Source organism: Pseudomonas sp. AC136 (assembly GCF_979258585.1).
This window is the reverse complement of record NZ_OZ409865.1, coordinates 2,746,213-2,861,555: the sequence shown is the minus strand read 5'-3', so window position 1 is coordinate 2,861,555 and position 115,343 is coordinate 2,746,213. Positions and strand designations below refer to the sequence as shown.

Sequence of the window (115,343 nt, the reverse complement as noted above, 5' to 3'; positions counted from 1 at the left end):
CCGTAGCGACATTGCTCTGGCCTTCCAGACCGCCGTGGTCGAGACTCTGACCATCAAATGCAAGCGCGCCCTCAAGCAGACCGGTATGAACCGTCTGGTGATCGCCGGTGGCGTGAGCGCCAATCAGGCGCTGCGCCGGTCGCTGGAAAAGATGCTCGGCGACCTCAAAGGCAACGTGTTTTACGCTCGCCCGGCGTTCTGCACCGACAACGGCGCGATGATCGCCTATGCCGGCTGTCAGCGGCTGATGGCCGGCCAGCACGAGGGGCCGGAAATATCGGTGCAGGCGCGTTGGCCGATGGAACAATTGCCAGCGATCTGAGGCTTAGAAATGCCGTTCGCGCCCGGCCAGCAGGTCGCGTAGATTGCTGCGATGGCGCCACACGATAAGACCGGTGAGCACGCTCATGGGCAGCAGCGCAGCGGGTTGCCGCCAGGCAAGCAGCGGTAGGATCAGCGGCGTGGCAATCAACGATGCCAGCGAGCTGGTGCGGGTCAGCCAGAAGGTCAGGCCCCACCCTGCAGCGGCCAGCAAGGCGGCCGGCGGATAAAGCCCCAGGAGCATGCCGGCCGCAGTCGCCACGCCCTTACCGCCACGGAAATTGAAGTACACCGGGTACAGATGCCCGACCACGGCGGCGAGGCCGATCCAGGCTTGATGTTGCATTGAAAGGCCCAGCGCATAAGCGACCAGCACGGGCAGCAGGCCTTTGAGCACGTCGCCTAACAGGGTCAGGATGGCCAGCTTTTTACCTGCCACCCGCAGCATGTTGGTGGCGCCGGGGTTGCCGGAGCCAGCCGCGCGAGGGTCGGGAGCGCCGACCAGGCGGCTGAGCAGGATGGCGAAAGACAGCGAGCCGAGCAGGTAGGCGAGGATCGCCAGCAACCAGAACATGGTATCCATCCGGGGCGAGTGAGCCCCGATTCTAGCGGGGCGCAGCGCCCTTGTCGTGCGGCGGAGCAGAGTGCTTGGACAGAGTGTTTATCGAAGGTCTGGAAGTCGACACCGTGATCGGTGCGTATGACTGGGAGCGCGACATCCGCCAGTGCCTGCGCCTGGACCTGAGTTTCGCCTGGGACAATCGCCCGGCGGCTGCGGGTGACGATCTCAGCAAGGCGCTCGACTACGCATCGGTCTCCGCGCGCATCCAATCCTTCGCCGCACAGGCGCAGTTTCAGTTGGTAGAAACCTTCGCTGAGCGCCTCGCCGAAACACTGATGAGCGAGTTCAACATTCCCGGTTTACGCCTGAAACTCACCAAGCCGGGCGCCGTGCCGGCAGCCACCGGCGGCGTCGGCGTGGAGATTCAGCGCGGATGCCTCTGACCCCCATTCTGCTGGGCCTGGGCAGCAACGTTGAGCGCGAAGCGCACCTGACGGCTGGCCTCGACGCCCTGGCTCAGTTCCTTCAAAACATGCGCTGCTCGCCGGTCTTCGAAAGCCAGCCGGTGGGGATCAAGAGTGGGCCGTTTTTCAATCTTGTGGTGCTGGCCGAAACCGACCTGCCGCTGCACGAGTTGGATCGCCGGCTCAAATGCATCGAGGCGGATAACGGACGGTATGCGCCGAATCGCAAAGGCTTGCCGTTGGATATAGACGTGCTGACCTACGGCGAGCTGGTAGGCAACTTCGACGGCTTGATTCTTCCCCGCGCAGAAATTCTGAAAAACGCGTTTGTGCTCTGGCCGCTGGCGATGCTGGTGCCGGAGCAGTTGCATCCCGGCGCGAAAACGTCTTATGCCGAGCTGTGGCGGGACGCGCAGATCGAGCAGGTGCTGGCGCCGGTGGCGTTTGAATGGCGTGGCGAGCAGCTGACGCCGGGCGGCGTTTTGTAGGAGCGAGCTTGCTCGCGAAGCTCTTGTTTCGCGAGCAAGGGCTTCGCGAGCAAGCTCGCTCCTACAGGGCCGGTGGAATTTGCGCGGCTTTGTACGCCTGCAACGCTTTTAGGCGTTCGCGCTTGAGCGCCTCGCCCAAATCGGCGCCTTTGTAGCCCTGTTCCACCAATGGCTGAACCTTCACGGCACGCGCCGCATCGGCGGCGGCGCGCAGGTAATCAGCTTGTGGATAGTCGCGCTGCTCCAACCCTAACCGCCCACGCGCATCCATTTCGCACGCGGCAATAAACTCGTCGAAGCGCTGCGGGCGGCGGTACACGTCAAACGTTTGTAGCAGTTCCAGTAAGGTCGACGCTTTCAGCTCCAGCGCGCGATGGCCATGGGTGTGATATTCGCCCACCAGCACCGCCAGTTCCTGACAGTCGCGTGGGGCCTTGCAGCGTTCGTTCACGGCCTTGATCAGCTTTACGCCGCGGTGTTCATGGGCGATATGCCGTGGCCATTCTTCTTCCGGGGTCAGCCCCTTTCCCAGGTCATGAAGCAGGCAGGCCCAGCGCACGGTGAGCGGCTGCGCGTGTTCAGCGCATTGGCGCAGCACGCTGAGTACATGGGCGCCGGTGTCGATTTCGGGGTGATGCGCTGCGGGTTGCGGCACGCCAAACAATGCGTGTACTTCCGGCAGCATCGCGTGCAGCGCGCCGCAGTCGTACAGCACCTGAACAAACACATCTGGCCGTTCTTCCATCAGTGCGCGGGAAATTTCCTTCCAGCTGCGTTCAGGCGTCAGCGCAGACAATTCCCCGGACTCACTCAGGCTGCGCATCAAGGCCATGGTTTCGTCGGCAACATGAAAACCCAGAGGCGCATAGCGGGCGGCGAAGCGGGCCACACGCAGCACGCGTAGCGGGTCTTCGGCAAAGGCCGGCGACACGTGGCGCAGCACGCGGGCTTTAAGGTCTCGCTGGCCGCCGTAGGGGTCGAGCACGTTGCCGGCGTCGTCTTCGGCCATAGCATTGATGGTCAGGTCGCGGCGGGTCAGGTCGTCTTCGAGGGTGACGTCGGGGCTTGCGTAAAAGGTAAAGCCGCCATAGCCGCGCCCGCTTTTGCGCTCGGTCCGGGCGAGGGCGTATTCCTCTTGGGTGTGAGGATGGAGAAAGACCGGGAAGTCTTCCCCGACGGGGCGATAGCCCTGGGCGAGCATCTCTTCTGCGCTCGCGCCAACCACCAGCCAATCGATATCGGTGACATCGCGGCCCAGCAGGCGATCACGCACCGCGCCGCCGACCTTGTAAATCTGCATGGAAAACCCTCCGTTAGCGCCACAGGATACCTGCTGCGCCGCTAATGGCCAGGCTCAGCGGCTTACGGGAATTTGCTGCATCAGGGCAACCACGGCGGCACGCAGCAGTTCCTCACGCTGCCACGAAGGACTCAGGCTAGTGGTGATTAAACCTTGCCAGAGGGTTTTGTTGGCACGGTCGCTAACGCGCAGTCGCAGGGTGATGGACTCATCTTGAAAACGGTGCACGGCGAGATAGCTGCCGAGGACGTTGGGGGGCGGCGTATCGACGCGAAATTCCAGCGGGGCTTCATTCAGCGTCAGGGTGTAGGCGACGCGCACGTCCGCTTTCTTGGCCTCGACATAGCCACGATTTAGCAGGCCCTGACGCAGGTTGGCGCGCACTTGGGCGTAATCGCGAGTGGGCGGTAATTGGCCGGTGGGGCTGGTGCTGGGCGGCAGCATTTCAAAGGTGTGGCGCTGCCCCAAGGACGGCGTGGCGGTTTGCACCACCAGCACTTGCGGCGACGGGCTTGAACAGCCGGCAAGCAGCAGGCTGAGGAACAAAACGCGCAGAAAAAACGGCTTTACAGGCATAAACGGCAAGCTCCGCGAAGGATGCAATATGCTCAACGCAAGCTTGCCGTCGGTCAACCAGTCGAACGGACGGGGTTCAAATCGGCGGTATCACGAGGTCCAGTCGCGGGTATTCCGCGTTCTCCGAATCGCCCCGTGGCGGTACGTGTTGCGTCTGCACCACTTGGTCGCCACGCACGGTTTCCAGATGGATGTCGAAGCCCCACAGCCGGTGCAAATGCTTGAGCACTTCCTCGGTTGATTCGCCTAGCGGTTTGCGGTCGTGTTGCTGGTGACGCAGCGTCAGCGAACGGTCACCGCGGCGATTGATGCTGTAAATCTGCACATTCGGCTCACGGTTGCCCAGGTTGTACTGCGCCGCCAGGGTTTCACGAATGATGCGATAGCCCGGCTCGTCGTGAATGGCCGGCACCACCAATTCGTCCTTCTGGTCGTCGTCCATGATGCTGAACAGCTTCAGGTCGCGAATCACTTTGGGCGACAGGTACTGAAGAATAAAACTTTCGTCCTTGAAGCTTTTCATGGCGAATTTCACCGCCGACAGCCAGTCGCTTCCGGCGATTTCCGGGAACCAGCGCTTGTCTTCTTCGGTGGGTTCTTCGCACATGCGGCGGATGTCGCGGTACATCGCAAAGCCCAGGGTGTACGGGTTGATGCCGCTGTAATACGGGCTGTCGAACGGCGGTTGATAGATCACGCTGGTGTGCGATTGCAGGAACTCCATCATGAAGCCGTCGGTGACCAAGCCTTCGTCGTACAGATCGTTCATCAGCGTGTAATGCCAGAACGTGGCCCAGCCTTCGTTCATGACCTGAGTCTGGCGCTGCGGGTAAAAATACTGGGCGATCTTGCGCACGATGCGCACCACTTCCCGCTGCCACGGCTCTAGCAATGGCGCGTGCTTTTCCAGGAAGTACAGGATGTTTTCCTGCGGCTCCGCGGGAAAACGGCCGGCGTCTTTGTCGTTGCCCTTGTCGGCGCCTTTAGGAATGGTCCGCCACAGGTCGTTGATTTGCCGCTGCAGGTGTTCTTCCCGTTCTTTCTGACGTTGGCGCTCTTCCTCGGCGGAAATCGGATACGGGCGTTTGTAGCGGTCGACGCCGTAATTCATCAGCGCGTGGCACGAGTCGAGCAGGTCTTCCACGGCGTCGATGCCGTAGCGCTCCTCGCATTGCATGATGTACTGCTTGGCGAACACCAGGTAATCGATGATCGAGCTGGCGTCGGTCCAGGTGCGGAACAGGTAGTTGCCTTTGAAAAAGCTGTTGTGGCCATAGCAGGCGTGCGCCACGACGAGTGCCTGCATGCAGATGGTGTTTTCTTCCATCAGGTAGGCGATGCAGGGGTCTGAGTTGATGACAATCTCGTACGCGAGGCCCATCTGCCCACGGCTGTAGGATTTCTCCGTACTCAGAAAATGCTTGCCGTAGGACCAGTGGTGATAGCCCAGCGGCATGCCCACCGAGGCGTAGGCATCCATCATTTGCTCGGCGGTAATCACTTCAATCTGGTTGGGATAGGTGTCCAGCGCATAGCCTTCGGCGATGCGCGCGATCTCTTTGTCATAGGCGCGGATCAGCTCGAAGGTCCATTCCGAACCGGTGGAAATGGGCTGGCCTCTTTTCTTCTCTCGAGCGCTCATGGCAATACCTCAGCTAACGAGTCGGCGCTGAAACAGTTCGCGGAACACCGGGTAAATGTCGCCGGCAGACACCAGTTGTTGTTGAGCGAAGGTGTCGGCAAACGCCTCGCCGACCTGCTCGTACTCGAACCACAACGCCTGGTGCTCGCGAGGGGTGATTTCCACATAAGTGAAGTACTGCACCAGCGGCATGATTTGCTTCATGAGAATGTCGCGGCAGATGGGCGAATCGTCGTTCCAATTGTCGCCGTCCGAGGCCTGCGCCGCGTAAATATTCCATTCGCTGGTGGGATAACGCTCTTCCATCACTTCCTGCATCAGCTTGAGGGCGCTGGAGACGATGGTGCCGCCGGTTTCGCGTGAATAGAAAAACTCTTCTTCGTCCACTTCGCGGGCGCTGGTGTGGTGGCGGATAAACACCACTTCGATCTTTTCGTAGTTCCGCTTGAGGAACAGGTACAGCAGGATGAAAAAGCGCTTGGCGATGTCTTTGGTTGCCTGCGTCATGGAGCCGGAAACGTCCATCAAGCAGAACATCACGGCTTTGGAGCTGGGGTTCGGTTGTTTGACCAGCAGGTTGTATTTCAGGTCGAAGGTGTCGAGAAACGGCACCTTTTTAATGCGCGCGCGCAGCAGAACAATTTCCGCTTCTTTGGCCTGAATGTCGGCGAAATTATCGGGTTCTTCGGCTTTCAGGCGATCAAGCTCGGCAATCGCTGCATGAAGTTTGGCGCGGCTGCTGCCCGACAGCGCGATGCGCCGGGCATGGGCGGAGCGTAACGTGCGGACAATGTTGATGCGCGATGGATTGCCCTCGTTGCTGACCCCGGCGCGCACGGTTTTAAAAGTGTCGGTGCCGGTGAGCTGACGCTTCACCAAGTTCGGCAACTCCAGGTCTTCAAACATGAAATCGAGGAATTCTTCCTGGGTGATCTGGAAGACAAACTCGTCCATGCCCTCGCCGGAATTGCTCGCCTTGCCCGCACCTTTACCGCCCCCGCCGCCTTGCGGACGCGGGATGCGTTCACCGGCGGTAAATTCTTTATTGCCGGGGTGAACCTGGGTTTGCTTGCCGCCGCGACCGTGATGAAGCAACGGTTCGTCGATGTCGCGGCCGGGAATGCTGATTTGCTCGCCGTGCTCCATATCGGTAATGGAACGGCGGCTGACGGCCTCTTCAACGGCCTTTTTGATGTGGTCGCGGTAACGCCGCAGGAAACGCTGGCGGTTTACCGTGCTTTTGTTCTTGCCGTTCAGACGGCGGTCGATCACATAGCTCATGGACGCTCCTAAGAACCCCCAGGCCTGCTGCGCTCGCTACGGCGGGCACCGTAGCGAGCAGACCCGGAGCGGCTCATATGGCCTGCTGGAACAGACCGTGCGGCAACGACGTCGGACGAGTCCGACGTAGCAGGTTACTGCGACTTACGAACCCGCAGGTACCATTCGGACAGCAGGCGTACCTGCTTGTCGGTGTAGCCGCGCTCGACCATCCGCGAGACAAAATCGTTGTGTTTCTGTTGGTCCTCCTTGCTGGCCTTGGCGTTGAAGCTGATGACCGGCAGCAGGTCTTCGGTGTTGGAAAACATTTTCTTCTCGATCACTACGCGCAGCTTCTCGTAGCTGAGCCAGGTCGGGTTCTTGCCGTTGTTGTTGGCGCGGGCGCGCAGCACGAAGTTGACGATCTCGTTGCGGAAATCCTTCGGATTGCTGATGCCGGCCGGCTTCTCGATTTTTTCCAGCTCTTCATTGAGCGCCACTCGGTTGAGGATTTCGCCGGTTTCCGGGTCGCGGTATTCCTGGTCCTGAATCCAGAAATCGGCGTACAGCACGTAGCGGTCGAAGATGTTTTGCCCGTACTCGCTGTAGGACTCGAGGTAGGCGGTCTGGATTTCTTTGCCGATGAATTCGATGTAACGCGGCGCCAGGTATTCCTTGATGTAGCGCAGATAGCGTTCGCGCACCTCGGCCGGGAATTGCTCCTGCTCGATCTGCTGCTCCAACACATAGAGCAGGTGCACGGGGTTGGCGGCGATCTCGTGGGGGTCGAAGTTGAATACCTTGGACAGAATCTTGAAGGCGAAGCGGGTCGAAAGGCCGTTCATGCCTTCGTCAACGCCCGCGCTGTCGCGGTACTCCTGAATCGACTTGGCTTTGGGGTCGGTGTCCTTCAAGTTCTCGCCGTCGTAAACGCGCATTTTCGAATAGACGTTGGAGTTGTCCGGCTCTTTCAAGCGCGACAGCACCGAGAACTGCGCCAGCATTTTGAGGGTGTCGGGGGCGCAATGGGCTTTGGCCAGTGAGCTGTTGAACAGCAGCTTGTCGTAGATCTTGATCTCGTCACTGACGCGCAGGCAGTACGGCACTTTGACGATGTAGATCCGGTCGATGAACGCCTCGTTGTTCTTGTTGTTGCGGAAGCTGTGCCACTCCGATTCGTTGGAGTGAGCGAGCAACACGCCCATAAACGGAATGGCGCCGAGGCCTTCGGTACTGTTGTAGTTACCTTCCTGCGTGGCGGTGAGCAGTGGGTGCAAGACCTTGATCGGCGCCTTGAACATTTCGACGAATTCCATCATCCCCTGGTTCGCGCGGCACAGCGCACCGGAGTAGCTGTAGGCGTCGGCGTCGTTCTGCGGGAATTCTTCCAGTTTGCGGATATCGACCTTGCCGACCAGGGCGGAAATGTCCTGGTTGTTGTCGTCACCCGGCTCGGTTTTCGCTACCGCGATCTGGTTGAGGATGGACGGGTAGAGCTTCACCACGCGGAATTGGCTGATGTCGCCGCCGAATTCGGCCAGGCGCTTGGTGGCCCACGGCGACATGATGGTGCTCAGGTAGCGCCGTGGAATGCCGAAGTCTTCTTCGAGAATGGTGCCGTCTTCAGCGGGGTTGAACAGCCCCAGAGGCGATTCGAACACCGGCGACCCTTTGATGGCATAGAAGGGCACTTTCTCCATCAGCTGTTTGAGCTTTTCCGCCAGCGATGACTTACCGCCGCCCACCGGACCGAGGAGATAGAGGATTTGTTTCTTCTCTTCCAGGCCCTGAGCAGCATGGCGGAAGTAGGACACGATCTGGTCGATGCACTCTTCCATGCCGTGAAAATCTTCGAAGGCGGGATATCGACGAATCACCTTGTTGGAGAAGATTCGCGACAGCCTGGAGTTGTGCGAGGTGTCGATCAGTTCCGGCTCGCCTATGGCCATCAGCAGGCGCTCGGCCGCTGTGGCGTAGGCGCTTTTGTCCTGTTTGCACAGGTCGAGGTACTCCTGAAGGGAATACTCCTCCTGGCGAGTCGCTTCGAAGCGTTGCTGGAAGTGGCTGAAAATACTCATGACGTCACCTCGCTTGATGGTCGAGCCGGGCGGGATCGGTCGAGCGGGTGCTGGCAATCTGCCGACGAGTCAGCAAATGAGATTCCCCCAGAACACCTAAAGGTCGCTGCCGATAGCCCCGGAAGCCGGTGTGCCGGCTCTCCCCTGTATGGATGGCCTGAGGTAAGGATAGTTCGTAATTGGAGAGGTCAAGGACCGACAAACAATAAGGATGTGTCGGTCTTTGTTACAGGAAGGCGAGAAGCCAGACGGGGCGCGGGCTAGACGGGTCGGAAAAAAATTATTCCGCAGGCTCGCTGGCAATCTCGCCAGGGAAGGTGGCGCGCCACAGTTCGAAGCCGCCGTCGAGGCTGTAGACCTCGGAAAAGCCCTGGCTGACCAGGTAGGCGGCGGCACTCTGGCTGGAGTTGCCGTGGTAGCAGGAGACGATCAACGGGGCGTCGAGGTCGGCCTGGGTGATGAAGTCGTGCAGCGAGTGATTGTCCAGGTGGCGCGAGCCGCTGATGTGGCCCATGGCGAAACTTTGCGGATCGCGGACATCCACGACCACTGCGCCGCTTTCGCGAAGTGCCTGGGCCTGCTCTGGGGGAATGCGTTTGAATTCGCTCATGAGGGAATCTCCTTGCAGTCGCAGCAGTGGCGTTCACCGCTGTCGACGTTGAGTAAGGTCATGGAGTTGCCCCAGACACAGCCGGTGTCCAGCGCAGTGACGCCAGGTTCGTTGCAGCGCCCCTCAAGCGCTGCCCAATGGCCGAAAATGATTTTCTGCCCGGCCGTCTTGCGTTGCTTGTGGCTAAACCAGGGCTGGAATCCCGGCGGAGCACTGCCAACGCCCTCTTTGCTTTTCAGGTCGAGGGTGCCATCGGCTTTACAGAAACGCATGCGGGTGAAGTAGTTGGTGATTACCCGCAGGCGCGTGACGCCCTTGAGGTCGCTGTCCCAACGTGCCGGCTCGTTGCCGTACATGCCGTCCAGAAAGGGCAAGAAGCGCGTGTCGTCGCGCAACGCCTCTTCCACTTCGGCAGCGCAGCGCAGGGCCTTCTTGAGCGTCCATTGCGGCGGGATGCCGGCGTGCACCATGGCGATGTCGCGGTCGACGTCGTAATGCACGAGTTTTTGTTGGCGCAGCCAGTCGAGCAGTTCCGCGCGGTCGGGCGCCTCGAGAATCTCGCTCAGGGTGTCGCCTTTCTTCATGCGCTCGATGTTGTTCGCGACGGCGAGCAAGTGCAGGTCATGATTGCCCAGCACGCACACCAGCGATTCACGCATGGCGTAGAGATAACGCAGGGTTTCCAGCGATTGCGGCCCACGGTTGACCAAGTCGCCCACCAGCCACAGGCGGTCGGTGGCGGGGTCGAAGGCTACCCGGTCGAGCAGGCATTTCAACGGATCCAGGCAACCTTGCAGGTCGCCAACGGCGTACACCGCCATCAGTGCAGAGCCCCCGGCACGGCCAGGCGGAACGGCGCGATGGTGGCATCGAAGCGCTTACCGTCCTCGGCTTGCATCTGGTAGCTGCCTTGCATGTTGCCCACCCGTGTGGCCATTAGCGTGCCGCTGCTGTAGGTGTGGCTGCCGCCGGCTTCGATGGTCGGCTGTTGGCCGATAACGCCTGGGCCGCGCACTTCTTGCACGCGGCCGTCGCCGTCGGTGATCAACCAGTGGCGCGAGAGCAGCTTGGCCGGAAGCTCACCGTTGTTGCGGATGGTCACGGTGTACGCAAAAGCAAAACGGTTCTGGTCCGGCTGCGATTGCTCCGGGAGGTAACGGGTCACGACATTGACGTCGATCTGATAACGGGCATCGGACATACAAATGGCTCGGTTAGCGAACTGCTGAATAACGAGTTTAGTGCGCGGGCGCAGCAATTGTCTGCTCGTGCAGTTTGTCGGCCAGGCGCACAAAGGCGGCGAGGTCGAGCTGCTCGGGGCGCAGGCTGCCGTCGACCTGCGCGGCTTCGATGGCCTCGCTGGTGAGCAGGGCTTTAAGCGTATTGCGCAAGGTTTTGCGGCGCTGGTTGAACGCCTCGCGAACCACGCGCTCAAGTAAACGGTGATCTTTAGCCGGGTGGGGCAGGGTGGCGTGCGGCACCAGCCGAACAATGGCCGAGTCCACTTTCGGCGCCGGGTTGAACGCGCCCGAACCAACGTTGAACAGGTGCTCCACATCGCAGTGGTACTGCACCATGATCGACAAGCGGCCCCAATCGCCACCGCCCGGCGTCGCGGCCAGGCGCTCCACCACTTCCTTTTGCAGCATGAAGTGCATATCGCGAATCAGGCTGGCGTTGTCTAGCAGGTGAAAAATCAGGGGCGTGGAAATGTTGTACGGCAGGTTGCCGACCACTCGCAGGCTGTTGGGCGCCGGGTTGAGGCTGGTGAAGTCGAACTTCAACGCGTCGCCTTGATGCAGGCTGAAGTTGGGGTTGCTGTCGAACTTGCTCTTGAGGATCGGGATTAAGTCCAGGTCCAGCTCTACAACGTCCAACGTGCCGCCACTGGACAGCAGGCCTTCGGTCAGCGCGCCCTGACCCGGGCCGATTTCCAGCAGGCGCTCACCGGGGCGGGCGTGAATGGCGCGCAGAATGCGGTGAATAACCCCGGCATCGTGCAGAAAGTTCTGGCCGAAGCGCTTACGGGCGCGATGTTGGTAGTGCTCAGTCATAGTGGCTCTGCTGCTAGTGGGGCGGGCGACCTGTCTGCCAGTTAAGGCGCAGGACGCGGCAAAAGAAAGGCCGGCTTACCGGCTTTCGGCCATCTGATAGGCCGTTTCGAGGGCGACTTGCAGGCTGCCGGTATCGATCTTGCCGGAGCCGGCCAGATCCAGAGCGGTGCCGTGGTCGACCGAGGTGCGAATGATCGGCAGGCCGAGGGTCACGTTTACCGCAGCGCCGAAACCTTTGTACTTCAACACCGGCAGTCCTTGGTCGTGATACATCGCCAACACGGCGTCACAGTGGTCCAGATGCTTGGGGGTGAATAAGGTATCGGCCGGCAGTGGGCCGATAAGGTTCAACCCTTCGGCACGCAAAGCGGCCAGCGTCGGTTCGATGATTTCAATTTCTTCGCGGCCCAGATGACCGCCTTCGCCCGCATGAGGGTTCAGGCCGCACACCAGGATTCGGGGTGCTGCGATGCCGAATTTGTTCACCAGATCGGCGTGCAGAATGCGCGTCACCCGTGCCAGGCGCTCAGGAGTAATGGCTGCAGCCACGTCCTTGAGCGGCAAGTGCGTGGTCACCAGCGCCACCCGCAGGCCGCGCGTCGCGAGCATCATCACCACTTGTTCGGTGTGGGTGAGGTCGGCGAGAAACTCGGTGTGGCCAGAGAATGCGATGCCCGCTTCGTTAATCACACCTTTGTGCACGGGCGCCGTAATCATTCCGGCGAAATCGCTGTGCAGGCAGCCTTCACCGGCGCGCGTCAGGGTTTCGAGTACATAAGCGGCGTTGCGCGAGTCGAGCTGGCCGGCGGTTACGGCGCTGCGTAGCGGCGTGTCCCAAACGTACAGGGTGCCGGCAGGTGCGGGGGCGTCGGGCCAGGCATCTGGCGTGACCGCTACCGCCTGAACCGCCACGCCCAGTTGCGCGGCCCGCTCGGTGAGCAGGTCGCGGCTGGCGATGGCGATCAGGGGATAAGGCTGGGCGTGCTGGGCAAGCAGCAGGCACAGGTCGGGACCTATGCCGGCCGGCTCGCCGGGAGTAAGAGCGAAGCGCGGTAGGGTCACAGTTTGACTTCTACGTATGCCTCGTCGCGAATCTGGCGCAACCAGGCTTGCAGCTCTTCGTCGTACTTACGGTTGCGCAGGGCGTTGAGGGCCTGCTGCTTGCGGAACTCGTCACTGCTGTCCGTGGCGCGACGGCCAAGCACTTCCAGAACGTGCCAGCCGTATGGGCTTTTGAACGGTTTGGACACTTCACCGCTGGCGGTATTGGCCATCACGCGCTGGAACTCCGGCACCAGGGTGCTCGGATCAATCCAGTTGAGGTCGCCGCCGTTGAGAGCCGAACCCGGGTCTTCAGAGAAGCTTTTCGCCAGTTCGCCGAAGTCTTCGCCGGCCAGGATGCGGTCGTACAGACGCTCGACCAGGCGCTGGGTTTCAGCTTCGGTGCGGATCTCGCTCGGCTTGATCAGGATGTGACGAACGTGCACTTCGTCACGCATCTGGCTGTCGCCGCCGCGTTTTTCCAATAGCTTGATGATGATGAAACCGCCCGGCGTGCGCACTGGCTCGGTAACGTCGCCAACTGCCAGCGCGCCAACCATGTTGTCGAACGGAGAGGGCAATTGAGCGGCTTTACGCCAGCCCATGTCGCCGCCTTCCAGCGCCGTTTCACTTCCGGAGCTGGAAATAGCCAACTGGGCGAAGTCGGCGCCTTGCTTCAGTTGCTGATAGATAGCGTTGGCTTGTTTGTCCGCAGCCTGAATGGTTTCCGGCGAGGAGCTTTCCGGCACCGGAATCAGGATGTTGGCCAAGTGGTATTCCTGCGAAAGCTGGATCTTGCCCAGGTCGGAGGCGAGGAAGTTCTGCACTTCCTGATCCGTTACCTGAATGCGTTCGGCCACACGGCGCTGGCGCACTCGGCTGATGATCATCTCGCGACGCACTTGCTCACGGGCTTCGTTGAACGATAAGCCGTCCTGCGCCAGCGCCGCCTGGAATTGCTCGACGCTCATGTTGTTGCGCTGAGCGATGGTGCCGATGGCCTGGTTCAGTTCTTCGTCAGTAATGCGGATGCCCGAGCGATCGCCGATCTGCAGTTGCAGGTTTTCGATGATCAGGCGTTCCAGCACTTGCTGGCTCAGTACGTGCTCCGGCGGCAGTGCGGCACCGCGCTTGGCGATGGTTTGTTGAACCTCGCGCAGGCGGCCGTCCAATTGGCTTTGCATGATTACGTCGTTGTCGACGATAGCCACAACGCGGTCAATGGACTGTACGTCGGCGTGTGCCGCGGTACCCAGAAGCATGGCGCCCAGCAGCAGCGGGCGCAGACAATCAATAAGCTTGGTCTTCACGTTGACGATAACCTTGGATGCCTTGGTCGAGGAAACTCTCGACTTTGTTGCCGATAACGCCGCCGAGGCCTTTCAGCACGATTTGCAGGAAGATCCCGCGGTCGCCGTTGGCTTCGCGTTTCAAGTCGAATTCGTCGTACTCAACCCAGTAGCGGTTGATCAGACGCAGTTTCCAGCAGCAGTTGTCGTACTCGAAACCACCAAAGGCCTCCAGCGTACGGCTCTGGTTGTAGTCGAACTGCCAGCGAGCGATAGCGCTCCACTGCGGTACGACCGGCCAGATAACCGAGAAGTCGGACTGATCGATCTTGTATTCGTCGCCGCCCACTTCGAATAACCCGGTTTGCGGGTTGAAGCGCTTGACGTCGTTACGGTAGCGGTAGCCGGCGTTAACGATTTTGCCGGGGTTCGCTTCTGGCTGGTAATGCGCCATCACGTTACCGGAACGGGTTTCGCCGGCGTCCGGGTCCCAGTTCAGGTCGGAGCTGACACGCCAGTCACGGTTGATGCGGTATTGGCCGGTCAATGCATACGGCGACACCGAGGCTTCGTCTTTCGCTTCGATACCTGGCAACTGCACTTTGCGGTCTTCGAAGTAGAGGGTCTGGCCGATCGCAACGCTGGCGCGCTCGAAGCCGTTTTCCTCGATAAAGCTGCTGCTGGTGCCCAGCGACAGTTGGTTGGCATCGCCAATACGGTCGCTGCTGGAGAAGCGGTTTTCACGGAACAGCGAGGCATAGCTGAACGGCGTTTCGCTGGTGTCGAAAATCGGGATGTCCGACTGATCGCGATACGGCACGTTCAGGTAATACAGGCGCGGCTCGAGGGTTTGGCGGTAGTTGTTGCCAAACAGAGTCGTGTTGCGGTCGAAGTACAGGCCGCTGTCGACGCTGTACAACGGCACGCCACGGTCCTGGCTGCTGCTGTAGTTCTGGCCGGCTACCAGCGTGTCTTTGCCGCGCTGATCCAGATCCAGGTCGTAGTCGGTGTACAGGTATTTCACTGTCGGTTTGACGTAGCCCCAATTCCAATTCAGCGGCAGGCTGGCGCCTGGCTCCAGATGGATGCGGTCGCCAGTGGCCCGGGTTAGGCCACGCAAGTAGCTGTCGGGGCTCTGTTCGGTAAGGTAGTTGTACTCGTCCAGATCACGGTCGAAGCGTACAAATTCGGTGTTGTACGTGAAGTTCACGCCGCCCGGTTGGAACGGCAGAACGCCGTCAAACGTCACCTGAGGCAGGCGATCGTACGGGGTCACGTCAGTTACGGTGGCCAGCTGATACGCGTGCATATTGAGCTTGGCATCGAAGCTGTCGCCCCGGTATGTCAGCGCGCCTTGCTGGTTCACGAAGGTCTGGCTGCTAACGTCCAGGTCGGTTTCCAGATCCTGGAAGTAGTACGGGTCGCTGATCTTGGTGTAATCGACCGTGCCCAGCAGACGCGAATCGAGGCCGGTCTGGTTTTTCAGGCTGTACAGATAACGTTGATCTTCGTACTTGGGCTCATCCTTGCGCTCGTCGTCGCCGTCATCCAGGTAAGCAGCGCTGACCTGGCCCTCGCTGCTTTCGGTGAGGTAACGGAACTCGCCTTCCATCAACACGCCGCGCTCGGACATGAAGCGTGGATACAAGGTGGCGTCGTAGTTAGGCGCCAAGTTGAAGTAGTACGGCGTTACCAGCATCAGGCCGGTGTCGCTGGACGAGCCGATGCTCGGCGGCAGGAAGCCGGACTGGCGACGGTCGTCGATTGGGAAATAAATGTACGGGGTGTAGAAGATCGGAATGTCTTTAACCCGCAGGGTCACGTTGGTCGCGGTACCGAAGCCGGTCGCCGGGTTCAAGGTGATGTTGTTGCCCTTCAGGTTCCAGGCGTTGCTGCCCGGTTCGCAGCGGGTGTACGTACCATCCTTGAGGCGGATGATCGAATCTTCCTGGCGCTTGGCATACAGCGCGTTGCCGCGAACGCTGGATTTGTGCAGCACGTATTCGGCGTTGTCGATTTGCGCTTCGCCGGTATCAAGTTGCAGCTGAGCGTGGTCACCGACCACCAAGGCACCGTTGTCACGCAGACGCACGTTGCCGTTCAGCTCGCCACGGTTTTCAGCTTGCAGCAGGCTGGCCTCGTCGGCCTCCACCTGCATGCTGCCCTGGCGCATCACCACATCACCGGCCAAGGTCGCTACCTGTTGTTCCTGCTCATAGCGCGAGGCTTTGGCAGACACATAGGTCGGCGCATCTTTCTTGGCGGTTTTGTCTTTCATGCCCGGACGTTCCGGCTCGATGTACGCACCGGAGCAGTACGGGCCGGTTTCGGCCAGTTGCTCGGCGGTGAGCTTCTCGCGCGGAACCCAGTCGAGGTGACTGTAGTCAGCACTGCGAGACTTCAACGCTTTGCCTTTGCTCTGGGTCACCAGCTGAGGCTTGGCCTCGGCTGCAACGGCTTCACCCGAGGCGACCGTGCTGGTCTTCTCGGCCGAGGTGCCGGCCAATGAGCTGACCGCGCCGGCGCTATGCACAGGGCGGGGTGGCAACACGGCAGTGTTCGATTTTGGCGAACATGCCCAGCCACCCGTAGCCGACACAGCGCAGTCATACTGCTCAGCGGCGACCACGTATTGCGTGGCAACAGGTTGCAAAGCCAATAGGCTGCCGGTAACCAGCAGAGGGAATTTTTTACGAAACGCGGGGTATTTTACTGCCATCTTGTAGTCCGGGCTTCCTGCGCGCCATCGGCCCGCTAGGACCGCACGCCTCTCGATGGGCTGAAAAAGATGCTGGATAATAAAGCATGACCCGCACAACGGCTAGGGCCGTCGGAGACCCTTGTAATGCTTGATGAAGATGTACGCCTGCAACAGCTGTCCGTGTGGCTCGATGAGCAATTACCCGCCCTGTTTGCCGATCGCGGCTGGGGCCCGGTTCCGCCTGCAACCCTTACTGCAGCTAGCAGCGACGCCAGTTTTCGGCGCTACTTTCGCTGGCAGGGCGAGGGCCGCACATTCATCGTGATGGACGCGCCGCCGCCTCAGGAAGACTGCCGCCCCTTCGTGAAAATGGCCGGTTTGCTCGCCGAAGCAAAAATAAATGTGCCGGAAATTTTGGCCCAGGACCTCGAACGCGGCTTTTTGCTGCTGCCTGATCTTGGCCGCCACACTTATCTGGACGTCATTAATGACGACAACGCCGACGCCTTGTTTGCCGACGCGTTGAATGCACTGGTGGCCTTCCAGCAACTGCCGCAGCACACGCCGTTGCCCAGTTACGGCCACGCGTTATTGCACCGCGAGCTGCAACTGTTCCCCGATTGGTACGTGCGCCACGAACTGGGACTGGAATTCACCGACGCGCAGCTCGCCGCCTGGCAACGCATCTGCACTGTGTTGATCGACAGCGCGTTGGCCCAGCCAAAGGTGCTGGTGCATCGCGACTACATGCCCCGCAATCTGATGCTCAGCGAGCCGAACCCCGGCGTGCTGGACTTTCAGGATGCGGTGTATGGCCCGGTCACTTACGACGTCACCAGCTTGTTCAAAGACGCCTTCCTCAGCTGGCCCGAGCCGCGTGTGCGCGCCTGGTTGAGCCAGTACTGGCAGCAAGCGCAGGCCTTGAGCATTCCGGTGCAGCCCGACTTTGAAGATTTCCTGCGCGCCAGCGACCTCATGGGCGTACAGCGGCACCTCAAAGTTATCGGCATCTTCGCGCGCATCCGCCACCGCGACGGCAAGCCGAAATACCTGAGCGACGTGCCGCGTTTCTTCTCCTATATAGAAGCGGTGCTCGCGCGTCGTCCGGAACTGGCTGAGCTCGGCGAGTTGTTTGCCAGCCTGCACGCATCCAAGGCGGTGCCCGCATGAAAGCCATGATTCTGGCGGCCGGCAAAGGCGAGCGCATGCGCCCGCTGACCCTGCATACGCCCAAGCCGCTGATTCCGGTCGCCGGCCAACCCCTGATCGAATACCACCTGCGCGCGCTGGCGGCGGCAGGTTTTCGCGAGGTGGTGATCAACCACGCCTGGCTCGGTCAGCAAATTGAAGACCACCTGGGCGACGGCTCGCAGTTCGGCCTGCGCATCGTCTATTCACCCGAAGGCGAACCGCTGGAAACCGGCGGCGGCATCCACAAAGCGTTGCCCTTGCTCGGCGATGAGCCGTTCCTGGTGGTCAATGGCGACGTTTGGACCGACTACGACTTCAGCGCCTTGCCCCGCCAAATAAGCGGCCTGGCTCATCTGGTGATGATCGACAACCCCGCGCACCATCGCGCCGGAGACTTCACCTTGCGCGATGGCCAGCTCAGCGATGCCCATCCCGGCGCGGCCACGCTCACCTACAGCGGCATCGCCGTGCTGGCGCCGGCCCTGTTTGCTGGCTGCCAAGCGGGCGCGTTCAAGCTGGCGCCGCTGCTGCGCGAGGCCATGGCCGCAGGGCGCGTAAGCGGCGAGCATTTCCAAGGGCATTGGGTAGACGTCGGCACCCATGAGCGCCTGGCCGAAGTGGAACAGCTGCTCGCGGTGGCCGGCTGATGCTCTGGCCAGCGACCGTCGTGGGCGCCACCGCCGGGCTGGCGCTGGCCAGTATTCCGGGCGCTTTGCTGGGCATTTTGCTCGGCCAGGTGGTGGACCGGCGCATGGCCCTGGAAAGCTGGGACGACTTGCGCGGCCGGCTCAAAGGCGCGCGGCCGGTTGGCGTGTCGGATCAAGACCTGCTCTTCGTGCTGCTCGGTCGCCTGGCCAAGAGTGACGGCCAAGTGCTCGAAGTGCACATCCAGCAAGCGCGCGCCGAAATGCAGCGCCTGCAACTCACCGACGGCGAACAGCGCCGCGCCATCGACGCCTTCACCCGCGGCAAAAACGGCCAAGACGGCTTGCGCCTGCCGCTGCGTCGTTTGCGCAGCGAACTGCGCGCCGCCGAAGAAGTGCTGCGCGCCTGCTGGCGCATGGCCTGGGCCGACGGCCGCGCCACCAGCACCGAGCGCGAACTGATCGTGCTGTGGGGCAAATGGTTGGGCATAGGGCGCGACGCCGTGGCGGCCCTGGGCGCGGAATTCGAACCGCGCAAAAGCACCAACGTCACCAGCGTGGTCAGCTATGAACAGGCGCTGCGTTTACTGAACGTGGCCCATGGCAGTGATGTGCAAACCATCAAGAACGCCTATCGGCGGCTGCTGAGTCGGCATCACCCCGACAAACTCGTCGGCGCGGGGGCGAGTGCGGCTAAGGTGCGAGAGGCGACTGAGAAAACGCGGGAATTGCACAGTGCGTATGCGGTGGTGAAGGAGCAGCGAGGGTTTCGGTGAGGGTTATTTGAAGAACGGTTTTTGGTGGAGGTTTCGATAGGTGGCGCGCCGATTTTCTTCGCCCGGCGCAACATTCTGGATCCTGAATCGTCGGACCGCCGCCTTCGCGAGGATGACGGTGGTCGTTGCAAAAAACTCCGTCATCCTCGCGAACGCGGGGATCCAGAATTTCGGACCGAAGCTCGAACCACGGATCAACAAAACCCAACCGTCGTACCCAGCCTAAAACAAAGCCCAACCCCAACAACCCTCAAATCCCCGGCGAAGCCGGCTCAACCGGCTCCGGCACTGCATCAGGCTCCGGCGCACTCGCCGGCGTCGACCGATCCGGCCGCGCCGCCCCCGCCTGCACATGCTGGCTCAGCCACCCTTTCACCCGCCGATACAACTGCTCCTGCTCCGTCGCCCGATCCCCCGGCAACGCGCCCATCGCCACCTGGATATACGCCGGATGCTTCTGCCGCTTGCTCGCCTGCGAACGCAGCGTGGCGTTGTCACGGTCCGCCGCCAGGTCGCGGTAGTAGAAATCGCCGGTGGCCAGTTTCAGCGCGGGCACCAGATCCTCCAGCGCTGGCGAAAAGCCGACCGGCTTTTCAGCCGCTATCAGAATCAGATTGCTGACCTGCTTGGGCTTGTTATCCGCCAAATAACGCGCCGCCCAGTAGCCGCCGCTGCCATGGCCGAGCAGCACGATGGCCTTGGCTTTCTGCTCCTGGGCAAAGGCGATGGCCGCTTCGATTCGGGCGCTGACGCGGGTGGCGTGGGTGGTGCGCTGTTCCTCCGTGATGCCGCTGGGTGGCGGCGTGTTGTCGGCCGGCACGGCGGCATTTTCCGGTGTGGTGGCCGGCGCGGGTTCGGTGGTTTCGGCGGGTTTGCTTTCGCCTTCGGCCGGTGGCGTGGCTTGCAGTGGGCGCAGCGGCGGCTCGTCGCCTTGAGGGTCGGGCAGGCTCAGGCTCAAGGTGTGCCAGCCGGCATCGGGCAGTTTTTCCCGCAGCGGCGCCATCGCCAGGGGCCAGTCGGCCGTTTCGCCGTCACCGGGAATTAAAATCACCACGCCGCTGGGCTCGCCCACGTTGGCCAACTTATACAGCGCCAGAAACTGCTCATCGCCGGCCGTGAGCATTTGCCGCTCCTTGGCCGGCACACGTTTGGCCAGGGCGGCGGCATCGTCAACGCTGCGTTCGGCCAGCGGCGCGCGTTCCACTGCGGCGGCGGGCTCGCCTTCTTTGCTGGGCGCCGGTTCATCGGCAGCGTGCACAGCGCCACACAGCAGCAGCGAGACCAGGGCGAGAGCGGGGCGAAGCGACAGCGGCATTGGGCAAGTCCTGAGCGAGAACAATGGGTGCAGCCTAATCGGCAGTCGTGCATTTGTCAGGCGCAGGTTTAGCGGTGCGCCTGCCGGCTGGAGTAAGGTAGGCCGGCTCGCTGTTCCCTCCTGAGGTTTTCGCTGGATGCGCCGCCCGTTGCTACGTTCTGTTTTCTGCGCATTGCTCGCGCTGCTCGGCTTGTTGCCGGGCCTGGCGATGAGCGACGCACCACCCTCGCTGGCGCTGAACAGAGAACAGCAAGCGTGGCTCGAAGCGCATAAACAGCTGCGCGTCGGTGTGGTGCTGCAAGCGCCCTATGCGCAAATGGACCGCCGCCAACAGAAGTTATCCGGCGCCCATATCGACCTGCTGAACGACCTCGCCGCCGCGCTGCACGTCGACCTTATCTGGCAAACCTACCCGGACCAGGCGTCTCTGGAGGCCGCTGCCCAGGCGCGCTTGTTCGACATCGCGCCCGGCCAGATGCAAACCCCGGCCGGCCTGCGCCAGTGGCTGTTCACCGACCCCTACATGCGCGTGCCGCAACTGGTGGTGGGCGCACGGGTGGGCGGCGCGGCGGTGGATTTTGAGCAGTTGGGCAGCAACGACCCAGTGGCCGTGCGCACGCCGAGCGCGGTGGCCGACTACCTGCGCAGCTCCTATTCCAACCTCAACCTGCAAGGCGCCGACAACGAGCGCCAAGCCCTGCGCAATCTGTTGGCCGAGCGCGTGAAATACGTGGTTATCGACGAAGCCCAACTCAGTCGTCTATCCGGCGAGGCCGAGTTCGCCGAGCTGGCCGTGGTCGGCGATATCGGCTTCCCGCAATTGCTGCGGGTGGCCACCCGCCGCGATTGGCCGCAGCTTTCGGCCATCATCGACACAGCCCTGGCCGGGCTCTCGCCCAAACAGCTCGACCAATTGCACAACCGTTGGGTGCAAATCAAATACCCGCGCCTGAGCGAGTCGCCGGGGTTCTGGCAAAACCTCACCAGCCTGTTCGCGGTGCTGCTGGCGGGCGCCGTGGCTTGCCTGTTCTGGCTGCGTCGGCAAGTGCGCCGTCTGGAGCGTGACCTGCTCAGCGCTCGGCACGCCCTGGACCTGCGCCAAGCGGCCGAAGAAGCGCTGCGCCTGACGCAGTTTTCCATCGACCAAAGCACCGTCGGCATTCTCTGGGTCAATTGGGACAGCCACGTGCGCTACGCCAACCGCTCCGCCGAACAATTGCTCGGTTACCCGGCCGGCGGCGTGGTTGAACTGCCGTTGGCCGCCTTCGACCCGAACCTGCACATGGACCGCTGGCTGGCCCTGTGGAAGCGCGCGCGGGGCGGCGACGGCGAGCCGCTGAGCTTCGAAAGTTCGCTGCTGCGCGCTGACGGCACGACCTTGCCAGCGGATGTGTCCCTAAGCTTTTTGCGTTTTCGCCAAGCCGAATACCTGGTGGTGTACATCACCGACGTCACCGAGCGCCGCCGCGCCCTGGCGGCGTTGCAAGAAAGCCAGGCGCGCTTGCAAGGCATTGCCGCCAACGTGCCGGGCATGGTGTTTCGCCTGGAGCGCGCGCAGGTCGGCGCCGAGGTGGAATTCGCCTTTATCAGCGACGGCAGCGAAGGCATGGTCGGCTACCCGGCCGCCGTGCTGCAGGCCTCCGATCGAGGCCTGCGCAGCCTGGTCTACAGCGAAGACAAAACCAGCTACCACGCCACGCAAGACCAAGCCTTCGCCCACGACCGCGACTGGCACTGGCAAGGCCGCATCCTCACCCGCGACGGCGAACAGCGCTGGGCCGACATCAAAGCCATCGCCCGGCGCCTGGATGACAACAGCGTGGTCTGGGACGGCATCGCCTGGGACATCACCGACAACAAACGCATCGAGCTTGAACTGGCCGGCTCGCGCGCCCAGCTGCGCGAATTGTCCGCCCACCTGGAAAGCGTGCGCGAAGAAGAAAAAGCCCGCATCGCCCGCGAAGTGCACGACGAGCTGGGCCAAGTGCTTACCGTGCTGAAGCTGGAAACGTCGATGTGCGAACTGGCGTATGCCGAGCTCGATCCGGGTTTGCAGGACCGCCTCAACAGCATGAAAAAGCTGATCGCCAACCTCTTCCAGTTGGTACGCGACGTGGCCACCGCATTGCGTCCGCCCATCCTCGACGCCGGCATCGCCTCGGCCATCGAATGGCAAGCCCAGCGCTTCGAAGCGCGCACGCAAATTCCCTGCATCGTGCAAGTACCCGACAACCTGCCGGCCCTGGCCGACGCCAAAGCCATCGGCCTGTTTCGCATTCTTCAAGAAGCGCTGACCAACGTGATGCGTCACGCCCAGGCGCATACTGTCGAGCTGCGGCTGGAGCGCGAAGGGGACGATCTGTGTCTGACCGTCGCCGACGATGGCCTCGGCTTTGTCGCCACGCCTGGACGTAGCGCCTCGTTTGGCTTGGTCGGCATGCGCGAGCGTGTGCTGATGCTGGGCGGCACCTTGCGCCTGGACAGCCAGTTGGGCGAGGGCACCACCCTGACCGTGCGCATTCCCCTGGCCGCACGTAACGAGGAGATAGAACCGTGATTCGTGTACTGGTCGCCGAAGACCACACCATCGTGCGAGAAGGCATCAAGCAACTGATCGGCCTGGCCAAAGACCTGTGCGTCGCCGGCGAAGCTAGCAACGGCGAGCAGTTGCTGGAGACCTTGCGGCATACCGAATGCGAAGTGGTGCTGCTCGACATCTCCATGCCCGGCGTCAACGGCCTGGAAGCCATTCCGCGCATCCGCGCGTTGAGCAATCCGCCGGCTATTCTGGTGCTCTCGATGCACGACGAAGCACAAATGGCCGCCCGCGCCCTGAAAGCCGGCGCCGCCGGATACGCCACCAAAGACAGCGACCCGGCGCTGCTACTCACCGCTATTCGCCGCGTGGCGGCCGGTGGGCGTTACATCGACCCGGAGCTGGCCGACCGCATGGTATTTGAAGTCGGCCTGACCGACTCGCGGCCCTTGCACACGCGGCTCTCGGAGCGGGAGTTTTCGGTGTTTGAACGGCTCGTACAGGGTGCCAACGTTAACGACATTGCTCAGCAGCTGGCGCTGAGCAACAAGACCATCAGCACGCATAAAGCGCGGCTGATGCAGAAGCTGAATGCAGCGTCGGTGGCGGATCTTGTTAAGTATGCGATGGAGCATAAATTGGTGTAGCCGCGCTGCACTTGTAGGAGCCGGCTTGCTGGCGAACCGTGGAAAAGGAATTCGCGACCTTCGTTTGCAGGGTTCGCCAGCAAGCTGGCTCCTACGGGAATACGCCGATCAACGTCGTTAGCCATCCTCACCCCGCCCAAACATCCGTCATCCCCGCGCAGGCGGGGATCCAGAGTTTTGTGCCGGGCGCGGGCGTGAGGGATGCGGATAGCTTCAACGCCGGACCCAAAATCGTGTGCAGTCCAACATGTCTGTACGCCGAGAAATTCTGGATCCCCGCGTTCGCGAGGATGACGGATGTGTTTTCGGGAGTCTGGGTGGGTCCGTCGGATTTCGGGCGGGCGTAGGCGCCCAAACCACCGTCATCCCCGCGCAGGCGGGGATCCAGAGTCTTGTGCCGAGCGCAGTCGTGAACGATGCGGATAGCTTCAATGCCGGGCCCAAGATCGTGTGCAGTCCAACATGTCTGTACGCCGAGAAATTCTGGATCCCCGCCTTTGCGGGGATGACGGATGTATGTGCGGGAATAGGCGTAGGGCCTGCAGATTGCCCAAACCACCGTCATCCCCGCGCAGGCGGGGATCCAGAGTTTTGTGCCGAGCGCAGTCGTGAACGATGCGGATAGTTTCAAAGCAGAACCCAAAATCGTGTGCAGCCCAACATGTCTGTACGCCGAGAAATTCTGGATCCCCGCGTTCGCGAGGATGACGGATGTATGTGCGGGAATAGGCGTAGGGCCGGCAGATTGGCCAAACCACCGTCATCCCCGCGCAGGCGGGGATCCAAAGTCTTGTGTTGGGCGCAGGCGTGAGGGATGCGGATAGCTTCAAGGCCGGACCCAAGATCGTGTGCAGTCCAACATGTCTGTACGCCGAGAAATTCTGGATCCCCGCGTTCGCGGGGATGACGGATGTATGTGCGGGAATAGGCGTAGGGCCGGCAGATTGGCCAAACCACCGTCATCCCCGCGCAGGCGGGGATCCAGAGTCTTGTGCCGAGCGCAGTCGTGAACGATGCGGATAGTTTCAAGGCCGGACCCAAGATCGTGTGCAGTCCAACATGTCTGTACGCCGAGAAATTCTGGATCCCCGCGTTCGCGGGGATGACGGATGTGTGTGCGGGAATAGGCGTAGGGCCGGCAGATTGGCCAAACCACCGTCATCCCCGCGCAGGCGGGGATCCAGAGTTTTGTGCCGGGCGCAGGCGTGAGGGATGCGGATAGCTTCAAGGCCGGACCCAAGATCGTGTGCAGTCCAACATGTCTGTACGCCGAGAAATTCTGGATCCCCGCGTTCGCGGGGATGACGGATGTATGTGCGGGAATAGGCGTAGGGCCGGCAGATTGGCCAAACCACCGTCATCCCCGCGCAGGCGGGGATCCAGAGTCTTGTGCCGAGCGCAGTCGTGAACGATGCGGATAGTTTCAAAGCCGGGCCCAAAATCGTGTGCAGCCCAACATGTCTGTACGCCGAGAAATTCTGGATCCCCGCGTTCGCGAGGATGACGGATGTGTTTTCGGGAATCTAAGAACGTCTGGCAGATCGCGGACAAGAACACGCGATGAGGCGGGCGCAACCGCCCCGATCAGCGCATCTAGTATTTCTCCCCCGGAACCCCCCACAATCGCGCCCCATAACAACAAGCCGAGCACACTCAGCATGGAAAAACTCCTGGTCGTCGAAGACGCACCCGAAATCCGCGAGATGGTTTCGCTGTATCTGGTGAACGCCGGCTATGAAGTGCTCAGCACCCCCTCGGGTCATGAGTGCATGCGCTTGTTCGAACGTCATCAACCCGCCGCTGTAATCCTCGATATCGGCCTTCCCGATATCGACGGCCTTACCGTCGCCGCCCAGCTGCGCAGTAAAAGCCCGCAAATCGGCATCATCCTGGTCACTGTGCGTGACGACGATTTCGACCGCGTGGCCGGTCTCGAAACCGGGGCCGATTGCTATATCACCAAGCCCGTCAACCTGCGTGTGTTGCTCGCGCAAATTCGCAGTCTGCTGCGTCGCCGTCAGGGCGATAAGACGGATCAGGATGTGCTGCTCGGTACTTACAAAGTGGATTTGCTGCGCCGCCGAATCAGCGATGAAGAGGGCAGCGATGTGTCGCTGACGGCGGGCGAATTCGCCTTGCTGGTGGGGCTGATCGAGCGGCGCGGCAAGCCGGTCAATCGCAACGATTTGCTCGCCTGTTTGCGTCATGGTCTTGAGAGTGAAGACTCCGGGGATTTGCGCACCGTCGACACGCTGGTGGCCCGGCTGCGGCGCAAACTTGAGCTCAATTCCAACCGCCCGCAATTGATCCAGACCGTCTACGGCCGGGGTTACAAGCTGGCGGTGCAAGGCGAGATGTCAAACTGATGGCGCCTGGCCGCTGACGGCTGTCAACGGTTGTTCACAAGCATGAACGACCACGACTAGTTCACGTTTGACCGCCCGACCGACAATGCCTGTTGTGGAAAGTTCCCGACAGCGAGGTCGTCATGGTTAAGCGTAATTCCCCCCAGCACCCTGCAGCACAGGCTGTAGCCGCGAATTTGGGACCGCGCTTCCAACCCAACCGTATCACCGCCGCGCTGCTTGCCAGCCTCGGCGTGATACCGGCGTGGGCGACCGCCGCTGGCAACAACATTACCGTGCACGACGGTAACTTCGGCGCCGGCATCGGTTCGGTGTCGGGCATGACCACGGCAACCAACATCGCCAACACCAGCGCCACGGTAACGGACATCACCACCGCCACGGTGCATGGCAATACCGGTTTCAACTCCTTCGGCAACTTCGTGGTTGGCCAGGGCAATACCGTGAATTTGCACGTGCCTACCGGCGCGGCGAATCTGGTCAATCTGGTGCACAACGCCAAGGCCGAAATCAACGGCACGCTGAACGGCATCTCGGCCGGCAAGATTGGCGGCAACATCATTTTTGCTGACCCTAACGGTCTGGTCGTCGGGGCCAGCGGTGTGGTTAACGTCGGCAGTCTGGTGGTCACCACGCCGACCGCCACCGACATGCGCAACCTCGCCACCATCGCCCACGGCGGCACCACTGCCGAAGCCACGGCGGCCGTTACGGCGCTGACGACGGGCCAGTTCGATGGCGGCAGCGGCACGGTGGAAATCAAGGGCACGGTCAACACCTCCGGCTCGATCAATTTGTTCGCCGCCTCAGCCGTGGTTGCCTCCGGCGCCTCGCTGCAAGCCGGTACCTCGGCGGCCGAAACGGTGTTCGTCAACACCGTGAACCTGCAAGGCGTGAGCGTCGGCACGGGCCTGGCGCAAGCTAATGGCTCGATCAAGATCGTCGGCGAAAACGGCGTGGAGGTCAGCGGTGAGCTGGCCGCGCTGATGGCCGACAACTCGGGCGGCAACGTGCAGATCGCCAGCTCGAAAAAGGTCGAGTTGAAGAACGGCGCACTGGTCAACACCAGCGGCGCGGCCGGCAAAGATGCCGGTGACGTGATCGTCGAAGCGCCGAGCATTACCGTGGCCAGCGGCGCCAAAGTCAGCACCACCGCCAGTGGCGCCGGCAAGGCGGGCGACATCACCGTGCAAGCGCTGAGCGACATCAGCTGCACCTTCTGCGGTGACGACAACACCACCGCCGCGAACCTGAATTTGCTGCCATCCACCCCGCGCGCCATTTTTGCCGGCGGCCTGGGCGTTGCCAGCGTCACCCTGGAAAGCGGCTCCACCCTCGACGCCAGCCACAGCAGCGACGCCAGCAAGGCCGGCAACGTGACCGTGCAAGCCTTCGCCACCGACCAGCAGTTGGCCGGCTGGACCACCGCCACCGCGAGCGTGAATGTCGGCGGCTTGATCCGTGGCCGCGACATCGTCATCGACGCACGCAGCAAAGCGATCATCAAACCGCTGTGGGCCAGCAGCCTGCTGAGCCTGGACAACGTGTCGGCGTTCGGCACGCTGTACGACTCGCTGAATACCTACAACCGCGACGATTTCAAGTCGATGCTGGCCGACAACCCGGCGAACTTCAGCGAGCTGCTGGCGCTGCAAGATTTCATCGGCCTGCAAATTGTCAGCTCCGACGCCACCGTCAAGGTCGCGGCCACCGCCGATCTCAAAGCCGGCAATAACCTCAGCGTGACCGCCGAAAGCACCCGGCAGATCGACAGCAATATCAACGGCAAAGTCGAAGGGCTGAACAGCCTGATTCCGTTTGGTCTGGGGTTAACTTACGGCAGCCTGAAAGGCGAGACCTCGGTGGAAGTGGCCAGCGGCGCCAAGCTCACCGCCGGCAATGATTTACTGCTCGAAGCCACCAGCGACAACACGCTCGACCTGGACACCAAGGCGGTCAACAGCCACGACGCTGCCGGCAATGCACTGACCACCATGGGCTTTGCCTTTGGCATGGGCGTGACCGATCTGGACACCCATGTAACGGTGAACAAGGGCGCGCAAGTTGACGTCACCCGCGACATCACCGCTCGCGCGGTAGCCGAGCAAACCCTGAAAAACAACGTGTCGTTCGACGCCATTGGCCTGGGCGCCAGCGGTGGCCCGGCGTTGGCGTTGTCGATGTTCGAGAGCAGCACCCAGGCGCAGTTCAATGCTGACCTGAGCAAAGGCCGCAACCTCAACGTCAGCGCCGTCGACATCATTTACGAGCAAGCCACCAAAGCCGAAGTAAAGGTGGGCAAGGGCTCGTTCGACTTCCTGGTTTCCAAGCTGACCAACCCCTCGATCAGCTTTATCACACCGAAAATCACCAGCCTGCTGGGCATTACCCTCGACGAAGCGCAGCCCACCAATGGCAGCAAATTACGTGTGGGTTCGGCGGTCGCGATCACCCTGGCCGAGCACAACGCGCAAGCGCTGTTGGGCGCGGCGAGCAGCAACTCGTTGAGCGTGGATGTCAGCGGCGACGTCAGCGTGCAAGCGCTGCAATACCAGGCCAGCCTGCGCAACACCGCCTCCAGCGCGATCAATTCCAACGTCAAAGAAAAAGACACCGCCGCGCGTTCCATGAGCGTGGCCATGGTTTACGGCCAGTTGCAGCAAAACACCAAGGCGCTGATTGGCGACAACGTCACCGTCAAAGCCAGCCACATCGGCGTGGGCGCCAAGAACGAAGTGCCGATCAACGACAAAGCGGCCGTTTCGTTTGGTAGCCAGAACGAGTGGAGTTCGCTGAGCGATTGGTACAACGGCCTCAAAGACATGGCCAAAGCCGTGAGCAGCCCAGGCGACTTGCCGAGCCAATACGCCAACGCCACCGGCGATGCCGACAAGCTCGGCCTGGCCGGCGCCGTGTCGGTGATGAAGAACGACATCAACGCTGCCGCCTGGGTCGGCGACAACAGCAGCCTCACCACCACCGGCACCGGTGCGTGGAGCAGCGAGCTGTGGCGCGACCTCGACACCAACGGCAACCTGCTCAAACTGTGGACGCTGCAAACCGATAACTGGAGCAACACCACGCCCGCCAACGGCAGCAACAATTGGGCGGCTCCGGTCAGCCTGTTGGCCGAAAACCGCGTCGAGCGTCTGGCCGTGGCGGGCAACTTCAGCATTGCCTTGTTTGGCTCCAAATCCGAAAAAGGCAGCGCGGTCGGCGCGGGCCTGAACATCATGCTGCACGACAGTTCGGCGGTTGCCGGTATTGGCGCCGGCACGCAGGTCACCAGCAAAGGCGTGTCGGTGGCGGCGAAGGAAAAAGACCTGCTCATCGGCATCAGTCCGTCTGCCGGCAAAGGCCCGAGCGCGGCGGGCAATGGCTCGCTGGTGCTGGCCCTGATCGACACCACGGTGAATGCCTCGATCAACAACGGCGCCACGGTCAAAGCTGATCGCGTCGACATGGATGCCAAGCACATCCTTGGCCTGTGGAGCGCGGCGGGTGCGCTGGGCTTCTCCGAAGACACCGGCGTCGGTGCCGGCATTGCGGTCAATTATGTGAAGACCGACGTGCAGGCGCTGATTGGCGACAACCGCCAATGGCGCGCCCTGAGCATCCCCGGCGTGCTGGGCGTGTCATCGACCTGGAATGTCGATGAGCTCGACATGCAAGCCGTATCCAGCGGGCAGAGCGGTGCGTTTTCCCTGGCCGGCGCCGTGGCGCGCACAGACAAGGAAAAGCAGGACGCCGCCACCGCGAATCAGGACGCCTCGGGCGGCGCCGCCAGCAAGGCCACCTCCTTGCTCGGCGCCATCACTCAGGGCCTGGGCGATGTGCTGAGCGAAGCCAAAGCCAAGTGGAACCAAGTTAAAAACATGCTCGACGACGACCCGACGCGCACCGGTGAGGTGCCGCAGTCGTCGCTGGCCGTGGCCGGTTCGGTGAGCATCAACGTGTCGCGGCAAACCACCCGCGCGCGCCTCGGCGATATCGTGCTCGACCCACGCGACCCGGCCGTTAAAGGCAGCAAGGTCAACGTGCTGGCGCTGAACCAGACGCACCAGTTCGCCGGCTCAGGCGCAGGCGCCATTACCCTGGCGAAAAACGGCAACCAGTCACAAACCAGTTCCGCATTGGCCGGCGCCATTGCCGCCAACGCCCTGGCCAACGTCACCACTGCCGAAGTGGTAAACGCCACCCTGAATAACAACGACCTGCTCAAGGTGTACGCCGCCACCGATGGCGACCTTATCGCCATGGGCCTGGGCCTGGCCGCTGCGACAGCGGGTTCGGTTTCCAACGATGCGAAAGCCATTTCCGGCTCGTACGGGCAGTTCACCAACAGCACCGTGGCACGGGTGCAGAACAGCACCATCTCCGGTCGCGCCAGTGCGCCAAGCACGGTTCAAGTGTTGGCCTACGACCGTTCCCGCTCGCTGATTGGTGGCGGTGCGTTTGCCGGTGCCAAAGGCGCTAGCGGCAGTGCCGTCGGCGCTTCGGTAACGCTGGCGTATATCGCCAACGCCATCAAAGCCGAATGGCTGGGCAGCACGGCGAGCACGTTCGCCACCCTCGATGTCGGTGCCTACAGCGCCACGCAAACCTTGCTCGCCGCCCTTGGCGTAGCCGCGACCTCGGGCGAATCCGGCGCCGCGTCGATTTTCGCCGGTGTGCTCGACAACCAAGTCACTGCCCGCGTCGATGGCTACACGCCAAGCGGCGGTAGTCTGAAAACCTCCAGCCTCACTGGCGGTGCGGTGAATGTGCAGGCGCGCAGCGTCTCCAGCCTTACCGACCTGGACAGCAAATTCGACACCAATGCCGCCGGCACCCTGGCGGGCGCCGACCTCGGCTACGAAGACAGCCTGTCGAGCATCGACGTCAACGCCACGACCACCGATGGCAGCGATACCGATAACGACGGCAAGTACGACGGCACCACCCACTCGCTGTTCGACGGCAAGGTGTCGGGCGAGGCGATTCTGGGTATCGCCGGTTCCGTGGCCATCGGCGGCAAGAGTGCAGGCGGCGCGGCGTTTGGTTTGATCTACGCCGGCAGTGACTACCTGGCGAGCATGGCCAACGTCAGCACCGACCTCACGGGCGCGCTGAAAGTAGCCGCTTACAACGCCACCGAGGTGTTGGCCGCCGCGGTGGGCTTTGCCGGTTCCGGCAAGGGAGCTTCGCTGGGCTCGGGCACCGCCGTGGTCGACCGTGGCACGGTCAAAGCACAAATTCTCGGCAGCGCCGCGCAACCGCTGAGCATCCAGGCCGGCACGCTTGATTTGTCGGCACAGAAAGCCGGCGGTTATTACTCGCTGGCCGGTGCGATTTCTTTCGGTGGCAAAGGCGCCATCGGCGGCGCCGTGGCGCTGACCGACATCGAACAAACCGTGCAGGCGCAGCTGGCTTACGTCACCGCCACCCTGAGCGGCAATGCCGCCATCGTCGCCGCGCAACAAAGCCAGATTGGCAGCGTGGCCGTGGCGGGCGCAGCCGGTTCCGGCGGCACTGCGCTCACCGGTTCGGTGAGCTACAACCGCATCGCGGGCGCCACCGAGGCGCTGCTCGATCACAGCACCCTTACCGCCAAAGCCCTGAGCGTGTACGCCAGCCAGCCGGGCTTGAGTAACAGCATCTGGTCGGCGGCGGGCAATATTTCCCTGGCCGACGGCGGCGCAGCCATTGGCGCCGCTTTCGCCTACAACCAGTTGAGCGGCACCCGCAGCGCGTTGTTGAGCAACAGCACGGTCAACCTCAGCGGCGACCTCACCGTGCTCAGCGGCCTGGACGGCGAAATCTACGGCATCGCCGTGGGCGGCGCCGGCGCCAGCAGCGGTGCGGTGAATATTTCGTCGGTCAACAACGTCATTCTCGGCCAGGACTATGCCGGCATCACCGGCAGCACCGTGACCCAAACCGGCGGCGCCGACCTCAGCGTCAAAGCCAGCAGCGGCAACGGCCTGACCATCGGCTCGCTGGCCGGCGCCGTGACCTATGGCGGCAACGGCTCGTTCGGCGCCGCCTCGGCGGTGAACATCATCAACGCCGACCGAACCGCCACCATCAGCGGTTCCACCGTGACCGGCTTCGACGACGCCGTGGTGCGCACCGGCGCCAATCAGGAAATCAATACCATCGCCGTGACAGCGGGCGGCGGCGGCAATATCGCCGTCAACGGCGCAGTCACCACCAGCGTGCTGAAAGGCACCGAAACGGCTTCGGTGATCGGCGGCAGCCTCAGCGCCAACTCGCTGGATGTGCGCGTAGAAGGCAACCGCACCATCAACGCCCTGGCCGCCACCATCACCGGCAGCGGTGGGTTGTCGGTGGGCGCGGCAGACGCCAACAGCCTGATCACCCTGACCCGCGACGCGCGCATTTCCGGCAGCACCCTGACCATCGCCGAGCAGCTCGACGTGCAAGCACGCGGCGCCATGACCGTGCGTTCTGCCGCCGTTGGCGCGGGCGGTTCGAGCAATGCCGCCGTCGGCGCTTCGGTGGCCGTGAACCTGCTGGAAGGCAAGGACCTGGCAACGCTCAGCGGCGTTACCCTGACCGGCGCCGACACCGTCAACGTGCTGGTCGAAGACGGCACTGCCACGGTGAAAACCCTGGCCGGTAACGTGCAAGGCGCCGGCAACGGTGCGGGCGCTGGTGCCGTGGCGGTCACGCAGATCACCCAGGAACGCAGGGCGCTGATCGAAAACAGCAGCCTGACCCTGGACCCCAACGCCAATTTCACCAAGCTCACGGTGTCGGCGTTGACCACCGCGCAAATCGACACCCTGGCCCTCAGTGGCGCCGGTGCCGGTACGGGCGCGGCGGTGTTCTCCAACACCACCAACCTGATTGGCGCCGTCACCACGGCGGCCATCGACACCAGCAAAGGCAGCGCCGATAACGTAGCGATTACCGCCAAAGACGCCTCCACCATCAACTCGCTGGCCGGCGGCGCCGTGGGCGCTGGCAGCGTGGCGGTCGGTGTGGCCGCCGCGGTCAACCGCATCACCAACCAGATTGAAGCGCGCCTGTCGGGCAACAAAGACCTCAGCACCTGGACCGTCAAGCAATTGCTGGTAACGGCCGGTTCCGACGCCGTGATCAACTCGGCGTCGATCTCGGCCGGCTTCTCCGGCACCGTCGCGGTGTCGGCGGGTATCGCCACCAACCTGATTCAAACCGCCGCCAAGGCGCTGATTAATGGCGGCGCGCTGGTCAAGGCCAGCGAAGACGTCGGCGTGCTCGCCAACAACCGCGACGTGATCCGCTCCGGCGCCATGGTGGTTGCCGGCAGCGGCACCGCCGCCGTGGCCGGCCTGGTGTCGGTCAACCAACTGGAAAGCACCACCGAGGCCGGCATTGCTGGCGCTGCCACGCGGGTCGACGCCTTGGGCGGCGGCACCAACGGCTTGTCGGTGGACAACGGCATTCTCAGCAACGCACCCGACGTTAACGCCTGGGCCGATGCCGAACAGTTCAACCCGGTGCTGGACCTGAAAACCGGCCTGGAAACCGTGCACGGCATCGCCGTTCGCGCCGGTTCCCTGCAGCAGCTCGGCCAGTTGAGCCTGAGCACGGCGGTGTCGCTGGTGCCGATTGCCAGCGCCGCCGTCTCCGGCCTGAGCAACACCAGCCTGGTCAGCGGTAAAACCACGGCGTATATCGACGACGCCAAGATCAACCAGGACGCCGGCACCGCCAGCGCCGCCATCACCGGGCAGCAAGTCAGCGTGGCGGCGTCCAGCCACAGCTTCACCTTTGGCGGTGTGTTCAGCGGCGCGGTGTCGCTAGGTGCTGCGGCCGTGGCGGCCGCCATCGACACGGTGATCATGGACCGCGCCACCACCGCGCGCCTGAGCAACGTGACGCTCAACAGCCGGGGCCAAACCCTGGTTCGCGCCAACTCGACGCAAGCGGCAAGCGACATCGTCACCACCCTGGGCGGGGGCATTGTTGGCGTCGCCGGCAGCGGCGGTGTGCTGATTCTTAAAGGCAGCACGCAGGCGCTGGTGAACACTGGCAGCAAACTCGACGTCGGTTCGCTGAAGCTCAACGCGGTATCGCTGAACCGTCTTGCACCTAACGTCGCCACCTTGTCCGGCGGCGCGGTCGGCGCTGGCGCCAGCGTCGGTTATGCCAGCAACCAGAGCCTGGTTCGCGCCTGGATCGGCGAACAGGCCAGCGGCGGCGCACGCACCAGCGTGGCTAGCAGCGGCCAGGTCGATGTGGACGCCAGCACCAACACCGGCATTCTCGCCACCGCTACCAGCGCTTCGGGCGGCGGCGCGGCCATGGCCGGTTCCACCGCCGTGGTGATGTTGGAAAACACCACCGAAGCCGGCGTCGGTTACGCCGATATCGGCACCAGCTCTACCTATGCCGGTGGCCTGAGCATTACCGCCAAAGACCGTCTCGATGCGCTGTTGGTGGGCGGCTCGGTGGCGGCCGGCGCCGGCGCTTCAGTCGGCGCAGCGGCCAGCGTATTGGTGGCCAACAGCGCCACCCGCGCGCAACTGCTCAACAGCACCGCGTACCTGAAAAACCAGTTGAACGTCGACGCCCAACGCGAAGTGGATGCCACGCTGAAAACCGTGACCGCCAGCCTCTCGGGCAACTCGGCGTTGGGCGGCAGCATCGGCCTGTTGCTGCTCGGTTCCGGCGTGCTGACGCAGGAAGGCAGCAACCCGCTGGACGAACTCGACAACGGCGGCAACGGCACCCTGAGCCTGAGCGACAAACTCGGCTCGCACAGCAACGCCAACCTCGATTACCAAACGGTCAATCAGCCGGCCAACGGCGACCGCGCCACGCTGACCACCACCAGCAACAGCAGCGACACAACGCGCCTGAACACGGCCACCAGCAACGTGGCGGTGAAGTCGCGCCTGCAGAACACCAATTACAAGCAGGAAACCGTTGCCCGCGTCAGCGCCAGCACGGTCAAGGTCAACGGCGCCAGCAGCGTCACGGCCAGCGACAAGCTCTATTCCAGCAACCTGGCGGGCAGCGCCGTGGTTGGCGGCGCCGCGTTTGGCGCGGGCATCGCCTACACCTTGTCCAACGCTCGGGTAATCGCCGAAGTGCTGGGCGGCAGCCTGACCACCAACGGCCTGACACTCAACGCCGTGGCGCAAAACCTCAACACCTCGCCGGCGGTCACGGTGAAAGCCATCACCGGCACCGGCGGTCTGGGCATTGGCCTGGGCGCGGCCATTGGCGTGGCGACGCTGAACAACCTGGTCAACGCCAACCTCGGCGGCACTGTCTCCAGCAGCGGCGCGTTGACCGCCTCGGCCAGCGACAAACAGGCGCTCGACGTACAAGCCCTCGGCGTAACGGCCGGCGGCCTCGGCGGCGCCGGGCTGGTGCTGGGTGTGGCGGCGCATAACAGCACCGTCACCACCAACGTGGCGGCCAACGCCACCGTCAGCGGCACCGATGTGTCGCTCTCGGCCAGCTCGCAAGCGCCAGTGACCCTCAAGGCGCAAGGTGCTGCCGGTGGTTTGCTGGTGGGTGTGAACGCGGCGGTGATCACCGCCAAAGACCTCAGCAGCGCCACCGTATCGGTGGGCAATAACGCCAGCGTCACGGCCAGCAACGCGCTGACGGTGAAGGCCGAAGCCAGCCCGCAACTCAAGGCCGAAAGCCTCAGCGTGGCACTGGGTGGTTTGGTGTCGGCGGGTGCGTCGGTGATTGATGCGCTGGCCAAGGCCAGCACAAGCGTGACCTTTGGCAGCGGCGCGCTGCTGCAAGGCAAAAGCGCGACGTTCAACAGCCTGATCACTCAGAACGGCAACAACGACACCGTTAACGTGCACGGCTTCGGCGTCAGCGGCGGCGTTGGCGTGTCGGCCAATGCCGTGGTCGCCAACGCCCACAACGAAAGCACCAGCCTGTTGCAAAGCCAGAACAGCACCCGCTTCGTCGGCGTGGGCGGCGGCAACTGGACGTTCGCAGTCGGTACCGACGTGGTTCAGCGCGCCTCCACCGAAGGTTATGCCGGCGGTTTGCTGGCCGTGGGCGCCACCGTGGCGCAAGCCACCGCCGACACCAGCACGCAAGCGCTGGTCAACGGCGTGTTCAGCGGCAGCATGGGCGCGCTCAATGTGTCGGCCAATTCCAGCGTCGATAACCTGGCCAGCTCGGTATCGGGCCAAGGCGGCCTGGTCAGCGGGGCGGCCGCTATCGCGAAAACCTGGGACAACAGCACCACCAAAGCGGCGCTGTATGCCGTGGGTGGCAGCGGCACGGCCGCTGCATTCAGTGCGGTGAATCTGGCGTCGTATCACCTGTCGACCTTCAACAGCTTCGTCAACAGCACCAACGCCGCCTTGCTCGGCGCCAGCGGTGCGCATGCCATCAACAGCGTGAACCTGACCACTACCAGCGAACTGGTCGGCGGCTCTTACGTCACCACCAAGGCATACGAGCAAAGCGCCCGCAGCGATGTGGTGAAACCCGATAGCGCCGATTTCAATGTGGTGTCCGGCTCTGGCGGCGTGGTCGATGCGGCCGCTGCACTGAGCACCAGCGCCATCAACCTGACCACGCAAAGCAGCCTCGGCGACGGCGTGCGTCTGACCCTGGCGGGCGACTGGCGCAACCCGAATCACATGAAAGTGCAGGCCTACAACTACGTGTATGGCCGCGACAAAGTGAAGCTCGACAGCGGCGGCGCAATCTCCATCGCCAAGGCCGATTCGACTATTGAAGTGAAGCAGTCCAACGCCAGCGTGTCGGTGGGCAAAAACGCCGACATCTGGAGCGTCGGCGATGTGGTGTTGTCGTCCAGCGGCCTGTACGACATCGACGCCCGTGCCAACGCCAAAACCTACGGCCTGGCCGGCGCCGCGATGGGCAACAGCCTGGCCAAGGTCAGCGCCAACTACACCGTGCTGGTGGACAGTAACGCCAAGCTCTTCAGCTATGGCGACACCAAGCTCTACAGCGGTTTCGACATCAGCGGGGCGATGAACAAAGCCACCCTGACCGCGCGCACCGACCTCTGGAACAACACCGCCTTCCCGGTGGTGAACGACCCTGAAGCCGAAGCCAACTACCAGCGCAACAGCAATGTCACCGTCAACGCCGGCAGCAGCTTGCGCAGCGTCGGTGACATTTACGCCTACGCCGGCACCGGCTACGGCGTGCTGACGGGCGAGGGCATCGGCAAAGACCTGTACCGCGAAGCGGCCGCCGCGTTGATCAAGGCGCTGGGCGGCAGCGTGTCGCTGGACATCACCGGCGGCAAAACCGTGCTCAACGCCGGCCTGGCCAAAGTGACCGTTAACGGCACGATGGAAACCGGCGTCTACAGCCAGCAAATTTTGCACATCACCGGCCTCAAGTACCTGGTCGATGGCGTGGTGGTGGACCCGAAAAACGTCACCGCCAGTACCACCGGCACCCTGACCGTGCTGCCGGAGTTCAGCCAGATCAGCGACGGCATCACCTGGAACATGACCAGTGGCGATTACTCGCAACTGCTGACTGCCCGTGTGGCGCAGCTGCAAACGCAGCTCGGCAACTACGGCCTCTCGCCGTTGGAGAAAGCCGCGTTCCAGGCCGAGCTCAACCTGCTCAACCAGACCCTGCACAAGCTCTACGTGCAAATGGGCGGCACCGCAGCCGACGGCACGCTGCCAGGCCAGCTCAACGTGCTGATTCTGAACGTCGATCCGATCCTGGCGCGTCCGGGCAATATCTTCGTCAAGGGCGATCAACTGGTGGGCAGCGGCGCGCTGCATGCACCGGGCGACGCCAAAATTGAAATCATCAACGACAGCGCGGCGTTCCTCAGCCTGGCGGGCCTGGAAATTCCAAACCGCGAGGGCGGTCAGCTGTTGTTCAACGACACCAAGATGCTCAACAAGGCCGGCATCACCTCGGCCAACCGAGGCAACGCGGCGGCCAACTTCAACGTCATCGAAGTGGCCGAAAACTCGGCGGCGCCGGTGATTACGGTGAAGAACACCTTCAACCCGGCCAACGGCATTATCGACAGCTCGGGCTTGAAAATGCCGGCGCCGGATATCTATGTGCAGGGCACCATCAACAACAAGCGTGGCCTGATCGATATCACCGCCAGCTACGGCAGCATCTACGCCAACGCCGACATCCGTGGCCAGAGCCTCAAGCTCACCGCCGGCCAGGATTTCGTGCTCAACAACCTCGACGCCTTCACCCACATCGGTGGCGACCCGGCGAGCAACAACGCCAACGGCGTGCTCAAAGGTCCGGCCGCTGGCAGCGGCGTGGTCGCCGGCAACAACGTGGTGATCAACGCCCTGTACCTGAACATCAACGGCCTGGTGCAGAGCGGTGTGCAGGATTGGAGCGTGACCCTCAACGACGCCAACTTCGCCGCGCTCGATGGCCTGCGTGCAGCGTGGAAACGCGGCGGCGCGGCCATCGTGCAACTGGCAACCACCGACGCCCGCAGCGGCGCCATCGGCTACAGCTACAACTTCCTCACCGAGAGCATCGTGCTCGACAAAGTGGAAGTGGCGGGCGGCTACATGGAGCTTTCCGGGCACATCATGAGCACCGGCAACGGCGCGCTGAAAGTGCTCGACGGCTACAGCCAGGTGAAGGTGGTGAACAACACCACGCGCCAACTGAACATCACCGGCATCGACCTCGGCTCAGGCGTGGAAGGCACCCTGCGCATCAACGACGTGGGCCGAGTGGCGGCCAACCCGAACGACGTCTGGTCGACCATTTACACCCACGCCGGCAATGCCGTGCAGCAATACGAAGGCTGGAGCAACGCGGTGAAAGCCACGTCGCAGTACCTGGTGAAAACCACTAATGGCCGCGACACCAGCTACAACACCACCGACAACCGTTCCTACGTGTGGCTGCAAGGTCGCGACACCAGCGACACCACCACCAAGGTCGAGTACTGGGACGAGTTCTGGGGCTTCGTGCCCTCAGGCGACGGCTCTACCCTGAGCCTCAACACGGTGAAAGGCGCCAGCACGCCGATTGAAGGCGCCGAGTACATGGGCGACGCCAGCAACGTGCCGGGCGGTTTGGCCACCGGCGCGGTGAAAACCCAGGCGGACGAACGCTACGCCACCACCGGTGCCGAAGTGATCCGCAAAGACATGGGCGGCTACTGCAAGAAGCACTTCATCTGGTGCCAGGTGTACCGCACCACGCGCACCACCGTGACCCAGCAGGGCTTCAAGGAAATTGACCGCTACACCGTGCGCGCCGACTCCGACATCGCCGTCAGCTTCATCGGCTACGACGCCGGCAAACTGGACGTGACCTCGTACGGCAACGTCAGCCTGCTCGGCTCGCTGTTCAACGAAAGCGGCACTACCAGCATCACCCTCAACGGCGGCAAGGCACTGAGCCAAGGCTCGAACGCGGTGCTGATTTCCGCCAAGGACCTGAACCTGTCGGCCGGTGCCCTGGGCGATGCGGCGCAAGCGCTGCGTGTGCAGGTGAGCAACAACCTGTCGGCGGTGGCCAGCAACAACATTTACCTGCAAGGCATCAAGGCCACCGGTTCGGCGGGTCTGAACCTCAGCGCTCTGCAAGCCGGCGGCAACGTCAACGTCAGCACCCAGGGCGACCTCACCGCGAACAGCGGCGTGGTGGTCAAGGGGCAGGGCATCAGCTTGCAGGCGGCCGGCAACATCGGCGGCGCCAACACCGTGCTCAACCTCGACACCGGCAGCCTCAGTGGCTCGGCGATGCTCAAGGCCGTGGCCGGTGGCGATATTTATGTAGAAGAAACCAGCGGCGACTTGTGGCTCGACCAGGTGCTGGCGGGCGGCAACATCGGCATCAAAGTGCGCAACGGCGACCTGCTCGATGGCAACACCACGGTCAGCTACGACGAGCGCAAGCTCAGCGAAATGCAGGCGTTGTGGAACAGCATGGGCCTCACCGGCACGCAGGCTGCCGACGCACTCACCGCACAAAAAACAGCGCTGCTCGAAGCTGGCAACCAGCGTTATTCGCAGTACTGGGCCAAGCGTGGCCTGAGCCTCGACAGCAACACCGGCGTGTGGTCAGCCAAGGCCTTCGACGCCAATCAGGCCTTGCTCAGCGCCACCCAGATCACCCAACTCAAGGGCCTGGGCTGGACCGATGCGCAAGTGACCAGCGAACAAGCCCGTCGCGTGGCCGATTACACCGCCATGAACGCCGAGTTCGGCGGCCAGAGCTACAACGAGAATTACCAGTACGCCCTGAGCGACGCGCAGCTGACGCAAATGAACAGCACCGCCGCCTGGACCACCGACCAGCTGCAATTCTCCATTGCCGCCAGCTTGCTTAACCGTGGCAGCAGCTCATCGGCCACCAACGAAGCGATGAACATTTCCGGCAAGAACGTCACCCTGCAGGCCAACCGCATCGGCAAGGCGCTGGACGCCGACGTGCAGTTCGACCTCAGCAATGGCGGCGGCGCCAACCTGAGCACCGCACAACGTGCGGCCCTGGCCGGCGCCGAGCAGGACGACATCTACTTCGATGACACCAACCCGCTGAAATTCAGCGTGGTGCAGCGCGACGACGTCAACGTCACGGCCACCGGCACCATCACTGCCACGGCCAACGGCGACGTCTACCTGGGCGGCCAGCAAGACTTCAACATCTACAACGTCAAAGGCCAGACCGTCCGCATCAAAACCGACGGCAACATCGAAAGCGCCAACGGCAGCAACGTGGTCGTTACCGGCCATGACGTGGTGCTGGAAGCCGGCAACGGCGCCATCGGTGGCAATGGCGGCTTGAACACGCAAATCGACGGCAACCTCACCGCCCGCGCCAACCTGATCAACCTGATCAACCACGGCGACCTGTCGGTGCAGCGCCTCACCGGCGTCGACTCGCTGACCCTGAAAGTGATCGGCAACCTGAAGTCGGCCAGCCAACTGGGTGAAAACCTGTTGGGCGGCGCGGTGAACCTGAACGTCAGCGGTGACGTCGGCACGCTCGCCGATCGCATTCAGATCGGCACCGGCGGCGTTAACGATCGCATCAAACTGGACGTCGGCGGCAACGCCTACATCGGCGGCCTGCAAGGCACCGCCAGCCAGGCCGGCGTGCTGCGCATGGGTGATGTGAACGTGGGTGGTCTGCTCGACATCGGCCAAACCCGCGACCTGCTGCAAAGCGGCGACTTCAGCCTGGGCGGCCTGTACCTGACGCTCGGCGGCCAGTGGAACATGGCCTCCGGCGCCTCGGTAACCGCCAGCAACGGGCTGTTTGCTGATGTGACCGGCACCGCGACTTTGGGCGACCTGACCACCACCGGCAACGCCGCCGACCTGGACATCAGCGCCTACAGCTTCGCCGCCAGCGACGCCAACAGCCTGTGGAAAACCCAGAACCTGCTGCGCCTGAACGCCTACGGCGGCGACATCGGCGCCAGCAGCCGCTACGTGACCCTGGCCGGCAAAGCGCTGGACGTCACCGCCACCACCGGCGCGATCTACGCCAACCTGGCCTCGGGCATCAGCAGCGGCAGCTTGCTCAGCGCTGGCAGCCAATACCTCAACAGCCTCGGCGACCTGAGCCTTACGAGCGTGACCAGCAACAACGCCAGCGTGCAATTGCGCGGCACCGGCCTGGTCAACATCGGCAGCCTGAAAGCCAACAGCAACCTCGACCTGCAAGGCGCCAGCCTGACCCTGGGCAGCGCCGAGGCGACTACCGGCAATTTGCTGATGGACCTCAGCGGCAACCTGATTGCGACCACGTTGAAAACCGGCGGCGTGTGGACCCTGACCAGCGCCAACGCGGATATCGGCACGGCCACCGTTACCGGCACGTCCGGTCTGACCATCGCTGGCGATCTGAAACTGAAGTCGCTGACCAGCGGTGGGAATGCCGACCTGAACATGGGCAGTGGCTCGGCGATCGGCGATCTGTACGTTACCGGCAACCTGGATCTGCAAACCGCAGGCGTGCTGAAGCTGACCACCGCGACCACCACCGGCTCCATGGCCCTGCGCCACACCGGCCCGGCGCTGACACCTGCGACCCAGCTGACCTATGGCGACCTGAGCGTTGGCACCACGTTGAATGTAAATGGCCTCGGCGACTGGAAAGGCGGCAACGCACTCGTCGGCGGCGATGCTACTTACGACGTCGGCTCGGCGGACCTCGCCAGCGTGGTGAGCAACACCGGCAAGCTGTCGCTGAAAGCGGGCGGGTTGTTTGCGGCGGATGCGTTGGACAGCAAAACGCAGTCGGTAGACCTGGAAGCGGGTTCGGCTGTGCTTGGCGCAGTAAATGCGGGGACCACGTTAACCGCCAATACCAATGGCAACCTGACGATCTCCACTGGGCGCAGTGTTGGTGATCTGACCTTGACCACCACCGCCGGCTCGCTGGGCACCATCAGCTTCGGCGAGAAAGCCGATGCCTCCAAGAACGGTGTGCTGGATTTGGCGCACCTGAAGTCGGATGCAAACATTCTGGTGGTTACCGATGGCGACGTAGTCGGTGGCAACGCCGAGGCTAACAAGCTGGTGAAGCTGGTAGGCCGCAATCTTTATTTCGGGCGTGTGCAGAGCCTGGATGAAGATGTGTTTCTGCAAGCCACCGGAACCCCGGATGTGGATCCGAGCAAAAGCCACGGCAATATCATCGGTTTGAAAGTCGAGGCTGACCGGGACGTGGCGATCATCGCCAACGGCGATATGTCGATGCCGGATGTGAAATTCGGCGGCACCTATTCGCTCAAGGCCGGCCGCGATCTGACGGTTGGCGTAGGCGGTAACCTTAACCTTAATGGCGTCGCCGAAGCGGGCCGCGACCTGAGCTTTGTAATCGGCAAGGCCGTCGATTTGCAGGCCGTGAAAGCTGGCCGCAATGCCAGCATTCAGTCGGGTGAGTACATCAACATCAGCCAAGGCGTGACGGCCGGCGGCAATATCTTGCTGACGGCGGGCAACGGGGATATCACCGTCGGCAGCGGCATCGTTTCTACTGGCCTGCCCTACAACGGCGTCAGCCAGACCGGGGATATCGTTCTGAATGCCTCGGGCAACATCACCACGCCGTTGATCTCGGCTGCCAAAGGTCACATCAGCGCCGTGTCGGGCAACGAAATGCGCGTCAACGACCTCGCCTCCAGCCGCTTTATCGACCTGCTCGCACGCGGGCTGATCGAAGTGAAAGGCACCAGCAGCAGCCTCGAAAACCAGACCTGGCGCTCGACTGACGACAGCATCTTCTTCGACCGTCTGGTGGCGGGCGGGCAGGTGCTGCTCGACAGCCTGACAGACACAACCGGCCGTGAGCTGAGTGCCGACCAAGGCGCCCGGGTGAACGCTGGCTGGCGCAATGGCGTGGCGACAAACGCCAGCATCGTGCTGAGCAAAGCCACCGCGCCGACCCTGAGCTTGTGGTCGGGCAACCTGGTGCGCGTAGCGGATGCACGCATCGGCAACTCGGTGGCGTTGCACGGCGCCGACATTGAGCTGTACGGCCGCCACACCGGCGCCGGTCAGTTGAACCTGTGGGTGGAAGGCACCGGCGCGGCCGATGCCACGCGCTTTGTGACCGAGCTGAATGCGGCCGACATCGTCTCGCCGCGCTTGCACGCCGTGAACAGCAGCATCACCACCACCGGCCAGAAAATCGACCTGCGCGATGCCGCTGGCGTCGACTTCCTCAAGCTCTACACCGCCGCGGCCACCGTGCTGATGGACAACCTGACGCCGCTGTATCAGCCGCTGGCGGATGTGCAGTTGTATGAACTGGATAAAGCCTTCCAGCTCAAGCAGGACACCATCACCAGCACCACCGACGCCTATGTGCTGCACCGGAAATTCACCCATCTGGTGCTGCTGACCAACTTCAGCGAAACCCACGCGGCCACGCCGTCTGAAACCGGCGTGACCACTCAGCGCACCACGGCCGCCAGTTTCAGCGAAGGGCAGATGTCGCAGGGCCTGGCAGCACAGCGTCTGGCGTCCATTTTGAATACGTTCAAAGCGGGCAAAGCACCGGAACAGACCTGGCAGCCGAACTGGAACCAGATGCGGATGGATTCGCGCATGAACATGAATGACAGCCAGCAACCGCAATACAGCGTCGTGCCCGGCCAGGAAACAACGGACGGAGCAACCAAGTGGGATCTGTAATCAAGCGGGTAGTAATCGGTGGGCTGACGGCGTGGTGGCTGGTGGGTTCGGTTCAGGCGGCGACGTTGCCCAGCGGGGTGCCTGCGGGCATTCCGGGGCAGGTCGACCCGACACTGCAGCGTCAGCAAATCGAGCGTATTCAGCAGCAGCGTATCGACGAAGAACGCGCCAAGCGCACGCAGGTGCCGGCGCTGCGTGGCGACATGCCGGCCGACCAGGTATTGCCGGAGCAGGGCGAGCAGTTTCAGCTCAGCGGCGTGAGCTTTAACGCGTCGGGCTTTTTGTCCAAGGAAGCGCTCGAGACCATCGCTCAGAAATACGTGGGGCGGCCGGTGAGCTTTGCCGATTTGAATGCGCTGCTGCGTGAGGTCAACGCCTTGTATGAGGCGGGCGGCCAGCTCACGGCGCGCGCCATCATCCCGCCGCAAAACCTGGAAAACGGCGTGCTGAAAGTGGTGCTGGTGGAAGCCAAGGTCGATGAAGTGACCTGGCAGGACCGGAAATCCGTGGACGAGGCGTTTTATCAAAATCGCCTCAGCGTCAGCAAAGGCGAAACCCTGGATAGCACTGCGCTGATGACTTCAATTCAGCGCTTCAACGCCACCACGCCTGGGCCGCAGGTGAGCGCGAGTCTGGCGCCGGGGCAGAGCTTCGGCACCACGCGGGTCGACATGCAGGCATTCGAGCCGGACCCGTTGCAGTGGTCGCTGTTCGTCAACAACTACGGCAATGAAAGTACCGGGCGCGAACAGTATGGCGGCACGCTGAACTGGTTTTCGCCAACCGGCGTGGCCGATGCCTTGAGCGCCGTGGCGGTGGCCACCGACGGCTCGGAATACGGCAGCCTGCGCTACAGCCGTCCGGTGAACCGCTACAACGGCGTGGTGTACGTGGAAGCGGGCGCCAACACGTTGCAGATTCAGACCGGTCCGCTGGCCGCTCTGAACATTGAAGGCGAATCGCAAACCTACGGTTTGGGCTACGACCATCCGTACTGGGTGAACGAGCATTGGCAGTGGCTCGGCGGCGTGGGCTACAACCATCAGGAATCGGAAACCACCATCGAGAGCCTGACCCTCAGCGAAACCAGCGCCGACGAAATGCTGCTCAAAGGCCAGGTGGAATACCGCGACGCGCCTTGGTATGTGCGCTACGAACAGCGTCTGCGTCAGGCCAATACCGACAACCAGACCACCGGCGAAAGCGGCAGCTACCAATTGTTGAATGGCAGCGCGTACGTAAGCCGAAATGTCGGTAAGGAGTTTCTGATAGTGGGGCGCTTCGGTTGGCAGTACGCCAGTGATACTGAGACTCTGCCGTCCACTTTGCTATACCAGTTTGGTGGTATCAGCAGCGTGCGTGGTTACGAACCAGGGGTTATCGCATCGCCGCAAGGCATGACGCTGAATCTGGAGAGTTACTGGAACCTCAGCGAACGTTGGCAGCCTTTCGTGTTTTTTGACTACGGCCGCGCCATGGAACTGGGCACCGCCGATGTCGACCTGCAAAGCGTCGGCGCCGGGCTCAACTTCAATTGGGGCAAACATTTAAGCTTCAGCCTGGTTGCAGCCAACACCCTCAAGGATGTGGTGGCGGATCAGGACAGCGGCCAGGTTCTGGCCCAGATCGTCATTCGTTAAAACAGAATTTTCAGGAGTTACTGCATGACCACCTTGTTGCTTTACAAAGACATCAAAGCCCTTAACCGCGACGAGCACAAAAGCCTCAAGCTCGCCGGCCTCAACAACAGTGAATTCGCCGCCAGCACCCACCTCGTTCCGCTGGCCGGCCTGGAGTTTTTCCAAGCCGCACGTCACTACCCAATCGTATTTATCGGCGAAGGCGAAAACGCCATGCCAATCGCCTTGCTGGGCCTCAAAGAAGGCCACAACGGTTACGTCGGCGCCGACCAGCAATGGGCCGAAAACACCTACATTCCTGCCTTCGTGCGTCGCTACCCGTTCGTGCTGGCCCAAGACGGCGCTGAGAACTTCACCGTGTGCTTCGACGCCGCCTACCCAGGCTGGAACGAAGCCGAAGGCCGCGAGCTGTTCACCACCGAAGGGCAGAACAGCGAATTCCTCGAAGAGATGATTCAGTTCCTGCAAAACTTCACCGCCGAAATGGAGCGCACCCGTCGTTTCGTCGCCAAGCTCAACGAACTGGAATTGCTGGCGCCGCGCTCGCTGAAACTGAGCCACACCAGCGGCGAGTCGTTTGTGCTGAGCGACTTCCTGGCCGTCGACGAAGAGAAATTCCTGGCCTTGGCCGACGAGCATGTTCTCGATCTGCACCGCTCGGGCTTCCTCGGCTGGATCTACGCCCACCTGACCTCGCTGGGCAACGCCAACCAACTGTTCGTGCATTACCTGGCCAAGAAAGCCGGCGAACAAACCAAGCACTGATACTGCTTGGGATGTAAAGAAAACCGGGCGTTGAGCCCGGTTTTTTTATGGGCGTTACCCTGGTTTTTTCGTCGCGCATTCGCGGGCAGAACAATCCTCGGGGAAAGCCGCGCTCAGAGTGATCCTGCTTATTTTCAACACCATTGGCTCCAACCTGCTCCCTGCCCAATGGGCCGTCTGGCAATGCCCTGCGGCACCGAGGCAAAGGACAAGTTGTTGAGGTTAATGGAGCAAAATCCGCATGAATTTTCCCCTCGAAAGCCTTCGGGCAACGTCGTCAGGTTGGTTGAACGAAGACCGCGCTAGTGGCGCTGAGCCGATGTTTACGCCGGCCGCCGCGCCAAACGCTTCGCCGAACGTAGCGTCGCAAAACGCTTATCCCGCACCGGGACTGCGCGAAGCTCCATCGGACCACCCCGTTACGTTGCACCTGGGCTTGTTCTTCGATGGCACCGGCAACAACAAGCTCAACGCGGCTACCGTGCAGTGCCTGGCCAGCGACGCGAACGTGGACCCAGAGGCTGCGAACGCCCTGCACGCGCTCGGATACAGCGACGATGGCGCCGCGCCAGACAACAGCTATGGAAACGCCCCGAGCAATATTGCGCGCCTGTATGACCTGTATCCCAATCATGCCGAGGAACCGCTTCCCGCCGACGCCGAGACGGCGTATCTGTCGGTGTATATCGAAGGCATCGGTACCCGTAGCGGTAAATCCGATTCCCTATTCAGCGAATGGTCGGGCCGCGGCAGCACGGGTGTTCTGGCTCGCGTGGAGCAGGTTCCGACGTTGGTGGTCGAGCAAATGCGCAGGCTGCGGGAAAAGAATCCGGGGCTGGTCATTCGCGACATTGCCGTCGACCTGTTTGGCTTTAGCCGGGGAGCCGCGGCAGCCCGCCACTGCGCCAACGATTTACGTAAAGGCCCGGCGTCTGCGCTGGCCCGTTTCATACCCGCCGGCTCGGCGCTGCTGCCTCTGGCGTTTGACTGGCGTATCGGCCACGACCTGGCGCTGAACTTCATCGGTTTGTTCGACACGGTCGCGCACATTTCCGAACCGCTGCTCATCGCCTTTAGCGCGCCAAGTGCCGACAATGCCGGGGTCCCGTTGCAACTGCCGGTGGGCTGCGCCCGCTCCATCGTGCAGCTGGTAGCGGACGACGAATACCGGCAGAACTTCGCGCTGACGCGCACGGGCAATGACGTAGAGGTGCCCGGCAGCCATTCCGATGTGGGTGGGGGTTACCGGCCCGTCATGACGGAAAGGGTGCTGCTGAGTAAACCGGATAGCAGCTGCTGCCCCGTCACCACCGCCAATGAACGCAGCCCCGCCTGGCAACGTACGCAGGCCCAATTTGAGCGCACCCGAGCGCAGTGGTTGTGCTATTTCGCGCCCGAAGAATTGAGCGTCGTGACGTGGAATGTACCTGTGCCTAGGCGGGAAAACGGGCAAGTCGCGCAAAAACGCGTATACGCCGCCTTGCTCGGTACCCGGCAGGTGCGCGGAGAGTTATCACTGGTATACCTGCGCGCGATGCGGGCAGCGGCCGAGCGTGTAGGCGTGGCGTTCAAGCCCATCACCGCGCCGGGCCTCGTCCTCCCCGAAGAACTGCACAACATTGCCGAGAAGCTAGAGGCCTATGTGCTGGGCGAAGCTGGAGCGGGACTGTGCGATGCGGAGTACGCGCTACTGCGGCGCCACTACATTCATCTTTCAGCGAATTGGAACGCAGCGCTGGGGCGGGGTAACAGCGATCTCGACGCGGTCTTTGTGAACCGCCCCGCCGAAGGCAATCAGCGGGTGAGTTATGGCAACGAATAACGCGCTGATGCTGGCGTCGCGTCGGCGATCGACGCGACGCCAGCGAGCCCCTTTACTGCAATACGACGATGCTTTCCCCAGTCATTTCTGCAGGCTTGGGCAAGCCCATCAAGGTCAACATAGTCGGCGCCACGTCGGCCAGCACGCCGCCTTCACGAATCGTCAGCGCGCGTTTGCCCACGTAAATGAAGGGCACCGGCTCACAGGTGTGGGCGGTGTGCGCCTGGCCGGTGCTTTCGTCTTCCATTTGCTCGACGTTGCCGTGGTCGGCAGTAATCAGCGCTTCGCCACCGACTTTATCCAGCGCGGCGACGATACGGCCCACGCATTCATCCAGACACTCCACAGCTTTTACCGCCGCCGAGAACACGCCGGTGTGGCCGACCATGTCGCCGTTGGCGTAGTTGACCACGATGACGTCGTAGCGCTGCTGCTCGATGGCTTCAACGATGCGGTCGGTGACCATGGGCGCGTTCATTTCCGGCTGCAAATCGTAGGTCGCCACTTTTGGCGAGGGGATCAGAATGCGCTCTTCGCCTTCAAACGGTTCCTCGCGGCCGCCCGAGAAGAAGAACGTAACGTGTGCGTATTTCTCGGTTTCAGCGATGCGCAGTTGGGTTTTGCCGTTCTTCGCCAGGTATTCGCCGAGCACGTTGTCCAGGCTGCTGGCAGCGAAGGCGATGGGCGCTTTGATGCTGGCCGCGTATTGGGTGAGCATGACAAAGCTCGCCAGTTTTGGCGCACGGGCGCGGGAGAAGTCAGCGAAGTCTGGCTCGACAAACGCGCGGGTCAGTTCGCGGGCGCGGTCGGCGCGGAAGTTCATAAACACCACGGCGTCGCCGTCTTCAACCTGGGCGGGCGCGCCAATGCGGGTGGCCTTTACGAACTCGTCGCTCTCGCCACGGGCGTAGGCCGCTTCGAGCGCGGCATGAGCGTTGGCCGCTTCGAATTCGGCCTTGCTGTCGACGATCAGGCTGTAAGCCTGCTCGACACGGTCCCAGCGGTTGTCGCGATCCATGGCGAAGTAGCGGCCAATAATCGTAGCGGTGCGGCCTTTGCCGAGCTTGGCAAAGGTGTCGTCCAGCAACTGCAGCGACGGCTCGGCGCTTTTTGGCGGCGTGTCGCGGCCATCAAGGAAGGCATGCAGATAGATTTTTTCCGCGCCACGCTGGGCAGCCAGTTCGGCCATGGCCACCAGATGATCTTGATGGCTGTGAACGCCGCCGTCGGAAAGCAAGCCGAGAATATGCACCGCCTTGCCGGCACCGACGGCCGCATCAACGGCTGTGACCAGAGCTGGATTGCTGAAGAAACCGCCTTCGCGGATGGCTTTGGTCACGCGGGTGAAGTCTTGGTACACCACGCGGCCGGCGCCGAGGTTCATGTGGCCGACTTCCGAATTGCCCATTTGGCCGTCCGGCAAACCGACATCCATGCCGCTGCCGGAAATCAGCCCGTTGGGCTGGGTGGCGCGCAAGTGGTCGTATACAGGGGTGTTGGCGGCGTAGATGGCGTTGGACTCGGGGCTGTCACTGTGACCGAAGCCATCGAGGATGATTAGCACCAGTGGTTTGGGCGTGGCAGTCATTATCCGGCTCGCTTTTGGCAATGGGAGATCGAGGTTTTACCTGAGGAAATGCGGTGAAGGATTGTTCACCCGCGTATTAGTTTTCCGTCAGGCTAAAAAGGTTCGGCATTTTAAAGCGAAGTTGGCGGCTACGTCACCGCTGGACGGGGTTTGGCCACCCTTGGGGGCTGTGTATACTGGCCGACATTTTGCCGTTCTGGGACATATTGATGCTCGCTCACCTGATTGAATTTGCTACCAACCACTACGTGCTCAGCAGTATTTTCGCGGTGCTGCTGGCATTGCTGATTTTCACCGAATTGAGCAAAGGCGGCGCCAGCTTGAGCACGCGTGAGCTGACCGCGCTGGTCAACCGTGACGAAGGCATCGTGCTTGATGTTCGCCCTAACAAAGATTTCGCCACCGGGCATATCGTCGGCGCGGTGAATATTCCGTACGACAAAGTGGCCACTCGCGTTGCCGAACTGGAGAAGTACAAGGCGAAAACCCTCATCGTGGTCGACGCCCTGGGCCAACACGCCGGCGCCGTCGCCCGCGATCTGAAAAAACTCGGTTTCAATGCGGCCAAGCTGTCTGGCGGAATCTCCAGCTGGCGCAGCGAAAACCTGCCAGTGGTGAAGTGATATGCCTGCCGTCATCGTTTATTCCAGCGCCTGGTGCCCGTACTGCATCCGCGCCAAACAGTTGCTCACCAACAAAGGTGTGGCGTTCGAGGAAATCAGCGTCGATGGCAAGCCTGATGTGCGCGCTGAAATGACCCGCAAAGCCCGCGCCACGTCCGTTCCGCAAATCTGGATCGGCACCACCCACGTCGGTGGCTGCGACGACCTCTACGCCCTAGAGCGCGCCGGCAAGCTGGACGCGCTGCTCAAGGGTTAACGTCCCGAACGAATCTGTACGCACTTAACGATAAGAAGGTTTTGCACATGACTGATCAAGTGACCAACGAAGGCGCTGCTCAAGGCGCTGAAAACCCACAATTCTCCCTGCAACGCATCTACGTGCGCGACCTGTCGTTCGAAGCACCGAAAAGCCCGGAAATCTTCCGTCAGGAATGGGCGCCAAGCGTTGCCATGGACCTCAACACTCGCCAGAAAGCGCTGGAAGGTGACTTCCACGAAGTGGTGTTGACCCTGTCGGTTACCGTTAAAACCGGCGAAGAAACCGCTTTCATCGCTGAAGTGCAGCAGGCCGGTATCTTCCTGATCAAGGGCCTGGACGCCGCGTCCATGAGCCACACCCTCGGTGCGTTCTGCCCGAACATTCTGTTCCCGTACGCGCGCGAAACCCTGGACAGCCTGGTGGTTCGTGGTTCGTTCCCGGCACTGATGCTGGCCCCGGTTAACTTCGACGCCCTGTACGCCCAGGAACTGGCCCGTATGCAGGCCGAAGGCGCAGGTGCTGCTCAGCACTAAGCGATGCCGATACAAAAAAGGCGCCCCGAGGGGCGCCTTTTTTGTTTGAACAGATCGAGACCATCGCGGCCGACCAGACCGGCAGCCCCCGCAGGAATCGAGGTTTCCCTATAGGAGCGGCTTTAGCGGCGATGCTGTTTAGATTTACTCATCGCCCGCCGCGAAGTCGTAGTCCATCGACTGACTCGGACCCTGCAAGTAGTAACCCTGGATGTAATTCACGCCCGCCTGCCACAACGTGGCGAGCACGCTGGCGCTTTCCACGAACGGCACGATGGTCAGCTTGGCTTGCGCGTGCAGGCTGCTGAGCAGGGTTTTCAGCGCTTCCTGAGCGTCGGCGTTGCTCAGGTCCTGAGAGAACGAGCCGTCTACTTTGACGAAATCGACGCTCAGGTGCTTCAGCGTGTTGAACGGGTTGAGCGCACAGCCGAACTGGCTGAGGGCGACTTTGCAATGCAGTTCCGCCAAGCCCTGAGTCAGCGCTTTGGCCTGTTTCAGGTAGGTGGTGGCATCCGGTTCGCTGAGCTGGAACGCCAGCGCATCGGACGGCAAGCGGGCGGCTTTGAGCGCCACGCTCAGCCACGGCAATAGCGTCTGGTCTTGCACGCTGGCTTGCGACAGGTGCACGAACAGGCAGGTGTTGTGGCCTTTGGAGCGGTGGTCGGCGAGCAGCTTGATGGAGTTGAGGATTACCCAGCGATCAATCTTCTCGGCCAGGCCCGCGTCGCGCGCCGCCTCGAGGAATTCGCCGGGCGGCACTTCAACGCCTTGCGGGTTGAGCAGGCGCAGCAGCACTTCGTAGTGCTCATTGCTGTCGCCGCGCAGGCTGATGATCGGCTGGAACAGCAGGCGGAAGCTGTTGTTTTCCAGCGCCTGCTGAACCATGGCGACGATGTTGCCGCGATTCGCCGCAGCGGCCAATTCCTGGGCCGGGTTGTAGAGCTTGATGGCGTTGCCATCGCCCAACTCGTCGGCGCAGCGGTGGGCGCGGTCGATCACTTCCTGCGCTTTTGGCGTTTTCTCATTGAGACCCGCCACGCCGATAGACAGGCTGGTTTGCACCGTGCGGCCGCTGACGTCGAACATGTGCCCTTCGACTTTTTTCAGCAGGGCGGCAAGCTCGCCTTGCGCCTGTTCCGGCGTCTTGCCCGGTTGCAACACGGTAAATACGTCGTCACCGAAACGGGCCAATTGCGAGTCATCACTGAAGTGCTCGCGCAGCAGGTTGGCCAGATCAGTGAGCAGCAGGTCGATGCCCGCCAGCCCGGTTTCCGCTAGCAGGTTGCTGTAGCGGTCAACGCGGATATAGCTGAGCGTGCCCGGTTGGCCGGCGTTTACCGCGCGCTCGGCGGCGGCGTCCATCAGCTCAATGAAATGGCTGCGGTTGAACAGGCCGGTGACCAGGTCCTGGCTGCTGATTTCACGCAGCTTTTCTTCCAGTTCGGCGTTGCCGGTTTCGGCGCGAATCACTACCTGAATGCACGGTTCGCTGTCGTAGGTGGCGGGCGAGAAACTCATGCGCGCCTGGAAGGTCTGGCCGTTGGCTTTTACGCCGCTGCACGTCAGCTCGGCGCTGCCTTCGGCGCTCTGGTAGTTCTTGAGGAAATCTTTGAAGTTGGCGTGATCGCAGCCGGAGATCAGATCGATCATCGGCATGCCTTCGAGCTCGTCGGCATCTTCGTAATCGAACAGCTTCAGGTACGCGCGGTTGGCGTAAATGTGCATGCCGTCGTGAACGTAGGTGATCGCATCCACCGAGCTGTCGAGCAGCAACTGGCAGCGTTTCTCGGCTTCGCGCAGGGCAATTTCCGCGACGCGGCGGCCACGACGTTCTTCGAGGTTGGCCAGCTCACGGTTGGCGACCAGAATCAGGCGCTCGTCTTCACCTTGCGGCAAGGCGTCTTGCGCGCCGAGCGCGAGGGCTTCGGTGATGGCGTCGGGGTCGTTGTCCGCGGTGAGCTGAATCAGCGGAATGTCTTTGGCCTGGCGGCGAATCGCATTGATCGCTTCGCTGGGGTCGAGGTTTTCACTGCTCGGTGCGGCAATCAGCAGATCCCAGCTTTGCTGGAGTGCGGTAGCCAGGTCGTCACTGGACGTCAGACGGTGCACGCGCGTGGCGCGACCGGCATTGCGGAACAGGCTGACGAGACGCTCGGCCTCGTTCTGCGAGTCCTCGAGAATCAGCAGCCGGATGGTTTTCTTTTCGATGGCCATGGCGTGTGCTTAGACTGCGCCGAACGGGCGCGAAAAGGCGACAAAAGGGGGTGTGCGGCGCAATCTACAGTGACTTCCAAAGTGAGTCAAAGTCTTCCTCGCCGCCCGCGCTTTGGGTTTTCGGCGCTGTGACCGGCTTCCCTTGTTCGGGGGTCGCCTGCTCTACAACGCGGTACTCGAACTGGTTAAAACTGCCGGTGCTGGTTTGCTTGCGACTCAGCACCGCGCGGCGTTCTTCGCCGTTCAAATTGATTTGAACCTTGTTGCCTTCCTGGAATGGCAAGCGCGCCGTAATGACGGTGGCGGGCCGCGAAATAGCGCTGATTTCCGGCAGCAGCAGCGCACGCAGGTATTGGCTGTTCTGATCCGCTTTACGCAGCAGTTGCAGGCCGCACGGCTGGGCGTGCGGCGCGATCAGCTCAATGCCCATTTGCGTGCCGCCACCGCGCACTTGGCGAATCCAGCGCACCAGCGCCACGCTCCAGCTCTGCTCGGGCGAATCTTGCACACCGAGTAGCTCGCCGGCTTGCAGCTGGCTGGGCACTTCTTTCGGCCAGCTCAGGCAATAGCCGCCGGGGCTGTGGTTGACGATGGGAAGCTCGAAGGTCGCGTAGTTGTTTTCTGCCGCGCCTGTGGCGGACTCGGCTTCACCCGCCGGTCGTTGGTATTGGATTTCTTCGTGGGGCAGGCCACCGTTCCAGTCCACGTTGGCTTGCGCGTCGAAGGCATTGCGCCAGATGTCCTTGGCGTCGGCATTGACGGCTTTGAAGCTCGCGGTCTGACGTTCTTCCTGGCGCTTGAGCACTTCGTTGAATGGCTTGCCGCCGGCCAGGAAAAAATGCAGAGCGCTCATGCCCAAGCACAGTCGCAAGCTGCCGTGGCCGGCGTTGCGTTGGAAGGTGCGTTCGGCGATGTCGCCCCAGGCCGAGCCGAGGTGTTGCAGCAGGTCGATGCTCATGCCTTCGGGCACCAGCAAGCGCGACGTTGCACGGTTCTCGGGCTCCATCATCAGGTGCTCTTTGATCGCATCCACCAACGGCTGCGGATCAATGCCGAGCAAGCTTTGCAGTTCGTTGTCATGGAACAGCGATTTGTAGCGCGGCGGGCCGTCGACCTGCGAGGGCACGGCGAATAGGCTGCCGGGTTCGTCCGCCGCCTGAAGGTGCACCATCGAGCTCCACGCGCCGAGCACTTCAGCCAGCTTCGCGATGCCGTTCTGGCGCATCTGGTTGGTGCGCGCGCAGCCTAGCAGCAGGGCAATCAGGTAGGTCTGTTCGACGCTCAGCCCTTTGGTGTGCAGTGCCATGTCGTCGCGCACGACGATGGTTTGCAGCGCACTGTTTTGGGCAATTTGGTAGAGCTTGTGCAATTCCAGCCAGAGCCCTTCGGGTACCGGGCAATATAACTGGCTCGCGCGAATCAGCGGGCCGCACAAGCAGTGGCAGGCACGTTGAATGGCGATGGTCAGAAGCTGCATCTGGTTGCGCTCGCGGCTGTTGCGCGGCGCTTCCTGGGAGACGATCAGTTTGTAGCCGGCCGCGAGATGGTTTTCCAAGGCCTGGCAAAGGTTGGCCACTTTGCGCGGACGCTCATCGAGCACGATGGCCTGATTGAGGAAGTGACGTTCCAAATGCTTGCTGACGAAATAGACTTCAGCACGCAACAGTTCAAGCAGCTGCAGGCGATTTTCGGCAGGGGTGATGAGTTGATTGAGCTCGACCAGGCATTGATAAAGCTGGCGGGCTGTTTCGCCCAGATTGGCCTTCGGCAGGCCGGCGATCCAGCGTTTGAGATCGCGAGGGCTGGAGTCACAGAACGAAAGTTTCTGCTGGTTTGGCGTCGGTACACGTAGCAGCAGGTGGGGATTCTGTTTATCCATGTAACTCGTAATCCATCTGGCTGGACACTCCTGCGCACGGTGGCGTGGCGAGTCGATCTGAATGTCGGTTTTCCGAACTCTAGCAGCATCTTGCCATACCCGCAGCCAATCGGGGGTATGGCCAAGATGGCGTTTTGCCTTTGCCGGTCGAGGTTTGTTAGGCGTCAGACCTCAAGCCGGACTCAGATGTTCAACGGCACTGCACGGGGCTCGTGCCGTGCACGCATTTCAGCGTGCGTCGGCCAGGCGCTCGCCCATGCGCGTTGCGCTGCCGGCAACCATATGTTCGGCCCACTTAACCTGGTTCGGCCCGAACAGCACGATGGCCGTGGAGCCCAGCTTGAAGCGGCCCAGTTCAGCGCCTTTTGCCAATTCAATGGGGCCGCGCGCCGCTGCGTCATAACGGGTGGTTTTCAGCAGGCGTGTCGGTGGCGCAACCTGGCCGGCCCACACCGTTTCGATGGCCGCAACGATCATCGCGCCCACCAGCACCACCGCCATGGGGCCGCGCTCGGTGTCAAAAATGCAGACTAAGCGCTCATTGCGTGCAAACAACTCCGGCACGTTTTCCGCTGTGGTCTGGTTCACCGAGAACAGTCGCCCCGGCACGTAAACCATTTCCTTCAAGGTGCCTGCCAGTGGCATGTGCACGCGATGGTAATCCTTGGGCGACAGGTAAATGGTGGCGAACTCGCCGCCCATAAAAGGCGCTGCACGTTCAGCCTCACCGCCCAACAGTTCCACGGCGCTGAAGCTGTGGCCTTTGGCTTGGAACAGCCGGCCGTGTTCGATCGGGCCAAGCTGGCTAACGGCGCCGTCGGCAGGGCAGAGCACCGCGCCAGGGGTTTCGTCCAATGGCCGTGCGCCGTCTTTCAACGCGCGAGTGAAGAAGGCGTTGAAGTTTTCGTAGGCGGTCGGGTCTTCTACCTGCGCTTCGCTCATGTCCACTTGATACTGGTTGACGAACCACTTGATGAGCGGATTTTTCAGCCACTCAGCGCGGCATTCGGCAATGCAGCCAATGGCCCGCGACAGCAGGTGGTGGGGCAGCAAGTATTGGCTGAGGATAAACAAACGATCTTTCATGGATGTTCCTAAACGTTGAATAAGTAGCCGAGGTTTACACCTCGATTGGCGTATCCGGCAGATTGCCCCACTCGCCCCATGAGCCGGCGTATGCCTTCACTCGCGGATAGCCCAGCGCCTTGGCCACCAGGTAGGTGAAGCCGGAGCGGTGATGGGTTTGGCAGTGGGTGATGATTTCTTTGTCTTTGCTCAGCCCGAGGCTTTCCAGGATGGCGGGCATGTCTTGGCGAATGCGCAGGGCGCGGGCCTGGTCCATGCCGGCGGTCCACTCGAAATTCACCGCGCCGGGAATGTGGCCGCCGCGTGCTGCGACAACTTTCTCGCCGCGGTATTCCGACGGCGCACGGGCGTCCCAGATGCCAAGGTCGGCACTGCCCAGGCGGCTTTGCAGGTACTCGCGGGTGGCGGTTGGGGCCTCGTGAATCTGCACGGCACCCGGCGCTTGTGTGGTCGGCGCCGGGGTGTCGGTGCTGAGTTCAAGTGCTTCCGATTGCCAGGCCAGCAGGCCGCCGTCCAGGTAGTGGTATCCGCTGTGGCCGATCACATCCAGCAACCAGATGAAACGTCCGGCCCAACCGCCGCCTTCATCGTCATACACCACATAAACGGCGTCGGGGTTGTGCCCTAGTTCTGCGAATAACGCTTGCAGCTGCGCGGGTTCTGGCAGCAAACCTGGCGCAGGCGGTTGGCCGAGTTGCGTGCGTTTGGGGTCGACGAAGCGCGCGCCCGGAATGTGCCCTTGGGCATAGCGCGCAGCGCTGGTGAGGTCGACCAGAATCAGCTCGGGCGCAGCGAGGCGCGAGGCGAGTTCAGCGGGTTCGATGACCAGCGGCAAACCAGTGAAGGCGGACATGCATGGCCTCCGGGCCAAGTGGATAGGGGGCAAATTGTAGCGGAAAGGCTAGCGCCCGCGTTTGGCAAAGCTGGCCAAGGCGCGTTCGATGCATTGCGATATTTTGCCAAACGCCTGCACGCAGGGCTCGCTCAGCGGCGTGCCTTGCTGGTCGACGACCAGAATCATCACCACCTTGCCGTTGTTGGCCAGCGAGCGCAGCAGGGTGTGCTCGCCGGGAAACAGGGCTTTCAAGGTTCCGGGCAATAAGGCCGAGAATTGAGCGATGTTGTCCGGGCTCAAGCGCAGTTGCCCTGGCTGCGAAAGCAAACGTTTGAGCACTTGGCTCTGGGTGGCATCGAGAGTCAGCGCTTGCGCTTCTTTGGGCAGGCCGACGATCTGCTGCGTCACCAGGCGCGTTTGCGTTTTATCAGCCAACAACACCAGCGCGCGGCTCATGCCGCAAGCGTCCAGCGCGTCGCGAATGCAGGCGGTCAGTTGCAACAGGTTGGCGAAGGCGCTCGGTTCGCGCAGCAGCTCACGGCAGTACTGTTGCCACGCGGGCGAGGTGTCCTTCGGCGGCGGCGCGGGTTCAGCTATGGCTTGCAGGTGACGGGCATCCCACGGCCAGAGCAGGGCATGAGCCGGGTGCCATAAATCGGTTCCGGGAAATTGCCGCGCACTGGTGACTGCTTGTTGGTGCGTCAGTTGCTGAAGATCTGCCAGCGGCAGCTGCAAATAAAGCGCGGTGATGCGCTGCCAACGCAAGCTGTGCGGGCAGTCCCAGGCTTGGTGGGAACTCAGCGCTAAAGCATTGGCAAATAAAATGGTGTTGCCCGGATGCGTCAGCCAGCGCGACAGCGCCGGGTCGGCGTCGAGTAACTGTTGCTGATGCAGCGGCTCTTGATTATTACGTGCGATGTGAAGCGCTTTCGCCAGCAGGCGGCGATCGGTCGCGAGCAGGCGATACGCTTGGATGATCCATTCCGGCAGGCGCCACTGCTCAGCAAGTGCCAGGCAGAGCGTGGGTAGCGTGACGCCGAACAGTTCGCGCTCGACCTTGTGGGTCGGCTCGCCCTTGCCGAGCACCCGCTGTTCCCATTTATCCACCAGCTCGGGATGCGCCGCCGCCAGCGGCCAGAGTGGCGACAAAAACAGCAAGCTGCTCCAGTGGATTTCCTGCCACAGCCGCGCCAGGCGATTGGCAAACAAACCGCTGGCCTGCTGCGAGGCGTGCTGACTGATGAGCTGGATTTGCCGGAGTGCCTTGGGGATTTTTTCCTCGGCAATCACCGGCAACATATTTAGAAGGTCTTCGGTGCGCTTCAAACCCAGGCGCGTGATGGCGATTTCGAGACTCTCCGCCGGCTCGCTCAAGCTGTTGTTGCTTCGGTTGGCTTCACGCAAAACCAACAGGGCAAGCGAGGGGCTCGCTTCGATCACATTGGCGACATCGCGCAACGAACTGCTGCTATTAAGCAGGGAACGCCGAACCCGTTCGTGGGTCGTCGCCAGTATTGGCAGACGAACACTGTCGAGGTGCTTAAGCCAGGTTTTCAGGCTTGATGGTACGGGTGGCAAGGTCGGCATGTTGTTGTGAGCCCATTGGCTTTTAACCTTAACTGGCTATAGTCTGGCGTATAAGTTCCGATAATTAGAAGGGGTGATTTTTATGCCCCTCTCATTGGCTGCGTCTTCCTGACTTTCTAAGTAATCCTTATATGGCAAAAATCATCGGCATCATCGTTGTGTTCGCGTCGGTACTGGGCGGGTACGTTTTATCCCACGGTAAAATCGCGGCGCTTATTCAGCCCTTCGAGGTGATGATTATCGGTGGTGCGGCATTGGGTGCGTTTCTGCAAGCCAACCCCGGCAGCACCTTCATGTCAGTGTTCAAAAAAGCACTGAAAATGTTCGGCAACCGTTTTACTCACGCTTTCTATCTGGAAGTGTTGAGCATGCTTTACGAGATCCTCAACAAGAGTCGCCGCGAGGGCATGATGGCCATCGAGGCCGACGTTGAAGACCCCGCCGCCAGCGCTATTTTCAGCAAATACCCAGGCCTGCTCAAAGACGCCGGCATGACCGCTTTTGTCTGCGACTACTTGCGCATCATGTCGTCCGGCAACATGGCCCCGCATGAACTCGAAGGCCTGTTCGACATGGAATTGGGCAGCCTTAAAGAAGAACTCGAACACAACTCCCACGCCGTAACCCGCATCGCCGACGGCTTGCCCGGTTTCGGTATCGTGGCAGCGGTACTCGGTATCGTGGTGACCATGGCCCTGTTGGGGCAGGTTGAGCAATCGGCCTTGGGCCAACACGTGGGCGCGGCGCTGGTGGGTACGTTCCTCGGTATTCTCGCCGCGTATGGCTTCTTCGGACCCTTGGCCACTTGCCTTGAGCACGATGCCAAGGAAGAGCTGAACGTGTACGAAGCCATCAAGGCTTCGTTGGTTGCATCGGCCTCGGGCATGCCGCCGTCGCTGGCGGTGGAGTTCGGCCGTAAAGTGTTGTTCCCGGCGCATCGACCCAGTTTCAGCGAGCTGGAACAAGCGATTCGCGGTCGCTGATAGATGGACAACAACCAACCCATCATCGTTAAACGCGTCAAGAAATTTGCCGCCGGCCACCACGGTGGCGCATGGAAAATTGCCTTCGCGGACTTCGCCGTTGCCATGATGGCGTTCTTCCTGGTGCTGTGGCTGATGTCCTCGGCCACGCCAGAGCAGAAGAAGGCCATCTCCGGTTATTTCCAGGACCCCGTCGGTTTCAGTGAAAGCGCCAGCCCCTATGTGATTGACCTGGGCGGCACGCCAACGCCGGCGCCGGACAAAACGCTCAATCCCGACGTGAAAGACGCCAAGGCTGCCACCGACACCGCGTCCGATACCGAAAGCGATATTTCTCCGAGCGAAACGCAAGCGGAAAACATCGCCGAAAAACTGGAAAAAGAGCGCCTGGAACTGCTGCTGCAAGAACTGCAAAATAAGGTCAACGAGAACCCGCAGTTGCAGCGCTTCAAGGATCAGATTCTGTTCGAGATCACTCAGGACGGCCTGCGCATTCAGATCATGGACGCCGCCAACCGACCGATGTTCGACAGTGGCAGCGCGCGCTTGCAAACGTACTTCGAAGACATCCTCATCGCCATGGCGGACACCATCAAGGCGGTGCCTAACAAGATCAGCGTCAGCGGCCACACCGATGCCAAGCCGTTCGTAGGCCGTGGTGATTACGGCAACTGGGAGCTGTCGGCCGAGCGCGCCAACGCGGCGCGGCGCACCTTGGTGGCAGGCAGTTACCCGGAAGAGCAAATCGCTCGCGTGGTCGGCTACGCCTCCTCGGCGCTGTTTGATCGCGAAGACCCCATGAACCCGGTGAATCGTCGGATCGACATCATCGTGCTGACCAAAAAGGCTCAGCGCGCTATTGAAGGCGAGCAGGGCGGTGAAGAGGGTGAGGCGCCGCCAGTCGAAGGCGCTCCGGCCGTACCCGGCGCAGCGCCTGCGCCTGGCGCCTCTCCCGCGCCGACCGGAACCGCGCCCGGCGCGCAAACCTCGCCAGAGCAATTTCGCGAAAAGCTCAACGTGTTTGATAACGGTGCGTTGCGCGTGGATCAGGCGCGGGAAAACTGAGTGCCGAACCCAACGTAAAAGGCCGCGTATCGACGCGGCCTTTTTGTTTCAGTAATCCGACTCGGGAAGGGTCGAGATAATGTGCCGATAGCTCGCCATTCGCTGCGGCTGGATGCGCCCGTCTTCCAGCGCTTTGAGCAGTGCGCAGCCCGGCTCGCGGTCGTGCTTGCAGTCGCGGAAGCGGCATTGGCCCAGCAGGTCGTGGAACTCGATAAAGCCGGCTTCGACGTCATCGCGGCTGACGTGCACCAAACCAAATTCGCGAATGCCCGGCGAGTCGATCAACTCGCCGCCGTTGGGGAAGTGGAACAAGCGCGCCGTGGTCGTGGTGTGCGTGCCCTTGCCAGTCAGCTCGGACAGCGGGCCGACGCGGGTGTCGACTTCCGGCAGCAAGCTGTTGACCAGCGACGACTTGCCCACACCTGACTGCCCCACAAACACGCTCACGTGTCCATCCAGCTCGGCCTGCAACAACTGCATGCCGTTGCCGTGGTGGGCGGATACTTCCAACAACGGATAACCCAACTGCCGATACACGCCGAGCAGCGCGTTAAGCGCCACGGCGTTTTTATCATCGATCAGGTCGGCTTTGTTGAGCAGCAGCAACGGCCGAATGCCGGCGTGTTCGGCTGCTACCAAATAGCGGTCGATGAGGTTGGCGTGAGGTTCGGGCAGCGGCGCGAAGACGATGACGATCAGGTCGACGTTAGCGGCCACCGGCTTCAGCTGGCCGCGGGTGTCGGGCCGGCACAGTTCGGTGTGACGGGGCAATTGCGCCACGATCACGCCGATGCCCTGGTTGCCGGCGCGCCACACCACTTGGTCGCCGGTCACCAGCGTTGGCAGGTTGGCCCGTAGGTGGCAGCGGAAAACCTGTCCGGCCAATTCGCCGTCACGCGCCTCGACTTCAACTTGTACGCCGAAGTGCGCAATCACCAGTCCCACCTGCTCGGGGCCGAGATCGCCGCCTTCCAGTGCCTCCAGTGATTGCGACTCCCGCTTGGCGGCGCGGGCGGCGCGCTCGCCTTGAATCTTCTCGATGCGCCAATTTTGACGACGGTTGAGCTGGCGTTTGGCCATGGGACTTCCGATTAAATAAGCAACAAATTGGCGAGCGCGAGCTGCGCTGCCTGCAACGATGCAGATGGCCGGCGAGTTTAGCACGCCGCCCGAGATCGCCGCCGCGCGCCATGGCTGAGCTAAACTGCGCAGCTACGCAGAGGAGCCGCACCATGCAAAACCCGCAGAATCTTATTTGGATCGACCTGGAAATGACCGGCCTGGATCCTGAAACCGACGTAATCATTGAAATGGCGACGATCGTCACCGACAGCAACCTCAACGTGCTGGCCGAAGGGCCGGTGATTGCGGTGCACCAGAGTGATGAAACCTTGGCGGCCATGGACGAATGGTGCACCCGCACCCACGGCGAAAGCGGCCTGACCCAACGCGTGCGCGACAGCAAGATCAGCGCCCAGGAAGCCGAAGCCCAGACCATCGCATTCCTGGAACAGTGGATACCGAAAGGCAAATCGCCGATCTGCGGCAACAGCATCGGCCAGGACCGCCGCTTCCTCTACCGCTACATGCCGAACCTGGAAGCGTACTTCCACTACCGCTACCTCGACGTGTCCACCCTGAAAGAACTGGTGGTTCGCTGGGCACCGCAGATTCGTGATGGTTTCACCAAGAAGGGCAGCCATTTGGCGCTGGACGACATCTACGACTCGATTGCCGAACTGAAGTACTACCGCGAGCATTTTATTAAAAAGTTTTGATTGGCACGGGCGCACAGCCGTTGGGCTTCGCCTTCGGCTCACCGCTCGCGGACCGAACCTTGCGCCGTCATTCCCGCGTAGGCGGGAATCCAGGGTCGTGCAGGCATTCACCGTCCGCTCCGACATTCTGGGTCCCCGCGTTCGCGAGGACGACGGGGGTGGGTTGTTGCTCCGAGCAGGATCGGTCACCCGCCGAGGTGAAGTGCTACCGGGACCGGGCAGCCTGTAGGAGCGGCTTTAGCCGCGATGCTTTTTTGCCCTCAGGAGCATCGCGGCTAAAGCCGCTCCCACAGAATCGAAAGCATCACCGCCCATGCCGCTCCAATGCCCACTGCACGTGCTCACGCACCATCTCCGAATCATCATCCCGGCGCAGTTCCAGCGCTTCGATAACCGGAATGCTCGACGGCGCATTGCCCAGCCCTACCGCCAAGTTGCGCAACCACCGCTCGTAACCCGCACGCCGCAATGGCGAACCTTCGGTGCGGCTCAGAAATTCTTCTTCGTTCCAGCGAAACAGCTCGGCCAACTGCGCGTTGTCGAGGCTATGGCGCGGGGCGAAGTCGCTCTGTTCAGTCGGCTTGGCGAAACGGTTCCAGGGGCAGACGATCTGGCAGTCATCGCAGCCAAACACCCGGTTGCCGATCAAGGGGCGCAGGTCGGCAGGAATCGGACCTTTCAGCTCGATGGTCAGGTAAGAAATGCAGCGGCGGGCGTCAAGCACATACGGGCCGACAAAGGCGTTGGTCGGGCAGATATCCAGGCAAGCGGTGCAGCGACCGCAGTGTTCGCTGGTGTGAGATGCATCGACCGGCAGCGGCACATCGACAAACAGCTCGCCCAGGAAAAAGTAGCTGCCGGCCTTGCGGTTCAGGACCAAGGTGTTCTTGCCGATCCACCCAAGCCCGGCTTGCTCGGCAATGGCTTTTTCCAACACCGGCGCGCTGTCGACAAATGCGCGGTAGCCGAACGGGCCGATGGCTTGCTGAATGCGTTCGGCCAGTTGCTGCAGGCGCTTGCGAATCAGCTTGTGGTAGTCGCGGCCCAGCGCGTAGCGCGACACATAGGCGGTTTCCGGCTGGCCAAGCCGCTGCGCCATCAGCGTGTCGCCGGGCAGGTAGTCCATCCGCAGCGAGACCACGCGCAAGGTGCCGGGCACCAACTGTTCGGGGTGCGAGCGTTTGCTGCCATGGGCGCCCATGTAGTCCATCTCGCCGTGATACCCCGCCGCCAACCAGCGCTCCAAGTGCGCTTCATGCTCGCCCAGGTCCAGCCCGGCGATGCCGACTTGCTGAAAGCCAAGCTCGCGCCCCCAGTCTTTGATCGACTGGGCGAGGCTGACAACATCAAGGGCAGGGTTGGACATGGGCGCAGGCAACTAAGGCAGAGGTGCGTATAATTCTGCCAGACATCCGAGCCGACTGACGCATGCCGCCTATCAACGACGCATTCCCCACCGCTTTGCACAGTGCCGCCCAGGTACGTGATCTCGACGCCCGCCTTATTGCGGCGGGCACTCCCGGCTTTGAATTGATGGAGCGTGCCGCCCATGGTGCTTGGCGCGCGTTGCGTCAGCGCTGGCCGCAGGTGAATGAAGTCACGGTAGTGGCGGGGCATGGCAACAATGCCGGCGACGCGTATCTGCTCGCGGCCCTGGCCCAGCGTGCCGGGTGGCAGGTTCATCTGTATGCCGTCGGCGATACGGCGCGACTGGTTGGCGATGCCGCCTCTGCTTACGCTGAAGCCAAGCAGGCCGGGATAACGGCGCAACCGTGGCACGCCGATGCGCCATTGGCCGGCGTTGTGGCCGATGGCTTGCTTGGCACGGGGCTAACCGGCGAGGTTCGGGCTCCCTATGCCGACGTGATCAGCGCAATCAATGCCAGCGGTCTGCCGGTGCTGGCGCTGGATGTGCCGTCGGGGCTGTGTGCCAACACCGGAACCGCGCTGGGCGAGGCCGTGCGCGCCGACCTCACCGTCACCTTTATTGCATTGAAAGTCGGGCTGTTCACTGGCGAAGCGCCGGCGCTGGTCGGTGAGTTGGTGTTCGATGACCTGCGCGCCGAGCCGAAGTTGGTCGCCGAAACGGCTTATGTGGCCCAGCGGCTAAGCGCTGCCACCCTTGCGCATCTGGCGCCTCGCTCGGCGACCGCGCACAAAGGTCAGTTCGGTCATGTGCTGGTGGTCGGTGGCGATCGTGGCTTTGGCGGCGCCGCCTTGCTTGCCGCCGAGAGCACCTTGCGCTGCGGCGCCGGCCTGGTTTCCTTGGCAACGCGCCCGGAGCATGTGTCGTCCGCGCTGGTGCGTCGCCCGGAAATCATGTGCGCGGGCATCAGCTCGGCCAACCAGTTAACGGCGCTTAGTCAGCGTGCTCACGTGTTGGTGGTGGGGCCCGGCTTGGGGCAGGAAGCCTGGGGGCGTAGTTTGTTTTCCGTCGCCCGGCATGCCGATTTGCCTCAAGTGTGGGATGCCGATGCGCTGAATCTGTTGGCGCACAAGCCTGCAGTGCTTCCCGCCAACAGCGTGATCACGCCGCACCCAGGTGAAGCGGCGCGCCTGCTCGGTATCTCCACTGCCGAGGTGCAGGCCGACCGGCCGGCAGCGGCGCGTGCTTTGGCGAAAAACTTTGCGACCGTAGCGGTGCTCAAAGGCGCAGGTAGTTTGGTCGCCGCGCCGGATGGGCGGCTATGTGTTTGCGATCACGGCCACCCGGCGATGGCCGGCTCAGGCTTGGGCGATGTGCTGGCCGGTGTCGTCGGCGCACTGTTGGCTCAGGGTATGTCGGCGTTCGATGCCGCGTGCTTGGCGGTGTGGCTACACGCCCGGGCGGGTGAGCAGTTGGGCGAGCAGGGCCGAGGCCTGGCCGCCAGTGATTTAATCGCGGTAACTCGTCAGCTTTTGCAGGAACAGTCGCCATGTCTGATGTGAGTGTGGATATCTATAAAGCAGACGAAGCGTCGATGCTGGAGCTGGGTGCGCGCATCGCTGAGGTCACCGGTGGGCGCGGCATCATTTACTTGCATGGCGATCTGGGCGCAGGGAAAACCACCCTGTCGCGCGGCATTATTCGCGGGCTGGGTCATACCGGTGCGGTGAAAAGTCCGACGTTCACCCTGGTAGAGCCCTATGAGCTGGGCGGGGTGCGCGCCTTTCACTTTGACCTTTACCGCCTCGTCGATCCCGAAGAGCTAGAGTTTCTGGGCATTCGCGATTACTTCGAAGGCGATGCCCTGTGCCTGATCGAATGGCCGCAGCGCGGTGTTGGCGTTTTGCCAAAGGCGGACGTGGACATTACCATTAGCCCCCACAAGAGCGGGCGCCTGCTGCGTTTTACGCCGCACAACGGATTGGGCGAGGCCTGGTGTGCCGCCTTAGCCAAATACGAAAAGCATCAATAAGAGAGTGGGGTTGGGTATGCGCATGCGCGCGCTGGTTACCGGGGTTGCTGTGCTGCTTGCCGTATTGGCTGCCGATTTAGTGGCTGCGGCCGATATCAAAAGCGTACGGCTGTGGCGCGCGCCGGATAACACACGCCTGGTGTTCGACCTGTCGGGCCCGGTGACCCACAGCGTGTTCACCCTGACGTCACCCAACCGCATCGTCATCGACGTAAACGGCGCGACGCTGGCGACCAAGCTCGAACAGCTGTCGATTGCCAATACGCCGATCACCAGCGTGCGGTCGGCGCAGCGTTCGCCCACTGACCTGCGCATTGTTATCGACCTGTCGTCCCCGGTTACGCCCAAGAGCTTCAGCCTGGCGCCGAACCAGCAGTACGGCGATCGCCTGGTGGTCGACCTGTTCGACCAAGGCGCCGACAGTTCGCCAAGCCTGCCGTCGACCACCACCGCTGCCGCGCCGCAGGTGCCGGTAACGCCGACCCAGCCGCTGCCCAAGCTGACGCCACCAGACCCGAGCGGCAAGCGCGACATCGTGATCGCTATTGACGCTGGTCACGGCGGCGAAGACCCCGGCGCCCTCGGCCCGCGTGGTGCTCGTGAGAAGGATGTGGTGCTGGGCATCGCCCGCGAGCTGCAACGCCAAATCAACGGCACCAAAGGCTACCGCGCCGAGCTGGTGCGCACCGGCGACTACTTTATTCCGCTGCGCAAACGCACCGAGATCGCCCGCAAGAAGGGCGCTGACCTGTTTGTGTCGATTCACGCCGACGCCGCGCCGAGCAAATCGGCGTTCGGTGCTTCGGTGTTTGCCCTGTCAGATCGCGGCGCCACCTCGGAAACGGCACGCTGGCTGGCCGACAGTGAAAACCGCTCTGACTTGATTGGCGGCGCGGGCAACGTCAGCCTCGACGACAAAGACCCGATGCTGGCCGGTGTGCTGCTCGACTTGTCGATGACGGCGTCGCTGTCCTCCAGCCTCAACGTCGGCCAGAAGGTGCTCACCAACCTTGGCAGCGTGACGTCGCTGCACAAGCGCCGCGTTGAACAGGCCGGGTTTATGGTGTTGAAGTCGCCGGATATTCCTTCGATTCTGGTCGAGACCGGGTTTATCTCCAACCCGAATGAGTCCTTGAAACTGGCCAGCGGCAGCCACCAGCAATCGCTGGCGCGCTCGATCTCCAGCGGCGTGCGCCAGTTCTTCCAGCAAAACCCGCCGCCTGGCACTTACATCGCCTGGCTGCGTGACTCGGGGAAAATCGCGCCTGGGCCTCGCGACCACTTGGTGGCTTCCGGTGAAAGCCTGGCGATGATTGCCCAGCGGTATCAAGTAACCCAAGCCGCCATTCGCTCGGCCAACAATTTGAAAACCGATTCCCTGAAAGTTGGTCAGCATCTGCAAATTCCACCGACCGCTTTGGCGGCGCAGCCATGACGGTCGCTGAGTTGACGCAAGCGCGTATCGAGCTGCTGAGCCCTCGGCTGGCGAACCAGATCGCTGCTGGCGAGGTGGTTGAGCGTCCGGCCTCGGTGATCAAAGAGCTGCTGGAAAACAGCCTCGACTCTGGCGCATCGCGTATTGATGTGGACGCCGAGCTGGGCGGCACCAAGCTCTTGCGCGTGCGCGACGACGGCAGTGGTATCGCTGCCGACGACTTGCCGCTCGCGCTGGCACGCCACGCGACCAGCAAGATTCGTGAGCTGGAAGACCTCGAAAGCGTCATGAGCATGGGCTTTCGCGGTGAGGCGCTGGCCTCCATCAGTTCTGTAGCGCGCCTGACCCTCACGTCTCGCACCGCAAATGCCGAGCAAGCCTGGCAGGTTGAAACCGAAGGCCGCGACATGGCGCCCCGCGTACAGCCGGCGGCACATCCGGTCGGCACGTCGGTGGAAGTGCGCGACCTGTTCTTCAACACCCCAGCGCGGCGCAAGTTTCTCAAGGCGGAAAAAACCGAATTCGACCATCTTCAAGAAGTGGTCAAGCGCCTGGCATTGGCGCGTTTCGACGTGGCGTTTCATCTGCGCCATAACGGCAAAAGCGTGCTCGCTCTGCACGAAGCCCATGACGAGGCCGCACGCGCTCGCCGAGTCGCGGCGGTGTGTGGCCCGGCATTTTTGGAGCAGGCGCTGCCCATCGAAATCGAGCGCAACGGTTTACGCATGTGGGGCTGGGTTGGGCTGCCCACGTTCTCCCGTAGCCAGGCCGACCTGCAATATTTCTATGTGAACGGCCGGGCGGTGCGCGACAAACTGGTCGCCCATGCGGTGCGCCAGGCGTATCGAGACGTGCTGTTCAACGGTCGTCATCCGACGTTTGTTCTGTTCCTCGAAATTGATCCGTCGGTGGTCGACGTCAACGTGCACCCGACCAAGCACGAAGTGCGGTTCCGTGATGGGCGCATGGTGCATGACTTTCTATATGGCACCTTGCACCGCGCGCTGGGTGAGGTTCGCCCGGAAGACCAACTGGCCGCACCGGCAGCGGTGGCCGGCATGCTGCGGCCTACCGGGCAGGCGGCGGGGGAGTTCGGTCCGCAAAATGAGATGAGCCTGTCGGCCAATGTGTTGGAGCGTCCGGCTTCGGACAATGTCTGGCGCGCGCCGGGCAGCGGGTATCAGGGCGGCTACCAGGCGGCGCGTCCGTCGCAAAGCCTTCCCGTGGCAGAAACTCAGGGCGTGTATCGCGACTATTTCGCCCCGCTTGCTGCCGGCGGCGCGCCAACGGCCTTGCCTGAAAACCAGGGCGACATTCCGCCGTTGGGCTATGCGTTGGCGCAGCTTAAAGGCGTGTACATCCTCGCCGAGAACGCCATTGGCATGGTGCTGGTAGACATGCACGCCGCACACGAACGCATCACCTATGAGCGCCTGAAAGTCGCCATGGCCAGCGAAGGCTTGAGCGGGCAGCCGTTGCTGGTGCCTGAATCGATTGCCGTGAGCCAGCGTGAGGCTGATTGCGCGGAGGAGCATGCCGCGTGGTTCCAGCGTCTGGGTTTTGAGTTGCAGCGGCTTGGCCCGGAAACCCTGGCGATTCGCCAGATTCCAGCGTTGCTCAAGCAGGCTGAGGCCAATCGACTGGTGCACGACGTGGTGGCTGACTTGATGGAGTACGGCACCAGCGACCGTATTCAGGCGCATCTCAATGAGCTGCTGGGCACCATGGCCTGCCACGGCGCAGTGCGCGCCAATCGCCGCCTGACTATTCCGGAAATGAACGGTTTGCTGCGGGATATGGAAAGCACCGAGCGCAGCGGCCAATGCAACCACGGTCGACCGACCTGGACGCAGCTGGGCATGGACGACCTCGACAAACTCTTCATGCGCGGCCGCTAAAGGACCTTCGTTATGTCCAGTCGCCTGCCTCCGGCGATTTTCCTTATGGGGCCGACTGCTGCCGGCAAGACCGACCTGGCCATCGAGCTGAGCCAGCGCCTGCCCTGCGAGTTGATCAGCGTCGACTCGGCGCTGGTGTATCGCGGCATGGATATCGGCACGGCCAAGCCGTCCAAAGCGCTGCTCGCCGAGTATCCGCACCGTCTTATCGATATTCGCGACCCGGCTGAACCCTATTCGGCAGCAGACTTTTGCACCGATGCGCTTGCAGCGATGGCTGAAATCACCGCGCGCGGGCGCATTCCGCTGTTGGTGGGCGGCACCATGTTGTATTACAAGGCGCTTCAAGACGGGCTGGCCGATATGCCGCCTGCCGATGCGGCCGTTCGCGCGCAGTTGGAGCAGCGCGCGGCGGCAGAGGGTTGGGATGTGCTGCATCGCGAATTGGCGGCGGTGGACCCAGCGTCGGCGGCGCGTATTCACCCCAACGATCCGCAGCGACTGTCGCGCGCCCTGGAAGTGTATTTGGTCAGCGGCCAGACCATGACGTCGCATCGAGAGCGTCAAGCCGCTCAAAACGGCGGTTCTAGCACAGCTGGGGGCTCGCAATTCCCCTATACTGTCGCCAGTTTGGCCATCGCACCGGCAGAGCGCCACGTACTGCACGCGCGCATTGCCGAAAGATTTATGGCCATGATGGAACAGGGCTTTGTCGAAGAGGTCGAAAACCTGCGAAATAGAGGTGACCTGCACGTAGGATTGCCGTCTATACGGGCTGTGGGTTATCGACAGGTTTGGGATTACCTCGACGGCAGCCTGACTCGAGAGCAAATGGTCGAGCGTGGCATTATCGCCACCCGTCAATTAGCCAAAAGACAGTTCACCTGGTTGCGCGGATGGTCCAATCTGCACTGGCTAGACAGTCTGGCTTGCGACAATCTACCGCGCACCTTGAAATACTTGAAGTCGATCTCCATATTGGACTGAGACCTTGCTTATAGCCGTCTATCCTTGGGGGTACTGCGGCGAAGTCCACCACTTTCCATACTATAACTATCGATCTCCAAAGGAGTGCGGCACATGTCAAAAGGGCATTCGCTACAAGACCCTTACCTCAATACCCTGCGTAAGGAACGCGTACCGGTTTCAATTTATTTGGTTAACGGCATCAAGCTGCAAGGCCAGATCGAATCCTTCGACCAGTTTGTTATTTTGCTGAAGAACACTGTCAGCCAAATGGTCTACAAGCACGCCATCTCCACCGTGGTACCGAGCCGTCCGGTTCGTCTGCCTAGCGCGACGGAAGGCGAGCAAGTCGAAGCAGAACCAGGTAACGCCTGATAGGAGTCTGCTTTGTTCTTCGAGCGTCATGAAGGTGGTGAGCGGGCCATTCTGGTTCATCTGGAAGGCCAGGACCCAGAGGCGCGCGAAGACCCGCAGGAGTTCCAAGAGCTCGCCCATTCGGCGGGTGCGGACACGGTGGCGTTCATTAACGTGCCACGTCATCGGCCGACCGCAAAATTTCTGATTGGCAGTGGCAAGGTCGAAGAGTTGCGCGACCTGGTCAAGGCCGAGCAGGCCGATCTGGTTATCTTCAACCACATCCTAACCCCCAGCCAGGAACGTAACCTCGAGCGCGTGTTCGAGTGCCGCGTGCTGGATCGCACGGGGTTGATCCTGGATATCTTCGCTCAGCGCGCACGCACCCATGAGGGTAAGTTGCAGGTCGAGCTGGCTCAGCTTGATCACCTCAGCACGCGCCTGGTTCGCGGCTGGACTCACTTGGAACGCCAGAAAGGCGGTATCGGTCTGCGTGGTCCTGGTGAAACCCAGTTGGAAACGGACCGTCGCTTACTCCGCGTACGCATCGGGCAGATCAAGCAAAAGCTTGAGCGCGTTCGCAGCCAGCGTGAGCAGGCGCGTCGCGGCCGTAAGCGTGCGGATATTCCTTCCGTATCATTGGTGGGTTACACCAACGCCGGTAAATCGACCTTGTTCAACGCCGTCACTCAATCCGAGGTGTACGCGGCTGATCAGTTGTTTGCCACGTTGGACCCAACGCTTCGCCGTCTTGAATTAGACGACTTGGGCCCAATCGTGCTGGCCGACACCGTGGGCTTTATTCGTCATCTGCCGCACAAGCTGGTCGAGGCCTTCCGCGCTACGCTGGAGGAGTCGAGCAACTCCGATTTGCTGCTGCACGTGATCGATGCTCATGAGCCCGACCGTACTCAGCAGATCGAGCAAGTGTTGGCGGTGCTGACGGAAATCGGTGCGGATGAGTTGCCGATACTCGAGGTCTACAACAAGCTCGACATGCTGGAAGGCGTTGAGCCGCAAATTCAACGTGACGAAGCAGGGCGCCCGCAACGCGTTTGGCTTTCTGCCCGTGACGGCCGTGGCCTGGATTTGCTCGAGCAAGCGGTTGCTGAGCTGCTCGGCAATGATTTGTTTGTCGGCACTTTGTGCCTGCCGCAACGGTTGGGGCGCCTGCGCGCTCAGTTTTTTGAGTTGGGCGTTGTGCAAACCGAAGAGCATGATGAGCACGGCGCGAGCTTGCTGTCTGTGCGGGTTCCGCGGGTTGAATTGAACCGCTTGATCAGCCGTGAAGGCTGGCAGCCGTCAGAGTTTTTAGAGCAACACACTTTGCAATAAAGCCTGCGACTGCGGCTTTGCTGCTGCCGGACGGCATCTGTAGCATTGGCGGGCGCGCCGTGGGCGCGTCTTTGCTTTATCAGTATGGAGAGCGCTATGGCTTGGAATGAGCCGGGTGGCAACTCGAATAATCAAGACCCTTGGGGTGGACGCAAGGGCGGCGGTGACCGCAAAGGTCCACCGGATCTCGACGAAGCCTTCCGCAAGCTGCAGGACAGTCTGAACGGACTGTTCGGTGGCAGTAAAAAACGTGACAGCGATAGCGGTTCCAGTGGCGGCGGTGGCGGTGGCTTTGGCCTTATCGCTGTGGTCGTTGCCGTGGTGGCAGCCATCTGGCTGTACAGCGCCGTCTATGTCGTCGACGAGCAGGAGCAAGCCGTCGTGCTGCGCTTCGGCAAGTACTACGAAACTGTCGGCCCAGGCCTCAACATCTATTTCCCTCCGATTGATCGCAAGTTCCAAGAGAACGTCACCCGCGAGCGTGCTTACAGCAAGCAAGGGCAGATGCTCACCGAAGACGAGAACATCATCGAGGTGCCGCTGACCGTTCAATACAAGATCAGCAACCTGCAAGAGTTCGTGCTTAACGTTGACCAGCCGGAAGTGAGCCTGCAGCAGGCCACCGACAGCTCGGTACGTCATGTAGTGGGTTCCACCGCAATGGACCAGGTGCTGACCGAAGGCCGTGAACTGATGGCCAGCGAAGTCAAAGAGCGCCTGCAGCGTTTCATGGATACCTACAAAACCGGTATCACCGTTACGCAGGTGAACTTGCAGAGCGCTGCCGCGCCGCGTGAAGTTCAGGAAGCTTTCGATGACGTGATTCGTGCCCGTGAAGATGAGCAGCGTGAGAAGAATCTGGCTGAGTCGTATGCCAACGGCGTAGTGCCGGAAGCGCGTGGTCAGGCTCAACGCCTGATTGAAGACGCTAGCGGTTACCGCGATGAGGTGGTTTCCCGTGCTACGGGTGAGGCGGATCGTTTCACCAAGCTTGTAGCCGAGTACCGCAAGGCGCCTGAAGTGACTCGCGAGCGTCTCTACCTCGACACCATGCAAGAGCTGATGACCAACACCAGCAAAGTATTGGTGACCGGCGAGAAAGGGCAGAACAATCTGCTTTATCTGCCGCTCGACAAGATGATCGATAGCCGTGGCGCTGCACCTGCTCAGGGGGCTTCCAGCAATGCTGCCGCCGCTGATTTGGGCGCGCGCGTGAATGCTGATTTGCAACAGCGTGATCTGCGGACAAGGGAGACTCGCTGATGAGCAATAAATCACTGGCCGTCCTGATCGTCGCCATTGTCGCTGTGCTGGTTGGTTGGAACTGCTTCTACATCGTCGCGCAAACCGAGCGTGCGGTGATGCTGCAGTTCGGTCGCATCGTGCAAACCGACGTAGCGCCTGGCCTTCACGTGAAGATTCCGTACGTTAACCAGGTGCGCAAGTTCGATGCGCGTTTGATGACGCTGGATTCCTCCACTTCGCGTTTCCTGACCTTGGAAAAGAAAGCGCTGATGGTCGATGCCTACGCCAAATGGCGTGTGCTCGATGCTGAGCGTTTCTACACCGCGACGTCCGGGATCAAGTTGATTGCCGACGAACGTTTGTCGCGCCGTCTTGAAGCCTCGCTGCGCGACCAGTTCGGTAAGCGCACGTTGCACGAATCGGTGTCGGGTGAGCGGGATGCGTTGATGGCTGACGTAACTGCAACGCTCAACAAGGCTGCGCAGAAAGAATTGGGCATCGAAGTGGTCGACGTTCGCGTCAAAGCGATCGACCTGCCCAAGGAAGTTAACCGCAGCGTGTTCGACCGTATGAGTTCGGAGCGTGAACGCGAAGCTCGCGAGCATCGCGCCAAAGGTAAAGAGTTGGCTGAAGGCATTCGTGCCGATGCCGACCGCCAGAAGCGTGTGATCCTGGCCGAAGCCTATCGTGAGGCGGAAGAAATGCGCGGTGATGGCGATGCGAAAGCGTCTGCCATTTACGCGCAAGCCTACGGCATGGACCAAGAGTTCTACGGTTTCTACCGCAGCCTTCGCGCATACCGCGAGAGCTTTGCCGACAAGCGTGACGTATTGGTCCTCGATCCAAGCAGCGATTTCTTCCGGTATTTGGAGAAATCAAAACCTTGATGTCAGTCGTTTCCGGCGGACGCTAGTCGTCCGTCGGGGTGACCCGTCAGGGAAACGTGTTATGATTGGTCAGCCGGGAAATTCCCGGCTTTTTTGCGTCTGTGGGAACCATGTGGCAGGAACTCGGCATCGCGTTGTGTTTAGTGCTGGTGCTGGAAGGCATCCTGCCGTTCCTATATCCACGAGGTTGGCGTGAGACATTCATGCAGCTTTTACAGCTGTCTGATCGTCACTTACGTTTAATCGGGCTTGCCAGCATGTTGCTGGGAACAGTCCTCCTTTACTGGCTTCATTAATGGCTGCCGCCCGCAACGAGGGGAATGGCGAAATGGCAACGGTAGACCGCTGGCTGCTGCCAGATGGCATCGAGGAAGTACTGCCGCCGGAAGCGGCGCGCATTGAGGCGGCCCGCCGCCAGGTGCTGGATCTGTTCCAGCGCTGGGGCTATGAGTTCGTCGTCACTCCACATATTGAATACCTGGAATCGCTGCTCACCGGCGCGGGCCAGGATCTGGACTTGCGCACCTTCAAGGTGATCGATCCGCAAACCGGTCGGCAGATGGGTTTTCGCGCTGACATCACGCCGCAAGTGGCTCGCATCGACGCGCATACGTTGCGTCGCGAAGGCCCGAACCGTCTGTGCTACGCCGGCAGCGTGCTGCATGCTCAGCCGCGCGCGCTGACAACCTCGCGCAGCCCGATTCAACTGGGCGCCGAGCTGTACGGCGATGCCAGCCCGGCCAGTGACGTTGAAGTGATCAGCCTGCTGCTGGAAATGCTTGAGCTTGCCGCCGTTCCTGACGTGCATATCGACCTCGGTCATGTCGGCATCTACCGGGGTCTTGCCCGCGCGGCGGGTCTTTCCGGTGAAGTCGAGCAGCAGCTCTTCGATGCGCTGCAGCGAAAAGCCGTCGATGAAGTGGCTTCGCTCACTGAGCACGTGCCCGCTGAATTGCAGAAAATGCTGCGCGCCCTCGCCGAGTTGTGCGGCGAGCGCGAAGTGCTGGACCTGGCGCAAGCCTGCCTGGTCGAGGCGCCTGAAGACGTGCACCTGGCGCTGGACGAGCTGATCGCCATTGCTGACACCCTTGAGCGCCGGTACCCCGAAGTGCCGCTGTACTTTGACCTCGGCGAACTGCGCGGCTACCACTATCACACCGGTGTGGTGTTCGCGGCGTTCGTTCCCGGTGTTGGCCAGTCCATCGCGCAAGGCGGCCGTTACGATGACATCGGCGCTGACTTCGGTCGCGCTCGTCCGGCCACCGGTTTTTCGACCGACCTTAAAACTCTGGTAACGCTAGGCTCCATGCAGCTCGACGAGCCAGAGGCTGGGGTTTGGGCGCCAGACAATCACGATTTGTATCTATGGAAGGCAGTTCGCCAGTTGCGCGGGCAAAACACGCGTGTTGTGCAGGCGCTGCCGGGGCAGGAAGTTTCTGCTGCGCGCGAGGCAGGCTGCGATCGCCAGCTGGTTCTCGTCGATGGGCGCTGGCAAGTGGCGCCGTTGGCTAATTAAAGATTTCCGTCGGCTGCGGCCGGCATCAAGCTTCGAAGAGGACAAGTGTTATGGGTAAGAATGTCGTCGTCCTGGGCACCCAATGGGGTGATGAGGGCAAAGGCAAGATCGTTGATCTGCTGACTGAGCACGCGGCTGCGGTCGTTCGCTACCAGGGCGGTCACAACGCAGGTCATACCCTGGTGATCAACGGCGAAAAAACCGTCTTGCACCTGATCCCGTCGGGCGTACTGCGTGACGGCGTTCAATGCCTGATCGGCAATGGCGTGGTGGTTGCACCTGACGCCCTGATGCGCGAAATCATCAAGCTGGAAGAGAAGGGTGTTCCGGTGCGCGATCGCCTGCGTATCAGCCCGGCCTGCCCGCTGATCCTGTCGTACCACGTGGCGCTGGATCAGGCCCGTGAGCGCGCCCGTGGCGAAGCCAAAATCGGCACCACCGGTCGTGGCATCGGCCCGGCATACGAAGACAAAGTGGCCCGTCGTGGTCTGCGAGTAGGTGACCTGTTCCACCGCGAGCGTTTTGCCGCCAAGCTCGGCGAGTTGCTGGACTACCACAACTTCGTGCTGGTGAATTACTACAAAGAGCCGGCCATCGACTTCCAGAAAACCCTGGACGAGTGCATGGAATACGCCGAGCTGCTGAAGCCGATGATGGCCGACGTGACGTCCGTGTTGCACGACATGCGCCGCGACGGCAAAGACATCATGTTCGAAGGCGCGCAAGGTTCGTTGCTCGACATCGACCACGGCACCTATCCCTACGTCACCAGCTCCAACACCACCGCCGGCGGTATCGCCACCGGTTCAGGTTTTGGTCCGATGTACCTCGATTACATCCTCGGTATCACCAAGGCCTACACCACGCGCGTTGGCTCGGGTCCGTTCCCGACCGAGCTGTTCGACGATGTCGGTGCGTTCCTTGCCAAGCGTGGCCACGAGTTCGGCGCCACCACTGGCCGTGCGCGTCGTTGCGGCTGGTTCGACGCCGTCATCCTGCGTCGTGCCATCGAAATCAACAGCATCTCGGGCCTGTGCCTGACCAAGCTGGACGTGCTCGACGGTCTTGAAACCATCCGCATCTGCGTGGGTTACAAAAACGAAAACGGCGCGGTGATCGACGCCCCGACTGACGCTGACAGCTACATCGGCCTGGAGCCGGTGTACGAAGAAGTGCCGGGCTGGAGCGAGTCGACGCTGGGCGCCAAGAGCCTGGATGAACTGCCGGCCAATGCCCGCGCCTACATCAAGCGAGTGGAAGAGTTGGTCGGCGCGCCGATCGACATCATCTCCACTGGCCCGGACCGCAACGAAACCATCGTATTGCGTCATCCGTTCGCCTAAGGGCTAGCGCCGTCGCTTACGACGGTTAACGAAAAGGGTCGCCAATTGGCGGCCCTTTTTCGTTTCTGAGCGTCTGGTCAGGTGTGGCGGCATGGCACTTGCTGTGCTCAAGTTATCCCAGCAGTTGCCGTCACATCAGGTGACGGATATTGGAGGTTTGTCGTGTCAGCCATCGTTTCTCTCTTGCGTAGCCGCTTGCTGCGCCCGGTCTTCATTGCACTCGGAATTGCACTGCTGGTGCAGGTCCTGGTGGCCGTTGCACTAACTCGGAGCACGGTCGGTGCGCTGGAGGTCGATCTGGGCGCGCGCCTGGGTTCCGACACCCAGCGGCTTGAGTCCGAATTGGAGGAGGCGGGGCGCGAACTGTCTTCGGGCCTGGGCACCTTATCGACACGCACCCGCGAGCGCCTCGCCGCCGGCCTTTCTTCGCGCTTGAAGGAAGAGCAGGCGCAAATGCGCGCCACGCTCGAACAGAACCTCAAAGATTCGGCCAACGACATGGCGCAGCTGTTGGCGGCGGTGGCGCCGCGTGCGATGTGGGATAACGACGGTCCCGCGCTTTCCGAATTTGCCCGGCGCGCGCAACGCAACCCGAACGTGCTGTTCGTGGTGTATGACGATGCGCAAGGGCAACATCTGACCCGTTACCTAAACCGCGAAAATCCGCTGATCAAAGCGCTAATGGATAAAGGCGAGGGCGAGCGGGCATTGGACAAAGTGCTCAACGCGGCGCGTAACGACAAATCCGTTTACCTCATCGAAGCGCCCATCAGCCCTAACGGCGTGGAAATCGGCAAGGTGCTCATGGGCGTTTCCACCGCCTCGGTAGAGCAGCAGTTGGTCGCGCTCGACAAACGTTTCTCCGCGCTGATTGCCAGTGGCGATCAGTTGGTCGCCGATAGCCTGTCGGGCGCTGCTACTGAAAGTACCGCCGCTCTGACGGCGCGATTGAAAGCGGCACAAACCGAAACGGCCGGCATGGCCGACGGCGCTCGTACCTCCGTTCAGGAATCCGCTGCCACATTGAAATGGCGCATCGGTTTGGGCTTGGTGCTGGTGGGCCTTTGCGTGTTGCTGACGCTGGCGATCGTGCTGGGGCGGCGGGTGGTGAGCAAGCTGCACTTGCAGATTGCTGCGCTGAACGATTTGGCAGCGGGCGAGGGCGATTTGACCCGTCGCATCGAAGTCACCAGCCGCGACGAGATTGGCGACATGGCCATCGCTGTGAATCGCTTTGTCGAGAAATTGCAGCCCATCGTGCGTGAGGCGGGCGAGGTCGCGGTCAGCACTGGCGTCGAAATCAAAGGCCTGGCCACTCGCAGCGTTGCGGCCGAAGCGGCTGCTGAACGTCAGCGTGATGAGGTGGCGGGCAGTCTCGAGGCGTTGGCGGTGATGGCTGGCGATGCGCAGGCTGAAAGTCGCGCTATGCAGGCGGCCTTGCAGCGCGTAGTGTCGATTCGCCAGGACGCCAACGAGAACGCCGTAATCGCCACGAAAGTCGGCGCCTTGATTGAGGAGCTGGTGTCCCGCGTTGATGCCGGGTCGGCGGTGATCGAGCGACTGGCGCGTCAGAGCGAACAAATCGAAATGGTGCTGACCGTTATCCACGGCATCGCCGAGCAAACCAACCTGCTGGCGCTCAACGCGGCCATCGAGGCGGCGCGAGCGGGCGAGACCGGTCGAGGCTTCGCTGTGGTGGCGGACGAGGTGCGCGCGCTGGCCAGCAAGACGCAGCAGTCCACGGGCGATATCCAGTCGCACATCACCGCTCTCCAGCAAGGGGCACGTGAGGCGGTGTCGGTGATCGGCCGCGCCGGTCAGCAGGCTAATGAAGGCTTGGCAGCGCTGCGTGACAGCGAGCGGTTGCAGTTGTCGGTGCAGGCGGCGGTGGATGACGTTCACGCCGCAATAAAGGCGGCCACCCAGGCGGCCGCGCATCAAGCCGAAGGTGCCGATGCAGTTCGAGGTCGCGTAGAGGTTATTCACGCAGAAGCGCAGCGTGCCGCCGAAGCGGGTGCGGCGACAGCGGCGAGCGGTCGTGTGCTGGATGGGTTGGCGTCGCGGCTTAAATCCAGCTTGGGTCAGTTCCGCGTTTAACGGCGCGTTCGTTGGGGAGGTCGGGCGTTCCCGGCTTCCTTAACGCTCGCCATTGGCCAAATCGCAGGCACAAAAAAACCGGCCTATGCCGGTCTTTTTGTTGCTGAGGTTGGTAGTACCTCAGTCTAAATTGGTGCCCAGGAGAAGACTCGAACTTCCACGATGTTGCCATCGCTAGGACCTGAACCTAGTGCGTCTACCAATTCCGCCACCTGGGCGTTGAGTTCGTTGATTGCTCAAGTACTTTCAACTACAACAACGTTTGCCGTCGTTGTGGGCGCGAAATATACGGACCAGTTTGAATGTTGTAAACCCCTGATGTGAAAAAAAACTTTATTCGTTCACGTGAGCAGACCAAGATAGCGTTTTCGCGCTTCAATAGGCGCAAGACACTTACTTCTCTATATAGATAAGGCGAACCCTCTCTAATGGCCGATTGGCAATCCCTCGATCCCGAGGCCGCTCGTGAAGCGGAAAAATACGAAAACCCTATCCCAAGTCGTGAGCTGATTCTTCAGCATCTGGCGGATCGCGGTTCGCCAGCCAACCGCGAGCAGTTGGTAGAAGAGTTCGGCCTCACCACTGAAGAGCAGCTTGAAGCCTTGCGTCGTCGCCTGCGGGCGATGGAGCGTGACGGCCAGTTGATCTACACCCGTCGTGGCACCTACGCGCCGGTCGATAAACTCGACCTTATCCTCGGTCGCATCAGCGGTCACCGCGATGGCTTCGGTTTCCTCATTCCGGATGACGGCAGTGATGACCTTTTCCTGAGCCCTGCTCAGATGCGTCTGGTCTTCGATGGCGACCGTGCATTAGCACGCGTTACCGGCCTTGACCGCCGTGGTCGCCGTGAGGGTGCGGTTGTGGAAGTGATTTCCCGCGCCCACGAAACCATCGTTGGCCGCTATTACGAAGAAAGCGGCATCGGCTTTGTCGTCGCCGACAATCCGAAAATCCAGCAAGAAGTGCTGGTCACGCCGGGTCGCAACGCGAGCGCCAAACAAGGCCAGTTCGTTGAGGTGAAAATCACCCATTGGCCAACGCCGCGCTTCCAGCCTCAGGGCGACGTGGTTGAAGTGGTCGGCAACTACATGGCGCCGGGCATGGAAATCGACGTGGCGCTGCGTAGCTACGACATTCCCCACGTATGGCCTGAAGCGGTGCTTAAAGAAGCCGCCAAGCTCAAGCCGGAAGTGGAAGAGAAAGACAAAGAAAAACGCATCGACCTGCGCCACCTTCCGTTCGTAACCATCGACGGCGAAGACGCCCGCGACTTCGACGACGCGGTGTATTGCGAGAAGAACGGCAGCAACTGGCGCCTGTTCTCCGGCGGCTGGAAGCTGTACGTCGCCATCGCCGACGTTTCTCACTACGTGAAAATCGGCTCGGCGCTGGACGACGAATCGCAAGTGCGCGGCAACTCGGTGTACTTCCCCGAGCGCGTAATCCCGATGCTGCCGGAAGAACTGTCGAACGGCCTCTGCTCGTTGAACCCCAAGGTCGACCGCTTGGCGATGGTCTGCGAGATGAGCATCTCCAAGACCGGCAAGATGACCGACTACCAGTTCTACGAAGCGGTCATCCACTCCCACGCGCGCCTGACCTACAACAAAGTCAGCGCCATTCTCGAAACGCCGAAAAGCGCCGAAGCTAAAGCCTTGCGCACCGAGTACGCCGACGTGGTGCCGCACCTCAAGCAGCTGTACTCGCTGTATCAGGTGCTGCTGGCTGCTCGCCATGAGCGCGGCGCCATCGATTTCGAAACTCAGGAAACCCGCATCATCTTCGGCTCCGGCCGTAAGATCGCTGAGATCCGTCCGACCACTCGTAACGATGCCCACAAGCTGATCGAGGAATGCATGCTGGCCGCCAACGTGGCCACCGCCGAGTTCCTTAAGAAGCACGAGATTCCTGCTTTGTATCGCGTGCACGATGGTCCGCCGCCAGAGCGTCTGGAAAAGCTCAAGGCATTCCTCGGTGAGCTGGGCTTGTCGCTGCAACGCGGCAAATCCAAAGAAGGTCCGTCGCCCAAGGACTACCAAGCGTTGCTGGAAGGTATTCGCGAACGGCCGGATTACCACCTAATTCAAACCGTCATGCTGCGCTCGTTGAGCCAGGCGGTTTACAGCGCCGATAACCAGGGCCACTTCGGCCTGAATTACGAGGCGTACACGCACTTCACCTCGCCTATTCGCCGTTATCCGGACTTGCTCACGCACCGCGCCATCCGCAGCGTCATTCGCTCGAAGATGGACACGCCGCACGTTAAGCGCGCCGGCGCAATGATGATTCCGAAAGCGCGCATTTATCCGTACGACGAACCCGCGCTGGAGCAATTGGGCGAGCAGTGCTCGTTGTCCGAGCGCCGCGCCGACGAAGCCACCCGCGACGTGGTGAACTGGCTCAAGTGCGAGTTTATGAAAGACCGCGTGGGCGAAAGCTTCCCGGGCGTGATCACGGCTGTGACGGGGTTCGGCTTGTTTGTCGAGCTCAAAGACATCTATGTCGAAGGCCTGGTGCACGTCACCGCCTTGCCGGGCGACTACTACCATTTCGATCCGGTTCACCACCGCCTGGCGGGCGAGCGCACTGGCCGCAGCTTCCGTCTGGGCGACAGCATCGACGTCAAAGTCATGCGCGTTGATCTGGACGAACGCAAAATCGACTTCGAGCTGGCGCAAGCCACTATCGATGCGCCGATCGGCCGTAAAGGTCGCACCTCGGCCGCGACCAAAGGCGGTGCGCGCGAGCGTGCTGAGAAGGCGAACGCAGCACCTACTTCCGGCAGCGCTGACGTCAAGCGCAGCCGCGAAGTGAAAAGCGCGTTGCTCGCTGAAGCGAAAAGCAAAGGCAAGGCCAGCGCCGCCGGAAAAGGCGCCAAGCCCAGCGCGCATCGCAAAGGCCCGCCGAAAGCTGGCGCTGCAGCACCGAGCAAAAGCGGCGGCGCTCGCAAGCCAAAGGGTAAAGCATGAGTCAGTTGGAAAAAATCTACGGCGTGCACGCCGTAGAAGCCTTGCTGCGTCACCATCCCAAGCGCGTTAAACAGATCTGGCTCGCCGAAGGACGCAATGATCCGCGCGTTCAGTTGTTGCTGGAATTGGCGGCCCAATCGCGAGTGGCGGTTGGGCAGGCCGAGCGCCGCGAAATGGACGCCTGGGTTGAAGGCGTGCATCAGGGCGTGGTCGCAGAAGTGAGCCCGAGTCAGGTGTGGGGCGAGGCGATGCTCGACGAGCTGCTGGACCGCAGCGAAGGCCACCCGCTGTTGCTGGTGCTCGATGGCGTAACCGACCCGCACAACCTCGGCGCCTGCCTGCGCACCGCCGATGCGGCTGGCGCGTTGGCGGTGATCGTGCCGAAAGATAAATCCGCAACGCTGAACCCGACCGTGCGCAAAGTGGCGTGCGGCGCGGCGGAAGTCATCCCGCTGGTGGCCGTCACCAACCTGGCTCGCACGTTGGAAAAACTCCAGCAGCGCGGCTTATGGGTGGTGGGTACTGCAGGCGAGGCCGAGCAAGACCTGTACGACCAGGACCTGACCGGGCCGACCATTCTGATCATGGGCGCCGAAGGCAAAGGCATGCGTCGCTTAACCCGCGAGCATTGCGATTACCTGGTGCGTTTGCCCATGGCCGGTAGCGTCAGCAGCCTTAACGTCTCGGTGGCCACAGGCGTCTGCCTGTTCGAAGCCATGCGCCAGCGCGGTGTGAAGGCCAAGGCCGGAAAATAGTGCTGCACCGCCTGTGGGAGCGGCTTTAGTCGCGATGCGTTTGGATAAAAGGCATCGCGGCTAACGCTGCTCCCACAGGTTTCTCTGCCTTCCTGGCAACTGTTCAAATATTCACCAATTGCCTTGCGCGCCCCAGCCCCCTTCTCTACAATTGCGCCCCTTGCCGTGACGGCAGGCGCATACGTGCCCTTTTGTCTGGTGAGCTAACAGTGTCATTCACTCCTTGTCTGACCGCGCTAAGCGGCAGGCTACAACCCGTAAGGAGCATTTATGCGTCATTACGAAATCATCTTTCTGGTTCACCCGGACCAGAGCGAGCAAGTCGGCGGCATGGTTGAGCGTTACACCAAGCTGATCGAAGAAGACGGCGGCAAAATTCACCGCCTGGAAGACTGGGGCCGTCGTCAACTGGCCTACGCAATCAACAATGTTCACAAGGCTCACTACGTGATGCTGAACGTTGAGTGCACCGGCAAAGCCCTGGCTGAGCTGGAAGACAACTTCCGCTACAACGATGCCGTGATCCGTAACCTTGTCATCCGTCGCGACGAAGCCGTAACTGGCCAGTCCGAGATGCTCAAGGCTGAAGAAAACCGCAGCGAGCGCCGCGAGCGTCGTGACCGTCCTGAAGCCGATTCCATCGATGGCGACAACGATGACAACGACAACAGCGACAGCGATAACGCTGACGAGTAATCCACGGATCTATTGAGGAGCCAATCTCATGGCACGTTTCTTCCGTCGTCGTAAATTCTGCCGTTTCACCGCTGAAGACGTGAAGGAGATCGATTACAAAGATCTCAACACGCTGAAAGCCTACGTTTCTGAAACCGGCAAAATCGTTCCAAGCCGTATCACCGGTACCAAGGCTCGTTATCAGCGTCAGCTGGCCACCGCTATCAAGCGCGCCCGCTTCCTGGCCCTGCTCGCCTACACCGACAGCCACGGCCGCTGAGACCGGAAGGTCGATACGTAGTAAGGGATAAATCGCATGCGCGCAGTTGCTGAGTTCATCATGCGCGGTCGCATGCAAGCCACCCTTGTGGTGGTGGGTAGTGCGGCATTGCCGCTGCTGTTCTGGTTGAGTGCTGCTGCAGGTTGCCTTGTGCTCTTGCGGCGCGGTTTGAAGGACGCTACTGGCGTTCTGGTTTGGGCTCTGCTGCCGGCGTTGGTCTGGTGGTACTTCGGCGAACCGCGCACCTTGTTGGTGTTGCTGGGCGCTCTGGGGCTGGCGTTGGTGTTGCGCGCTGGTGGGTCATGGAGCCGGGTGCTGTTGTGTAGCGTGGCTTTGGGCCTGGTGTACGGTTTGGTATTGGGTTCGCAGTACCGTGAATTTCTCGAAGCGGTAGCGGCGGAGTTGCAAAAACTCCTGCCGCAGGCCCTCGGGGAACTCCACCAGCAATTGCCGGTGGAAGAGCGGGCTCGACTGGATGCCTTGCTAGTGCCGGTGCTGACTGGATTGCTGGCGTCTGTGCTGCAAATCGTCAGTCTGCTGTGCCTGATTCTTGGGCGTTATTGGCAGGCTGCGTTGTACAACCCTGGTGGTTTCGGGCTCGAGTTTCGGGCGTTGCGACTGCCGCCAGCGTTGGCGATGGGGCTGTTGGTGTGCATGCTGCTAGGTCCGAATATTGGACCGCAATTGGCCATGCTTACACCGCTGTGCAGCGTACCGCTGGCGTTTGCAGGATTGGCCTTGTTGCATGGGCTGGTGTTTGTAGGGCGACTGGGCAAGTTCTGGCTGGTCGGGATGTACATAGGCCTGCTGCTCTTTATGCAGCTGATTTATCCGTTACTGGTGGCCCTGGCCATTGTCGACAGTCTGATTGATTTTCGCGGACGCCACGCACGCAACGGTGCCGGCCCCGCGAACGGTGAAGGTTAAAAGTTAAGAGGTAAGACCCAAATGGAAGTCATCCTGCTGGAAAAAATCGCCAACCTGGGCAACCTGGGCGACAAAGTGAATGTTAAGGCTGGTTACGGCCGTAACTTCCTGCTGCCGCAAGGCAAAGCAACTGCCGCTACCGCTGCGAACGTTGCTGCGTTCGAAGAGCGTCGTGCAGAGCTGGAAAAACTGGCTGCCGAGAAGAAAGCTTCGGCTGAAGCTCGTGCTGCTCAACTGGCTGAGCTGGAAGTGACCATCACTGCCACCGCTGGTGATGAAGGCAAGCTGTTCGGTTCCATCGGTACTCACGACATCGCCGACGCCCTGACCGCCTCTGGCGTGGAAGTGGCTAAATCGGAAGTGCGTCTGCCGAACGGTACCATCCGTAACGTGGGCGAATTCGACGTAGCGGTGCACCTGCACTCCGACGTTGAAGCCACTGTCCGCGTTGTCGTGGTAGCTGCTTAAGTAACGCCAATCGCCCCGCACCTCTGGTGTGAGCGGTTTACATCGGGCACGATCTGCACTCGCAGATCGTGCCCTTTGTCTTTCTGTATTCCTTGTTTTGCATTCCTGATTCCGTGTGGCCATGAACGATATTTCCGATCCCGAACAGTTCGACCTGCAAACCGCTGCGCTAAAGGTCCCGCCCCATTCCATCGAGGCCGAACAGGCCGTGCTCGGTGGCTTGATGCTCGACAATAACGCCTGGGAGCGGGTGTTGGACCAGGTTTCGGACGGTGACTTCTATCGCCATGACCACCGCCTGATTTTCCGCGCCATCGCCAAGCTGGCCGACCAAAACTCGCCGTTCGACGTCGTGACGCTCTCCGAGCAGCTCGACAAAGAAGGCCAGACCTCGCAAACCGGTGGTCTGGCTTACCTCGGTGAGCTGGCGAAAAACACCCCGTCGGTGGCCAACATCAAGGCCTATGCGCAGATCGTTCGTGAGCGCGCCACATTGCGCCAGTTGATCGGCATCAGCACCGAAATCGCCGACAGCGCCTTCAACCCCCAAGGCCGGCAAGCTGCCGAAATTCTCGATGAAGCGGAGCGGCAGATCTTCCAGATCGCCGAGGCCCGGCCGAAAACCGGTGGCCCGGTGGGCGTGAACGCGCTGCTGACCAAAGCCATCGACCGCATCGACGAGCTGTTCAATACCGGCGAAGGCATCACCGGTCTGTCCACCGGCTTCACCGACCTCGACGACAAAACCAGCGGCCTGCAGCCCTCGGACCTGATCATCGTCGCCGGTCGTCCGTCGATGGGTAAAACCACCTTCGCCATGAACCTGGTGGAAAACGCCGTGCTGCGCAGCGACAAAGTGATTCTGGTGTACTCGCTCGAAATGCCAGGCGAATCGCTGATGATGCGTATGCTGTCCTCCCTCGGCCGTATCGATCAGACCAAAGTGCGTTCCGGTCAGCTCGACGATGACGACTGGCCGCGCCTGACCTCGGCGGTCAACCTGCTTAACGACCGCAAGCTTTTTATCGACGACACGGCCGGCATCAGCCCTTCGGAAATGCGTGCGCGAACCCGTCGTCTGGTGCGTGAACACGGCGACGTCGGCCTGATCATGATCGACTACCTGCAACTGATGCAGATCCCAGGCTCCAGCGGCGACAACCGGACCAACGAGATTTCGGAAATTTCCCGTTCCTTGAAAGCCCTGGCCAAGGAATTCAACTGCCCCGTGGTCGCGCTGTCCCAGCTCAACCGCTCCCTGGAACAACGCCCCAACAAGCGCCCAGTGAACTCCGACTTGCGTGAATCCGGCGCCATCGAGCAGGACGCCGACGTGATCATGTTCGTGTACCGGGACGAGGTGTATCACCCCGAAACCGAACACAAAGGCGTGGCCGAAATCATCATCGGCAAGCAGCGGAACGGTCCGATTGGTTTTATTCGACTCGCGTTTTTGGGCAAATACACAAGATTCGAGAATCTAGCCCCAGGAAGCTACAATTTCGACGACGACGAGTAATTCCGGCCCAGATCGGCCGGAACGACGTCTATGCTGCGTCGCGCGGTGCTCGCGATCCTCATGGGCTGCAGCCCACTGCGGTCGCTGCGCTCCGGGCTTCTTGCCTAGACGCCGTTCCGACCAATCTGGCGAGCCGAAATTAGACCTACTGCGCGACGTTCTGGCTGCGTCGCGCGGTGCTCGCGTCCTCATGCGCTCCAGCCCACTCCGGGCGCTGTGCTCCGGGCTCCTTGCCAGAACGCCGCTCGCTACGGTCTCGCCAAAATTGCGTCAAAAGCAGTAGGTTGGGTTGAGCACAGCGAAGCCCAACATTCACCGCAAAACCACCCCTACGCCTTGTAACGCGGCGCCATAAAATCCGCGTCCACGTATGGCGCCAAGTAATCCTCAAGCCGCTGCCCGTCGCTGCATTCAAAGTGCTCATCGGTATCGGTCAAGGTATCCAGCCGATCAACCCGGAAATTACGAAAGTCGCCGCGCAGTTCGCACCAGCTGCATAGCGTCCAGGTCTGCCCCCAAAAGAACAGCCCCAAAGGCCAGATGCAGCGTTCGCTGCTCTGGCCTTTTTCGTCTTTGTAGCTCAGTTGCAGCTTACGTTGCTGGCGAATGGCGAGGCGCAGTTGGCCGAGCCAATGCACGGGGTACAGGTTGGTTTCCGGAGCGAACAGGTTGTGGCGATTGAGCTCGCTGCGCAGGTCGCCCGGCAGCACGCTGTGGATTTTCGCCAGTGCCGATTCCGCCGCCCGTTGCAGGGCCGGGTCGGCCCAGGCTTTGACCATTTTGGCGCCGATCATCAGCGCTTCGATCTCCTCGCGCTCGAACATCAGCGGCGGCAAATCCATGGGCTGGCGCAGCACGTAGCCGACGCCCGCTTCGCCCTCCAGCGGCACGCCGGAGAGCGATAAATCCTGAATGTCGCGGTAGATAGTGCGCACCGACACCTGCAGCCGTTCGGCCAGCCACTGCGCTGTGGTCAGGCGGCGGCTGCGCAAGAACTGCACGATCTGGAAAAGGCGGTCGGCGCGTCTCATGGCTGGTCTCGGTGGTGGGCTATCGCGGCCGAAGCCGCGATGTTTTAAACGTCAGGACACGCTGTGCAGCCCAACGCTATTGCCTTCACTGTCTTTAATCAAGGCAATGAAACCGTGCGGCGCGATCTCGGTGCGGGGCTGCAAAATGACGCCGCCAGCATTGGGAACACGGTCCAGCACGGCGTCGAGTTGGCCTTCCACATTGAGGTAAACGCGCGTGCCGCCGGTGCCCGGATGCATGCCTGCCATCGCACACACGCAGCCGCCGACGCCGCCGTTTTCTTCGCCGGGAAAAATGCCCATACGCGACATCGGCCCATCGACAATCGGCATCTCGATATCCAGCGCGCGCTGGTAGAAGGTGTGGGCGCGGTCGAAGTCGCTGACGTAGAGTTCAAACCAGTTCACGGCGTTCATGGCATTCATTCCTTGGCGTATTGAGGGAGTCGGCAGCAGTGGGCGGGGTGCCGTTGCGTGCTGCTGGCGAGCACTTTACGAGGGGGCTACTGACAGCATTCTGTCAGTAGCCTGCAGAGATATTTCTGCGCCGTGCTGGGCTAAACTGCCGTCCCTTTTTTCCATGCTGCCGAGCCCGCCATGCGTCCGTTAATCGCCACCGTGAACCTCGCCGCCCTGCGCCATAACTATGCCGTCGCCCATCGCTGTGCGCCGGGCCGGCAGGCGTTCGCCGTGGTCAAGGCCAACGCATACGGCCATGGCGTGCGCGAAGTGGTGGCAGCGCTGGCGCACGCTGACGGTTTCGCCGTGTGCTGCCTGGAAGAGGCGCAAGCCGTGCGTGAGGTGAATGCGCAGGCGCGCGTGTTGCTGCTGGAAGGGTGTTTCGAGCCGGCTGAATACCAGCAGGCCGCCGCGTTAAACCTGGACGTCGCGGTGCACAACGCCGCCCAGGCCGAGGCGCTGATGTCAGCAGCCTTGTCGCAGCCGCTGAACGTGTGGCTGAAGCTCGACAGCGGCATGCATCGTCTGGGGTTCTCCGTCGCCGGGTTGCGCGAATGGCATGGCCGCCTGGCCGGAACCGGGAACGTGGCCGAACTCAATGTGCTCGGGCATTTCGCCTGCGCCGACGAGCGCGGCCATGAGCTGAATGAGCAGCAGGTCGAGCAGTTTCTAAGCCTGCTTGATCTGGATTTCGACCAGCGCTCGCTGGCCAATTCCGCGGCGCTGCTGACCATTCCCGCCGCGCACATGGACTGGCAGCGCCCCGGCATCATGCTCTACGGCGCCACGCCGTTTGCCGAGCTAAGCGCCAAGGAGTTGGGATTGCAGCCGGTGATGACACTCACCGCACAGGTGATCGCCCTGCGAGAAGTGCCGGCCGGCGAAAGCGTGGGCTATGGCGCTAGCTGGATCGCCCAGCGGCCCTCGCTGATCGGCACCGTCAGCTGCGGCTACGCCGACGGCTACCCGCGTCACGCACCGCCCGGCACCGAAGTGGTGGTGCGCGGCCAGCGCGTGCCGTTGGCGGGGCGGGTGTCGATGGACATGCTCAGCATCGATCTAACGGACGTGCCCGGCGCGCAGCTGGGCGATGCGGTCGAGCTATGGGGCGCGCAATTGCCCGTCGATGACCTGGCACAACGCTGCGGCAGCATTGGCTACGAATTGCTAACCAAAGTGACCGGCCGCGTGCCGCGCCGCTACCACGACTAACCCCGCCCCTGTAGGAGCGGCTTCAGCCGCGATGCTCTTGAGCAGCAGCGCGGCTAGCAGACCGCTTACACCAGCCCCGTCGGCACCTGCAGCACATCCAGAAACAGGCACTGCTCCGGCGTCAGCGAGCCATCCTTGCCGCGAATGATGCAGCCAGAACGGCCCTGGCTCTTGGCCTGATACAGCGCTTCGTCCGCCGCTTTGTACAAACCAGCGAATTGCTTGGCGTGTTGCGGAAACAGCGCCGCGCCAATACTGATGGTCACCGCTAGATTGTTCGCGCCATACAGCACCGGCTTGGCCAGTTCGCTCAGCAAGCGCACGGCAATTTCCTGCGCGTGCTGCTCGGCTTCGGGGCCGCTGATGACGATGGCGAATTCGTCGCCGCCCAATCGCGCCACCATGTCATTGCTGCGCACATGCTCGCGCAGGCGCTGGCCGATGGTGCGCAGCATCAGGTCGCCGGCGTCGTGGCCGTGGCGGTCGTTGATCGGTTTGAAATGGTCGAGGTCCACCAACAGCAGCGCCACCGATTCGTGACGGCGGCTGGCGTCGGCCAACGCTGTTTCCACGCGCTCAATCAGGTAGCGGCGGTTGGGCAGGTCGGTCAGCGGGTCGTGAAAGGCGGCGTGTTGCAGCGCCTGTTCCCGTTCACGCAATTGCTGGTTGGCCTGGGCCAGTTCGGCCGTGCGCACTTCCACGGCACGCTGGAGTTCGTCGGCACTGGCTTGTATCTGCGACAGGCGCGCGGTTTTCTCGCGGTCGGCTTGTTGCAGCGCCGTGGAGCGGTCGTGCTTGAGCGTCTGGATGCGGTAGGCGAGGGCGAAGGAAAACAAAATCGACTCCGCCGCCACCGCCAACGGAAACACATAGGCGTTCCAGCCAGCCGGCTGCACCACGCCCGTGGTGCGCAGCAGCAATAAGCCGGTGCTGCCCAGAATCAGGCCGTAGCCGCAGAGGTACAGCAGCGCCGGAAAGTAATGCTGCCGCCAGCGAATAAACGCCGCGCCCAGGGCCGCCGGAATACTGGTGAACGACAGCAGGGCAATAATCCACGCCGCCGTGCCGCGCTGGCCGGCAACGTCCAGCGCAATCGCCACCACGTACACCACGCACGCCAGGTTCAGCAGGTGATGGGCCCAGCGCACATAGCGCTTGGTCTGCATCAGCGTTTGGGTAAAGCGCGTGGCGAAAATGCCCCACAGCGAGGGCAGCACAATGCGGTCGAGCCACACCGGAACCGGGTGGTTGGGCCACAGGTATTGGAAGCCGTGGCCGGTCATGCTGACGATAAACAGCAGGGCGCCGCCGGTGGCGAGCACGTACCAGAAGTAAGCCGCGTCGCGCAGGCTGAAAAAGATAAACAGGTTGTACAGCAGCAGCGCCGTGATGATCCCGTAGATCAGCCCCAGGCCGATGTTTTCGGTGGCGGCCAGTTGGCTCAAATCATCGAGCTGCCAGACCTTCAGCGGAAACGAGTTACCGGCCGGGTCGTAGCTGCGCAAATAAAAGGTCAGCGGTTCGTCGCCCAGCTCAGGCAGCTTGAACAGCGTGCGGCGGTACGGGTAGTCGCGACCTTCGGCGTAATTCACCACTTCGCCGCTCTGGCGCTGCTGCCAACTGGTGTGCGGGCCGGGCAAATAGAGCTGCATATTCAGCTGGGTGACAGAACCGATCTCCAGCCACCACAGCGGCGGTGCATCGCTGCGCCGTTGCAGGCTGACTTTAATCCACCACGGGTTGCGACTCTGGCCGACGCTGGCCTTGCCGTTGGCCGGCACGAAACGCTGTTGAATGTCGGGCTTGGCCATGTCGGCAATGTTCAGCGTGGCGCCGACATCTTCGAGCAGCTCAATCTGCCCGTTCAGCGACTGGCCGCTGCTGCTGCGGTCGAGCAGCATGGGCGCCGCAGCCGACGCGTGGGCAGCGCACACGGTCAACAAGGCATACAGGCACATCCGCACAATGTTCAGCCGCACCGCAAAACTCCTTGTAGCCAAGCGCTGCGGCCGGGCGATTAAAACTGGATCGAGTATAGCTATCATGATCGGAAATTGATGACAGGGCTTGAGCGACTTTCTTGTCATCCATCGGCCAGTAGCTGACTGACACAGTCGGATTCTGTACATTTTTTGTGCTATATTCCGCGCCCGCGATTTTCCATGCAACTGCCATACGGTTCCCCCATGCAAGCAGCCAAGCCGCTATTCGATTATCCAAAGTACTGGGCCGAGTGTTTCGGGCCTGCGCCTTTCCTGCCGATGAGCCGGGAAGAGATGGATCAGCTTGGCTGGGATTCCTGCGACATCATCATCGTCACCGGTGATGCGTATGTGGATCATCCTTCGTTTGGCATGGCGATCATCGGCCGGCTGCTCGAAGCGCAAGGCTTTCGCGTGGGCATCATTGCGCAGCCCAACTGGCAGTCCAAAGACGACTTTATGAAGCTCGGCGAGCCGAACCTGTTCTTCGGCGTCGCGGCCGGCAACATGGATTCGATGATCAACCGCTACACCGCCGACAAGAAAATTCGCTCCGACGACGCCTACACGCCTGGCGGTCTGGCCGGCAAACGCCCAGACCGCGCCAGCCTGGTGTACAGCCAGCGTTGCAAAGAAGCCTACAAAAACGTGCCCATCGTGCTCGGCGGCATTGAAGCCTCGCTGCGCCGTATCGCGCATTACGACTACTGGCAAGACCGCGTGCGCAACTCGATTCTGATCGACGCCAGCGCCGACATTCTTCTGTACGGCAACGCCGAGCGCGCCATCGTCGAAGTGGCCCAGCGCCTGTCGTACGGGCAGAAAATCGAAGACATCACCGATGTGCGCGGCACCGCGTTTATCCGCCGCGACACGCCGCAGGGCTGGTACGAAGTCGATTCCACGCGCATCGACCGTCCGGGCAAGGTCGACAAGATCATCAACCCGTACGTGAACACCCAAGACACCCAGGCCTGCGCCATCGAGCAGGAAAAGGGCCCGGTTGAAGACCCGGAAGAAGCCAAAGTCGTGCAGATTCTGGCCAGCCCGCGCATGACCCGCGACAAAACCGTGATCCGCCTGCCGTCCATGGAAAAGGTGCGCAACGACCCGGTTCTGTACGCCCACGCCAACCGCGTGCTGCACCTGGAAACCAACCCGGGTAACGCCCGCGCATTGGTGCAGAAGCATGGCGAAGTGGATGTGTGGTTCAACCCGCCACCCATTCCCATGACCACCGAGGAAATGGACTACGTGTTTGGCATGCCGTACCAGCGTGTGCCGCACCCGGCCTATGGCAAAGAGAAAATTCCCGCCTACGACATGATCCGTTTCTCGGTAAACATCATGCGTGGCTGCTTTGGTGGCTGCACCTTCTGCTCCATTACCGAGCACGAAGGCCGCATCATCCAGAACCGCTCGGAAGAGTCGATCATTCGCGAGATCGAAGAAATCCGCGACAAAGTGCCAGGCTTCACCGGCGTGATTTCCGACCTCGGCGGGCCGACCGCCAACATGTACCGCATCGCCTGCAAGAGCCCGGAAATCGAATCCGCGTGCCGCAAGCCGTCGTGCGTGTTCCCCGGCATTTGCCCGAACCTGAACACCGACCACTCCAGCCTGATTCAGCTATACCGCAGCGCCCGCGCGTTGCCCGGCGTGAAGAAAATTCTGATCGCCTCCGGCCTGCGTTACGACCTGGCCGTGGAATCGCCTGAATACGTGAAAGAACTGGTCACGCACCACGTCGGCGGCTACCTGAAAATTGCCCCGGAACACACCGAGGAAGGCCCGCTGAATCAGATGATGAAGCCGGGCATTGGCTCGTATGACAAGTTCAAGCGCATGTTCGAGAAGTACTCGAAAGAGGCGGGCAAAGAGCAGTACCTGATCCCGTACTTCATCGCCGCGCACCCGGGCACTACCGACGAAGACATGATGAACCTGGCCCTGTGGCTCAAAGGCAACGGCTTCCGTGCCGACCAGGTGCAAGCGTTCTATCCATCGCCCATGGCCACCGCCACGGCGATGTACCACTCGGGCAAAAACCCGCTGCGCAAAGTCACGTACAAGAGCGACGGCGTGACCATCGTTAAAAGCGAAGACCAACGCCGCCTGCACAAAGCCTTCCTGCGCTACCACGACCCCAAGGGTTGGCCGATGTTGCGTGAAGCGCTGCTGCGCATGGGCCGTGGCGACTTGATTGGGCCGGGCAAGAACCAGCTCATTCCGTTGCACCAGCCGGCTACCGACAGCTACCAGAGCGCACGCCGGAAAAATTCAACGCCCGCCGGCAGCCATAAAGTGGCCAAGGAAACCAAAATCCTCACCCAGCACACCGGCCTGCCCCCGCGCGCCAGCGACGGCGGTAATCCGTGGGACAAACGCGAGCAAGCCAAAGCGGCCGCGTTCGCCAAGAGCAAGGAAGACGCTAAAGCCCGTCACGACGCGGCCAAAGGCGGCAAGGGCAAGGGCGGCAAAGGCGGTAAGAAGCCGGCGCGTCAGCCTGTATTTCCTCGTTAAGGTCTTTGTATGAACGAGAACGCCAACCTTCGGGTTGGCGTTTTTGTTTTTGTCGTTCGCTGACAGTCAAAGGCCCCTCACCCCAGCCCTCTCCCGCAAGCGGGAGAGGGAGCCGACCGCGTGTTTCGAAACCTCCCCGATCCATTCCCCTCTCCCGCTTGCGGGAGAGGGGATAGGGGGGAGGGGCTTTTGACTGGATTTTGATCGTAGCGCCCGGCTTCCCTGCGTTCGGCTGAACATTCTGGATCCCCGCGTTCGCGAGGATGACGGTGTGATTGGCCATAGAGTTGTGATCCTGAACGGTCCGCGCCCGCCACAATGAAGACCTCGGTAGCCACCTCGACATCCCCTGCGCCCCGTTAACGTGCGATCCTCTGCCCCACGCATCGCCACTGGCGCGATTTTGGTGCCGGGGTGCAGGGACGGGTAGCGAAACCACCGGCTCCGCCCCGGCTGGCATAAGTCTTGCGCGGCTCACTGCCCGCCAAGGCTCGCAGGAGGCACGCCGTGTCGATTCATGTCGCATTGCACCACGTTACCCACTACCGCTATGACCGTGCGGTAGACCTTGGCCCGCAAATCGTGCGTTTGCGCCCGGCGGCCCATAGCCGTACGCGCGTGCTCTCGTACGCGCTGAAAGTGCTGCCCGAAAAGCACTTCATCAATTGGCAACAAGACCCTCAGGGCAATTACCTGGCGCGCCTGGTGTTCCCGGAGAAAACCACCGAGCTGCGCATCGAGGTCGATCTGGTCGCCGAAATGGCGGTGTTCAACCCCTTCGATTTCTTCCTCGAGCCCTACGCCGAAAAAATCCCGTTCACCTATTCGGCCGATGAAAAGCGCGAGCTGACGCCGTACCTGGCGACCCTCGACCCCACGACAAAATTCGACGCCTACGTCGCCAGCATTGAGCGCAAGCCGCTGCCGACCATCGACTTCCTCGTCGCCCTGAACCAGCGCCTGAGCCAGGACATCAGCTACCTGATCCGCATGGAGCCGGGCGTACAAACGCCCGAGCAAACCCTGGTCAACGCTTCCGGCTCGTGCCGCGATTCGGCCTGGTTGCTGGTGCAGATTCTGCGCAGCCTGGGCCTGGCGGCGCGCTTTGTTTCCGGCTACCTGATTCAACTCACCGCCGACGTCAAAGCCCTCGACGGCCCCAGCGGCACCACCGTGGACTTCACCGATCTGCATGCCTGGTGCGAGGTGTATTTGCCCGGCGCCGGTTGGGTGGGGCTCGACCCAACATCCGGCCTGTTTGCCGGCGAGGGCCATATTCCGTTGGCGTGCAGCCCGGAGCCTTCCTCCGCGGCGCCCATCAGCGGCGTGGTGGAGCCGTGCGAAGCGGAGTTCACCCACGAGATGTCGGTGGAGCGCATCTGGGAAGCGCCGCGCGTGACCAAACCGTACACCGAGGAGCAATGGCTGGAGATCGAGCGCCTCGGCCGGCAGATTGATCACGACCTGCTCGAAGGCGACGTGCGCCTGACCATGGGCGGCGAGCCGACGTTTGTGTCCATCGACGACCCCGACGGCCCCGAGTGGAACACCGACGCCCTGGGCGATAACAAACGCAAACTCTCCGCCGAGCTGTACCAGCGCATGCGCAAGCGCTACGCGCCCAAGGGCCTGGTGCATTTCGGCCAGGGCAAGTGGTACCCGGGCGAGCAACTGCCGCGCTGGTCGCTGAACTGTTTCTGGCGCCACGACGGCGAGCCGATCTGGCACAACCCGGCGCTGGTTGCCGATGAAACCCAGAACTACGAAGCCGATGGCGCGCTCGCCGGGCGCTTCCTCGCCAGCGTTGCCGAGCGCCTGCAACTGCCCGGCGAGTTCGTGTTTCCGGCCTACGAAGACAATTTCTATTACCTCTGGCGCGAAGGCGCGCTGCCCAAGAACGTCAGCGCCGAAGATTCGCGCCTGAGCGATGAAATGGAGCGCGCGCGGCTGCGCAAAGTCTTCGCCCAGGGCCTGGATAAAGTCGTCGGCCAAGTGCTGCCGTTGGCGCGCACCGCAGATGGCAATGCCTGGCAAAGCGGGAGCTGGTATTTGCGCGACGAGCATTGCCGACTTGTGCCGGGCGACTCGGCCATGGGCTATCGCTTGCCGCTGGCGTCGCAGCCGTGGGTGAAGGCGGCGGAATTTCCGTTTGTGCATCTGCCGGACCCGAATCAGACCTTCGCCGAGTTGCCCTCCAGCGATGCCCTGCGCGTATTGCCGGCTGAGCGCGGTGAAGCACCGGCCAAGGCCGAACAAGGCGAGCCGAAGATCGACGAGTCGGCCCATTGGCTGACTCGTACCGCCTTGTGCGCCGAAGCGCGCGACGGGCGTTTGTACCTGTTTATGCCGCCGCTCGCCGCGCTTGAGGATTACCTGACGTTGGTCAACGTCATCGAGGCCTGCGCCGAAGAGCTGCATTGCCCGGTGCTGCTCGAAGGCTACGAGCCGCCGAGCGATCCGCGTTTGGGCAACTTCCGCGTCACGCCCGACCCCGGCGTGATTGAAGTGAATGTGCAGCCCTCGTCCAGCTGGGAGCAGTTGGTGGAGCGCACGGAGTTTCTCTACGAAGAAGCGCGGCAAACCCGGCTGACCACTGAGAAATTCATGATCGACGGCCGCCACACCGGCACCGGCGGCGGGAACCACTTTGTGCTCGGTGGCGCCACGCCGGCCGACTCGCCGTTTCTGCGCCGCCCCGATTTGCTGCGCAGCCTGATCAGCTATTGGCACAATCACCCGTCGCTGTCGTACCTGTTCTCCGGGCTGTTTATCGGTCCGACGTCCCAGGCGCCGCGCATCGACGAAGCGCGCAACGACTCGCTCTACGAACTGGAAATCGCCTTCTCGCAAATGCCGGCACCGGGCGAAGAATGCCCGCCGTGGATTGTCGACCGCCTGCTGCGCAACCTGCTGATTGACGTGACCGGCAACACCCACCGCGCCGAGTTCTGCATCGACAAACTCTATTCGCCCGACAGCGCCAGCGGCCGCCTCGGTTTGCTGGAGCTGCGCGGTTTCGAAATGCCGCCCCATGCGCGCATGAGCCTGACCCAGCAGCTGTTGCTGCGAGCGCTGGTGGCGCGTTTCTGGCGCGAGCCTTACGCGCCGCCAAAACTGGCGCGCTGGGGCACGGAGCTGCACGACCGCTTCCTGCTACCGCATTTTATCCAGCAAGATTTCGCCGACGTGATCGTCGACCTGAACAACGCCGGCTATCCGCTGCGCGCTGAGTGGTTCGACGCGCATCTGGAGTTTCGCTTCCCGAAAATCGGTGATTACGCCGTGGCCGGTATCGAGCTGGAACTGCGGCAGGCGCTGGAGCCGTGGCATGTGCTGGGCGAGGAGGGCGGTGGCGGCGGCACGGTGCGTTATGTCGATTCCTCGCTGGAGCGCGTGCAGGTGAAAATCAACGGCCTGCCGCCGCAGCGCTACTTGCTCACCTGCAATGGCGCGGCGGTGCCGTTGCAACCGACCGGGCGAGTGGGCGAGTTCGTTGCCGGCGTGCGCTTTCGCGCCTGGCAGCCATACAACGCGTTGCAGCCGACCATTGGCGTGCACGCGCCGTTGGTGTTCGATTTGCTGGATACCTGGATGCAGCGCTCGCTGGGCGGTTGTCAGTATCATGTCGCCCACCCCGGCGGGCGCAATTACGAGACCCTGCCGGTGAACGCCAACGAAGCGGAAAGCCGGCGCATGGCGCGTTTTTTCCGCCTTGGGCATAACCCCGGGCAGTTGTCGGTGCCGACGTTGCAGATCAACGATGAGCTGCCGATGACCTTGGACCTGCGCCTGCATCGACGCTGACCGGTTTGCCCACGGCAAGCGCCGCCCAGAGCAGGTGGCGCGCCATGGGTGATATTGCCGGGCTGCGCTACGCTTTTGAGCGGTACTTTCTGATTTCCTGTCGTCTGCCGAGCGTTACATGCCTGACCTGCTAGACCTGTACCGGCTGACACCGGGTAGCTACCACGAGATGCTCGACAGCGAGGGCAACCTGCGCGCGCATTGGCGGCGGCTGTTCGACCAATTGCAGCGCAGCAGCGTGCTGCAACTGGCCCAGCGCCAGGCGTTGCTGACGCGACAAATTCAGGAAAACGGCGTGACCTATAACGTCTACGCCGACCCCAAAGGCGCCGACCGACCGTGGGAATTGGACCTGCTGCCCCATCTTCTGCCCGCTGATGAATGGCAGAAAATCGCCGCCGGCATCGCCCAGCGCGCCAAGCTGCTCAACAGCGTATTGGCCGATTTGTACGGTCCGCAAACCCTGATCGCCAAAGGCTTGCTGCCGGCGGAATTGATCTTCGGCCACAACAATTTTCTCTGGCCGTGCCAAGGCGTCGAACCGCCGGATGGCACGTATTTGCATGTGTACGCGGTGGACTTGGCGCGCACGCCCGATGGCCGCTGGTGGGTCACGGCCGACCGCACCCAGGCGCCGTCGGGTGCCGGTTATGCGCTGGAAAATCGGCAGATTGTTTCCCGCGCATTTCCCGAGTTGTACCGCGACTTACAAATTCAGCACCTCAACGCCTTTTTCCGCACCTTGCAGGAAACCCTGGCTCGCCAGGCGCCCACCGACGGCGAAGTGCCGCTGGTGGTGCTGCTGACGCCGGGGCGCTTTAACGAAAGCTATTTCGAACATTTGTACCTGGCGCGCCAGCTCGGTTATCCGCTGGTGGAAGGCGGCGACCTGACCGTTCGTGACGCCACCGTGTACCTGAAAACCCTCAGCGGCTTGCGCCGCGTGCACGCCATCATGCGCCGCCTCGACGACGACTTCTGCGACCCGCTGGAGCTGCGCACCGACTCCGCCCTCGGCGTGCCGGGGCTGCTCGAAGCCGTGCGCCAAGGCCGCGTGCTCGTGGCCAACGCCCTGGGCAGCGGCGTGTTGGAATCGCCGGGTTTGCTCGGCTTTCTGCCGCAGATCAATCAGCACTTGTTCGGCGAAGATTTGCTCTTGCCCTCGATTGCCACCTGGTGGTGCGGCGAAGAGCCGGTTCTGGAGCAGGCGCTGGAGAAACTGCCGGGGCTGCTGATCAAACCCGCCTTCCCGTCGCAAAGTTTCACCCCGGTGTTTGGTCGCGACCTCAGCCAAGCGCAGCGCGACGCCCTGGCCAAACGCATTCGTAAACGCCCCTACGCCTATGTGGCGCAGGAACTGGCGCAGCTGTCGCAGGCGCCGGTGTGGCAGCCGGAGAACGGGCAGTTGCAGCCGCGCGCCATCGGCATGCGCGTGTACGCCGTGGCCGATGCCGACGGTTATCGCATTCTGCCCGGCGGCCTGACGCGGGTGGCCACCGAGGCCGACGCCGACGTGGTGTCGATGCAGCGCGGCGGTGCCAGCAAAGACACCTGGGTGCTGGGCGAGCCGGCGCCGGGCGGGGAAACCAAGCCCAATCCAAAGAATCTCGGCGGCCTCGGCCTGGTGCGGCGCGACCCGTATCTGCCCTCGCGCATCGTCGAAAACCTGTTCTGGTTTGGCCGCTACTGCGAGCGCTGCGACGACAGCGCGCGGCTGCTGCGCATCATGCTGGCGCGCTATGTCGAGGGCGACGATCCGCTGGCGCTGCAAGCGGCTGTGGAATTGGCCGAAAGCCTGAAACTGCTGCCCGAAGCCGGCGACCTGCACGACCGCTTGCTGGTCGCTTTGATGGGCCCGGACTGGCCCGCCAGCCTGCGCGCCAACCTGCTGCGCTTGCAGTGGGCGGCCTCGCAAGTGCGCGGCAAGCTTTCGCGAGAGAACTGGCAAGCGCTGGTGCAGTTGCAACACGACGCGCAGACTCTCGACAGCGAAAAACCCGACTTCGGCGAGCTGCTGGATTTTCTCAACCGCTTGGTGATGTCGCTCGCCGCGCTCTCCGGCTTTGCCCTGGACGACATGACCCGCGACGAAGGCTGGCGCTTTCTCATGGTGGGCCGGCAAATCGAGCGCCTGCAATTTCTCAGCAGCAGCCTGGCCGAGTTTCTTCATGGCGTAGCGGTGTTCGATCAGGTCGGCCTGGAATGGCTGCTGGAGCTGGGCAACAGCAGCATCACGTACCGGTCGCGCTACATGGCGGTGCCGCAGTTAATTCCCGTGCTGGACTTGCTGCTGCTCGACGAACAAAACCCCCACGCCGTGCTGTTCCAACTGCGCCTGGCCGTGCGCTCGCTGAGTCGCCTTAACGAAGATTTCGCCGCGCCGCGCGAAGTCGGGCTGTCGCTGTTGGCTGAGCGCCTGGCGGCATTCGACCTCGGCAGCCTGGAAAACCAGTTGTTTGGCGTGACCAGTCTGCGGGCGGTGCTGGACGGTTTGGTGGTGCTGCTCAAGCAGGTATCAGAAGCGGCCGGCCACGCATCGGACCGCCTGGCGCTGCGCCATTTCGCCCATGTCGATGACGTCAGCAAGCAAACGGTGTCGGTGTAATGAGCGCGCGCTACCAGATTCTTCACGACACCCATTACCGCTACGACAGCCCGGTGTCGCTGGCCCAACAACTGGCGCATTTGTGGCCGCGCCCTAGCCCCTGGCAGATTTGCGTGGAGCAAGAGCTGCACATCAACCCGGAGCCCACCAGCCGCCGCGATGAGCAGGATGTATTCGGCAACCCGGTCACCCGCCTGGCCTTCGAACGGCCCCACGACGAGTTGGAAGTGAACGCCCGCCTGGTGGTGGAACTGCGCGAACAACCGGCGCTGGATTTTCGCCTATCGCCCGCCTGGGACCACACCCGCAGCGTGCTCACCTACAACGGCAAACCCAAGCCCGACGCGGTGCTCGACGCCTGCCGCTTCTGCTTCGAGTCGCCCTATGTGCGCTTGAAAAAAGCCTTCTCCGACTACGCCGACAGCTGCTTTCCGCCCAGCCGCCCGCTGCTTTTGGGGGTGCAGGCGCTGATGGAAAAAATCTTCCGCGAGTTCACCTTTGACGCCGAAGCCACCCAGGTGGCGACGCCGCTGGTGGAAGTGCTGGAGCGGCGCCGTGGCGTGTGCCAAGACTTCGCCCACCTGATGCTCGCCTGCTTGCGCTCGCGCGGCCTGGCGGCGCGTTACGTCAGTGGCTACCTGCTCACCCAGCCACCGCCCGGCCAACCTCGCCTGATCGGCGCCGACGCCTCCCATGCGTGGGTATCGGTGTACTGCCCGACGCTCGGCTGGGTCGACTTCGACCCCACCAACAACGTGCGCCCGGCACTGGAACACATCAGCCTCGCCCGAGGCCGCGACTTCTCCGACGTCTCACCGCTGCGTGGCGTGATTTTGGGTGGCGGAAGCCATGATCCGGATGTGCAGGTGACGGTGATTCCGCTGTAGGGCCCATCGCAGGTTCTGGATGCTTTTTGTAGGAGAGGCTTTAGCCTCGATGCTCTTGATGGTTGAAGAGCATCGAGGCTAAAGCCTCTCCTACAGGTGGTTGTGTTCTTCCCTTCGCGTACACCCGCGCGAGCCCCGAGCCGCTGTCGGCCGCCCGGCCTGACTCACTCTCCCATCACCCACCGTCATTCCCGCGCATGCCGCCCGGGCTGACTCATATTTCCCTCCACCCACCGTCATTCCCGCGCACGCGGGAATCCAGAGTTTCGAGCCGAGCGGCGTTGCCTGGACAATCACCGCGCCTGGATCCCCGCGTGCGCGAGGATGACGGGTGTTTGGTTCAAGTCATTTGATCAAGTCAGGCCTTTCCGAAGGTGACGTAGCCCTTGGTTTTTATTTTATGTGGAACTATAGTGCCAACTCTGTAGGAAACAAAAACTCACAAAAAGCCTAGCGGAGCCCGCCATGCGTATCGCCACCTTGTCTGTACTAGCCGTTTCCGTGTTGCTGGCCGCGTGCGGCGAGCCGGAGAAACCGGCGGTGACCCACGTTGATTTCCAGAAAGAACTGCAGGCCAAGCTGATCAAGGCCAAGGCCGGCGACGTTATCGACATTCCCGCCGGCACCTATCAGCTCGATCGCAGCCTGAGCCTCAAGGCCAGTGGCGTGACCATCAAAGGCGCGGGCATGGATAAAACCGTGCTCAGTTTCAAAGGCCAGAAAAGCGGCGCCGAAGGGCTGCTGGTGGATGCCTCCGATTTCACCATCGAAGACTTGGCTTTCGAAGACACCAAAGGCGATTCGCTGAAAGTCGTCGGCGGCAAGAACATCATCATCCGCCGCGTGCGCACCGAATGGACGGGCGGCCCGGCGACCGAGAACGGCGCCTATGGCATCTACCCCGTGCAAACCGAAAACGTGCTGGTTGATGGCGTGGTGGCCATCGGTGCATCGGATGCCGGCATTTACGTCGGCCAGTCGCGCAATGTGGTGGTGCGCAACAGCCGGGCGGAGAAGAACGTGGCCGGCATCGAAATCGAAAACACCATTGGCGCCGACGTCTACGACAACGTCGCCACCGGCAACACCGGCGGCATTCTGGTGTTCAACATGCCCAACTTGCAGCAGGCCGGGCGCGCCACCCGGGTGTACAAAAACAAGGTGCAGGGCAATAACCACGACAACTTCGGCCACAAGGGCACACCCGTGGCCAGCGTGCCGGCAGGCTCGGGCGTGGTGATCAATTCCAACGATCAGGTGGAAATTTTCGACAACGATATCGGCGAGCACAAAACCGCCAACCTGATCGTCAGCAGCTACTTCAGCACTGGCTACACCGACCTCTCCACCGCCGAAGGCTTCGACCCGTATCCGGAAAGTATCTACATCTACGGCAACCGCTTTGGCCCAGGCGGCGACAGCCCCGACAACCTCGAACTCAAAGCTCTGCGCATCAGCCAGTTCGGCCTCAGCGGGCGTCTGCCGGACATTCTCTGGGACGGCTACGTGAACGTCGACAAAGTCAAAAACGGCAAGCTGCCGCCTGACTTGGCAATTTGCGTGGATAACGGCGCCGCGCAGATGCTCAACGTCGACGCCCCCAACGGCTACAAAAACATCAGCTCCGACATGAGCAGCCACACCTGCAGTCTGCCGAAACTGCCGGCCATCGAACTGGCCTCGGCCAAAGCGGGGCAGGGTGCATGAAGGCATGGTTTGTGTTGGCGGGCGCGCTGCTGTTGGCGGCGTGCTCCAAGCAGTCGGCACCGTTGTACTTGCCCGAAGGCGAGAACTACCCGCAAACCCTGAGTGAGTGGGGCATTTTGAAACTCGGCGACGGACATTTGCAGCCGGTCGCTGAGGTGACGCCGTATGACCTGAATACGCCGCTGTTCACCGACTACGCCCACAAGATGCGCACCGTGTGGATGCCCAAGGGCGAAGCGGCGGCGTATGGCGAGGAGCATTTCGACTTCCCTGTCGGCACCGTGCTGAGCAAAACCTTCTACTACCCTAAGGATGAACAAGGCCGCCTGCGCCGCAACAACCAGGACGACCGCGACCCCAGCACCGGCCTGAGCCTGGCCCGCGTGCACTTGGTGGAAACGCGCATTCTGCTCAAGCAAAAAAGCGGCTGGGTGGCGCTGCCTTATGTCTGGGATGAAAAACAACAGGAGGCGCACCTGGAACTGGCCGGCGACAGCCAAAGCCTGAGCCTGCTCGACGACGCCGGGCAAACCCTGGCCGTGGGCTACGAAGTGCCAGACGCCAACCAGTGTGCCGGCTGCCATGAGGAAAGCCATGGCCAGGGCATCAATCCGCTGGGGCCCAAAGCGCGTCACCTGAACAAGGCCGTGACGTACGTCGACGGCACCGCTAACCAATTGCAGCACTGGCAGCAACAGGGCCTGCTCAGCGGCTTGCCGGCCGAACTGGCGGCCGTGCCGCAGAACGCGCTGTGGGGCCAGCCGCGCGCGGGGGAAACCCTGGAGAAACAAACGCGCAGCTACCTCGACGCCAACTGCGCCCACTGCCACAACCCGAAAGGGCCGGCGCGTACATCGGGGTTGATGCTCAATCTGGCGACGGCCACGGGCATTCACAGCGGTATCTGCAAGCAGCCGGTGGCAGCGGGGAAAGGCTCGGGGAATCGCTTGGTGGATATTCATCCGGGCCAGCCGGATGAATCGGTGCTGATCTATCGCGTCGACAGCACCGACCCCAGCGTGATGATGCCCGAGCTGGGGCGCTCAGTGGTTCATCGCGAAGGGGTGGAGATGCTCACGCGCTGGATCGCCAGCCTGGGCGGCGGTTGCTGACCCGCGCGTGTGGGCGGACTACTCGCTGGGTTTGTCGTCGACGGCGTCGGTGTCTGGCTCAGCGCTTTCTTCTGGTTGCTCGGCTTGGCCGTGGGCCAGTTTGCGCTGGCGCTTCTCTTCTTTCTTCTGTTCTTTGGCAAGGTCGCGCTGTTGCTTGGCGAAGTTGTAATTGGGTTTGGCCATAAAGTCCTCTGCTGGTGTCGGTGCGCATTGCCTTTGAGTAAAGCCCACGCGCAGTGATTTGCGCAGTGGGCCAGGCAGTTGGCTGAAGGTGTCAGGTGGGCGTGCGGTCTACCCATTTGGGCGCGACCGAAGGTTTCCAATCCGCCATGGCGGCAATCAGGTCGGTGGGTGACTCGTTGATTTGCAGCATCTCCCGGTGCGGCGCGCGCACGAAGCGTTCGGCCACCAAGTGATCGAGAAAGTCGTTGAGCTTGGCATAGAAGCCGTTCACTTCCAGCAGGCCCAACGGCTTGCTGTGGTAGCCGAGTTGGCCCCAGGTCCAGACTTCAAATAATTCTTCCAGCGTACCCAGGCCGCCGGGCAGGGCGATAAAACCGTCGCTCAGTTCGGCCATTCGCGCTTTGCGTGCGTGCATGCCGTCCACCACTTCCAGGCGAGTCAGGCCCGTGTGGCCGATCTCGGCGTCTTTCAGCGATTGCGGAATGATGCCGACCACTTCGCCGCCGGCCGCAAGTGCCGCGTCAGCGACCGTACCCATCAAGCCGACCTTACCGCCGCCGTACACCAGGCGGATGTTTTGCTCGGCCAAGGCACGGCCCAGATTCACCGCCGCTTCGGTATAAACCGGGTTGGCCCCCGGGCTGGCACCACAGAACACACACAGCGAACGCAACGACATAAGCCACTCCACAGACAAAAATGCGTCCACAGGGTAGCCGCTGACGGCGCGCTCACCAAGGTTTAAACGTGGCGCAGTTCATCGGCGCACGTACCGCTGGCGCCACAGGCGTAGGCAGCGAGCAGGCTGCGGATCAGGTCGTTGAATGTCATGGCAAGCGCCTCGTCGAATGAGCGCTTAGGCTACGTAACGCCGAGCGTTTGAGCCGTTTAATTGTTTCGATGAGCGCCATAGCACCTTGGCCGTGCGGCTTTTTGCCTCGCGTTTGCTTGAACTCGACTGTGTTATCAACCGTCTGTTTAAACACGTAGTACTTGTTCGTCACTGTAAAACCGGGCGCATTGCCCACCCTGCCAAGGAGTTCACCATGCTTCGCAAGCTCGCACTCGCTTCCGTACTTTCGCTGGCCAGCCTTCAGGCATTCGCCGCCGATTGCTCCGTCACCGTCGACTCCACTGACCAGATGAGCTACGACACCAAAGAAATCAAAATCAGCAAAAGCTGCAAAACCTTCACCGTGAACCTGACCCACAGCGGTTCGCTGCCTAAAAACGTCATGGGCCATAACCTGGTCATCGCCAAAACCGCCGACATGGCTGGCGTAACCGGCGACGGCATGGGCGCAGGCATCGACGCCAACTACCTGAAAGCCGGCGATGACCGCGTAATTGCCCACACCAAAATCATTGGTGCTGGTGAGAAAGACTCGGTGAGTTTTGACGTGAGCAAGCTGAAAGCGGGCGACGATTATTCGTTCTTCTGCTCGTTCCCGGGCCACTCTTCGATGATGAAAGGCTCGGTTTCTTTGGTTGACTGAGGACGGCTTTCTGGTCGTCGGCCATACGGCGTTGAAGGCTTAGCGCCGTTTTTTTGTGGGAGCGGCTTTAGCCGCGATGCTCTTAGCCTCAAGAGCATCGCGGCTGAAGCCGCTCCCACAGTACTTTGTGATTCTTCCCGTCCCGTACGCTGCGCTTCAAAGCGCACAGACATTCTGTAGGAGCGGCTTTAGCCGCGATGGTCTTAGCTTCAAGAGCATCGCGGCTAAAGCCGCTCCTACAAAAAAAACGCAGCTGCTCGTCGCTACCGCGAATCGGTCATTTTGAAAATGCCCTGGGCATTGCTGCTGTCGAAGTGCAGGTCCAACTCGCCCGTCTCTTCATCCACTTCCCGCTGAATAAATTCCACAAACGAACCCGGTACGGTGCGCTGCACGGTGTGGCCGTGGGCGTCGATAACGTCGCGCTGTACTTGCACGGCTTTGTAGGCGGTTTGCATGACGCGGCGTGAGCTGGAGGTTTCGATGCTGTCTTTCATCGGTCGCTGCAAGGTGCGCTGGTGGTCGACCACCGCTTGCAGGTCGCTTACGCGGTCGGTGAGGTGGTTGAAGCGATTGCCCTCGGTGGCGATCCAGGCCATTTCCGCGCTTTCGCTGAGCAGGGCCTGATAGTCACTTTCCTGAACCGTCGCGTGCTGGCAGTCGAAGGCCTGGTACAGCGCGGGCAGCAAGTGCAGGGCGGCGGCCATGGTGCAATGGCGGGTTTGGCGCAAGGTGCGCAGCGTGGCCAGATGCTCGGCGGTCAGTGGGTCGCGGCTGGTTTCGCAGACGCGAGTGACGGCCTGCTGAAAAGCTTCGCTGAAGCGACCGGGGTGCAGTTCCGAGACAAAGAACTGGGCGATGTCGGCGGGCAAGTCCATCTGCCGGTAGGCGTAGCCGGTCATTTTCAGTTTGGTCAGGGGATACGTGCGCACGTCGGTAAAGCCCAGCGGTTCCAGCAAGCGCGTGAAGGCGTGACGGCCACGGGGCAGGGCGCCGTTCTCGGGCCAGTCGACGGTGCGGATGGCGCCGTGGTCGAACACCACCTGGCGGCCGTCCTGGCGCTGTTCTTCCACGTACAGTCGGCCGTTGGGCACCGCTTCCACCAGTTTGTGGAACAGGCTCAGGTTCAGCGCTTCCGCCAGCCACACGCGGTGCAGCTGTTGCTCGGTGTTGGCGAAGCCGGCCAAGCCTTCGGGAATGGCGACATGGGCAAACACCCACTCGGCGGCGGCCTCGCCGAGGGTGGCAGCGACAAGCTGGAACAAGTGGGCATCACGGGACATGGCGGCGGCTCTTGGGCAATTACGTGTGGCTATCAAACCTGTCGCCACCGCGAGCGACAAGCGAAAAAAACTGCCGGGTTCATTCCATAAATTCGTATTGGCGGCCTAGTCGATCTGCTCGTGAATCCAGCGCACGAAGTCGCGCACCTTTGGCACTTCGGCCGCGTGTTCAGCGTAGGCCAGGTAATACGCGCTGTTGCTGGTCAGGCTGTGTTGCCACGGGATCACCAGTTTGCCTTCGGCCAGTTCTTCTTCCACCAGAAAGCGCGGCAGCAAGGCCACGCCGCAACCGACCTGCGCGGCCCGAATGCACATGTAAAAACTGTCGAAGCGCGGGCCGTGATAGCTGTGCTCGGTGTGTCGGTCCTGGCTTTGAAACCACTCGTGCCACGCTTCCGGGCGGGTGGCGTTTTGCAGCAAGACTAATTCGGTGAGTTGGGTTGGATCGGTAAACGGCTCAGCGGGCAGCACGCTCGGGGCGCAGACCGGCACCATTTCTTCGCCAAACAAACGCACGCATTCGGCGCCAGGGCGGGCGCTTTGGCCGAAGTAGAACGCCACGTCGCTAAGGCCTTGCGCCAGTTCGTCGGGCTCCAGTTCGTTGCGCACGTCCAGGTGAATATTCGGATGACGCAACCGCCAGCCTTTCAAGCGCGGCACCAGCCAGCGCGCGCCGAAGGTCGGCAGGGTGGCCACGCGCAGCACTTCGGTTTCGCCGCCATAAGAGCGCAGGTAGTGGGTCGACATTTCCACCTGCGTGAGAATTTTGCGCACCTCGGCCAGGTACAACGAGCCGGCCGGCGTCAGTTGCAAACTTCGGCGCACGCGGCGAAACAGCAAGTGCTGCACCACCTCTTCCAACTGCGCCACCTGCTTGCTCACGGCGCTTTGCGTGAGCGCCAGTTCTTCCGAGGCGCGGGTAAAACTCAGGTGCCGCGCCACCGCTTCGAAGCATTGCAGGGCGGTGAGCGAAGGCATGTGGCGCTTGAGCATGGCGGTAGTCGGTCCGGCGGCGGGCGATTGAGGGTTTGGCATTACTAAACGGAATGATGTGTGGAGTAAAGGTCGTTTGTTGCGCGCAGGCGAGCCGGCTATTACTGCTGCCATCACATTTCACCCGTTGGTTAAAAGGTGCCGAACATGGTTGCTGCATTGCTGAACAAATTGGGCGTTGCCCCGTCGCGTTATCAACAGGGCGCCCACGCGGTGCATTCGCCTATCGACGGCAGCCAGATCGGCACGGTCGAGCTACAGGATGCCGCCTCCGTGCAGGCCCAGATCGGTCAGGCCGAAGCCGCCTTTCAGGCCTGGCGCCAGGTGCCGGCACCGCGTCGCGGCGAGTTGATCCGTTTGTTCGGCGAAGCGCTGCGCGCGCACAAGGCCGAGCTCGGCGAACTGGTGTCGTGGGAAGCCGGCAAAATTACCCAGGAAGGCTTGGGTGAAGTGCAGGAAATGATCGACATCTGCGACTTCGCCGTCGGCCTGTCACGCCAGCTCTATGGCTTGACCATCGCCTCCGAGCGCCCCGGCCACCACATGCGTGAAACCTGGCACCCGCTGGGCGTGGTCGGCGTTATCAGCGCCTTCAACTTCCCGGTTGCGGTGTGGGCGTGGAACACCACGCTGGCGCTGGTGTGCGGCAACTCGGTGGTGTGGAAACCGTCGGAGAAAACCCCGCTCACCGCCCTGGCGTGCCAGGCGTTGTTCGACGGCGTGGCCAAGCAATTCAGCGATGCGCCGGCCCACCTCAGCCAAGTCATCATTGGTGCCCGCGAAGCCGGCGAAGCGCTGGTGCAGGACCGTCGTGTGGCATTGGTCAGCGCCACCGGCAGCACGCGTATGGGCCGTGAAGTGGCGCCGATTGTGGCGGCGCGTTTTGCCCGTTCGATTCTGGAATTGGGCGGCAACAACGCCATGATCCTCGCGCCCAGTGCTGACCTTGATATGGCCGTGCGCGGCATTCTGTTCAGCGCCATCGGCACCGCCGGCCAGCGCTGCACCACCTTGCGCCGCCTGATCGCCCACGAATCGGTGAAAGACGAAATTGTCGCGCGCCTGAAAACCGCCTACGCCAACGTGCGCATCGGCCACCCGCTGGAAGGCAATCTGGTCGGGCCGCTGATCGACAAGCAAAGCTTCGACGGCATGCAAGCGGCGCTGGTGCAGGCCAAACAAGAAGGCGGCACGGTGTTCGGCGGCAGCCGCCAACTCGAAGACACCTTCCCCAACGCCTACTACGTGGCCCCGGCCATTGTGGAAATGCCCGAGCAGAGCGCCGTGGTTCGCCACGAAACCTTCGCGCCCATTCTTTACGTGCTGACCTACAGCGACTTCGCCGACGCCATCCGCTTGAACAACGATGTGCCGCAAGGCTTGTCGTCGTGCATCTTCACCACCGACGTGCGCGAGGCCGAGCAATTTATGTCGGCTGTGGGCAGCGACTGCGGCATCGCCAACGTCAACATCGGCCCGAGCGGTGCGGAAATCGGCGGCGCCTTTGGCGGTGAAAAAGAAACCGGCGGCGGCCGTGAATCCGGCTCGGATGCATGGCGCGCGTATATGCGTCGGCAGACCAACACCGTTAACTATTCCCGTGAGTTGCCGCTAGCCCAGGGCATCACATTCGATTGACGAGAAAACTACTGCGCTCGGCCATGCGGCGTTAAACACAGATTCAAAAATGCTCATTGGCTACAGCCAACTCCGCTTTTTTCATCTGTGTTTGCCTTGCCTGACCTTCGCTCGCTACGTTTTCCAATGGTGTGCGGTCGGCTTTTTAGGAATCTTGCTATGCCGTTACAGCAAGCATGTTTGTGGGAACAGGTCACCACGCAGCGCCCAACAGCCGAGGCGCTGACGGGTGAGTTGAAGGTGGATGTCTGTGTGATCGGCGCCGGCTTCACCGGTTTATCCGCCGCGCTGCACCTGCTTGAGCAAGGCAAGCGCGTCGCCATCGTCGAGGCCCATGAAACCGGCCACGGCGGTTCGGGGCGCAACGTGGGGCTGGTAAATGCCGGCATGTGGATCGCGCCCGATGACGTCGAAGCCGGGCTCGGTCAGGCCGTCGGCAGCAAGCTGGTGGCGGAGATGGGGAACGCGCCGTCGCTGGTGTTTTCCCTGATCGATAAATACGCCATCGACTGCCAGGCCCAACGCCAGGGCACCTTACACATGGCCCACAACGCCAGCGGCACGGCCGATTTGCAAAGCCGCTGTGCGCAATGGGTGCGTCGCGGCGCGCCGGTGGAGATGATCACTGGCGCGGCCTGCCATGTTGCCACTGGCACCAAACGCATCGATGCGGCGTTGCTTGATCGCCGCGCCGGCACGGTCAATCCCATGGGCTATGTCAGTGGTTTGGCCCGCGCCGTGGTCGGGCTTGGCGGGCAACTGTTTCATCACTCGCCCGTTACCCGGCTGGAGCGTCAGGGCGCGGATTGGTTAGTGGCAACGGTGCAGGGCTCGGTGCTGGCTGAGAAGGTGGTGTTGGCCTCAAACGCCTACACCGAGGGCGAGTGGACGGAGCTGCGGCGAAACTTTTTCCCCGGCGGCTATTACCAAGTGGCCTCGGTGCCCCTCAGCGGTGCGGCGGCCGACAGTATTCTGCCGGGTGGCCAGGGCTCGTGGGACACCCGCCAGGTGCTCAGCAGTATTCGTCGCGACGCCGACGGCCGCCTGCTACTCGGCAGTCTCGGCAGTGCCGTGAACAAACCCATGTGGGCCGTGCGCGCCTGGGCCGACCGCATTCAACAGTTCTACTTCCCGCAGCTGGGCAAAGTGGAATGGGAATGCACCTGGACCGGCACCATCGCCTTCACCCCCGACCACCTCATGCGCCTGTTCGAGCCGGCGCCGGGGTTGGTGGCTGTTACCGGTTACAACGGTCGCGGCGTTACCACGGGAACGGCGGTTGGGCGCGCCTTTGCCAACTATTTGCTCACCGGTTCGCGTGATGCGCTGCCCATGCCGTTCCAGCCCATGGACGGCATCAGCGCGCCGGGCCTGCGCAGCGGGTTGTACGAACTCGGCTTCTCGCTGTACCACGCGGGGCAGTGTTTGCGGGTGGTGATTTAGCGGTCCCAAGTTACTGTGGGAGCGGCTTTAGCCGCGATGCTTTTGACTTGCCTTAAAAGCATCGCGGCTAAAGCCGCTCCCACAGTGTCGTGAGGCGGCCACAGGCTCCTCATCGCGCCCGACCAGTACAGCTATGTGCCTTTTTTCACCCGAAACGCGACCTGCTCCCAACATTGATGAATCGCTGCACTAGCCTGTATTGGTGCGCGTGCCCACATTTCGCGCACCACGGGTGTGCACTTCGGTGACAAGTACAGTTACGACGAGTTGCCCTGATTGGGGTGCTCGGTTGCTCTTGCCTGATCGTTAGGTTGCTCTTAATTTTTCGGAAGGGTTGCACCTTGCGCTTTTCTTGGGTTGCACCCTCCCGATGTAGGGCCTTTCGCAGCCGTTGGTAAAACCTTTCGAGTTTTTTTCGCGAATTAAAAAGTGTGTGGCACGCCGCTTGCTCTTTCCTCAGCGCCATCACATAACCCCTCAGGAGCAAAACTCCATGCCTCACAAGAAAACTTTTAAGAAAGGTATTCTGGCGTTCGCGGTAGCCAGCGCTATGAGCCTGTCTTCCGTTGCTTTTGCCGATATCGTTATCGGCGTCGCCGGTCCGATGACCGGTGGTAATGCTGCATTTGGTGAGCAACTGTGGAAGGGCGCCGAGCAGGCAGCGGCCGATATCAACGCCGCAGGCGGTATCAATGGCGAGCAAATCAAACTGGTTAAAGGCGACGACGCTTGCGAGCCGAAACAGGCCGTAGCGGTTGCCAACCGTCTGGTGGACTCGGACAAAGCAGTCGCCGTGATCGGCCACTTCTGCTCCTCGTCGACCATCCCTGCTTCCGAGGTTTATGACGAAGCCGGCATCATTTCCATTACTCCAGCGTCCACCAACCCAACGGTGACCGAGCGCGGTCTGACTGGCGAATTCCGTATCTGCGGTCGTGACGACCAGCAAGGCGTGGTGGCCGGCGACTACATCGTCGACAAACTGAAGCTGACCAAAGTCGCGATCATTCACGACAAAGACACTTACGGCCAAGGCCTGGCAGACGCTACCAAAGCTCAGCTGACCAAGCGCGGCGTGAAAGAAGTGCTGTACGAAGGCCTGACCCGTGGCGAGAAAGACTTCAACGCCCTGGTCACCAAAATCCGTTCCTCGGGCGCTGAAGTGGTGTACTTCGGTGGCCTGCACGCTGAAGCCGGTCCGCTGGTACGTCAGCTGCGTGAACAAGGTTCGACCGCACTGTTCATCTCCGGCGACGGCATCGTGACCGACGAACTCGTCACCACCGCAGGCGGTGCGCAATACACCAAAGGCGTGCTGATGACCTTCGGCGCCGACCCGCGCAACATCGCTGACGGCAAGCCGGTTATCGAAAAATTCCGCGCTGCCGGTTACGAGCCTGAGGGCTACACCCTGTATTCCTACGCTGCCATGCAGTCCATCGCTGCCGCCTTCACTGGCATCAAAGGCACCGACGGCGCCAAGGCGAGCGCCTGGCTGAAGTCCAACCCGGTGAAAACCGTTATGGGCTCCAAAGAGTGGGATAAGAAAGGCGACCTGAAAGTCTCCGACTACGTGATGTACGAGTGGGATGACAAAGGCAAATACCACCAGCAGTAAGACCGGTGGTTTGTATGAGTAATCGGACTCTGCGACTTCGCCTGACGAACCGCGACGTGCGCTTTAACCGTACAGACCACTGACTCGGCTAACCGCTCTGGTACTACAAGTACCCGGGCGGTTAGTGCTTCTGGGCACTGCTGGGTGTCTTGCAAGTGCGGCCGGTTTTGGTCGCCTTGGGCAGCAGTACCCGTCTATCACTAGAGGCGGCAGGCCGAACCCCAGGCCCTGACCCCAACAGACGAGACTGCGTCAATGGACGGTATTTTCCTGCAACAACTGATCAACGGGTTAACCCTGGGGTCGGTCTACGGACTGATTGCCATTGGTTACACCATGGTTTACGGCATCATCGGCATGATCAACTTCGCCCACGGCGACGTGTACATGGTCTCTGCCTACCTCACGGCCATTGGCCTGGCGGTGCTGACCTTTTTCGGTCTCGAATCCTTTCCGTTCCTGATCCTCGGCACACTGGTGTTCACCATCGTGGTGACCGGCGTGTACGGCTGGACCATCGAGCGTATTGCCTACAAACCGCTGCGTAACTCCACGCGGCTGGCTCCGCTGATTTCCGCCATCGGCATGTCGCTGATCCTGCAGAACTACGTGCAGGTTTCCCAAGGCGCGCGTCAGCAAGGCGTTCCGACCCTGCTGGAAGGGGTCATCAAGTTCCATGTGGGCACCGGCTACGTACAGCTGACCTACACCAAGCTGTTCATCATCGTCGTGTCGCTGGTGGGCATGGGCGTGCTGACTTACATCATTCAGAACACCAAGCTTGGCCGCATGTGCCGCGCCACCCAGCAAGACCGCAAGATGGCTTCCATCCTCGGTATCAACACCGACCGGGTGATCTCTTATGTGTTCGTGATCGGCGCTTCGATGGCGGCCCTGGCCGGCATGTTGATCACCATGAACTACGGCACCTTCGACTTCTACGCCGGCTTCATCATCGGCATCAAAGCCTTTACCGCAGCGGTACTCGGCGGCATCGGCTCGCTGCCCGGCGCCATGCTCGGTGGCCTGATTCTCGGTGTGGCTGAAGCGCAGTTCGCGGGCCTGGTGAACTCGGACTTCAAGGACGTGTTCTCGTTTTCGCTGCTGGTTCTGATCCTGATTTTTCGACCGCAAGGGCTCATGGGTAAACCCCATGTGGCGAAGGTGTAAGCCATGTCGGCAAGCAACTCTATTGATATCAAGCGCTGCCTGATCGACACCGTTCTCGCTGGCCTTATTTCCCTGATCGTGTTCGGCCCTATCGTCGGCATCGTGCTGCAGGGCTATAGCTTCGACCTGCACCCGCAGCGTCTGGCGATTCTGGTGGGCATCGTGATGGCGGGGCGTTTCTGCCTCAGCCTGTTCCTGCAAACCCCGCAGGGAAAGAAGATTGCTCACTCCATGCAGAACCGCGACAGCGGCGTGCATGTGTTGCCGGCGGGGCATAAATCGACGCTGCGCTTCGTGATTCCGGTGCTGATTCTGCTGGCGATCTGCTTCCCGTTTTTCGCCAACAAGTACCTGCTCTCGGTGGTCATCCTCGGCTTGATCTACGTGCTCTTGGGCCTGGGCCTGAACATCGTGGTTGGCCTGGCGGGCCTGCTCGATCTGGGCTTCGTTGGCTTCTACGCCATTGGCGCTTACGGCTTGGGCCTGGGCTACGAATACCTGGGGCTGGGCTTCTGGACCATGATTCCGCTGTCGATGCTGCTCGCCGCATTTGCCGGCGCGTTACTCGGCTTCCCAGTGTTACGAATGCACGGCGATTACCTCGCCATCGTGACCCTGGGGTTTGGTGAAATCATTCGTCTGGTGCTGAACAACTGGGTATCGCTCACCAATGGCCCGAACGGCATTCCGATTCCCGGCCCGACTTTGTTCGGTCTGGAATTCGGGCGCCGCGCCAAGGAAGAAGGCCATGTGCCAATCCATGAATGGCTGGGCGTGAGCTACAACCCCAACGCCGAATTGATCTTCACCTTCGTGGTGCTGTTCATCGTGGTCATGGCGGTGCTGTACGTGAAACACCGTCTGACCCACATGCCGGTCGGCCGCGCCTGGGAAGCCTTGCGCGAAGACGAAATCGCCTGCCGCGCCATGGGCCTGAACCACGTGTTGGTCAAGCTCTCGGCCTTTATGATCGGCGCCTCGATTGCCGGTTTGGCCGGGGTGTTCTTCGCCACCAAGCAAGGCTTTATCGACCCCTCGTCTTTCACCTTCTTCGAGTCGGCGTTGATCCTCGCGATCATCGTGCTCGGCGGCCTCGGCTCGACCCTGGGCGTGGTGATTGCCGCGTTTGTACTCACGGTGGCGCCTGAGCTGTTGCGCAGCTTCGCCGAGTACCGGGTATTGATGTTCGGCATCCTCATGGTGCTGATGATGATCTGGCGTCCGCGCGGCCTGGTGCGTATCAGCCGCAACGGTTACGCGATTCGTAAAGGAGTGAAGCCGTGAGCAACGACATCATTCTCTCGGTCGAGCATCTGATGATGCAGTTCGGCGGCATCAAGGCCCTGAACGATGTGAGCTTCAACGTTCAGCGCGGCTCCATTTCCGCGCTGATCGGCCCCAACGGCGCCGGCAAAACCACGGTGTTCAACTGCCTCACCGGCTTCTACAAAGCCACCGACGGCCAGATCACCCTGGATGCCCAAGCCAAG

82 protein-coding genes and 1 tRNA gene (2 of these 83 only partly in view) are annotated in these 115,343 nt (G+C 61.7%); 53 read left to right on the top strand and 30 right to left on the bottom strand.

Annotated features, from left to right (window positions below):
* Nucleotides 1-322, top strand: partial view of a tRNA (adenosine(37)-N6)-threonylcarbamoyltransferase complex transferase subunit TsaD gene (gene tsaD, locus ACZZZU_RS12825; RefSeq protein WP_463550798.1) — the 3' end only. It extends 704 nt beyond the left edge of the window; 322 of the gene's 1,026 nt are visible here — the last part of the coding sequence; its start codon lies beyond the left edge, outside the window; it ends in the stop codon at nt 320-322.
* A 3-nt stretch (nt 323-325) separates the two neighbouring features.
* Here tsaD and plsY read toward each other — a convergent pair whose 3' ends face one another.
* Entirely contained in the window at nt 326-895 is a 570-nt protein-coding gene (plsY, locus tag ACZZZU_RS12820) for a glycerol-3-phosphate 1-O-acyltransferase PlsY (RefSeq protein ID WP_463550797.1), read from the bottom strand.
* A gap of 74 nt (nt 896-969) precedes the next feature.
* Here plsY and folB point away from each other — a divergent pair, with 74 nt between their 5' ends.
* Both folB and folK read left to right on the top strand, forming a co-directional pair.
* On the top strand, nt 970-1,326 hold the full coding sequence (gene folB / locus ACZZZU_RS12815) for a dihydroneopterin aldolase (protein WP_122491989.1): 357 nt from the start codon (nt 970-972) through the stop codon (nt 1,324-1,326).
* Nucleotides 1,317-1,835, top strand: coding sequence for a 2-amino-4-hydroxy-6-hydroxymethyldihydropteridine diphosphokinase (gene folK / locus ACZZZU_RS12810; protein ID WP_122491988.1), 519 nt, complete (start codon nt 1,317-1,319; stop codon nt 1,833-1,835). The genes folB and folK overlap by 10 nt, the downstream gene beginning before the upstream one ends.
* Before the next feature lie 61 nt (nt 1,836-1,896).
* Here folK and ACZZZU_RS12805 read toward each other — a convergent pair whose 3' ends face one another.
* From ACZZZU_RS12805 to ACZZZU_RS12750, 12 genes are all read right to left on the bottom strand, one after another.
* Nucleotides 1,897-3,135, bottom strand: a complete 1,239-nt coding sequence (locus ACZZZU_RS12805; protein ID WP_463550796.1) for a multifunctional CCA addition/repair protein — start codon at nt 3,133-3,135, stop codon at nt 1,897-1,899.
* A 54-nt stretch (nt 3,136-3,189) separates the two neighbouring features.
* Nucleotides 3,190-3,711 carry a DUF4136 domain-containing protein gene (locus ACZZZU_RS12800; RefSeq protein ID WP_122491986.1) on the bottom strand — a complete coding sequence of 174 codons (522 nt, stop codon included), beginning with the start codon at nt 3,709-3,711 and terminating at the stop codon, nt 3,190-3,192.
* Between the two features lie 76 nt (nt 3,712-3,787).
* Complete coding sequence (locus ACZZZU_RS12795) at nt 3,788-5,353, bottom strand: SpoVR family protein (protein WP_463550795.1); 1,566 nt, start codon at nt 5,351-5,353, stop codon at nt 3,788-3,790.
* A gap of 9 nt (nt 5,354-5,362) precedes the next feature.
* Complete coding sequence (locus ACZZZU_RS12790) at nt 5,363-6,634, bottom strand: YeaH/YhbH family protein (protein ID WP_463550794.1); 1,272 nt, start codon at nt 6,632-6,634, stop codon at nt 5,363-5,365.
* 134 nt (nt 6,635-6,768) lie between these two features.
* Nucleotides 6,769-8,691, bottom strand: coding sequence for a PrkA family serine protein kinase (locus ACZZZU_RS12785; RefSeq protein ID WP_122451616.1), 1,923 nt, complete (start codon nt 8,689-8,691; stop codon nt 6,769-6,771).
* A 280-nt stretch (nt 8,692-8,971) separates the two neighbouring features.
* On the bottom strand, nt 8,972-9,301 hold the full coding sequence (glpE, locus tag ACZZZU_RS12780; RefSeq protein WP_122491984.1) for a thiosulfate sulfurtransferase GlpE: 330 nt from the start codon (nt 9,299-9,301) through the stop codon (nt 8,972-8,974).
* Nucleotides 9,298-10,122, bottom strand: coding sequence for a symmetrical bis(5'-nucleosyl)-tetraphosphatase (locus ACZZZU_RS12775; protein ID WP_463550793.1), 825 nt, complete (start codon nt 10,120-10,122; stop codon nt 9,298-9,300). The genes glpE and ACZZZU_RS12775 overlap by 4 nt, the downstream gene beginning before the upstream one ends.
* Entirely contained in the window at nt 10,122-10,502 is a 381-nt protein-coding gene (gene apaG, locus ACZZZU_RS12770) for a Co2+/Mg2+ efflux protein ApaG (protein WP_122492445.1), read from the bottom strand. Before apaG ends, ACZZZU_RS12775 begins: the two co-directional genes overlap by 1 nt.
* A gap of 37 nt (nt 10,503-10,539) precedes the next feature.
* Entirely contained in the window at nt 10,540-11,355 is an 816-nt protein-coding gene (gene rsmA / locus ACZZZU_RS12765) for a 16S rRNA (adenine(1518)-N(6)/adenine(1519)-N(6))-dimethyltransferase RsmA (RefSeq protein ID WP_122451613.1), read from the bottom strand.
* 75 nt (nt 11,356-11,430) lie between these two features.
* On the bottom strand, nt 11,431-12,417 hold the full coding sequence (pdxA, locus tag ACZZZU_RS12760) for a 4-hydroxythreonine-4-phosphate dehydrogenase PdxA (RefSeq protein WP_463550791.1): 987 nt from the start codon (nt 12,415-12,417) through the stop codon (nt 11,431-11,433).
* A complete protein-coding gene (locus ACZZZU_RS12755; protein WP_163016473.1) occupies nt 12,414-13,706 on the bottom strand; it encodes a peptidylprolyl isomerase in 1,293 nt (430 codons plus the stop codon). The genes pdxA and ACZZZU_RS12755 overlap by 4 nt, the downstream gene beginning before the upstream one ends.
* Nucleotides 13,687-16,404: an LPS-assembly protein LptD gene (locus ACZZZU_RS12750; protein ID WP_463550790.1), complete on the bottom strand. Its 2,718-nt coding sequence runs from the start codon at nt 16,402-16,404 to the stop codon at nt 13,687-13,689. The genes ACZZZU_RS12755 and ACZZZU_RS12750 overlap by 20 nt, the downstream gene beginning before the upstream one ends.
* A gap of 126 nt (nt 16,405-16,530) precedes the next feature.
* On the opposite strand from ACZZZU_RS12750, the gene ACZZZU_RS12745 reads away from it, so the two are divergent.
* Genes ACZZZU_RS12745 through ACZZZU_RS12735 form a run of 3 tightly spaced genes read left to right on the top strand, consistent with a single transcriptional unit; the run spans nt 16,531 to nt 18,997 of the window.
* On the top strand, nt 16,531-17,556 hold the full coding sequence (locus ACZZZU_RS12745) for an aminoglycoside phosphotransferase family protein (RefSeq protein ID WP_463550789.1): 1,026 nt from the start codon (nt 16,531-16,533) through the stop codon (nt 17,554-17,556).
* Nucleotides 17,553-18,224 carry an N-acetylmuramate alpha-1-phosphate uridylyltransferase MurU gene (gene murU, locus ACZZZU_RS12740; RefSeq protein WP_463550788.1) on the top strand — a complete coding sequence of 224 codons (672 nt, stop codon included), beginning with the start codon at nt 17,553-17,555 and terminating at the stop codon, nt 18,222-18,224. The genes ACZZZU_RS12745 and murU overlap by 4 nt, the downstream gene beginning before the upstream one ends.
* The gene (locus tag ACZZZU_RS12735; RefSeq protein WP_463550787.1) at nt 18,224-18,997 is read left to right on the top strand and encodes a TerB family tellurite resistance protein; all 774 of its coding nucleotides are present in this window, start codon (nt 18,224-18,226) and stop codon (nt 18,995-18,997) included. Before murU ends, ACZZZU_RS12735 begins: the two co-directional genes overlap by 1 nt.
* A gap of 250 nt (nt 18,998-19,247) precedes the next feature.
* Here the strand turns inward: ACZZZU_RS12735 and ACZZZU_RS12730 are convergent, their stop codons facing one another.
* Nucleotides 19,248-20,312 (bottom strand): alpha/beta hydrolase family protein, encoded by a 1,065-nt coding sequence (locus ACZZZU_RS12730; protein ID WP_463550786.1) that lies wholly within the window; start codon nt 20,310-20,312, stop codon nt 19,248-19,250.
* A 208-nt stretch (nt 20,313-20,520) separates the two neighbouring features.
* On the opposite strand from ACZZZU_RS12730, the gene ACZZZU_RS12725 reads away from it, so the two are divergent.
* The 7 genes from ACZZZU_RS12725 to ACZZZU_RS12695 all read left to right on the top strand — a co-directional run bounded on the left by ACZZZU_RS12725 (nt 20,521) and on the right by ACZZZU_RS12695 (nt 48,207).
* Nucleotides 20,521-22,869 carry a PAS domain-containing sensor histidine kinase gene (locus ACZZZU_RS12725; RefSeq protein WP_463552136.1) on the top strand — a complete coding sequence of 783 codons (2,349 nt, stop codon included), beginning with the start codon at nt 20,521-20,523 and terminating at the stop codon, nt 22,867-22,869.
* Nucleotides 22,866-23,495, top strand: coding sequence for a response regulator transcription factor (locus tag ACZZZU_RS12720; protein WP_122491976.1), 630 nt, complete (start codon nt 22,866-22,868; stop codon nt 23,493-23,495). Before ACZZZU_RS12725 ends, ACZZZU_RS12720 begins: the two co-directional genes overlap by 4 nt.
* A gap of 1,658 nt (nt 23,496-25,153) precedes the next feature.
* On the top strand, nt 25,154-25,861 hold the full coding sequence (locus ACZZZU_RS12715; RefSeq protein ID WP_122491974.1) for a response regulator transcription factor: 708 nt from the start codon (nt 25,154-25,156) through the stop codon (nt 25,859-25,861).
* A gap of 122 nt (nt 25,862-25,983) precedes the next feature.
* Nucleotides 25,984-43,980 carry a leukotoxin LktA family filamentous adhesin gene (locus ACZZZU_RS12710; protein ID WP_463550785.1) on the top strand — a complete coding sequence of 5,999 codons (17,997 nt, stop codon included), beginning with the start codon at nt 25,984-25,986 and terminating at the stop codon, nt 43,978-43,980.
* A complete protein-coding gene (locus ACZZZU_RS12705) occupies nt 43,968-45,620 on the top strand; it encodes a ShlB/FhaC/HecB family hemolysin secretion/activation protein (RefSeq protein ID WP_463550784.1) in 1,653 nt (550 codons plus the stop codon). Before ACZZZU_RS12710 ends, ACZZZU_RS12705 begins: the two co-directional genes overlap by 13 nt.
* Nucleotides 45,621-45,644: 24 nt before the next feature.
* On the top strand, nt 45,645-46,385 hold the full coding sequence (locus ACZZZU_RS12700) for a SapC family protein (RefSeq protein WP_122491971.1): 741 nt from the start codon (nt 45,645-45,647) through the stop codon (nt 46,383-46,385).
* Nucleotides 46,386-46,626: 241 nt separating this feature from the next.
* The gene (locus ACZZZU_RS12695) at nt 46,627-48,207 is read left to right on the top strand and encodes a DUF2235 domain-containing protein (RefSeq protein ID WP_463550783.1); all 1,581 of its coding nucleotides are present in this window, start codon (nt 46,627-46,629) and stop codon (nt 48,205-48,207) included.
* A gap of 52 nt (nt 48,208-48,259) precedes the next feature.
* On the opposite strand, the gene gpmI is transcribed toward ACZZZU_RS12695, so the two are convergent.
* Nucleotides 48,260-49,795, bottom strand: a complete 1,536-nt coding sequence (gpmI, locus tag ACZZZU_RS12690; RefSeq protein ID WP_463550782.1) for a 2,3-bisphosphoglycerate-independent phosphoglycerate mutase — start codon at nt 49,793-49,795, stop codon at nt 48,260-48,262.
* A gap of 209 nt (nt 49,796-50,004) precedes the next feature.
* Here gpmI and ACZZZU_RS12685 point away from each other — a divergent pair, with 209 nt between their 5' ends.
* From ACZZZU_RS12685 to secB, 3 genes are read left to right on the top strand one after another with little or no spacing between them, the layout of a single operon-like run.
* A complete protein-coding gene (locus tag ACZZZU_RS12685) occupies nt 50,005-50,418 on the top strand; it encodes a rhodanese-like domain-containing protein (protein WP_122491968.1) in 414 nt (137 codons plus the stop codon).
* Between the two features lies 1 nt (nt 50,419).
* Nucleotides 50,420-50,674 carry a glutaredoxin 3 gene (gene grxC / locus ACZZZU_RS12680; protein ID WP_122491967.1) on the top strand — a complete coding sequence of 85 codons (255 nt, stop codon included), beginning with the start codon at nt 50,420-50,422 and terminating at the stop codon, nt 50,672-50,674.
* Between the two features lie 47 nt (nt 50,675-50,721).
* On the top strand, nt 50,722-51,210 hold the full coding sequence (secB, locus tag ACZZZU_RS12675; RefSeq protein WP_122451596.1) for a protein-export chaperone SecB: 489 nt from the start codon (nt 50,722-50,724) through the stop codon (nt 51,208-51,210).
* Between the two features lie 144 nt (nt 51,211-51,354).
* On the opposite strand, the gene ACZZZU_RS12670 is transcribed toward secB, so the two are convergent.
* The 5 genes from ACZZZU_RS12670 to ACZZZU_RS12650 form a co-directional block, all read right to left on the bottom strand.
* Entirely contained in the window at nt 51,355-53,424 is a 2,070-nt protein-coding gene (locus ACZZZU_RS12670) for an EAL domain-containing protein (RefSeq protein WP_122491966.1), read from the bottom strand.
* A gap of 64 nt (nt 53,425-53,488) precedes the next feature.
* Nucleotides 53,489-55,303: a molecular chaperone gene (locus ACZZZU_RS12665; RefSeq protein ID WP_463384071.1), complete on the bottom strand. Its 1,815-nt coding sequence runs from the start codon at nt 55,301-55,303 to the stop codon at nt 53,489-53,491.
* A 228-nt stretch (nt 55,304-55,531) separates the two neighbouring features.
* A complete protein-coding gene (asd, locus tag ACZZZU_RS12660; protein ID WP_463550781.1) occupies nt 55,532-56,389 on the bottom strand; it encodes an archaetidylserine decarboxylase in 858 nt (285 codons plus the stop codon).
* Nucleotides 56,390-56,423: 34 nt separating this feature from the next.
* Nucleotides 56,424-57,242 carry a rhodanese-like domain-containing protein gene (locus ACZZZU_RS12655; RefSeq protein WP_463550780.1) on the bottom strand — a complete coding sequence of 273 codons (819 nt, stop codon included), beginning with the start codon at nt 57,240-57,242 and terminating at the stop codon, nt 56,424-56,426.
* Nucleotides 57,243-57,290: 48 nt separating this feature from the next.
* Nucleotides 57,291-58,811 (bottom strand): HDOD domain-containing protein, encoded by a 1,521-nt coding sequence (locus ACZZZU_RS12650; RefSeq protein ID WP_463550779.1) that lies wholly within the window; start codon nt 58,809-58,811, stop codon nt 57,291-57,293.
* Between the two features lie 131 nt (nt 58,812-58,942).
* Here ACZZZU_RS12650 and motA point away from each other — a divergent pair, with 131 nt between their 5' ends.
* Together motA and motB are read left to right on the top strand one after the other, a co-directional pair.
* The gene (gene motA, locus ACZZZU_RS12645) at nt 58,943-59,794 is read left to right on the top strand and encodes a flagellar motor stator protein MotA (protein ID WP_463384068.1); all 852 of its coding nucleotides are present in this window, start codon (nt 58,943-58,945) and stop codon (nt 59,792-59,794) included.
* Nucleotides 59,795-59,797: 3 nt separating this feature from the next.
* Nucleotides 59,798-60,859, top strand: a complete 1,062-nt coding sequence (gene motB, locus ACZZZU_RS12640) for a flagellar motor protein MotB (RefSeq protein WP_463550778.1) — start codon at nt 59,798-59,800, stop codon at nt 60,857-60,859.
* 48 nt (nt 60,860-60,907) lie between these two features.
* On the opposite strand, the gene rsgA is transcribed toward motB, so the two are convergent.
* A complete protein-coding gene (gene rsgA / locus ACZZZU_RS12635; protein WP_122491960.1) occupies nt 60,908-61,939 on the bottom strand; it encodes a small ribosomal subunit biogenesis GTPase RsgA in 1,032 nt (343 codons plus the stop codon).
* A gap of 152 nt (nt 61,940-62,091) precedes the next feature.
* Here rsgA and orn point away from each other — a divergent pair, with 152 nt between their 5' ends.
* The gene (orn, locus tag ACZZZU_RS12630; protein ID WP_463550777.1) at nt 62,092-62,637 is read left to right on the top strand and encodes an oligoribonuclease; all 546 of its coding nucleotides are present in this window, start codon (nt 62,092-62,094) and stop codon (nt 62,635-62,637) included.
* 304 nt (nt 62,638-62,941) lie between these two features.
* Here orn and queG read toward each other — a convergent pair whose 3' ends face one another.
* Nucleotides 62,942-64,003 (bottom strand): tRNA epoxyqueuosine(34) reductase QueG, encoded by a 1,062-nt coding sequence (queG, locus tag ACZZZU_RS12625; RefSeq protein WP_463550776.1) that lies wholly within the window; start codon nt 64,001-64,003, stop codon nt 62,942-62,944.
* A gap of 62 nt (nt 64,004-64,065) precedes the next feature.
* Between queG and ACZZZU_RS12620 the strand changes: the two genes are divergently transcribed.
* The 13 genes from ACZZZU_RS12620 to ACZZZU_RS12560 all read left to right on the top strand — a co-directional run bounded on the left by ACZZZU_RS12620 (nt 64,066) and on the right by ACZZZU_RS12560 (nt 79,111).
* Complete coding sequence (locus tag ACZZZU_RS12620) at nt 64,066-65,565, top strand: NAD(P)H-hydrate dehydratase (RefSeq protein ID WP_463550775.1); 1,500 nt, start codon at nt 64,066-64,068, stop codon at nt 65,563-65,565.
* On the top strand, nt 65,553-66,035 hold the full coding sequence (gene tsaE / locus ACZZZU_RS12615; RefSeq protein ID WP_463384062.1) for a tRNA (adenosine(37)-N6)-threonylcarbamoyltransferase complex ATPase subunit type 1 TsaE: 483 nt from the start codon (nt 65,553-65,555) through the stop codon (nt 66,033-66,035). The genes ACZZZU_RS12620 and tsaE overlap by 13 nt, the downstream gene beginning before the upstream one ends.
* Nucleotides 66,036-66,039: 4 nt before the next feature.
* The gene (locus ACZZZU_RS12610; RefSeq protein WP_163016471.1) at nt 66,040-67,470 is read left to right on the top strand and encodes an N-acetylmuramoyl-L-alanine amidase; all 1,431 of its coding nucleotides are present in this window, start codon (nt 66,040-66,042) and stop codon (nt 67,468-67,470) included.
* A complete protein-coding gene (mutL, locus tag ACZZZU_RS12605) occupies nt 67,467-69,368 on the top strand; it encodes a DNA mismatch repair endonuclease MutL (protein WP_463550774.1) in 1,902 nt (633 codons plus the stop codon). Before ACZZZU_RS12610 ends, mutL begins: the two co-directional genes overlap by 4 nt.
* A 12-nt stretch (nt 69,369-69,380) precedes the next feature.
* Entirely contained in the window at nt 69,381-70,355 is a 975-nt protein-coding gene (miaA, locus tag ACZZZU_RS12600) for a tRNA (adenosine(37)-N6)-dimethylallyltransferase MiaA (protein ID WP_463550773.1), read from the top strand.
* 93 nt (nt 70,356-70,448) lie between these two features.
* A complete protein-coding gene (gene hfq / locus ACZZZU_RS12595; protein WP_108097895.1) occupies nt 70,449-70,709 on the top strand; it encodes an RNA chaperone Hfq in 261 nt (86 codons plus the stop codon).
* 12 nt (nt 70,710-70,721) lie between these two features.
* Entirely contained in the window at nt 70,722-72,023 is a 1,302-nt protein-coding gene (hflX, locus tag ACZZZU_RS12590; protein WP_463384058.1) for a ribosome rescue GTPase HflX, read from the top strand.
* A gap of 96 nt (nt 72,024-72,119) precedes the next feature.
* Nucleotides 72,120-73,286 (top strand): FtsH protease activity modulator HflK, encoded by a 1,167-nt coding sequence (hflK, locus tag ACZZZU_RS12585; protein WP_122491951.1) that lies wholly within the window; start codon nt 72,120-72,122, stop codon nt 73,284-73,286.
* Nucleotides 73,286-74,155: a protease modulator HflC gene (gene hflC / locus ACZZZU_RS12580; RefSeq protein ID WP_122491950.1), complete on the top strand. Its 870-nt coding sequence runs from the start codon at nt 73,286-73,288 to the stop codon at nt 74,153-74,155. Before hflK ends, hflC begins: the two co-directional genes overlap by 1 nt.
* A 110-nt stretch (nt 74,156-74,265) precedes the next feature.
* On the top strand, nt 74,266-74,451 hold the full coding sequence (locus ACZZZU_RS12575) for a DUF2065 domain-containing protein (protein ID WP_108097891.1): 186 nt from the start codon (nt 74,266-74,268) through the stop codon (nt 74,449-74,451).
* Between the two features lie 32 nt (nt 74,452-74,483).
* Nucleotides 74,484-75,671: an ATP phosphoribosyltransferase regulatory subunit gene (locus ACZZZU_RS12570; RefSeq protein ID WP_463550772.1), complete on the top strand. Its 1,188-nt coding sequence runs from the start codon at nt 74,484-74,486 to the stop codon at nt 75,669-75,671.
* A 50-nt stretch (nt 75,672-75,721) separates the two neighbouring features.
* Nucleotides 75,722-77,014 carry an adenylosuccinate synthase gene (locus ACZZZU_RS12565; RefSeq protein ID WP_463384056.1) on the top strand — a complete coding sequence of 431 codons (1,293 nt, stop codon included), beginning with the start codon at nt 75,722-75,724 and terminating at the stop codon, nt 77,012-77,014.
* A gap of 162 nt (nt 77,015-77,176) precedes the next feature.
* On the top strand, nt 77,177-79,111 hold the full coding sequence (locus ACZZZU_RS12560; RefSeq protein ID WP_463540336.1) for a methyl-accepting chemotaxis protein: 1,935 nt from the start codon (nt 77,177-77,179) through the stop codon (nt 79,109-79,111).
* A 131-nt stretch (nt 79,112-79,242) separates the two neighbouring features.
* On the opposite strand, the gene ACZZZU_RS12555 is transcribed toward ACZZZU_RS12560, so the two are convergent.
* Nucleotides 79,243-79,329, bottom strand: a tRNA-Leu gene (locus ACZZZU_RS12555).
* 210 nt (nt 79,330-79,539) lie between these two features.
* Between ACZZZU_RS12555 and rnr the strand changes: the two genes are divergently transcribed.
* The 7 genes from rnr to dnaB all read left to right on the top strand — a co-directional run bounded on the left by rnr (nt 79,540) and on the right by dnaB (nt 86,707).
* Complete coding sequence (gene rnr / locus ACZZZU_RS12550) at nt 79,540-82,083, top strand: ribonuclease R (RefSeq protein WP_463550771.1); 2,544 nt, start codon at nt 79,540-79,542, stop codon at nt 82,081-82,083.
* On the top strand, nt 82,080-82,838 hold the full coding sequence (gene rlmB, locus ACZZZU_RS12545) for a 23S rRNA (guanosine(2251)-2'-O)-methyltransferase RlmB (protein ID WP_463550770.1): 759 nt from the start codon (nt 82,080-82,082) through the stop codon (nt 82,836-82,838). Before rnr ends, rlmB begins: the two co-directional genes overlap by 4 nt.
* 270 nt (nt 82,839-83,108) lie before the next feature.
* Nucleotides 83,109-83,534: a 30S ribosomal protein S6 gene (rpsF, locus tag ACZZZU_RS12540; protein ID WP_122451573.1), complete on the top strand. Its 426-nt coding sequence runs from the start codon at nt 83,109-83,111 to the stop codon at nt 83,532-83,534.
* Nucleotides 83,535-83,562: 28 nt separating this feature from the next.
* Nucleotides 83,563-83,793, top strand: coding sequence for a 30S ribosomal protein S18 (rpsR, locus tag ACZZZU_RS12535; RefSeq protein ID WP_002551829.1), 231 nt, complete (start codon nt 83,563-83,565; stop codon nt 83,791-83,793).
* 36 nt (nt 83,794-83,829) lie between these two features.
* Nucleotides 83,830-84,720 (top strand): hypothetical protein, encoded by an 891-nt coding sequence (locus ACZZZU_RS12530; RefSeq protein WP_463550769.1) that lies wholly within the window; start codon nt 83,830-83,832, stop codon nt 84,718-84,720.
* Nucleotides 84,721-84,741: 21 nt separating this feature from the next.
* A complete protein-coding gene (rplI, locus tag ACZZZU_RS12525; RefSeq protein ID WP_122491944.1) occupies nt 84,742-85,188 on the top strand; it encodes a 50S ribosomal protein L9 in 447 nt (148 codons plus the stop codon).
* Nucleotides 85,189-85,309: 121 nt separating this feature from the next.
* The gene (gene dnaB, locus ACZZZU_RS12520) at nt 85,310-86,707 is read left to right on the top strand and encodes a replicative DNA helicase (protein ID WP_122451570.1); all 1,398 of its coding nucleotides are present in this window, start codon (nt 85,310-85,312) and stop codon (nt 86,705-86,707) included.
* Between the two features lie 329 nt (nt 86,708-87,036).
* On the opposite strand, the gene ACZZZU_RS12515 is transcribed toward dnaB, so the two are convergent.
* A complete protein-coding gene (locus ACZZZU_RS12515; RefSeq protein WP_122491943.1) occupies nt 87,037-87,738 on the bottom strand; it encodes a helix-turn-helix transcriptional regulator in 702 nt (233 codons plus the stop codon).
* A 51-nt stretch (nt 87,739-87,789) separates the two neighbouring features.
* Nucleotides 87,790-88,155, bottom strand: a complete 366-nt coding sequence (locus ACZZZU_RS12510) for a VOC family protein (protein WP_122451568.1) — start codon at nt 88,153-88,155, stop codon at nt 87,790-87,792.
* Between the two features lie 180 nt (nt 88,156-88,335).
* Between ACZZZU_RS12510 and alr the strand changes: the two genes are divergently transcribed.
* Complete coding sequence (alr, locus tag ACZZZU_RS12505) at nt 88,336-89,409, top strand: alanine racemase (protein WP_463550768.1); 1,074 nt, start codon at nt 88,336-88,338, stop codon at nt 89,407-89,409.
* A gap of 65 nt (nt 89,410-89,474) precedes the next feature.
* Here alr and ACZZZU_RS12500 read toward each other — a convergent pair whose 3' ends face one another.
* The gene (locus ACZZZU_RS12500) at nt 89,475-91,367 is read right to left on the bottom strand and encodes a diguanylate cyclase domain-containing protein (protein WP_463552135.1); all 1,893 of its coding nucleotides are present in this window, start codon (nt 91,365-91,367) and stop codon (nt 89,475-89,477) included.
* Between the two features lie 228 nt (nt 91,368-91,595).
* Between ACZZZU_RS12500 and ACZZZU_RS12495 the strand changes: the two genes are divergently transcribed.
* From ACZZZU_RS12495 to ACZZZU_RS12470, 6 genes are all read left to right on the top strand, one after another.
* Nucleotides 91,596-93,914, top strand: a complete 2,319-nt coding sequence (locus ACZZZU_RS12495) for a YgiQ family radical SAM protein (RefSeq protein WP_463550767.1) — start codon at nt 91,596-91,598, stop codon at nt 93,912-93,914.
* 507 nt (nt 93,915-94,421) lie between these two features.
* Nucleotides 94,422-97,718, top strand: a complete 3,297-nt coding sequence (locus tag ACZZZU_RS12490) for a transglutaminase family protein (protein ID WP_463550766.1) — start codon at nt 94,422-94,424, stop codon at nt 97,716-97,718.
* Nucleotides 97,719-97,836: 118 nt separating this feature from the next.
* Entirely contained in the window at nt 97,837-100,323 is a 2,487-nt protein-coding gene (locus ACZZZU_RS12485) for a circularly permuted type 2 ATP-grasp protein (protein WP_463550765.1), read from the top strand.
* Entirely contained in the window at nt 100,323-101,210 is an 888-nt protein-coding gene (locus tag ACZZZU_RS12480) for a transglutaminase family protein (protein ID WP_463550764.1), read from the top strand. Before ACZZZU_RS12485 ends, ACZZZU_RS12480 begins: the two co-directional genes overlap by 1 nt.
* Before the next feature lie 465 nt (nt 101,211-101,675).
* The gene (locus ACZZZU_RS12475; RefSeq protein WP_463550763.1) at nt 101,676-102,917 is read left to right on the top strand and encodes a parallel beta-helix domain-containing protein; all 1,242 of its coding nucleotides are present in this window, start codon (nt 101,676-101,678) and stop codon (nt 102,915-102,917) included.
* Entirely contained in the window at nt 102,914-104,029 is a 1,116-nt protein-coding gene (locus ACZZZU_RS12470; RefSeq protein WP_463384045.1) for an SO2930 family diheme c-type cytochrome, read from the top strand. The genes ACZZZU_RS12475 and ACZZZU_RS12470 overlap by 4 nt, the downstream gene beginning before the upstream one ends.
* Nucleotides 104,030-104,047: 18 nt before the next feature.
* On the opposite strand, the gene ACZZZU_RS12465 is transcribed toward ACZZZU_RS12470, so the two are convergent.
* Both ACZZZU_RS12465 and ACZZZU_RS12460 read right to left on the bottom strand, forming a co-directional pair.
* Complete coding sequence (locus ACZZZU_RS12465) at nt 104,048-104,212, bottom strand: MPN domain-containing protein (RefSeq protein ID WP_163016470.1); 165 nt, start codon at nt 104,210-104,212, stop codon at nt 104,048-104,050.
* A gap of 91 nt (nt 104,213-104,303) precedes the next feature.
* Nucleotides 104,304-104,891, bottom strand: a complete 588-nt coding sequence (locus tag ACZZZU_RS12460) for a TIGR00730 family Rossman fold protein (RefSeq protein ID WP_122491935.1) — start codon at nt 104,889-104,891, stop codon at nt 104,304-104,306.
* A 367-nt stretch (nt 104,892-105,258) separates the two neighbouring features.
* Here ACZZZU_RS12460 and azu point away from each other — a divergent pair, with 367 nt between their 5' ends.
* The gene (gene azu, locus ACZZZU_RS12455) at nt 105,259-105,708 is read left to right on the top strand and encodes an azurin (protein ID WP_122491933.1); all 450 of its coding nucleotides are present in this window, start codon (nt 105,259-105,261) and stop codon (nt 105,706-105,708) included.
* A 263-nt stretch (nt 105,709-105,971) separates the two neighbouring features.
* On the opposite strand, the gene ACZZZU_RS12450 is transcribed toward azu, so the two are convergent.
* Entirely contained in the window at nt 105,972-106,991 is a 1,020-nt protein-coding gene (locus tag ACZZZU_RS12450; protein WP_463550762.1) for a 2-oxoadipate dioxygenase/decarboxylase family protein, read from the bottom strand.
* A gap of 105 nt (nt 106,992-107,096) precedes the next feature.
* Nucleotides 107,097-107,984: a LysR family transcriptional regulator gene (locus ACZZZU_RS12445; RefSeq protein WP_463550761.1), complete on the bottom strand. Its 888-nt coding sequence runs from the start codon at nt 107,982-107,984 to the stop codon at nt 107,097-107,099.
* A gap of 147 nt (nt 107,985-108,131) precedes the next feature.
* On the opposite strand from ACZZZU_RS12445, the gene amaB reads away from it, so the two are divergent.
* The 6 genes from amaB to ACZZZU_RS12415 all read left to right on the top strand — a co-directional run.
* A complete protein-coding gene (gene amaB / locus ACZZZU_RS12440; protein ID WP_463550760.1) occupies nt 108,132-109,622 on the top strand; it encodes an L-piperidine-6-carboxylate dehydrogenase in 1,491 nt (496 codons plus the stop codon).
* A 159-nt stretch (nt 109,623-109,781) separates the two neighbouring features.
* The gene (amaA, locus tag ACZZZU_RS12435; protein ID WP_463550759.1) at nt 109,782-111,065 is read left to right on the top strand and encodes an L-pipecolate oxidase; all 1,284 of its coding nucleotides are present in this window, start codon (nt 109,782-109,784) and stop codon (nt 111,063-111,065) included.
* Between the two features lie 493 nt (nt 111,066-111,558).
* Nucleotides 111,559-112,683, top strand: a complete 1,125-nt coding sequence (locus ACZZZU_RS12430) for a branched-chain amino acid ABC transporter substrate-binding protein (protein ID WP_122491928.1) — start codon at nt 111,559-111,561, stop codon at nt 112,681-112,683.
* A gap of 255 nt (nt 112,684-112,938) precedes the next feature.
* Entirely contained in the window at nt 112,939-113,853 is a 915-nt protein-coding gene (locus ACZZZU_RS12425) for an ABC transporter permease subunit (RefSeq protein WP_122451554.1), read from the top strand.
* A 3-nt stretch (nt 113,854-113,856) separates the two neighbouring features.
* Nucleotides 113,857-115,137, top strand: a complete 1,281-nt coding sequence (livM, locus tag ACZZZU_RS12420) for a high-affinity branched-chain amino acid ABC transporter permease LivM (RefSeq protein WP_122491927.1) — start codon at nt 113,857-113,859, stop codon at nt 115,135-115,137.
* Nucleotides 115,138-115,169: 32 nt separating this feature from the next.
* Nucleotides 115,170-115,343 carry the start of an ATP-binding cassette domain-containing protein gene (locus ACZZZU_RS12415; RefSeq protein ID WP_163016485.1) on the top strand. The gene runs 666 nt beyond the window's last position, so only the first 174 of its 840 coding nucleotides appear in the window; the start codon lies at nt 115,170-115,172; its stop codon lies beyond the right edge, outside the window.

Coding starts and splice junctions, on each gene's coding strand:
- plsY (WP_463550797.1), bottom strand. CDS start 895: ATGTTCTGGTTGCTGGCGATCCTCGCCTACCTGCTCGGCTCGCTGTCT.
- folK (WP_122491988.1), top strand. CDS start 1,317: ATGCCTCTGACCCCCATTCTGCTGGGCCTGGGCAGCAACGTTGAGCGC.
- ACZZZU_RS12805 (WP_463550796.1), bottom strand. CDS start 3,135: ATGCAGATTTACAAGGTCGGCGGCGCGGTGCGTGATCGCCTGCTGGGC.
- ACZZZU_RS12800 (WP_122491986.1), bottom strand. CDS start 3,711: ATGCCTGTAAAGCCGTTTTTTCTGCGCGTTTTGTTCCTCAGCCTGCTG.
- ACZZZU_RS12795 (WP_463550795.1), bottom strand. CDS start 5,353: ATGAGCGCTCGAGAGAAGAAAAGAGGCCAGCCCATTTCCACCGGTTCG.
- ACZZZU_RS12790 (WP_463550794.1), bottom strand. CDS start 6,634: ATGAGCTATGTGATCGACCGCCGTCTGAACGGCAAGAACAAAAGCACG.
- ACZZZU_RS12785 (WP_122451616.1), bottom strand. CDS start 8,691: ATGAGTATTTTCAGCCACTTCCAGCAACGCTTCGAAGCGACTCGCCAG.
- glpE (WP_122491984.1), bottom strand. CDS start 9,301: ATGAGCGAATTCAAACGCATTCCCCCAGAGCAGGCCCAGGCACTTCGC.
- ACZZZU_RS12775 (WP_463550793.1), bottom strand. CDS start 10,122: ATGGCGGTGTACGCCGTTGGCGACCTGCAAGGTTGCCTGGATCCGTTG.
- apaG (WP_122492445.1), bottom strand. CDS start 10,502: ATGTCCGATGCCCGTTATCAGATCGACGTCAATGTCGTGACCCGTTAC.
- rsmA (WP_122451613.1), bottom strand. CDS start 11,355: ATGACTGAGCACTACCAACATCGCGCCCGTAAGCGCTTCGGCCAGAAC.
- ACZZZU_RS12750 (WP_463550790.1), bottom strand. CDS start 16,404: ATGGCAGTAAAATACCCCGCGTTTCGTAAAAAATTCCCTCTGCTGGTT.
- ACZZZU_RS12745 (WP_463550789.1), top strand. CDS start 16,531: ATGCTTGATGAAGATGTACGCCTGCAACAGCTGTCCGTGTGGCTCGAT.
- murU (WP_463550788.1), top strand. CDS start 17,553: ATGAAAGCCATGATTCTGGCGGCCGGCAAAGGCGAGCGCATGCGCCCG.
- ACZZZU_RS12735 (WP_463550787.1), top strand. CDS start 18,224: ATGCTCTGGCCAGCGACCGTCGTGGGCGCCACCGCCGGGCTGGCGCTG.
- ACZZZU_RS12730 (WP_463550786.1), bottom strand. CDS start 20,312: ATGCCGCTGTCGCTTCGCCCCGCTCTCGCCCTGGTCTCGCTGCTGCTG.
- ACZZZU_RS12725 (WP_463552136.1), top strand. CDS start 20,521: ATGAGCGACGCACCACCCTCGCTGGCGCTGAACAGAGAACAGCAAGCG.
- ACZZZU_RS12715 (WP_122491974.1), top strand. CDS start 25,154: ATGGAAAAACTCCTGGTCGTCGAAGACGCACCCGAAATCCGCGAGATG.
- ACZZZU_RS12710 (WP_463550785.1), top strand. CDS start 25,984: ATGGTTAAGCGTAATTCCCCCCAGCACCCTGCAGCACAGGCTGTAGCC.
- ACZZZU_RS12700 (WP_122491971.1), top strand. CDS start 45,645: ATGACCACCTTGTTGCTTTACAAAGACATCAAAGCCCTTAACCGCGAC.
- ACZZZU_RS12695 (WP_463550783.1), top strand. CDS start 46,627: ATGAATTTTCCCCTCGAAAGCCTTCGGGCAACGTCGTCAGGTTGGTTG.
- gpmI (WP_463550782.1), bottom strand. CDS start 49,795: ATGACTGCCACGCCCAAACCACTGGTGCTAATCATCCTCGATGGCTTC.
- ACZZZU_RS12685 (WP_122491968.1), top strand. CDS start 50,005: ATGCTCGCTCACCTGATTGAATTTGCTACCAACCACTACGTGCTCAGC.
- grxC (WP_122491967.1), top strand. CDS start 50,420: ATGCCTGCCGTCATCGTTTATTCCAGCGCCTGGTGCCCGTACTGCATC.
- secB (WP_122451596.1), top strand. CDS start 50,722: ATGACTGATCAAGTGACCAACGAAGGCGCTGCTCAAGGCGCTGAAAAC.
- ACZZZU_RS12670 (WP_122491966.1), bottom strand. CDS start 53,424: ATGGCCATCGAAAAGAAAACCATCCGGCTGCTGATTCTCGAGGACTCG.
- ACZZZU_RS12665 (WP_463384071.1), bottom strand. CDS start 55,303: ATGGATAAACAGAATCCCCACCTGCTGCTACGTGTACCGACGCCAAAC.
- asd (WP_463550781.1), bottom strand. CDS start 56,389: ATGAAAGATCGTTTGTTTATCCTCAGCCAATACTTGCTGCCCCACCAC.
- ACZZZU_RS12655 (WP_463550780.1), bottom strand. CDS start 57,242: ATGTCCGCCTTCACTGGTTTGCCGCTGGTCATCGAACCCGCTGAACTC.
- ACZZZU_RS12650 (WP_463550779.1), bottom strand. CDS start 58,811: ATGCCGACCTTGCCACCCGTACCATCAAGCCTGAAAACCTGGCTTAAG.
- motA (WP_463384068.1), top strand. CDS start 58,943: ATGGCAAAAATCATCGGCATCATCGTTGTGTTCGCGTCGGTACTGGGC.
- motB (WP_463550778.1), top strand. CDS start 59,798: ATGGACAACAACCAACCCATCATCGTTAAACGCGTCAAGAAATTTGCC.
- rsgA (WP_122491960.1), bottom strand. CDS start 61,939: ATGGCCAAACGCCAGCTCAACCGTCGTCAAAATTGGCGCATCGAGAAG.
- orn (WP_463550777.1), top strand. CDS start 62,092: ATGCAAAACCCGCAGAATCTTATTTGGATCGACCTGGAAATGACCGGC.
- queG (WP_463550776.1), bottom strand. CDS start 64,003: ATGTCCAACCCTGCCCTTGATGTTGTCAGCCTCGCCCAGTCGATCAAA.
- ACZZZU_RS12620 (WP_463550775.1), top strand. CDS start 64,066: ATGCCGCCTATCAACGACGCATTCCCCACCGCTTTGCACAGTGCCGCC.
- tsaE (WP_463384062.1), top strand. CDS start 65,553: ATGTCTGATGTGAGTGTGGATATCTATAAAGCAGACGAAGCGTCGATG.
- mutL (WP_463550774.1), top strand. CDS start 67,467: ATGACGGTCGCTGAGTTGACGCAAGCGCGTATCGAGCTGCTGAGCCCT.
- miaA (WP_463550773.1), top strand. CDS start 69,381: ATGTCCAGTCGCCTGCCTCCGGCGATTTTCCTTATGGGGCCGACTGCT.
- hfq (WP_108097895.1), top strand. CDS start 70,449: ATGTCAAAAGGGCATTCGCTACAAGACCCTTACCTCAATACCCTGCGT.
- hflK (WP_122491951.1), top strand. CDS start 72,120: ATGGCTTGGAATGAGCCGGGTGGCAACTCGAATAATCAAGACCCTTGG.
- hflC (WP_122491950.1), top strand. CDS start 73,286: ATGAGCAATAAATCACTGGCCGTCCTGATCGTCGCCATTGTCGCTGTG.
- ACZZZU_RS12575 (WP_108097891.1), top strand. CDS start 74,266: ATGTGGCAGGAACTCGGCATCGCGTTGTGTTTAGTGCTGGTGCTGGAA.
- ACZZZU_RS12570 (WP_463550772.1), top strand. CDS start 74,484: ATGGCAACGGTAGACCGCTGGCTGCTGCCAGATGGCATCGAGGAAGTA.
- ACZZZU_RS12565 (WP_463384056.1), top strand. CDS start 75,722: ATGGGTAAGAATGTCGTCGTCCTGGGCACCCAATGGGGTGATGAGGGC.
- rnr (WP_463550771.1), top strand. CDS start 79,540: ATGGCCGATTGGCAATCCCTCGATCCCGAGGCCGCTCGTGAAGCGGAA.
- rlmB (WP_463550770.1), top strand. CDS start 82,080: ATGAGTCAGTTGGAAAAAATCTACGGCGTGCACGCCGTAGAAGCCTTG.
- rpsF (WP_122451573.1), top strand. CDS start 83,109: ATGCGTCATTACGAAATCATCTTTCTGGTTCACCCGGACCAGAGCGAG.
- rpsR (WP_002551829.1), top strand. CDS start 83,563: ATGGCACGTTTCTTCCGTCGTCGTAAATTCTGCCGTTTCACCGCTGAA.
- ACZZZU_RS12530 (WP_463550769.1), top strand. CDS start 83,830: ATGCGCGCAGTTGCTGAGTTCATCATGCGCGGTCGCATGCAAGCCACC.
- rplI (WP_122491944.1), top strand. CDS start 84,742: ATGGAAGTCATCCTGCTGGAAAAAATCGCCAACCTGGGCAACCTGGGC.
- dnaB (WP_122451570.1), top strand. CDS start 85,310: ATGAACGATATTTCCGATCCCGAACAGTTCGACCTGCAAACCGCTGCG.
- ACZZZU_RS12515 (WP_122491943.1), bottom strand. CDS start 87,738: ATGAGACGCGCCGACCGCCTTTTCCAGATCGTGCAGTTCTTGCGCAGC.
- ACZZZU_RS12510 (WP_122451568.1), bottom strand. CDS start 88,155: ATGAACGCCGTGAACTGGTTTGAACTCTACGTCAGCGACTTCGACCGC.
- alr (WP_463550768.1), top strand. CDS start 88,336: ATGCGTCCGTTAATCGCCACCGTGAACCTCGCCGCCCTGCGCCATAAC.
- ACZZZU_RS12500 (WP_463552135.1), bottom strand. CDS start 91,367: ATGTGCCTGTATGCCTTGTTGACCGTGTGCGCTGCCCACGCGTCGGCT.
- ACZZZU_RS12495 (WP_463550767.1), top strand. CDS start 91,596: ATGCAAGCAGCCAAGCCGCTATTCGATTATCCAAAGTACTGGGCCGAG.
- ACZZZU_RS12485 (WP_463550765.1), top strand. CDS start 97,837: ATGCCTGACCTGCTAGACCTGTACCGGCTGACACCGGGTAGCTACCAC.
- ACZZZU_RS12480 (WP_463550764.1), top strand. CDS start 100,323: ATGAGCGCGCGCTACCAGATTCTTCACGACACCCATTACCGCTACGAC.
- ACZZZU_RS12475 (WP_463550763.1), top strand. CDS start 101,676: ATGCGTATCGCCACCTTGTCTGTACTAGCCGTTTCCGTGTTGCTGGCC.
- ACZZZU_RS12470 (WP_463384045.1), top strand. CDS start 102,914: ATGAAGGCATGGTTTGTGTTGGCGGGCGCGCTGCTGTTGGCGGCGTGC.
- ACZZZU_RS12465 (WP_163016470.1), bottom strand. CDS start 104,212: ATGGCCAAACCCAATTACAACTTCGCCAAGCAACAGCGCGACCTTGCC.
- ACZZZU_RS12460 (WP_122491935.1), bottom strand. CDS start 104,891: ATGTCGTTGCGTTCGCTGTGTGTGTTCTGTGGTGCCAGCCCGGGGGCC.
- azu (WP_122491933.1), top strand. CDS start 105,259: ATGCTTCGCAAGCTCGCACTCGCTTCCGTACTTTCGCTGGCCAGCCTT.
- ACZZZU_RS12450 (WP_463550762.1), bottom strand. CDS start 106,991: ATGTCCCGTGATGCCCACTTGTTCCAGCTTGTCGCTGCCACCCTCGGC.
- ACZZZU_RS12445 (WP_463550761.1), bottom strand. CDS start 107,984: ATGCTCAAGCGCCACATGCCTTCGCTCACCGCCCTGCAATGCTTCGAA.
- amaB (WP_463550760.1), top strand. CDS start 108,132: ATGGTTGCTGCATTGCTGAACAAATTGGGCGTTGCCCCGTCGCGTTAT.
- amaA (WP_463550759.1), top strand. CDS start 109,782: ATGCCGTTACAGCAAGCATGTTTGTGGGAACAGGTCACCACGCAGCGC.
- ACZZZU_RS12430 (WP_122491928.1), top strand. CDS start 111,559: ATGCCTCACAAGAAAACTTTTAAGAAAGGTATTCTGGCGTTCGCGGTA.
- ACZZZU_RS12425 (WP_122451554.1), top strand. CDS start 112,939: ATGGACGGTATTTTCCTGCAACAACTGATCAACGGGTTAACCCTGGGG.
- livM (WP_122491927.1), top strand. CDS start 113,857: ATGTCGGCAAGCAACTCTATTGATATCAAGCGCTGCCTGATCGACACC.